The organism is Stenotrophomonas sp. SBJS02, assembly GCF_020428325.2.
In the GTDB taxonomy this organism is placed as follows: domain Bacteria; phylum Pseudomonadota; class Gammaproteobacteria; order Xanthomonadales; family Xanthomonadaceae; genus Stenotrophomonas; species Stenotrophomonas africana.
Genome location: NZ_CP109812.1, coordinates 57,672 through 173,014, shown reverse-complemented (window position 1 = coordinate 173,014; position 115,343 = coordinate 57,672). Strand labels below are relative to the sequence as shown.

At 67.3% G+C, this 115,343-nt stretch carries 87 protein-coding genes and 5 pseudogenes (2 of these 92 cut by a window edge); 37 read left to right on the top strand and 55 right to left on the bottom strand.

Features of this window, described 5'->3' with window-relative positions; all coding sequences use genetic code 11:
• The 11 genes from FQS62_RS00755 to glnA all read right to left on the bottom strand — a co-directional run.
• On the bottom strand, window positions 1-414 hold the 5' portion of the coding sequence (locus tag FQS62_RS00755; RefSeq protein WP_208043594.1) for a superoxide dismutase family protein. The gene continues 195 nt to the left of window position 1, outside the view; only the first 414 of its 609 coding nucleotides appear in the window; its start codon is at window positions 412-414; its stop codon lies off the left edge, out of view.
• Between the two features lie 32 nt (window positions 415-446).
• The gene (locus FQS62_RS00750; RefSeq protein WP_208043595.1) at window positions 447-1,016 is read right to left on the bottom strand and encodes a superoxide dismutase family protein; all 570 of its coding nucleotides are present in this window, start codon (window positions 1,014-1,016) and stop codon (window positions 447-449) included.
• A 93-nt stretch (window positions 1,017-1,109) separates the two neighbouring features.
• On the bottom strand, window positions 1,110-2,558 hold the full coding sequence (ntrC, locus tag FQS62_RS00745) for a nitrogen regulation protein NR(I) (protein WP_049446109.1): 1,449 nt from the start codon (window positions 2,556-2,558) through the stop codon (window positions 1,110-1,112).
• Window positions 2,551-3,612 (bottom strand): two-component system sensor histidine kinase NtrB, encoded by a 1,062-nt coding sequence (locus FQS62_RS00740; RefSeq protein ID WP_099589080.1) that lies wholly within the window; start codon window positions 3,610-3,612, stop codon window positions 2,551-2,553. Before FQS62_RS00740 ends, ntrC begins: the two co-directional genes overlap by 8 nt.
• 81 nt (window positions 3,613-3,693) lie before the next feature.
• Window positions 3,694-4,008 carry a hypothetical protein gene (locus FQS62_RS00735; protein ID WP_099589081.1) on the bottom strand — a complete coding sequence of 105 codons (315 nt, stop codon included), beginning with the start codon at window positions 4,006-4,008 and terminating at the stop codon, window positions 3,694-3,696.
• Between the two features lie 109 nt (window positions 4,009-4,117).
• Window positions 4,118-5,272, bottom strand: coding sequence for a murein transglycosylase A (locus tag FQS62_RS00730; RefSeq protein ID WP_099589082.1), 1,155 nt, complete (start codon window positions 5,270-5,272; stop codon window positions 4,118-4,120).
• Between the two features lie 51 nt (window positions 5,273-5,323).
• Window positions 5,324-5,863 (bottom strand): cytochrome b, encoded by a 540-nt coding sequence (locus FQS62_RS00725; RefSeq protein ID WP_197596289.1) that lies wholly within the window; start codon window positions 5,861-5,863, stop codon window positions 5,324-5,326.
• Window positions 5,864-5,981: 118 nt separating this feature from the next.
• Window positions 5,982-6,728 carry an N-acetylmuramoyl-L-alanine amidase gene (locus tag FQS62_RS00720; protein ID WP_099589083.1) on the bottom strand — a complete coding sequence of 249 codons (747 nt, stop codon included), beginning with the start codon at window positions 6,726-6,728 and terminating at the stop codon, window positions 5,982-5,984.
• A 242-nt stretch (window positions 6,729-6,970) separates the two neighbouring features.
• Entirely contained in the window at window positions 6,971-8,401 is a 1,431-nt protein-coding gene (gene amt, locus FQS62_RS00715) for an ammonium transporter (RefSeq protein WP_049446098.1), read from the bottom strand.
• A gap of 22 nt (window positions 8,402-8,423) precedes the next feature.
• Window positions 8,424-8,762: a P-II family nitrogen regulator gene (locus tag FQS62_RS00710; RefSeq protein ID WP_004134334.1), complete on the bottom strand. Its 339-nt coding sequence runs from the start codon at window positions 8,760-8,762 to the stop codon at window positions 8,424-8,426.
• Between the two features lie 347 nt (window positions 8,763-9,109).
• The gene (gene glnA / locus FQS62_RS00705; RefSeq protein ID WP_208043242.1) at window positions 9,110-10,519 is read right to left on the bottom strand and encodes a type I glutamate--ammonia ligase; all 1,410 of its coding nucleotides are present in this window, start codon (window positions 10,517-10,519) and stop codon (window positions 9,110-9,112) included.
• Between the two features lie 224 nt (window positions 10,520-10,743).
• Here glnA and FQS62_RS00700 point away from each other — a divergent pair, with 224 nt between their 5' ends.
• Together FQS62_RS00700 and FQS62_RS00695 are read left to right on the top strand one after the other, a co-directional pair.
• Window positions 10,744-11,538 (top strand): undecaprenyl-diphosphate phosphatase, encoded by a 795-nt coding sequence (locus tag FQS62_RS00700; RefSeq protein WP_049446094.1) that lies wholly within the window; start codon window positions 10,744-10,746, stop codon window positions 11,536-11,538.
• Window positions 11,539-11,611: 73 nt separating this feature from the next.
• On the top strand, window positions 11,612-12,436 hold the full coding sequence (locus tag FQS62_RS00695) for an META and DUF4377 domain-containing protein (protein WP_208043243.1): 825 nt from the start codon (window positions 11,612-11,614) through the stop codon (window positions 12,434-12,436).
• Window positions 12,437-12,588: 152 nt separating this feature from the next.
• On the opposite strand, the gene FQS62_RS00690 is transcribed toward FQS62_RS00695, so the two are convergent.
• The 9 genes from FQS62_RS00690 to FQS62_RS00650 form a co-directional block, all read right to left on the bottom strand.
• Window positions 12,589-13,200 carry a YbhB/YbcL family Raf kinase inhibitor-like protein gene (locus tag FQS62_RS00690; RefSeq protein ID WP_049446090.1) on the bottom strand — a complete coding sequence of 204 codons (612 nt, stop codon included), beginning with the start codon at window positions 13,198-13,200 and terminating at the stop codon, window positions 12,589-12,591.
• A 10-nt stretch (window positions 13,201-13,210) separates the two neighbouring features.
• Window positions 13,211-15,280, bottom strand: a complete 2,070-nt coding sequence (locus FQS62_RS00685; RefSeq protein WP_208043244.1) for a tetratricopeptide repeat protein — start codon at window positions 15,278-15,280, stop codon at window positions 13,211-13,213.
• 56 nt (window positions 15,281-15,336) lie between these two features.
• Window positions 15,337-16,371, bottom strand: coding sequence for a YheT family hydrolase (locus FQS62_RS00680; protein ID WP_080354832.1), 1,035 nt, complete (start codon window positions 16,369-16,371; stop codon window positions 15,337-15,339).
• A 7-nt stretch (window positions 16,372-16,378) separates the two neighbouring features.
• Window positions 16,379-17,170: a lysophospholipid acyltransferase family protein gene (locus FQS62_RS00675; protein ID WP_208043245.1), complete on the bottom strand. Its 792-nt coding sequence runs from the start codon at window positions 17,168-17,170 to the stop codon at window positions 16,379-16,381.
• A 121-nt stretch (window positions 17,171-17,291) separates the two neighbouring features.
• Complete coding sequence (locus FQS62_RS00670) at window positions 17,292-17,726, bottom strand: hotdog fold thioesterase (protein WP_208043246.1); 435 nt, start codon at window positions 17,724-17,726, stop codon at window positions 17,292-17,294.
• 10 nt (window positions 17,727-17,736) lie between these two features.
• Window positions 17,737-19,788: a phospholipase D family protein gene (locus tag FQS62_RS00665; protein WP_208043248.1), complete on the bottom strand. Its 2,052-nt coding sequence runs from the start codon at window positions 19,786-19,788 to the stop codon at window positions 17,737-17,739.
• Window positions 19,785-20,402, bottom strand: a complete 618-nt coding sequence (locus FQS62_RS00660) for a YceI family protein (protein ID WP_049446082.1) — start codon at window positions 20,400-20,402, stop codon at window positions 19,785-19,787. Before FQS62_RS00660 ends, FQS62_RS00665 begins: the two co-directional genes overlap by 4 nt.
• 4 nt (window positions 20,403-20,406) lie before the next feature.
• Window positions 20,407-20,883, bottom strand: a complete 477-nt coding sequence (locus tag FQS62_RS00655) for a SixA phosphatase family protein (protein ID WP_005407539.1) — start codon at window positions 20,881-20,883, stop codon at window positions 20,407-20,409.
• Between the two features lie 49 nt (window positions 20,884-20,932).
• Entirely contained in the window at window positions 20,933-21,562 is a 630-nt protein-coding gene (locus tag FQS62_RS00650) for a nucleotide-binding protein (RefSeq protein WP_208043250.1), read from the bottom strand.
• A 123-nt stretch (window positions 21,563-21,685) separates the two neighbouring features.
• Here FQS62_RS00650 and FQS62_RS00645 point away from each other — a divergent pair, with 123 nt between their 5' ends.
• Window positions 21,686-23,170 carry an AAA family ATPase gene (locus FQS62_RS00645; RefSeq protein ID WP_049446078.1) on the top strand — a complete coding sequence of 495 codons (1,485 nt, stop codon included), beginning with the start codon at window positions 21,686-21,688 and terminating at the stop codon, window positions 23,168-23,170.
• A gap of 591 nt (window positions 23,171-23,761) precedes the next feature.
• On the opposite strand, the gene FQS62_RS00640 is transcribed toward FQS62_RS00645, so the two are convergent.
• The gene (locus FQS62_RS00640; protein WP_049448806.1) at window positions 23,762-24,397 is read right to left on the bottom strand and encodes a hypothetical protein; all 636 of its coding nucleotides are present in this window, start codon (window positions 24,395-24,397) and stop codon (window positions 23,762-23,764) included.
• A 170-nt stretch (window positions 24,398-24,567) separates the two neighbouring features.
• On the opposite strand from FQS62_RS00640, the gene FQS62_RS00635 reads away from it, so the two are divergent.
• Window positions 24,568-28,254, top strand: a complete 3,687-nt coding sequence (locus tag FQS62_RS00635) for an indolepyruvate ferredoxin oxidoreductase family protein (protein WP_208043772.1) — start codon at window positions 24,568-24,570, stop codon at window positions 28,252-28,254.
• A gap of 73 nt (window positions 28,255-28,327) precedes the next feature.
• On the opposite strand, the gene FQS62_RS00630 is transcribed toward FQS62_RS00635, so the two are convergent.
• The gene (locus FQS62_RS00630; RefSeq protein WP_208043771.1) at window positions 28,328-28,942 is read right to left on the bottom strand and encodes a DUF938 domain-containing protein; all 615 of its coding nucleotides are present in this window, start codon (window positions 28,940-28,942) and stop codon (window positions 28,328-28,330) included.
• A gap of 681 nt (window positions 28,943-29,623) precedes the next feature.
• Between FQS62_RS00630 and FQS62_RS00625 the strand changes: the two genes are divergently transcribed.
• The 9 genes and pseudogenes from FQS62_RS00625 (at window position 29,624) to FQS62_RS00585 (ending at window position 41,978) form a co-directional block, all read left to right on the top strand.
• Window positions 29,624-31,255, top strand: coding sequence for a TldD/PmbA family protein (locus FQS62_RS00625; protein WP_208042884.1), 1,632 nt, complete (start codon window positions 29,624-29,626; stop codon window positions 31,253-31,255).
• Window positions 31,256-31,285: 30 nt separating this feature from the next.
• Entirely contained in the window at window positions 31,286-32,920 is a 1,635-nt protein-coding gene (locus FQS62_RS00620) for a TldD/PmbA family protein (protein WP_088480140.1), read from the top strand.
• A gap of 21 nt (window positions 32,921-32,941) precedes the next feature.
• Complete coding sequence (locus FQS62_RS00615) at window positions 32,942-34,276, top strand: TldD/PmbA family protein (protein ID WP_088480141.1); 1,335 nt, start codon at window positions 32,942-32,944, stop codon at window positions 34,274-34,276.
• A complete protein-coding gene (locus tag FQS62_RS00610; RefSeq protein WP_049448319.1) occupies window positions 34,276-34,983 on the top strand; it encodes a DUF4159 domain-containing protein in 708 nt (235 codons plus the stop codon). The genes FQS62_RS00615 and FQS62_RS00610 overlap by 1 nt, the downstream gene beginning before the upstream one ends.
• A gap of 16 nt (window positions 34,984-34,999) precedes the next feature.
• Window positions 35,000-35,983, top strand: coding sequence for an AAA family ATPase (locus FQS62_RS00605; RefSeq protein WP_049448317.1), 984 nt, complete (start codon window positions 35,000-35,002; stop codon window positions 35,981-35,983).
• 7 nt (window positions 35,984-35,990) lie between these two features.
• Window positions 35,991-36,885, top strand: a pseudogene (locus FQS62_RS00600) (DUF58 domain-containing protein).
• Window positions 36,882-38,003 (top strand): N-terminal double-transmembrane domain-containing protein, encoded by a 1,122-nt coding sequence (locus FQS62_RS00595; protein WP_208042886.1) that lies wholly within the window; start codon window positions 36,882-36,884, stop codon window positions 38,001-38,003. Before FQS62_RS00600 ends, FQS62_RS00595 begins: the two are co-directional and overlap by 4 nt.
• On the top strand, window positions 38,000-40,174 hold the full coding sequence (locus tag FQS62_RS00590) for a hypothetical protein (RefSeq protein WP_208042887.1): 2,175 nt from the start codon (window positions 38,000-38,002) through the stop codon (window positions 40,172-40,174). Before FQS62_RS00595 ends, FQS62_RS00590 begins: the two co-directional genes overlap by 4 nt.
• Window positions 40,171-41,978 (top strand): annotated as a pseudogene (locus tag FQS62_RS00585) (hypothetical protein). The gene FQS62_RS00590 and the pseudogene FQS62_RS00585 overlap by 4 nt, the downstream one beginning before the upstream one ends.
• A 99-nt stretch (window positions 41,979-42,077) precedes the next feature.
• On the opposite strand, the gene FQS62_RS00575 reads toward FQS62_RS00585, so the two are convergent.
• Entirely contained in the window at window positions 42,078-42,752 is a 675-nt protein-coding gene (locus FQS62_RS00575) for a hypothetical protein (protein WP_088480148.1), read from the bottom strand.
• Window positions 42,753-42,792: 40 nt separating this feature from the next.
• Entirely contained in the window at window positions 42,793-43,311 is a 519-nt protein-coding gene (locus FQS62_RS00570; RefSeq protein WP_057499998.1) for a hypothetical protein, read from the bottom strand.
• A gap of 211 nt (window positions 43,312-43,522) precedes the next feature.
• On the opposite strand from FQS62_RS00570, the gene FQS62_RS00565 reads away from it, so the two are divergent.
• The 3 genes from FQS62_RS00565 to FQS62_RS00555 all read left to right on the top strand — a co-directional run bounded on the left by FQS62_RS00565 (window position 43,523) and on the right by FQS62_RS00555 (window position 47,412).
• A complete protein-coding gene (locus FQS62_RS00565) occupies window positions 43,523-46,012 on the top strand; it encodes a DEAD/DEAH box helicase (RefSeq protein WP_088480150.1) in 2,490 nt (829 codons plus the stop codon).
• A complete protein-coding gene (locus FQS62_RS00560; RefSeq protein WP_088480151.1) occupies window positions 46,009-47,031 on the top strand; it encodes a ribonuclease H-like domain-containing protein in 1,023 nt (340 codons plus the stop codon). Before FQS62_RS00565 ends, FQS62_RS00560 begins: the two co-directional genes overlap by 4 nt.
• Before the next feature lie 66 nt (window positions 47,032-47,097).
• Window positions 47,098-47,412: an I78 family peptidase inhibitor gene (locus FQS62_RS00555; protein WP_057499995.1), complete on the top strand. Its 315-nt coding sequence runs from the start codon at window positions 47,098-47,100 to the stop codon at window positions 47,410-47,412.
• A 67-nt stretch (window positions 47,413-47,479) separates the two neighbouring features.
• Here FQS62_RS00555 and FQS62_RS00550 read toward each other — a convergent pair.
• Window positions 47,480-49,461: pseudogene (locus FQS62_RS00550) on the bottom strand (M56 family metallopeptidase).
• 3 nt (window positions 49,462-49,464) lie between these two features.
• Window positions 49,465-49,851, bottom strand: coding sequence for a BlaI/MecI/CopY family transcriptional regulator (locus FQS62_RS00545; protein WP_049448297.1), 387 nt, complete (start codon window positions 49,849-49,851; stop codon window positions 49,465-49,467).
• A 189-nt stretch (window positions 49,852-50,040) separates the two neighbouring features.
• Here FQS62_RS00545 and FQS62_RS00540 point away from each other — a divergent pair, with 189 nt between their 5' ends.
• On the top strand, window positions 50,041-51,108 hold the full coding sequence (locus FQS62_RS00540; RefSeq protein ID WP_208042890.1) for a serine hydrolase domain-containing protein: 1,068 nt from the start codon (window positions 50,041-50,043) through the stop codon (window positions 51,106-51,108).
• Between the two features lie 33 nt (window positions 51,109-51,141).
• Here the strand turns inward: FQS62_RS00540 and FQS62_RS00535 are convergent, their stop codons facing one another.
• On the bottom strand, window positions 51,142-52,266 hold the full coding sequence (locus FQS62_RS00535) for an SDR family oxidoreductase (RefSeq protein WP_049448294.1): 1,125 nt from the start codon (window positions 52,264-52,266) through the stop codon (window positions 51,142-51,144).
• Between the two features lie 194 nt (window positions 52,267-52,460).
• Here FQS62_RS00535 and FQS62_RS00530 point away from each other — a divergent pair, with 194 nt between their 5' ends.
• Window positions 52,461-52,769: a hypothetical protein gene (locus FQS62_RS00530; RefSeq protein WP_057499991.1), complete on the top strand. Its 309-nt coding sequence runs from the start codon at window positions 52,461-52,463 to the stop codon at window positions 52,767-52,769.
• 65 nt (window positions 52,770-52,834) lie between these two features.
• Here FQS62_RS00530 and FQS62_RS00525 read toward each other — a convergent pair whose 3' ends face one another.
• The gene (locus FQS62_RS00525; RefSeq protein ID WP_049448291.1) at window positions 52,835-53,887 is read right to left on the bottom strand and encodes a DNA topoisomerase IB; all 1,053 of its coding nucleotides are present in this window, start codon (window positions 53,885-53,887) and stop codon (window positions 52,835-52,837) included.
• A gap of 111 nt (window positions 53,888-53,998) precedes the next feature.
• On the opposite strand from FQS62_RS00525, the gene FQS62_RS00520 reads away from it, so the two are divergent.
• From FQS62_RS00520 to FQS62_RS00510, 3 genes are all read left to right on the top strand, one after another.
• On the top strand, window positions 53,999-54,388 hold the full coding sequence (locus tag FQS62_RS00520; protein WP_164158983.1) for an I78 family peptidase inhibitor: 390 nt from the start codon (window positions 53,999-54,001) through the stop codon (window positions 54,386-54,388).
• A gap of 174 nt (window positions 54,389-54,562) precedes the next feature.
• On the top strand, window positions 54,563-59,017 hold the full coding sequence (gltB, locus tag FQS62_RS00515; RefSeq protein ID WP_208043565.1) for a glutamate synthase large subunit: 4,455 nt from the start codon (window positions 54,563-54,565) through the stop codon (window positions 59,015-59,017).
• 85 nt (window positions 59,018-59,102) lie between these two features.
• Window positions 59,103-60,548, top strand: coding sequence for a glutamate synthase small subunit GltD family protein (locus FQS62_RS00510; protein WP_049448285.1), 1,446 nt, complete (start codon window positions 59,103-59,105; stop codon window positions 60,546-60,548).
• Here FQS62_RS00510 and FQS62_RS00505 read toward each other — a convergent pair.
• Window positions 60,534-62,942 (bottom strand): ATP-binding protein, encoded by a 2,409-nt coding sequence (locus FQS62_RS00505; RefSeq protein ID WP_049448324.1) that lies wholly within the window; start codon window positions 62,940-62,942, stop codon window positions 60,534-60,536. The genes FQS62_RS00510 and FQS62_RS00505 overlap by 15 nt on opposite strands.
• 168 nt (window positions 62,943-63,110) lie before the next feature.
• On the opposite strand from FQS62_RS00505, the gene FQS62_RS00500 reads away from it, so the two are divergent.
• Window positions 63,111-63,977 carry a methylglyoxal synthase gene (locus FQS62_RS00500; RefSeq protein ID WP_049448284.1) on the top strand — a complete coding sequence of 289 codons (867 nt, stop codon included), beginning with the start codon at window positions 63,111-63,113 and terminating at the stop codon, window positions 63,975-63,977.
• A gap of 327 nt (window positions 63,978-64,304) precedes the next feature.
• Here FQS62_RS00500 and FQS62_RS00495 read toward each other — a convergent pair whose 3' ends face one another.
• The 3 genes from FQS62_RS00495 to ttcA are packed head-to-tail and all read right to left on the bottom strand — an operon-like array spanning window position 64,305 to window position 67,006.
• Entirely contained in the window at window positions 64,305-65,084 is a 780-nt protein-coding gene (locus FQS62_RS00495) for a M48 family metallopeptidase (protein WP_088480590.1), read from the bottom strand.
• Window positions 65,085-65,143: 59 nt separating this feature from the next.
• On the bottom strand, window positions 65,144-66,049 hold the full coding sequence (locus FQS62_RS00490) for a recombination-associated protein RdgC (RefSeq protein ID WP_005411825.1): 906 nt from the start codon (window positions 66,047-66,049) through the stop codon (window positions 65,144-65,146).
• Window positions 66,050-66,085: 36 nt separating this feature from the next.
• Window positions 66,086-67,006: a tRNA 2-thiocytidine(32) synthetase TtcA gene (ttcA, locus tag FQS62_RS00485; protein ID WP_170935787.1), complete on the bottom strand. Its 921-nt coding sequence runs from the start codon at window positions 67,004-67,006 to the stop codon at window positions 66,086-66,088.
• A 91-nt stretch (window positions 67,007-67,097) separates the two neighbouring features.
• Here ttcA and FQS62_RS00480 point away from each other — a divergent pair, with 91 nt between their 5' ends.
• Entirely contained in the window at window positions 67,098-67,301 is a 204-nt protein-coding gene (locus FQS62_RS00480; RefSeq protein WP_005421068.1) for a YdcH family protein, read from the top strand.
• Between the two features lie 88 nt (window positions 67,302-67,389).
• Here the strand turns inward: FQS62_RS00480 and plsB are convergent, their stop codons facing one another.
• The 4 genes from plsB to FQS62_RS00460 form a co-directional block, all read right to left on the bottom strand.
• Window positions 67,390-70,026, bottom strand: a complete 2,637-nt coding sequence (gene plsB / locus FQS62_RS00475; protein WP_049448279.1) for a glycerol-3-phosphate 1-O-acyltransferase PlsB — start codon at window positions 70,024-70,026, stop codon at window positions 67,390-67,392.
• Window positions 70,026-70,979: a hypothetical protein gene (locus FQS62_RS00470; RefSeq protein ID WP_208043596.1), complete on the bottom strand. Its 954-nt coding sequence runs from the start codon at window positions 70,977-70,979 to the stop codon at window positions 70,026-70,028. The genes plsB and FQS62_RS00470 overlap by 1 nt, the downstream gene beginning before the upstream one ends.
• 425 nt (window positions 70,980-71,404) lie before the next feature.
• Window positions 71,405-72,130 carry an orotidine-5'-phosphate decarboxylase gene (gene pyrF / locus FQS62_RS00465; protein ID WP_154348298.1) on the bottom strand — a complete coding sequence of 242 codons (726 nt, stop codon included), beginning with the start codon at window positions 72,128-72,130 and terminating at the stop codon, window positions 71,405-71,407.
• Window positions 72,127-73,050 carry a 5'-nucleotidase, lipoprotein e(P4) family gene (locus FQS62_RS00460; protein ID WP_049448275.1) on the bottom strand — a complete coding sequence of 308 codons (924 nt, stop codon included), beginning with the start codon at window positions 73,048-73,050 and terminating at the stop codon, window positions 72,127-72,129. The genes pyrF and FQS62_RS00460 overlap by 4 nt, the downstream gene beginning before the upstream one ends.
• Before the next feature lie 100 nt (window positions 73,051-73,150).
• Here FQS62_RS00460 and FQS62_RS00455 point away from each other — a divergent pair, with 100 nt between their 5' ends.
• Window positions 73,151-73,804 (top strand): YceH family protein, encoded by a 654-nt coding sequence (locus FQS62_RS00455; RefSeq protein ID WP_049448273.1) that lies wholly within the window; start codon window positions 73,151-73,153, stop codon window positions 73,802-73,804.
• A gap of 117 nt (window positions 73,805-73,921) precedes the next feature.
• Here the strand turns inward: FQS62_RS00455 and FQS62_RS00450 are convergent, their stop codons facing one another.
• Window positions 73,922-74,446 carry a GNAT family N-acetyltransferase gene (locus tag FQS62_RS00450; RefSeq protein WP_107378893.1) on the bottom strand — a complete coding sequence of 175 codons (525 nt, stop codon included), beginning with the start codon at window positions 74,444-74,446 and terminating at the stop codon, window positions 73,922-73,924.
• Between the two features lie 262 nt (window positions 74,447-74,708).
• Window positions 74,709-76,685: a UvrD-helicase domain-containing protein gene (locus FQS62_RS00445; RefSeq protein ID WP_099590195.1), complete on the bottom strand. Its 1,977-nt coding sequence runs from the start codon at window positions 76,683-76,685 to the stop codon at window positions 74,709-74,711.
• 100 nt (window positions 76,686-76,785) lie between these two features.
• Here FQS62_RS00445 and FQS62_RS00440 point away from each other — a divergent pair.
• Window positions 76,786-77,405 (top strand): annotated as a pseudogene (locus FQS62_RS00440) (thymidine kinase).
• 515 nt (window positions 77,406-77,920) lie between these two features.
• On the opposite strand, the gene FQS62_RS00435 reads toward FQS62_RS00440, so the two are convergent.
• The 5 genes from FQS62_RS00435 to FQS62_RS00415 all read right to left on the bottom strand — a co-directional run bounded on the left by FQS62_RS00435 (window position 77,921) and on the right by FQS62_RS00415 (window position 82,749).
• Window positions 77,921-79,525: an OpgD/OpgG family glucan biosynthesis protein gene (locus FQS62_RS00435; protein ID WP_012509627.1), complete on the bottom strand. Its 1,605-nt coding sequence runs from the start codon at window positions 79,523-79,525 to the stop codon at window positions 77,921-77,923.
• A gap of 105 nt (window positions 79,526-79,630) precedes the next feature.
• On the bottom strand, window positions 79,631-80,443 hold the full coding sequence (gene mutM, locus FQS62_RS00430; RefSeq protein ID WP_208043755.1) for a bifunctional DNA-formamidopyrimidine glycosylase/DNA-(apurinic or apyrimidinic site) lyase: 813 nt from the start codon (window positions 80,441-80,443) through the stop codon (window positions 79,631-79,633).
• Window positions 80,444-80,497: 54 nt separating this feature from the next.
• Window positions 80,498-81,148, bottom strand: coding sequence for a hypothetical protein (locus FQS62_RS00425; RefSeq protein ID WP_204309948.1), 651 nt, complete (start codon window positions 81,146-81,148; stop codon window positions 80,498-80,500).
• Between the two features lie 69 nt (window positions 81,149-81,217).
• Window positions 81,218-81,550 (bottom strand): EF-hand domain-containing protein, encoded by a 333-nt coding sequence (locus FQS62_RS00420; RefSeq protein ID WP_099590194.1) that lies wholly within the window; start codon window positions 81,548-81,550, stop codon window positions 81,218-81,220.
• Window positions 81,547-82,749 (bottom strand): DesA family fatty acid desaturase, encoded by a 1,203-nt coding sequence (locus FQS62_RS00415; RefSeq protein ID WP_208043756.1) that lies wholly within the window; start codon window positions 82,747-82,749, stop codon window positions 81,547-81,549. The genes FQS62_RS00420 and FQS62_RS00415 overlap by 4 nt, the downstream gene beginning before the upstream one ends.
• A 151-nt stretch (window positions 82,750-82,900) precedes the next feature.
• Here FQS62_RS00415 and FQS62_RS00410 point away from each other — a divergent pair, with 151 nt between their 5' ends.
• Window positions 82,901-83,722 (top strand): ABC transporter ATP-binding protein, encoded by an 822-nt coding sequence (locus FQS62_RS00410; RefSeq protein ID WP_208043757.1) that lies wholly within the window; start codon window positions 82,901-82,903, stop codon window positions 83,720-83,722.
• A gap of 299 nt (window positions 83,723-84,021) precedes the next feature.
• Here the strand turns inward: FQS62_RS00410 and FQS62_RS00405 are convergent, their stop codons facing one another.
• Complete coding sequence (locus FQS62_RS00405; RefSeq protein ID WP_208043618.1) at window positions 84,022-85,224, bottom strand: DUF4785 domain-containing protein; 1,203 nt, start codon at window positions 85,222-85,224, stop codon at window positions 84,022-84,024.
• Window positions 85,225-85,235: 11 nt separating this feature from the next.
• Window positions 85,236-86,114 (bottom strand): hypothetical protein, encoded by an 879-nt coding sequence (locus FQS62_RS00400; protein WP_208043619.1) that lies wholly within the window; start codon window positions 86,112-86,114, stop codon window positions 85,236-85,238.
• A 261-nt stretch (window positions 86,115-86,375) separates the two neighbouring features.
• Here FQS62_RS00400 and FQS62_RS00395 point away from each other — a divergent pair, with 261 nt between their 5' ends.
• Entirely contained in the window at window positions 86,376-87,215 is an 840-nt protein-coding gene (locus FQS62_RS00395) for an acid phosphatase (protein WP_164198222.1), read from the top strand.
• A gap of 131 nt (window positions 87,216-87,346) precedes the next feature.
• Here FQS62_RS00395 and FQS62_RS00390 read toward each other — a convergent pair whose 3' ends face one another.
• Entirely contained in the window at window positions 87,347-89,617 is a 2,271-nt protein-coding gene (locus tag FQS62_RS00390) for a TonB-dependent receptor (protein WP_049444578.1), read from the bottom strand.
• Between the two features lie 158 nt (window positions 89,618-89,775).
• Here FQS62_RS00390 and FQS62_RS00385 point away from each other — a divergent pair, with 158 nt between their 5' ends.
• Window positions 89,776-90,798: a TIGR00266 family protein gene (locus FQS62_RS00385; RefSeq protein WP_208043620.1), complete on the top strand. Its 1,023-nt coding sequence runs from the start codon at window positions 89,776-89,778 to the stop codon at window positions 90,796-90,798.
• Window positions 90,799-90,982: 184 nt separating this feature from the next.
• Entirely contained in the window at window positions 90,983-91,975 is a 993-nt protein-coding gene (locus FQS62_RS00380; protein WP_019337382.1) for a patatin-like phospholipase family protein, read from the top strand.
• 39 nt (window positions 91,976-92,014) lie between these two features.
• Here FQS62_RS00380 and FQS62_RS00375 read toward each other — a convergent pair whose 3' ends face one another.
• Together FQS62_RS00375 and FQS62_RS00370 are read right to left on the bottom strand one after the other, a co-directional pair.
• Window positions 92,015-94,015 carry a hypothetical protein gene (locus tag FQS62_RS00375; protein ID WP_226053622.1) on the bottom strand — a complete coding sequence of 667 codons (2,001 nt, stop codon included), beginning with the start codon at window positions 94,013-94,015 and terminating at the stop codon, window positions 92,015-92,017.
• Window positions 94,016-94,103: 88 nt separating this feature from the next.
• Window positions 94,104-94,586 carry an Lrp/AsnC family transcriptional regulator gene (locus FQS62_RS00370; RefSeq protein ID WP_004153377.1) on the bottom strand — a complete coding sequence of 161 codons (483 nt, stop codon included), beginning with the start codon at window positions 94,584-94,586 and terminating at the stop codon, window positions 94,104-94,106.
• A 125-nt stretch (window positions 94,587-94,711) separates the two neighbouring features.
• Here FQS62_RS00370 and phhA point away from each other — a divergent pair, with 125 nt between their 5' ends.
• Window positions 94,712-95,605 (top strand): phenylalanine 4-monooxygenase, encoded by an 894-nt coding sequence (gene phhA, locus FQS62_RS00365; RefSeq protein WP_208043417.1) that lies wholly within the window; start codon window positions 94,712-94,714, stop codon window positions 95,603-95,605.
• A gap of 108 nt (window positions 95,606-95,713) precedes the next feature.
• Here the strand turns inward: phhA and FQS62_RS00360 are convergent, their stop codons facing one another.
• Window positions 95,714-96,769, bottom strand: a complete 1,056-nt coding sequence (locus tag FQS62_RS00360) for a LacI family DNA-binding transcriptional regulator (protein WP_208043416.1) — start codon at window positions 96,767-96,769, stop codon at window positions 95,714-95,716.
• 238 nt (window positions 96,770-97,007) lie between these two features.
• Here FQS62_RS00360 and FQS62_RS00355 point away from each other — a divergent pair, with 238 nt between their 5' ends.
• The 4 genes from FQS62_RS00355 (at window position 97,008) to FQS62_RS00340 (ending at window position 99,998) form a co-directional block, all read left to right on the top strand.
• Window positions 97,008-97,598, top strand: coding sequence for a cysteine dioxygenase family protein (locus FQS62_RS00355; RefSeq protein WP_088480594.1), 591 nt, complete (start codon window positions 97,008-97,010; stop codon window positions 97,596-97,598).
• A 116-nt stretch (window positions 97,599-97,714) separates the two neighbouring features.
• The gene (gene eda / locus FQS62_RS00350; RefSeq protein ID WP_057501592.1) at window positions 97,715-98,353 is read left to right on the top strand and encodes a bifunctional 4-hydroxy-2-oxoglutarate aldolase/2-dehydro-3-deoxy-phosphogluconate aldolase; all 639 of its coding nucleotides are present in this window, start codon (window positions 97,715-97,717) and stop codon (window positions 98,351-98,353) included.
• Between the two features lie 96 nt (window positions 98,354-98,449).
• A complete protein-coding gene (adhP, locus tag FQS62_RS00345) occupies window positions 98,450-99,478 on the top strand; it encodes an alcohol dehydrogenase AdhP (protein ID WP_088480595.1) in 1,029 nt (342 codons plus the stop codon).
• A 127-nt stretch (window positions 99,479-99,605) separates the two neighbouring features.
• Window positions 99,606-99,998, top strand: coding sequence for a hypothetical protein (locus FQS62_RS00340; protein WP_049445714.1), 393 nt, complete (start codon window positions 99,606-99,608; stop codon window positions 99,996-99,998).
• A gap of 75 nt (window positions 99,999-100,073) precedes the next feature.
• Here the strand turns inward: FQS62_RS00340 and ligD are convergent, their stop codons facing one another.
• From ligD to FQS62_RS00315, 4 genes and pseudogenes are all read right to left on the bottom strand, one after another.
• Entirely contained in the window at window positions 100,074-102,560 is a 2,487-nt protein-coding gene (gene ligD / locus FQS62_RS00335) for a DNA ligase D (RefSeq protein ID WP_088480597.1), read from the bottom strand.
• Window positions 102,561-102,563: 3 nt separating this feature from the next.
• Window positions 102,564-103,484 (bottom strand): non-homologous end joining protein Ku, encoded by a 921-nt coding sequence (locus FQS62_RS00330; protein WP_208043415.1) that lies wholly within the window; start codon window positions 103,482-103,484, stop codon window positions 102,564-102,566.
• A gap of 163 nt (window positions 103,485-103,647) precedes the next feature.
• Window positions 103,648-104,046: a hypothetical protein gene (locus FQS62_RS00325; protein ID WP_049445720.1), complete on the bottom strand. Its 399-nt coding sequence runs from the start codon at window positions 104,044-104,046 to the stop codon at window positions 103,648-103,650.
• Between the two features lie 519 nt (window positions 104,047-104,565).
• Window positions 104,566-106,658 (bottom strand): annotated as a pseudogene (locus FQS62_RS00315) (TonB-dependent receptor).
• A gap of 171 nt (window positions 106,659-106,829) precedes the next feature.
• Here FQS62_RS00315 and FQS62_RS00310 point away from each other — a divergent pair.
• The 3 genes from FQS62_RS00310 (at window position 106,830) to FQS62_RS00300 (ending at window position 110,208) form a co-directional block, all read left to right on the top strand.
• Window positions 106,830-108,032 carry an amino acid aminotransferase gene (locus tag FQS62_RS00310; RefSeq protein WP_005411770.1) on the top strand — a complete coding sequence of 401 codons (1,203 nt, stop codon included), beginning with the start codon at window positions 106,830-106,832 and terminating at the stop codon, window positions 108,030-108,032.
• A 343-nt stretch (window positions 108,033-108,375) separates the two neighbouring features.
• Window positions 108,376-109,392 (top strand): class 1 fructose-bisphosphatase, encoded by a 1,017-nt coding sequence (locus FQS62_RS00305; protein WP_107378880.1) that lies wholly within the window; start codon window positions 108,376-108,378, stop codon window positions 109,390-109,392.
• Between the two features lie 108 nt (window positions 109,393-109,500).
• Complete coding sequence (locus FQS62_RS00300; protein WP_208043777.1) at window positions 109,501-110,208, top strand: 2OG-Fe(II) oxygenase; 708 nt, start codon at window positions 109,501-109,503, stop codon at window positions 110,206-110,208.
• A gap of 631 nt (window positions 110,209-110,839) precedes the next feature.
• On the opposite strand, the gene FQS62_RS00295 is transcribed toward FQS62_RS00300, so the two are convergent.
• Window positions 110,840-113,059, bottom strand: coding sequence for an RHS repeat-associated core domain-containing protein (locus FQS62_RS00295; RefSeq protein ID WP_208044158.1), 2,220 nt, complete (start codon window positions 113,057-113,059; stop codon window positions 110,840-110,842).
• 15 nt (window positions 113,060-113,074) lie between these two features.
• Window positions 113,075-115,343, bottom strand: the 3' portion of a protein-coding gene (locus FQS62_RS00290) for a DUF6531 domain-containing protein (protein WP_049447451.1). 953 nt of this gene lie beyond the right edge of the window; the window shows 2,269 of its 3,222 coding nt (coding positions 954-3,222); its start codon lies off the right edge, out of view; its stop codon occupies window positions 113,075-113,077.

Genomic DNA, 115,343 nt, shown 5'->3' with positions numbered 1-115,343 from the left:
GTTGGGCATGTCGCCGCCGTGGTGCGGATCGGCGGACACGCTGCCGTGATCCTGCTTGCCCGGGTTGAAGTGGCCACCGGCGCTCATGCCGTCCGGGGCACTGCAGTCGCCCTTCTCGTGGATGTGGAAGCCGTGTTCGCTGCCCGGCTTCAGGCCACTGATCTGGCCGGTCACGTGGACCTTGCCGTCAACCACCTTGAAGGTGACGCTGCCCTTGGTCTCGTTGCCCTGGGTCGGTGCCAGTTCTGCGGTGGCCGAGGTGTCGCCGGCCGGCGTTGCAGCCGGTTCGGTGGTGGCGCCCTCGGCCGGAGCGGCCGGCGGGGTTTCAGTCTGCGGAGCGGGCGGCTGCTGGCCGCAGGCCGCCAGGCCCAGCGCGGCGATGGCCGCAAATAGCGAAGTGTGGATCAGACGCATTGGAATCTCTCCCTGGATGAAGCCTGCGGTGATCAGCGGACGACCCGGATCACGCCGCAGGCGATGCGGACGCCGGCATTGCCGGCGGGCTGGCTGCGATAGTCGTCGGCGTTGGCATGCACGACCAGTGCACGTCCGGCGATATCGGTGGCGGCGCCTCCGCCAAGGGTAACGCCCTTGAGGTGGATATCGACGTTGGCGCGGCCCTGGGCATCGGCACGCAGATTGTCCATGTCGCCCAGGTGATGCTTGCCGGTGCCGGCGCGGCCATGCGCAGCGCCACCGGGGTTGAAGTGGTTGCCGGCACTGCTGGCATCCACCGCGCTGCAGTCGCCGCGCTCGTGGATGTGGAAACCGGCCTGCTGCATCGGCTGCAGGCCACCGATCAGGCCGGTGATGTGGATGCCACCGGGCTCCACAATCAGCGCGATGCGGCCACTGACGATGCTGGCCGAAGCCGGCGCAAGATTGGCCTCGCCCTGCTTCGCTGCGCTGACCACGGTCGGCGGCGGCGGAGTAGGTTCGGTCTTTTTCGGCGCGCTGCCGCAGGCAGACAGCAGCACGGCGGCGGACAACGGCAGGATGGCAAAGGACAGACGCATCAAAGACTCCTTGCAGATGACACTAAGCGTTGCATCGTCCATGAACGATCAACAGTTCGGCAAGCGGGCGCGAGGATCGCGTGCAGGGACCGTTCAATGGGCCCCGCGGCGGCGCCCGGCGCCCAGCTTGCGGGTAAGGGTATTGCGGCCCAGGCCGAGGCGGGCCGCGGCTTCGGCACGGCGGCCATGGGTGATCTGCAGCGCGGCCTCCAGCAGCGCATGGTCGACCCGCTCGCGCACCTGCGCGTGGAGCCCGTCCACGCCTTCGGCCAGCTGACGGCGTGCCCATTCGGCCAGCAGCGCTTCCCACTGCCCCGGATCGGCGCTGGTGGTGCTGCTGCGACGACCGCGTGTACGGTTGAGCGCGGTATCGACGTCGGCCACGCCGATGGTGTCGGCGGCGGCCAACGCGGCCATCCGCCAGCACACGTTTTCCAGCTCGCGCACGTTGCCCGGCCAGTCGTGCTCGCGCAGTGCCTGCAGTGCGGCGGCGGTCAGGCGCTTCGGCGGCGTATCCAGCTTGCGCGCGGCGGCGGCCAGGAACGTGCTGGCGAGTTGCGCGATGTCTTCGCGGCGCTCGCGCAGCGGCGGCAGCTGCAACCGCACCACGTCCAGGCGGTGCAGCAGGTCGGCACGGAACTTCCCCTGCGCCACCAGGCCTTCCAGATCCTGGTGGGTGGCGGCGACCACACGCACGTCGACGCGGATCAGTTCACGGCCACCGACGCGGAAGAACTCGCCCTGCGCCAGCACGCGCAGCAGGCGGGTCTGCAACGGCAGCGGCATGTCGCCGATCTCATCGAGGAACAACGTGCCGCCATTGGCCTGCTCGAAGCGACCGATATGGCGGCGCTGTGCGCCGGTGAAGGCGCCGGCCTCGTGGCCGAACAACTCGCTTTCCAGCAGTTCGGCGGGAATCGCGGCGGTATTGAGCGCGACGAACGGCCCCTGCGCGCGCGGCGATTCGCGATGCAGCGCATTGGCCACCAGCTCCTTGCCGGTGCCGGTCTCGCCGGTGATCAGCACCGCCAGCGGTGCCTGCGCCAGACGGCCGATGGCACGGAACAGCGCGCGCATCGGCGGGGTATCGCCCACCAGTTGCGGCGGCTGGTCGCCGTGCGCTTCCGCCGCCGGTGTGGGCGCCGCCAGTGCCGGTGCAACGGCCGGCAGCACACGCTGCGCCAGCGCCACGGCATCGTCCAGATCGAACGGCTTGGACAGGAATTCATGCGCGCCACCGCGGAACGCACCGGCCGTGCTGGCCACATCGGTGTAGGCCGACATCACCACCACCGGCAGCTGCGGCAGCGCGGCCTTGAGCTTGTCCAGCAGCACCAGGCCATCGTCGCCGGGCATGCGCACATCGGTGAACAACAGCGCCGGCGGCGGGCCTTCGCTCAACGCCTGCAGGGCGGGGGCGGCGCTGTCGAAATCGACGACCTGGTAGCCCGCCTCGCGCAGTGCGGTGCACAGCACGAAGCGCACGGCACGATCGTCGTCGACCACCCAGATGCGCTGCGGGGACGAAGAAGACTCAGACATCGCGCGGGGCCTCCTCGGCCAAGGCGGCGCCGCTGACGATCGGCAGCAGCAGGGTGAACACGGTATGGCCCGGGCGCGAGCGGTAGGTCAGCGTGCCGCGATGTTCGCGCGCCACCTGCTGGGCCAGCGCCAGGCCCAGACCCGTGCCTTCGGCACGGCCACTCACCAAGGGCAGGAACAGATGCTCGGCCAGTTCCTCCGGCACGCCACGGCCGTCGTCGGCAATTTCCAGGCGCAACGCCAGCGTGTGCAGCTGCTCGGCGATGCGCACGCCATGCTCCACGCGCGTACGCAGGGTGATGTTGCCGGCGCCGGCCTGGATCGCGTTGCGCACCAGGTTCCAGACCGCCTGGGTGAGGCGGTCGGCGTCGCCATGGAATTCGGGAATGCTGGGGTCGTAGTCGCGCTGCAGGCGCACCGCCCAGCCAGCTTCGCTCTCGGCCAGGCGCAGCACGCGCTCCAGTGCGGCATGGATGTTCAGTTCGGCATGCGGCGCGGCCGGGGCCGGCGACAGCAGCTGGTCGAGCAGGCCGTTGAGGCGCTCGATCTCCGAGCCGATCAGCTCGATCAGCTCACGTTCGCTGGCATCGCGCTGGGCCGCGCGGCGGGCCAGCAGCTGCGCCGCGCCCTTCAGCCCGGCCAGTGGGTTGCGCAGCTCGTGGGCCAAGCCCTTCAGCGCCGCGCTGAGCGCGCTGGGCAGGGCCTGGGTCGGGTCCAGCCCGGGGAATTCGTCGACCGGATGCGCCTCCAGCAACCAGCCACCATCGTCGCGGCGGCTCATCCAGCCCTCGGCGAAGCGCGGGGCCTCGCCGGGCACCGCCAGTGCCAGCCGGTTCAGGCGCAGGCTGTCGCGCTCATCGCGGGCCAGAAAATGGGCCAGTGCCTCGCCCTGCACTTCCAGTGCGGCAAGCGGCCGCCCCAGCAGGCGCCGGACGCTGACGCCCAGCCAGCGGGCGAAGGCCGGATTGCAGCCGGCGATGCAGCCATCGGCCCCGGCCCAGGCCAGCGGCGTGCCCAGGGCATCGAGGGACGGCGGGGGAGCGGGGTCGGACATTGCACCAATGTAGTGCAAAACGCGGATCCGGGGTCGGATCCCTTCCCGTCAGGAAAGGGCTCTGACCCCGGCCGGGCAGCGTTACACCGCGTAGCCGGTGGCTTCCCGGGCCTTCTTCCAGGCGCTTTCGAATTCGCGCGCGGAGATTTCGTCGTCCTCGTCGAAATCCAGGAACGACACCGGCTGGTCGGCCAGCAGGAAGCGGTCATCGCTGTGGGCATGCTCGTCGGCCCAGACCATCTTGGTGCCGTAGATTTCCACCTGGCGCACGATCTTCTCGCCACGGGCTTCCATCAGCACGTTGCCCTTGCCCAGGCCCGATTCGGCCCAGTGCTTGTAGTACTTCTTTGCGGCGGATTTCGTGCCGGGTTTTGCGTTGTGCTTTGCGTAGGTCATTGCAGGGGTCCTGGCTGCAGGGGCGGCCGGAAAGTTCGGAATGACGCCATTATCAGGCATCCGGGGGTCAGATCCCTTCCCTGCGGAAAGGGATCTGGGCCCTGCCGACCTACTGCGGCAACGCCACGCCCTTCGGCCACAGCATCCAGATATTGCCCTTCTGCTTCATGTCGCCGGCCAGCTTGCCGGCGGCGTCGCCGCTGCCCCAGTACAGGTCGGCGCGCACTTCACCGGCGATGGCGCCGCCGGTGTCCTGCGCGGCCACCGGGCGCACCACCGGGCTGCCGTCCGGGCGCGTGGTGGACAGCCACAGCAGGCTGCCCAGCGGCACCACGGTGCGGTCCACCGCCACGCTGTAGCCGGCGGTGAGTGGCACGTTCAGTGAACCGCGCGGCCCCTCCGGGCTGTCCGGATTGCGCACGAAGAACACGTAGCTGGGATTGCTGCGCAGCAGTTCCGGCACGCGCGCGGGATTGGCCCGGGCCCACGCGCGGATCGCGTCCATGGTGACGTCTTCCTTCTTCAGCTGGCCCTGGTCCACCAGCCAGCGTCCGATCGCGCGGTAGGGGTGGCCGTTCTGTTCGGCATAGGCCAGGCGCACCTGCTTGCCATCGCCCAGGCGCACACGACCCGACCCTTGGATCTGCAGCAGCTGCAGGTCCATCGGATCGGTCAGCCAGGCCAGCACCGGCGCCTTGGCGCCCTTGGCCGTGATGGTACCGGCGTCGTCATAGGGCTTGAGCACTTTGCCTTCGACGCGACCGCGCAGGCGCTTGCCCTTCAGTTCCGGATAGAGGCTCTCCAGCTGCACCACCACCAGATCATCCGGCGTGCCATAGACCGGCACCGTCGCCTTCTCGGTGCGGGTCAGGCTGCCGGCGTAGATCGGCTCGTAGTAGCCGGTAATCAGCCCGTCGGCCTGGTGGCCGCCGGCACGCAGTGCGTAGACATCCAAATCGCGCTGCAGGAACTGGCGGATCGCCGCCGGGTCCTTGTCCGAAACCGTCGCGGCGGTGGCGCAGGGTTTTGCCCAGACCGCATCGTTCTTCAGGCGCGTGCAGCTGCTGCGCCAGGCAACGAAACCGGCCTGCAGGTCGTTGTCGGAAACAGACGGCAATGCACCCCATTCGGCCTTGACGTACGTGGCAGGCGATGGGGCAGGCGGTGTCTCTGGTGGCGTTCCCAATGTGGAACACCCCGCCAGCAGCACGAGGGTACCCAGGCTCCAGTACCTGCGGTTCGATTGGGCGTTGAATGCGGTCATGGGTCAAATGTAGTGCAAATGACCCTCTGCGTAGCAGTTTTTTCACGGCGTTTACCAACTCATCCGCTTCAGGATCGCATTGCCCGACAGATGATGCTTGACCACGGCGGCGATATGCAGGAACAGAAGCCCGCCCAGAACGACGCATGCATAGCGGTGTGCAGTATTGAACGCCATGGTCAGCTGCGGGTCGCTGATGGGCTGTGGAAAGCTCACCAGGTTGAACACATTGATCTCCCGCTCCATCATCAGCACGCCCGTCAGCAGCACGACGGTCGTGACAAGATACAGAGCGGCGTGAGCAATCAACGCAGCCCATTCCGCTCCGCTGGCGGGTGCATCCCGGTGATTTGAGATGGCAATCACCACGCGTATGGCGAACAACGGAATCAACACCGAGGTGATGGACACGTTGAAGAAACCAATGGTTTCAGCGACGGTATGCGGCACGTCAAGAAGCGCCACGTAGAAACCACTGACAGTGGCCCAGAGGATGATGACCGCAGAGATCCAGTGCAGCAGCACTTGGGCTTTTGAGTAGCGCATGAGAGGCAATTCGCTCGATTGACGATGTCGGGCGACCTTAGGCATTCACCTCCTTGAACAACATCGAATGGATTGCAAAAAATTCCCACAGCCATCCATTCAGTGATTCCGATCAGATTCCCGAGGGATTCGCCCGTTGCCAGCTGCAAGCCGGCAGCCCTCTTTACGGCGTCTGCAGTAGCAGCGAGTGCAGGATGCGCGCGTCTTCGGCATCCAGCGTCTTCGGCAGGTCATCGCGGCCACGGAAACGGCGGTGGAAGGCGGCGACGGTGGCTTCGCGGTTGTCCAGCGGATAGCCGAAACGGGCCAGTGCATTCCAGGCATCGAAACCTCCCGGCGCAGCACCATCGGCCGCACGCGGCCAGATGCCGAAACCGGCCTCGGCCAGCTGCTGCCAGGGGAAGAACCGGCTCGGATCCTGCTTGCGCGTCGGCGCCAGGTCGGCATGGCCGATCACCTGGCGCGACGGAATGTTGAGGCGGGTGGTGAGATCGCGCAGCAGCACAATCAGCGATTCGATCTGCGCCGCACTGAACGGGCTGCGGCCATCGTTGTCGAGCTCGATGCCGATCGAGGCTGAATTGAGATCGGTGATGGTGCCCCAGCGCCCGGCACCCGCGTGCCACGCACGGCGTTCATCGGCCACCAGCTGGTAGCGATGGCCATCGGCACCGATCAGGTAGTGCGCGCTGACCCGTCCGCCGCTGTTGGCGGTACGCAGCGTGTGCAGGCTCTGCTGCACCGACTTCTGCTCGGTGTGATGGATGACGATGATGACCGGCGTGCGTGCATTCTGGTTCGGCGACGGCACCCAGGTGGCGAGCGGGTTGCGGGTTTCCTGCGGCGCGGAGGCACAGGCGGCCAGCAGCAGGCAGGCCGAGAGCATCAGGGCGGTGCGGATCGGGTGCATGGCCTGATTGTGCGCGATCGCGCCTGATGATGCATGCCACGGTGCCGAGCAAGCCTGGCACCCACCAGAGAGGATGCGGTAGATCCACGCCATGCGTGGATGGGCTACCCGCTGTGCCGACCAACGGTCGGCACCCACCCGAGCAGGAGCAGTGCCAGGCGAGCCTGGCACCCACCAGAACAGTAGAAGTGCCGACCAACGGTCGGCACCCACAACATCAATGCAGCAGCTCCGTCGCTACTTCAGGCCTCGTAGGCCGATTCGCCGTGCGAAGTCACATCCAGGCCGGTGCGTTCGGCCTCTTCGGTCACGCGCAGGCCGACCACGCTGCGCACCACCAGCAGGATCAGCGTGGTCACCACCGCCGACCAGACCACCGTCAGCCCGACGCTGACCACCTGCACCCAGACCTGGTGCGCGATATCCAGATCGGCCTTGGTGCCGCCCAGCGACTGTGCACTGAACACGCCGGTAAGGATCGCGCCGACGATGCCGCCGACACCATGTACACCGAACACGTCGGCGGTGTCGTCCACTTTCAGCAGGCGCTTGAGGCCGGTCACGCCCCAGACGCAGACCACGCCGGCGACCAAGCCGATGACGATCGCGCCCAGCGGGCCGACGGTGCCGCAGGCCGGGGTGATGCCGACCAGGCCGGCCACCGCACCCGAGGCCGCGCCCAGCGCCGACGGCTTGCCCTTGCCGATCGCCTCCACCAGTGTCCAGCCGAGTACGGCGGCAGCGGTGGCCAGCACGGTGTTGAGGAAGGCCAGCGAGGCCACGGTATCGGCGGCGGCGGCGGAGCCGGCATTGAAGCCGAACCAGCCGACCCACAGCAGCATCGCGCCGATGTAGGTGAACGGCACGTTGTGCGGCTTAAGCGCGGTCTGGCCGTAGCCCAGGCGCTTGCCGACGAACCATGCGGCCACCAGGCCAGCCACACCCGCATTGATGTGGACCACGGTGCCACCGGCGAAGTCGATCGCACCCAATTCGCCCAGGTAACCGCCACCCCAGACGATGTGCGCCATCGGGATGTAGCTGAGGGTGAACCACAGTGCCGAGAACAGCAGCACCGCGCGGAACTTGATGCGCTCGGCGAACGCGCCGACGATCAGCGCGGTGGTGATGCCGGCGAAGGTCGACTGGAACGCGACGAACAGATAGTCCGGCAGGCCCTTGATCGGCGTGTTGCCCACCGAGTCGGGGGTGAAGCCCTTGAGGAAGGCGAATTCGGTGAACGAGCCGAAGAACGGATTGCCCGCGCTGAACACCGCGCTGTAGCCGTAGGCCACCCACAGCAGCAACACCAGCGAGAACACCACCAGGATCTGGCTGAGTACCGACAGCACGTTCTTCGAACGCACCAGGCCGCCGTAGAACAGGGCCAGGCCCGGCACCACCATCAGCAGCACCAGCAGGGTGGAAGTGAGCATCCAGGCGACGTCGCCACGATCATAGGCGGCGGCCGCTTCGGCCACGGCCGGCGCAGCGGCTGCGGCAACCGGATCCTGCAGTGGTTCAACGGCCACACTTTCGCTCGGCAACGGCGAGACCTGCGCCTGGGCATGGGCATTGCCCGGCCAGGCACCGGCGGCCAGCGCGCTGAGCAGCATCAACAGGCACACCAGATGGAACCGGGCCTGCCACCCGGTGAGAAGGCGCATCTTCATTGGGGGAGTCTCCGGAAGGGGGTTACAGCGCGTCGGCACCGATTTCGCCGGTGCGGATGCGGATGACCTGTTCGACGGCGGTGACGAAAATCTTGCCGTCACCGATCTTGCCGGTGCCTGCCGACGACTGGATCGCTTCGATCACCGCGTCGGCACGCTCGTCGGTGACCACGGTTTCGATCTTGATCTTGGGCAGGAAATCGACGACGTACTCGGCGCCGCGGTACAGCTCGGTGTGGCCCTTCTGGCGACCGAAACCTTTCACTTCGGTCACGGTGATACCCGACACGCCTGCATCGGACAGGGCCTCGCGGACCTCGTCGAGCTTGAACGGTCGGATGATGGCGGAGATCAGTTTCATGCGCATGTCCCGATGGTGGATGGGGCCAGCGCGCCAGCGCGCGTTGGCATCAGGCAACCACGGGTCATCAGGATGATGACCGTGGCTGTTGCACCGGACACGTACAGGGCCGGGACGGCCGTGCCTCTCTCCTTGCACGACCGACGCGGGAGGGAGGGCGGCCCTGGTCGCGTCTCCGGTCTCTCTCTTGCCCCTAGATAAGCGGGCCAAAGGCCCGCGTTCCAATGCAGCGGACTGACAGCCCGCTCTACAACGGCGGGCCTGCGCCCGCCTTGCGGCTCCCCAGCCGCGAAAACGGAAGCGATGGCGGCGGGTGGGAGGGGGAAGCCCACCGCCATCGCCACCGGTCAGCTGGCGTAGTACAGCTGGTATTCCAGCGGGTGGGTGGCCGCGCGGAACTTGGTCACTTCCTGCATCTTCAGCGCGATGTAGCCGTCGATGAAGTCATCGCTCATCACGCCGCCTGCCTTCAGGAATTCGCGATCCTTGTCCAGCGCTTCCAGCGCCTGGTCCAGCGAGGAGCAGACCTGCGGGATCAGCTTCTCTTCTTCCGGCGGCAGGTCGTACAGGTCCTTGTCGCTCGGTGCGCCCGGGTCGATCTGGTTCTTGATGCCGTCCAGGCCGGCCATCATCAGCGCGGTGAAGGTGAGGTAGCCGGACTGGATCGGGTCCGGGAAGCGCATTTCGATGCGGCGTGCCTTCGGGTTGGAGACCCACGGAATGCGGCACGACGCCGAACGGTTGCGGGCCGAATAGGCCAGCATCACCGGCGCTTCGAAGCCCGGCACCAGGCGCTTGTAGCTGTTGGTGCCCGAGTTGGCGAAGGCATTGATGGCCTTGGCGTGCTTGAAGATGCCGCCGATGTACCACAGCGCCAGCTGGCTCAGGCCGCCGTAGCCGTCACCGGAGAACAGGTTGGTGCCGCCCTTGGACAGCGACTGATGCACGTGCATGCCGCTGCCGTTGTCGCCGACGATCGGCTTGGGCATGAAGGTGACGGTCTTGCCGTTGCGGTGCGCGACGTTCTTGATCACGTACTTCATGCGCAGCAGTTCGTCGGCCTTCTGCACCAGGGTGCTGAACTTGGTGCCGATCTCGCACTGGCCGGCGGTGGCCACTTCGTGGTGCTGCACTTCCACTTCGATGCCGACCTGTTCCAGGGTCTTGCACATCTCGGCGCGCAGGTCGTGCAGGGTGTCGGTCGGCGGAACGGGGAAGTAACCGCCCTTCACGCCCGGACGGTAGCCGCTGTTGGCACCGTCGTACTTGGCGCCGCTGTTCCAGGCGCCTTCTTCGGAATCGACCTTGAAGAAGGTGTTGCCCATTTCATTGGCGAAACGGACCGAATCGAAGATGAAGAATTCCGGCTCCGGGCCGAAGAACGCGGTTTCGGCGATGCCGGAGGACTTCAGGTAGGCCTCGGCGCGCTTGGCGATGCCGCGCGGGCAACGGCCATACGGCTGCATGGTGGCCGGGTCGAGGATGTCGCAGCTGATCACGATGGTCGGATCGGCGTAGAACGGGTCGACGTAGGCGCTGCTGGTGTCGGGCAGCAGGACCATGTCCGATTCGTTGATGCCCTTCCAGCCGGCGATCGAGCTGCCATCGAACATCTTGCCTTCTTCAAACAGCGACGGCTCGACGATGCTGACCGGGAAGGTGACGTGCTGCTCGACGCCACGCATATCCACGAAACGCAGATCGACGAATTCGATCTGGTTGTCCTTGATCAGCTTCTCAACGTTTTCCACGGACATCGGTACGACCTCGGATGGGGATGAATGCCTCCTGAGGTACAGCAACGACCGTGCCAACTTTTTACAGCCCGCAAGTCATTGATTTCAAAAAGAGTGCCCCGGACCGGTGCACATCGGTGCGCACCAATGAGGTGCGCCCTCCACCAGACGCACCCGTTTGGTGCAGCAGGGATCGTCTATCCTCTCGACCTTCTTCCTTCCTGCCGCGCGTGCCCGCACCGTCCATGTCCGACCTGCTCTCCGCCCTGCTGCTGGGCATCCTCGAAGGCTTGACCGAGTTCCTGCCGATCTCCAGCACCGGCCATCTGCTCATCGCCCAGCACTGGCTGGGTGCCCGTTCGGACTTCTTCAACATCGTCATCCAGGCCGGTGCGATCGTGGCGGTGGTACTGGTCTTCCGCCAGCGCCTGCTGCAACTGGCCACCGGCTTCAACCAGCGTGAGAACCGCGAGTACGTGTTCAAGCTGGGCGCGGCCTTCCTGGTCACCGCCGTGGTCGGCCTGGTGGTGCGCAAGGCCGGCTGGTCGCTGCCGGAAACGGTCAGCCCGGTGGCGTGGGCGCTGATCATCGGTGGCGTCTGGATGCTGCTGGTAGAGGCCTACACCGCGCGCCTGCCCGACCGCGACCAGGTGACCTGGACGGTGGCGATCGGCGTCGGCCTGGCGCAGGTGGTGGCCGGTGTGTTCCCCGGCACCTCGCGCTCGGCGTCGGCGATCTTCCTGGCCATGCTGCTGGGCCTGAGCCGCCGCGCGGCCGCCGCCGAGTTCGTGTTCCTGGTCGGCATCCCGACCATGTTCGCCGCCAGCGCCTACACCTTCCTGGAAATGGCAAAGGCCGGGCAGCTGGGCAGCGAGAACTGGACCGACGTGGGCGTGGCCTTCCTTGCCGCGGCCGTCACCGGCTTCGTCGTAGTGAAGTGGCTGATGGGCTACATCAAGTCGCACAAGTTCACCGCCTTCGCCCTCTACCGCATCGCGCTGGGTGCGGCACTGCTGCTGTGGTTGCCGTCCGGCAGCTGAACAGCGCCGGGGCACGGTAACCCCCTTGCCGGCCCCACCCCGTTTCCCCCACGGTTCCCCAAGGAGAATCACCATGAACCGCAAGCTCACCCTGCTCCTCCCGCTGGCCCTGATGGCCGCCTGCAGCCAGACCCCGGCACCGGCCGGCACCGGCGGTGACGACGTGGCCCCGGCCGCGGCCAAGGCAGCAGACCAGCAGACGCTGGCGCACCTGGATGCGCAGCGCCTGCAGAGCCAGCACTGGCTGCTGCAGCAGGCCACCGCCGCCGACGGCAAGCGCATCGACTCGCTGTTCGTCCGCGAAGACAAGCCGGTCACCCTGGACTTCGCTGATGGCCGCCTGTCGGTCAGCAACACCTGCAACCGCATGGGCGGCGGCTATACCTTCGACGCTGGCAAGCTGAGCGTCAGTGCGATGGCCTCGACCATGATGGCCTGCACCGACAAGGCGCTGATGGCGCTGGACGAGGCCGTGTCGAGCCGCCTGCAGGGCGAGCTGAAGGCCGAGCAGGATGCCGATGGCAAGCTGACCCTGACCAACGCCAAGGGCGACAAGCTGGTCTTCACCCCGGAACCGACGGCTGAAACCCGCTACGGCGGCGCAGGCGAAACCGTGTTCCTGGAAGTGGCCGCCAAGACCGAGAAGTGCTCGCACCCGCTGATCCCGGACTACCAGTGCCTGCAGGTGCGTGAGGTCAAGTTCGACGACAAGGGCCTGAAGCAGGGTGAGCCGGGCAAGTTCGAGAACTTCTACGGCAACATCGAGGGCTACACCCACGAAGACGGCGTGCGCAACGTGGTGCGCGTGAAGCGCTATGAGGTGAAGAACCCGCCGGCCGATGCGCCGTCGCAGGCGTACGTGCTGGACATGGTGGTCGAGTCGGCCATCGAGAAGTGATGTAGAGCCGACTGTCAGTCGGCTGGCACTTGAAGGGCGGCCGCGAGGTCGCCCTTCTTCGTTGTGCGTTGTAGAGCCGAGCCATGCTCGGCTGCTGTCTATCGGGAAAAGCAGCCGAGCATGGGCTCGGCTCTACAGAAGCACATTGCCGCTCAGGCCAATGCGGGGTTCAAGGTGTAGGTGCCGTGCAGCGCCGCTTCCGCCAGCACGTGGCCGTGCATGGCGCGATACGCGTCTGCGGCGGTGAAGCGTGCCGGAAGCTCCAACGAGGCCACGTCCAGCGCAAACACCCGGAAGAAGTAGCGGTGCACACGCTCGTCGTTGAACGGCGGGTACGGGCCGTCGTAGCCCAGGTAGTCACCGGCCATGTCCGGGTTGCCGGCGAACCAGCCGGTGAAGTCGTTCAGGCCCTGGCGGCTGCCAGCCGGACCCGCGGGTGCGGGCTTGCCCTTCACCACGAAGCCATCGCTGCAGCTGCCAGCAGCAATCTCCTGCACCGAGGCCGGGATATCGGCCATCACCCAGTGCACGAAGTCGCAACGCGGCTGGTCGCGCGGCACGGTCATGTCATTGCGGCCGACCGTCTCCGGCACCGTCGGCACGTCCGGGTCCACGCACACCAGCAGGAACGAACGGGTGCCGGCCGGCGCCCCGCTCCAGGCCAGGTGCGGGTTGCGGTCGGGCGCGAAGCCAGCGGCATCACCGGCGGCGAACTCACGGTCGATCGGTGCGCCGTTGGTCAGGCTGTTGCTGCTCAGCTGCATTGCATTCTCCTCACTCTTCCGGGTAACCCAGGCGCACCGCAACCGGGGTGAGCTGGGCGAAGGCGGCGCTCATCACGTCGCGGTAGTTGCGCCAGTGGCCTGCAGGCAGGCGCGGCGCGCCCAGCTGTGCCGCCGGCGGCATCGGCCGCTCGAACAGGCGGCCCAGCAGTTCGGCCATCGCGTGCGGATCATTGCCGATCTGGTCGATGCGCAGCAGCACGTGCGGGTACAGGTCTTCCTCGTGCAGCGTGGCGATCTGGGTCAGTGCGCGCGTCAGCCATTCGCTGGCTTCGGCCAGCGAGGTCATCGCCAGCGGTGCGGCGGCGCCGTAGGCCACCCAGTCCAGCAGCATGTCGCGCGGATCACGCAGCACCAGCACCAAGCGCCCCTGCGGCAGCTGCGGGCGCAGCGCCCACAGCAGGGCGTTGTCCCACCACAGCAGCCAATCGATCACGGTGTCGCTCTGCAGGCCACGCGCCGGCAGCTGTTCGCGCCAGCGCTGCACCAGCCGTTCCGGCGTCAGCACGCCCGAGGCCAGGTCCTGCAGCGTGTTGTAGTTCTGGAACGCATCATCGGGTGGGGTATTGGTATATCGGTCGCTGCGCAGCACAGGGCTGGCGGCCGCCAGGCCGGTCGCCACGCGCTCCACGCCCGAACCGGGGGCGCCCCACAGGAAGATCGGTGCGGAACTGGCATCACCTTCGATGCTGCCCTTGTCGGGCCAGCTCGGCGGCGACTTGGCCTGTGGCGGCAACGGCAGGCGCTGCGGGGCCTGGTCGGTCTGCACCGACATCCACGTGCGCAGCGCCTCCTGCGGCTGTCCGGCACGGTCCTGGATCTCGCCCATCCAGGTCCGCAGATCAGCGCGATGCGCTTCCGGCGCCTGCTCGATCAGCGCCTGCACACGGGCAACCGCCGCAGCGGGATCACGCTGCAGCAGCCCCTCGACCAGACGGGATTCACCGCTGACGCGACCCGGTTCCAGGCTGACGATGCGCTCGGCGATCGCTTCGGCCTGCGCGTGTTCACCCGCCATGTCATGCAGGCGCAGGCGCGCTTCCAGGGCCGGCACATGCGTCGGCATCGCTGCCATCCAGCGCTCGACCGCAGCCACCGCGCTTTCACTGCCCACCTGCTCGATGGCCAGGCGCGCCAGCCACACGTCGTGCAGCTGGTCATGCGCGTCCAGCACCGCATCCAGGCGCGCGCGTGCTTCTTCTTCGCGGCCCAGGCGCTGCCACGACATCAGCAGCAGCTGCAGCACCTGGCGGTCTTCCGGCTGCGTTTCCAGCAGCGGCAGCAGGTAGTCCAGCGCCTGCAACGGCTGGCCGTTGCGCAGCGCCAGTTCACCGGCCAGGCGACGCATCGCCGGCACGTCCAGCTCCGGCTGCCGCAGCGCTACCTGCACGGCTTCGGCCGCCGCCGGCACGTTGCCCTGGCGCAGTGCCAGCTGCACCACCAGGCCATGCAGCGAGGACAGCGACGGATTCAGCTCCAGCACGCGGCGGAACGACTGCTCGGCAAACGCCAGCATGTCCTTGCCCAGGTAGGCGAAGCCCAGTGCATACAGCACACGGGTATCGTCCGGCAGTGCCTTGCTGGCGGCCGACAGCAGCGCCAGCGCGCGGTCGGCTTCGCCACGGCGCAGCGCGACCATGCCGTCGATGGTCAGCAGTTCCGGATGCTCCGGCTCCACACGCGCGGCCAGGGTCGAGATGCGCTGTGCTTCGTCGAAATCGTTGCGGCCGATCGCCAGGTGCGCCTGCATCAGGTAGGCGGAGAAGGAATTCGGATCGAGACCGGTGGTGCGCACCAGTGCTTCGTCGGCCCCTTCGAACTGGCGCAGCGCCAGCAGCAGGCCGGCGTGCTGCAGGTGCAGCTGGGCGTCGTCCGGGGCCAGCCGCAGCGCCTGCTGCAATGCCTCCATCGCGGCTTCGGCATTGCCCTGCTGCTGCAGCGCAAGCGCCAGCCAGCGGTGGGCGTCGGCGCGGCCGGGTTCGTCACGGGTCCACGCCTGGGCCAGCTGCACGGCCTGGTCGGCCTGGTTCTGGCGCAACGCTTGGATGATCTGGTCTTGCATGGCAGTCCGGTTCAAGTGCAAACCGGCATTGTAGCGGGCTGCGCGCCGCTGCCGGTTCAGGCCTGCAGGACCCGCTGCAGGCGTTGCGCCACCCAGCGCTCGGAGAAGCCGTCACCCCGCCAGTTCTCGATGAATCCGCAGTGGCCGCCCCAGCAGGCAGTTTCCAGGCGCGCCTGGCGCGGCAGCTGCCAGTCACTGAAGGTCGCATAGGGGATGACCGGGTCATCCTGCGCCATCAGGATGTCAGCCGGCACCTGCAGGGCGGAGAGGCGGTCACCGGCAATCGAATAGCCATCGAAATAGGCCTGCAGCGAGCCGAAGCTGGTGTGCCGCTCGACCAGCCACGCGGTCAGCGCGCGGATGTCCAGCTTCAGCACGCGGTCGTCGCAGTCGCTCAGTTCAGGGAACAGGTCGCGCTTGCGGCGCAGCGAACCGGCCCACTTGCGGCGGAAGTACCAGTCGTACATCGCCGGGCCGTTCTCGATGCTGTCCATCGTCAGCGCCGGGTCCAGCACCGGGCACACCGACGCCACCCGCAGCAGCGGCACGCCGGCGGCCGGCGCGCGCAGGGCCAGCCGCAGCACGAAATTGCCACCCAGCGAATAGCCGGCGGCCACCAGCGGCAGCTGCGGCCAGCGCTGGGCGATATCGCCTGCGGCATGCACCACTTCATCGATCAGGTTGGAGTGGAAGATGCCGGGGTTCAGATGGTGGGTGTTGCCGTGGTCGCGGAAGTTCAGCCGCACCACATCGAAACCCTGTTCGATCATGCGCGCGGCCGCCATGCGCATGTAACTGGATTCGGCACTGCCTTCCCACCCGTGCAGCAGCAGGGCAATTCCCTTGGGCTGGCGACCTTCGACATGGCTGTGCCAGCCCTGCAGGCGCACGCCGTCACCGCCATCGAGGATCAGCTCCTCGCTGACCGCACCGGTGGCGGCCAGCAGCAGCAGGCCACGCTGCAGGCGCATGCGGCTGGAACTGAGCATCGACTGCAGGTGCGGATTGCGCAGCCAGCGCGGCGGCTGATAGTCAGCCGCATGCAGCGTCGGCGTACCGGCGTCCAGGACGGGTGGCGGTATCAGGGCCACCGCACCCTCACTGCGTGCTCATGGCCGCCACGATGCGCGCGCGCGAGGTTTCCGCGATGCGTCGACGGCCTTCCAGGTCCTGGGTACCGATCGGCTCCAGGAAATGCACTTCGGTATGCCGCGCCGGCTCACCGAGCAGGCGCAGGAAATTGGCGGCGAAACTCTCGCCCGGGCCGAACGCGACGATGGTTTGTGCGTCGCCCTTCACCCCGTACACCAGCGCCACCGGCTGCACCGGCACGCCGGTTTCAACCGCGGCCTGGAAGATGCGGGCATGGAACGGCCCCACTTCGTGGCCGCCGCGGGTGCGCCCTTCCGGAAACACACCGACCGCCTTGCCGGCGCGCAGGCGCTCCGCCATCACCTGCATCACCCCACCGAGCGATTCGGTATTGCCACGCTGATGGAAGATGGTCTGGCCGCGCGCGGCGAGCCAACCAACCAACGGCCAACTGGCGATCTCGCGCTTGGCGACAAAGCCCATCATGCGCTGGCTGTGCAGGATGGAGATATCCACCCAGCTGACATGGTTGGCCACAAACAGCACGGCGCCCGGCAGCGGCTTGCCGATCTGCGACAGGCGGAAGCCGAAGATCCACATCAGCCCGCCCTGCCACCAGTTCACCACCTTGGCCCCGAACGTATCCTCGCCCACGCGCAGTTCGCCCCACGGCGGAAGCATGCCGATCAGGATGAGCGGCAGGAACACGGTGATGTGGACCAACAGCAGCGGTACGCGGTACAGGTAACGGCACACACGCGCCACGCCGCCACGGGGGGCCGGAGTGGGGGAAGTCATCCGCGCACGATACCGGAGCGCCGCGGCAGCTGCCAGCCGATTTAGGCCATAACCGCCATTGACCGGGGCAATCGGCGGGGAACGCTGGGTTCTGCCGCCGTCAACACGCCCGACGGGGGACTCAACCGTGGCCGGCGGCCACCACCGCCAGGGTCAGCCGCGAGATGCACACCAGCCGGCCCTGCTCGTCCTCGATGCGGATTTCCCACAACTGGGTACTGCGGCCCACGTGCAGCGCGCGCGCGGTGCCGGTGACAGTCCCCGAGCGCACCGCACGCACATGGTTGGCGTTGATTTCCAGGCCCACGCAGATCTGCTTTGCGGTATCCACGCACAGGTTGCCGGCGCTGCTGCCCAGGGTCTCGGCCAGCACCACCGAGGCACCGCCGTGCAGGATGCCGTAGGGCTGGCGGGTGCGCTCGTCCACCGGCATGGTGGCCTGCAGCCAGTCCTCACCGACGGCACTGAAAACGATGCCCAGGGATTCGATGGCCGTGTTGCGGCTGAGCGCGTTGAGCTGCTCGATGGAAACGGCTTCGCGGAATACCTGGGTCATGCGGGCACCTTCAGAGGATGGGAACGAGGCCGGCGCCGAACGCGGTCAGCATGCGCACCAGCAGCCACTTCGGGCCGACGTTGACTTCGGGGAAGTCGCCGACGGCGACGTAGCAGTCGTGGAATGCCGGGGCCTGCCGGGGCAGCGGCTGCGGGCAGTCCGGGCCGGGCTTGAATTCGTAGTCGGTGGCGTAACGCCACGGCCAGAAGTCGAGAATCGGCAGCGCTTCGGAGGCCTTGCCGACGCTGTAGTTGAGCCCCGACAGCACCGGCGGTTTGGCGCGGGGTGCCACCGTCCAGGAGTTCTGCGGGTGGGTGTCGCGCAGGATGCTTTCGGCCAGCTGCTCGGCGAAGACCGGATCGTCGATGATCACTGCGCCTTCGGTGTTGTAGTTCTCGCTGCGCGGATCGAAGTTGTGGGTGCCGACCACGCCGATGCGGCGATCGACCACCAGCGACTTGGCATGCAGGCCCATGCGCGCACCCTTGCGGGTGACCGGCAGTGGCTTGTTGACCGCCTTGCTGCCAAGGAACGACGGCCGCGTCTCGGTGCGCAGCAGGCGGGTCTCGACCTCGCTGCCGGCCGCACGACGGCGTTCGCGGGCGTTCTGGTAGGCGCTGCCGGTACGCGGATGGTTCACCGGGCCGTGCTTGTCCATGGCGCCCGAGCCGCCATCACTGCCACCGCGCGCATTGCTGCCGGCGGCGCTGCCGCCGATCAACGGATTGCGCCCGCTGCCATCCTCGCCTTCGGGCGCGGCGATCGGGTCGGGCAGCAGGTTGCGGTAGTCGACCGGTGCATCCAGCGGGAACGGCTTGTATTCGAAGATGTTGAAGCCCAGTTCGCGCATGTTGCGCCGCTTGTACTTGTACGACAGCGCATACACGATCGGGTTGTCGGTGGCCGCCAGGCTGTTGCTCGACACCACCACGCGCGGCGGCTGCGGGCGCTTGCGCAGCTCACGGAACAGCTTCTGCGCCGGCTTGGACAGCACAAGGTACGGGGTCTGCAGGATCACTTCCTTCTGCGCACCGGCAATGAGTGCATCCAGCTGTGGCTCGGTCACGTGCTGGCCAGCCAAGGGTGCGTCGGCCTTCTCGCGGCGATGCTTGCGCGGCAGGTCGGCGACGTAGCGCACCGAAGCCACCGGCAGCGCGGTATCCACGAAGGAACGGGTGACGAAGTCCATGTCATTGGCTTCGGCGCTGACCCGCTGCACCCGCTCGGGGCGGCGGAAGGTGGCCGGTGGCAGCACCGGCACGCCCTCGCGCAGCAGGGTGCGGCCCACGTCATTCAGGCGCTCGGCCGGCACGCTGCGGTGGGCGCGCCAGAACGCATCGAAGTTGGCCGCCATCGCGCGCGCTTCCGGGCCGGCGATCATGACGTCGCGGTCGCGGAAGTTGTACTCGCGGTCCCAGTCGTAATAGTCGTCCTGGTAGTTGCGGCCGCCGACCACGCCGATCGCATCGTCGATCACCAGCAGCTTGTTGTGCATGCGCTGGTTGAACCGGCGGAAGCAGCACAGCACGCTGCCGGCGTAGTCGAAGTAGTTCAGCCGGGCCTTGCCGAAGGTCGGGTTGTAGACCCGCAGCTGGAAGTTCTGGTGGGCACCGGACAGCGCCCCCAGGATCTCGAGGTCGGAGATCGCCGAGAGCTGGTCGATCAGCACCCGCACCTTCACCCCGCGGCGGGACGCGGCCAGCAGTTCGTCGATGACCAGCCGGGCGCTGTCGTCCTTGTCGAAGATATAGGTCTGCAGGTCGATGCTGCGGGTAGCGCTGCGCAGCAGGTTCAGGCGTGCCACCAGGGCGCCCTCGCCCTCATCCAGCAGGGTGGCGTAGTGGCGCGGTCGCTCCGGGGTGGATTCGGTGAACGCCCGCCCGGCCAGGGCCCGCAGCGGCGAGTCCTGCGCGCAACGGTCGGCGCGCTGGCAATCAACCACGGTCGAGCGCGCCTGCACCGCGATCGCTTCGGCACGGTCGCGCTCGGCATGCGACAGCGAGGCACAACCGCTGCCCAGCAACACGGTTGCCAGCGCCAGTACACGCAGCAGGAGGTTCACGGTTTCGGCGCCTCGCTCAGGCGCGCTCGCAATACGAAGGTCACTCGGTCACTCAAGGCAAGCTGCCAGCTGTCCATTCCATACCGGCCTCGCTGCACGGTACCGCGGCTGACGACATCGCAATCATAGCCGGGACGGGCGCAATCCGCTTTCTCGACCTTGAGCTTCTCGGGGTGGCTGATCCCACGCAGGGTCAGGCGACCATCGATATCGCCCCCGTTCTCCACGGTCTCCGGCCAGTACGGCAGCGAGTCGAACTCGACCACCGGATGGCGGCCGGCATCGAAGAACTCCTCGCCGCGCATCCAGCCGGTGTAACGCGACTTGCCGGGGATCTCGACCGAGCGCGTGAACATCTTCAGGTGCACCTGGTGGCGGCCATCGGAAAGGATCTCGATGCGTCCTTCAAAGTGCGGGAACACGCCTTCGATGCGTTGTCCGAAGCGGGTGCGCACTTCGAAGCCGATCTGCGAGCGCACGGTATCCAGGCGCAGCATCCGCGGGGCTTCGGCTGCCACCGGTGGCAACGGGGTGGGCGGAGGTGCTGCAGCCCAGGCGGGACCGAAGGCCAGCAGCGCGGGCAGCAGGAAGCGGCTGCGCCGCGCCAGGCTCATCGGATCACGGCCACCAGAACGCGTTCAGGCTGGCCACGCCCGGTTCGATCGAGGCCTCGCGCGGGAAGCCAAGCACGGCGATACCGGCCGGCGGCATGCCGCGATAATCGCTGCTGGTGCCCTCGGTCATCAGCGCCACCAGGCGCTCCAGACCCGGGTTGTGGCCGACGATCAGCACCCGGTCGAGGTCACGGCGGTCGTCCACCAGCGCCGCCAGGGTGCCGGGGGTGGCCTCGTAGATGCGGTCTTCCAGGCGCTTCTCCACGTAGCCGATGGTGCCAAGCACGGCCTCCAGGGTCTCCCGGGTGCGCCGCGCCGGCGAGCACAGCACGCAGTCCGGCAGCAGATTGTTTTCCTTCAGCCACTTGCCGGCGGCTTCGGCTTCGGCCAGCCCTACCGGCGACAACGGCCGGTCAAGGTCGGCCTGGCCGGGAGTGGCCGGTTCGGCATGGGCATGGCGCAGCAGGATCAGTTCACGCATCGCGGGTTTCCATGAAGAAGAGGATGCAGCAGAAGGAGTGAGGCAGGCATCAAAGCTTGAGCCAGGACAGCAGCGGCTCCCAGTCGGCCTGGTGTTCGCGCACCTGGGCGGAGCGGTAGTCGAACAGGCTGCGGCCCAGGCCGGTCATGACCACGTAGCTCTGGCTGTCACGCAGCTGCGCGACCACCGGGTATGGCCATTCGGCCAGCATCTGCAGCGCCTGCTGCGAGGTCTGGGTCCACGGCTTGGTGCGGTTCAGGACCAGCCCCACCGGCAGCTTGCGGCTGTGCACCCGTGGGTTCTGGGCCAGGCTGTTGAGGAAGCCGACGATGGCTTCGATATCCAGCGCCGAGGGCAGCACCGGCACCACCACCGCGTCGGCAGCGTCAAGGAAATGGGGGATATCGTCGGCCAACGCACCGGCCGGCGCATCGATGATGACGATTTCGGTACCGTCGGGCAGCTTCTGCGCCCACTGCTTCTTGCGATACACGTCGATGGGGAGCACCGCGCTTTCCAGCCCGGCACGTCGTTGCGCCCAGCGGGTGCTGGAGCCCTGCGGGTCGGCATCGGCGATCACCGTGGCCTTGCCCTGCAATGCCGCGTACGCGGCCAGGTGGGTGGCGACGGTGGTCTTGCCCACCCCGCCCTTGGAACCGGCCACCAGGATCGTCTTCATGCCAGCCTCGCTTCCGGGTACGTGCCCCGAGCGTACACCGGCGGTGGTGACGGGAGGTAGCATCGCGCTGAACCTGTGGCCATCGCCTTTGCTATCGTGGCGCCCCCGAAGGATCGAACCGGCATGAGCGAGCTGCAGGACCTGAGCGCACTGATCCGCGCCAATACCCCCCTGATCGTGATCGAGACCCAGGACGAGGGTCGCATCGTGGAACTGTTCCGGCAGACGCTGATGCACGTGTGGCGGGCGCTGCACCGCTGGTCGATCACCGAAGGCCTGCGCCGGATCGACCTGGACAGCGAGGACCCGCCAGTCGGGCCGCCGGATGCCAGTGCGGCCCTGCAGATGATCCGCCAGGCGGAGCAGCGCGGGGTCTACCTGCTGCTCGATTTCCACCCCTACCTGGGCTATGCCAGCCACCAGCGCGCCCTGCGCGACCTGATCCAGCGCCGCCACAGCGAACCGCACGTGCTGGTGCTGATCGGCGCCAAGGTGGAACTGCCGGCCGAGCTGGAAGCACTGGCGGTACGCTTCAACCCACGCCTGCCCGATGCCAACGCCCTGCTGAAGATGCTGCGCGAGGAGGCCGACGCCTATGCACGCGAGCATGGCGGCCGACGGGTGGAAGTCGACAGCGAAGCGGTGAAGAAGATCCTGAAGAACCTGCAGGGCCTGAGCCTGGTCGATGCCCGGCGCATCGCGCGCCAGCTGATCTACGCCGACGGCGCGCTGCGCGACGACGACCTGCCGCAGCTGGCGCGGCTGAAGTTCGAGCTGCTCAATCGCAGCGGCCACCTGTTCTTCGAGCACGACAGCGCGCGCTTCGGCGACGTGGCCGGCGCCAACCGGCTCAAGCGCTGGATCAACCAGCGGCGGGTCGCATTCATCGCCGGCTCGGCACCGGCTGGGCTGGACCCGCCACGCGGCATGCTGCTGCTGGGCGTGCAGGGCTGCGGCAAGTCGATGCTGGCCAAGGCCACCGCGGCCGGCTTCGGCGTACCACTGCTGCGCCTGGACGTGGGCGCGCTGTACAACAAATACCACGGCGAGACCGAGGCGAACCTGCGCCAGGCACTGGCCTCGGCCGAGCAGCTGGCGCCCTGCGTGCTGTGGATGGACGAGATCGAGAAGGGCCTGGCCACGGGTGGCGAGGACGGCGGCGTGTCACGCCGCGTGCTCGGTTACCTGCTGACCTGGATGGCCGAGCGCAAGGCGCCGGTGTTCATCGTCGCCACCGCCAACCAGGTGCACGAGCTGCCTGCCGAACTGCTGCGCAAGGGCCGCTTCGACGAGATCTTCTTCGTCGACCTGCCCTCGCCTGAAGTTCGCGTGGAACTGTTGCGCCTGCACCTGGGGCGGCGCCAGCTCAATGCCGATGACTTCGCACTGCCGGCGCTGGCAGCAGCCGCGAATGGTTTTTCCGGCGCCGAAATCGAGCAGGCGATCGTGGCCGGGCTGTATGCGGCGCATGCCGAGGGCCGACCGCTGGATACCGAGCTGCTGATGAATGAGATCCGCGCGACGCGGCCGCTGTCGGTGCTGATGGCCGAGCAGGTGGAAGCATTGCGGGCGTGGGCGTCGGGGCGGACGGTTTCTGCGGACGACTGAGGTTTCCCGCGAACGGCGCAGCCCCTCGTGGCGGCTGGTTGGCTGTGAACATCAAAAGCCGCGCTTGGCCGGGCGGGATGGATTCGCGGGGGACGCCGTGAACCCGTCCATGGGGGCTTGGCCGCGGCATCCATGCCGCGGACACCCCCGCGAACCCACCCCGCCCGGCCTCTGGCAATTTCCGAGTGCGTCCGCCACGGAAAAGAAAGAAGAAAAGCAGAAGCAAAAGCAAAAGCGCTTGGCTGGCCGCTCTTTGTAGAGCCGAGCCCACGCTCGACTGCGCTTCGCCCAGATATCGAAAAATCGATTCCGATGCAGATTCATCCACGCATGGCGTGGATCTACCGTGTCGACCAAGGTCGACACCTACCAACAGCAGCGTCGAACCGTCAGAAGTGGGGCGGTGTGGGTTGGCAGGACCGTTGGCGCCATGGATGGCGCCATCGAGCCCCCAGGGACGGGTTTACGGCGTGTCCTGCCAACCCACACCGCCCCGCCATCCCGCGGATTGCCCGCTGTTGCTGTTGCTTCGGCTGTTGCTTCGGCTGTTGCCTCTGCGGGTGCCGGGTGCAACCCGGCCGAACCCCTCCCTCAGGGCCAGGCAGGCGGTGCGGCCGCCCAGGCCTGCTGCACCTCGGCCAGCGACGCACGCTCATCCTCACGCCAATGCGGCAGCAGCTGCCCATAGTTCGCCGTGGTATTCCACTGCGTCGGCTCGGTGCGTACCGCAGCCGCATACCACTGCACCGCCTCCTGCTTCTGCCCCAGCCGCCACAGCGCCAGCGCGTAGGTCGGCGGCACCCAGCTGGGCTTCGTCCGTGCGCTGCCAGCGGAGGCCAGCCATTGTTCCAGTGCCGCCTCTGCCTTGCCCTGCCGCAGCAGGTGCCAGCCATAGTTCCAGCGCACGCTGCGGGCGACGCTGGCCTGTGCCGATGCCTCCTTCAGGGCCTCGCCATACAGCTGATCGGCCAGCTCGGCGCGGCCCTGGGTCCCGGCCACCGAGGCCAGCTGTACCGTCGCCTCGACCGCGCGGCGGCCCCGTTCACGCAGCTTGACCAGCTGGGCTACCAGATCATCGCCCTCGCCCTGCACCACCACCATCGGTGTGGCCGCCGGGTCGTTGTCGAAGTAGAACTCCTGCGGTGCCGGCACGGCCGGCGCGGCCCACGCAGTGGCCACTCCCGAGGCCAGCAGTACGCTGGCCAGGATCTTTCCTGGAACTGACATCCCTTCTCCCCAGGCCGCAACTGCAGCCTCCCTCTCTCTCTCCCGATCCTAACCCCAGCACCGCTGCGGGCGCGAGTGCCAGGGCCTGCGCGGCCCCGCTGCTACAATTCGCGCCTTTCCCGCCGCGTGCCTGCACGCGGCCGGTGCCAGCCGATCCTACCGGGCCAGCCATGACCAGTACCGCGCAACTCACTTCGCCCTCTTCCGCCGACCTGCTCGACCGTGATTACACGCTCGACCACAAGTACACCCGCAATGAGGGGCGGATCTACCTGAGTGGCGTGCAGGCGCTGGTGCGGCTGCCGCTGATGCAGCGCCTGCGCGACGCCGCCGAGGGCATCGACGGCGCTGGTTTCGTCAGCGGCTACCGTGGCAGCCCGCTAGGTGGCTTCGACCTGGAGTTGTGGCGCGCGCGCAAGCATCTTGAAGCCGCCAAGGTGAAGTTCACTCCGGGCCTGAACGAGGACCTGGGCGCCACCATGGTGTGGGGCACGCAGCAGACCAACCTGTTCCCCGGCGCCAACGTGCAGGGCGTGTTCGGTATGTGGTACGGCAAGGGCCCGGGCGTGGACCGCTGCGGCGACGTGTTCAAGCATGCCAATGCTGCGGGCACCTCGCGCTACGGCGGCGTGCTGGCGCTGGCCGCCGATGACCATGCCTGCCGCAGTTCGACCCTGCCGCATGGCAGCGAGGACGAGTTCGTCAGCGCCATGATGCCGGTGCTGAACCCGGCCGGCGTGCAGGACATCCTCGACATGGGCCTGCTGGGCTGGGCGATGAGCCGTTACACCGGCCGCTGGGTCGGCTTCAAGACCATTGCCGAGACGGTGGAATCGTCGGCCTCGGTCGAGGTCGATCCGATGGCACGCCGCATCGTGCTGCCGGAAGACTTCGAAATGCCGTCGGGCGGCCTCAACATCCGCTGGCCGGACCCGCCGCTGGATCAGGAGATGCGCCTGCACCGCTATGCGGTGAAGGCCGCGCAGGCGTTTGCCCGTGCCAACGGCATCGACAAGGTGGTGATGGATGCGCCGCGCGCGCGGCTGGGCATCGTCACCACCGGCAAGAGCTACCTGGACGTGCTGCAGGCGCTGGAATACCTGGGCCTGGACGAAGCCGCGTGCGCCGACATCGGCATCCGCGTGTACAAGGTCGGCATGACCTGGCCGCTGGAGCCGCAGGGCATCGCGCGCTTCGCGCAGGGTCTGGAAGACATCATCGTGGTGGAGGAAAAGCGTGCCTTCATCGAGCGCCAGATGAAGGAGCAGTTCTTCAACTGGCCGGCCAGCTGGGGCCAGCGCCCATCCATCGTCGGCAAGTACGACGAGAGCGGCGAATGGATCCTGCCATCCACCGGTGAGCTGACACCGGCCACCATCGCCGGCGTGATCGGCCGCCGCATCCAGAAGTTCTTCAACAACGAGTCGATCGAGCAGCGCCTGCAGTGGATGCAGGAAAAGGAAGCCGAGCTTGCGTTGCCGCGCGCCAGCTTCCCGCGCGTACCGCATTACTGCTCGGGATGCCCGCACAACACCTCCACCCAGGTGCCGGAAGGCTCGCGGGCGCTGGCCGGCATCGGTTGCCATTACATGGTGACCTGGATGGATCGCAGCACCGATACCTTCACCCACATGGGCGGCGAAGGCGTGACCTGGGCCGGGCAGGCGCCGTTCACCGATACCCCGCACGTGTTCCAGAACCTCGGCGACGGCACCTACTTCCACAGCGGTTCGCTGGCGATCCGCCAGGCGGTCGCCGCCGGCGTCAACATCACCTACAAGATCCTCTACAACGATGCGGTGGCGATGACCGGCGGCCAGCCGGTGGACGGCCCGCTGAGCGTGCCGGACATCGCAAAGCAGATGCGCGCCGAAGGCATCCACACCATCGTGGTGCTGTCGGACAACATCGGCAAGTGGACCGGCCAGCGCGAGCACTTCCCCAGCGACGTCGAGTTCCACGACCGCAGCGAGCTGGACGAAGTGCAGAAGCGCCTGCGCGAAGTGAAGGGTGTTTCGATCCTGATCTATGAACAGACCTGCGCCACCGAGAAGCGCCGCCGCCGCAAGCGCGGCAAGCTGGAAGACCCGCAGAAGCGCGTGCTGATCAATTCGCTGGTTTGCGAAGGCTGCGGCGACTGCGGCAAGAAGAGCTTCTGCGTGTCGGTGCTGCCGAAGGAAACCGAGTTCGGCCGCAAGCGCGAGATCGACCAGTCCAACTGCAACAAGGACTATTCCTGCGTGAATGGTTTCTGCCCGAGCTTTGTCACCGTGCACGGTGGCCAGCCGCGCAAGGGCAGCAAGCGCGATGCCTCCACCCTGCTGGACAACCTGCCGGCGCCGACCCTCCGCGGCACCCTGGAACAGCCCTGGAACATCCTGATCACGGGCGTCGGCGGTACCGGCGTGGTGACCATCGGCGCGCTGCTGGGCATGGCCGGCCACCTGGAAGGCAAGGGCGCGACCGTGCTCGACCAGACCGGCCTGGCGCAGAAGGGCGGCGCGGTGACCACGCATATCCGCATTGCCCGTCGCCCTGAAGACATCCACGCCGTGCGCATCGCCGCCGGCGAAGCCGACCTGGTGCTGGGCTGCGACATGGTGGTGGTCAACGATTACTGGGCCCTGTCGAAGGTGCGTGCCGGCCGTTCGCAGGTGGTGCTGAACACCTACGAGGCGATGCCCGGCACCTTCACCACTCGCCCGGACATGCAGTTCCCCGCCGCCGACATCGTGGCCGGTGTGCGCGTGGCGCTGGGTGGCGAGGAACCGCTGCTGCTCGATGCCACCCAGCTGGCCACCGCGCTGCTCGGCGATGCCATCGCCGCCAACCTGTTCATCCTCGGCTACGCATGGCAGCAGGGGCTGGTGCCGCTGTCGTTCGAGTCGCTGATGCGCGCCATCGAGCTCAACGGCGCCGCCGTGGCGATGAACCAGCAGGCCTTCGCCTGGGGCCGCCTGGCCGTGGTCGACCCGCAGGCTGTGCAGCAGGCCGCCGGCCTGGTGCGCAACCGCCACACCGATACCGAGTCCACCCCGGGCCCGCTGCACCCACTGCCGCCGGGCGAATGGGAAGGCAACGAATGGGGTGCCACCGCCGCACCGCGCAACACCGGCGACGAACGCGAACTGCGTGGCCTGCCCTCGCACGGTGGCGACGTGGCGTTCCTGCCGCTGGACGACGCACGCCTGTCGCGTTCGCTGGATGAAATGATCGAGCGCCGCGCCGCGTTCCTGGTCGAGTACCAGGACGCTGCCTACGCCAATCGCTATCGCCAACTGGTCGAGCGCGTACGCGCCACCGAGGCCGACCGCATCGGTGGTTCCACCGCACTGACCGAGACGGTGGCCCGCTATCTGTTCAAGCTGATGGCCTACAAGGACGAGTACGAAGTGGCCCGCCTGTACACCAGCGGCGACTTCCAGCGCCGCCTGCAGCAGCAGTTCGAGGGCGACTACCAGCTGCGCTTCCACCTGGCACCGCCGCTGTTCGCCAAGAAGGACGAGCAGGGCCGGTTGCTGAAGAAGGAATACGGCCCGTGGATGTTCAAGGCCTTCGGCCTGCTGGCCAAGCTGAAGTTCCTGCGTGGCGGCCGACTCGATGTGTTTGGGCGCACCGAGGAACGCCGCATGGAGCGCAAGCTGATCGGTGACTACGAGGCCACCGTGCAGGTGCTGCTGGATGGACTGAATGACGACCGCCTGGCGCTGGCGGTGGAGATCGCCAGCGTGCCCGAGCACATCCGCGGCTTCGGCCACGTCAAGGAAGCGCATTTCGAGCAGGCCAAGGCGCGCGAAGCCGCCCTGCTGGCGCAATGGCGCAATCCGAAGGCACTGCACATCGTGCAGGTGGCCTGATGGTCGTGCCGGCCGCTGGCCGGCAACCTGTTGCCAGGATCGATGTCGGCCAGCGGCCGGCACTACCGGCGGTTTACCCCAACCGCCACAGCAGCAGGCGGTTGTTGGCCGGCATTGCTAGATCCCCCAGGCGGGTGAATCCGTTGTCGGCGGCCAGCGCCTGCACCGCTTCGCTATCGCGGATGCCGCTGCGCGGATCATGCGCCTTCAGCCAGGCATCGAACTGCGCATTGCTGTCACTGGTGTAGCGACCGCCGTAGTTGAACGGACCATACACCGCCAGCAGCGCGCCATGGCGCAACAGCGGCGGCAGCGCGCCGAACAGCGACTGCACGTACTCCCAGCCCATGATGTGCAGCGTGTTGGCGCTGAACGCCGCATCGAACGTGCTGCCTTCGGGCAGCGTCAGGCCCGGCGCAGGCGGCAGTTCCACCTGCAATGCCACCGGCGGCAGCAGGTTCAGCAGCGCGGCCTCCGCACGCCAAGCCTCGATGCCGGGCAGATGGTCCGCGTGGTCGCTGGGCTGCCAGCGCAGCCACGGCCAGCGCTCGGCGAAGAAGGCTGCGTGCTGTCCCGTACCGCTGCCGATTTCCAGCACCCGATGGCGGTCGCCCATCCACGGGTCGAGTGCGATGGCGATAGGTTCACGGTTGCGCTCGCAGGCTTCTGAATACGGCTTGCTCGACATCAGGGACGGTGTCCAGGCGGGGTCGGCCCCATTGTGCACGAGGGGTGTTGCTCGGCAGGGCTTGCAGCCCTGCACCCGCAGGAGCCGGAGCCAGAGCAACGTCAAAAGCTGGCATTCCGTGGGTTGGCGGGATGGGTCCGGTTGCGGGGGTCGCTGCAAGTACGTCCATGTAAGCTCGGTCGCCGCATCCATGCGGCTCACGCCCCCTCAACCGGACCCACCCCGCCTTCGACAGACTTCCGCGATCTGCCGGAACGGCGTACGGCTTTGGTGGGTGCCGACCGTTGGTCGGCACGGATGAGTTCATTCGATATCTGACCGATTTGTCGACCAAGGTCGACACCTACCAACAGCCGCCGGAATCCGTCGAAGGTGGGGCGGTGTCGGATTGCGGGGTGTCAGCCGCATGGATGCGGCTGCCAAGCCTACACGGACGTACTTGCGGCGTCCCCGCAATCCGACACCGCCCCGCCAACCCACGGAATGCCGCTCTGGCTCTGGCTCTGGCTTTGGCCGTTGCCGTTGCATTGAGCAGGTGCAGGGCTGCAAGCCCTGCCGAAACACCACCAACCATGACTGCAGTCACTTGCCCGGACGCGCCGCGCTGGCGAAAGTCGGGAAGTTGACGTGATCGGTCCGGCCCGTTGCCAACCGCACGCAAGCGAGAGAGAGAGAAACGCTGTGCAACGACGTGAGTTCCTGGCTTTTTCCGGTCTGGGCCTGGCGGGCCTGCTGCTGCCGCATTCCCGTGCCATCGCCGCCGAGCAGCTGCTCGCCCCGGTCGATACCGTCCAGCGCAGACGCCTGGCGGACGTAGCGCTCGCCGCCGCACGCACGGCCAAGGCCAGCTACTGCGATGTGCGCATTGGCCGCTACCTCAACCAGTCGGTCATCACCCGCGAACACCAGGTCGGCAACGTGACCAACCGCGAATCGTCCGGCGTGGGCGTGCGGGTGATCGTCAACGGCGCCTGGGGCTTTGCTGCTACCCATCAGCAGACCGAGGCCGCCGTACGCGCTGCGGTCGAGCAGGCCACGGCCATCGCCTGTGCCAATGCCAGCATCCAGACCCGGCCGGTGCAACTCGCACCAACGCCGTCGGTCGGTGAGGTCCGCTGGCAGACGCCGATCCGCCGCAATGCCATGGAAGTACCGATCCAGGACAAGGTCGAGCTGCTGCTGGCGCTCAATGCCGCCGCGCTGAATGCGGGCGCCGACTACATCAATTCCACCCTGTTCCTGGTCAACGAACAGAAGTACTTCGCCTCCAGCGACGGCTCGTTCATCGACCAGGACATCCATCGCATCTGGCTGCCATTCACCGCCACTGCCATCGACAAGGCCAGCGGCAAGTTCCGCACCCGCGCCGGCCTGTCCTCGCCGATGGGCATGGGCTATGAATTCCTTGATGGCGATGCGCGCGGCAAGGTGCATCTGCCCGGTGGCATCACCGCCTACCGCGACTCCTACGACCCGGTCGAGGACGCCATCGCCGCCGCCCGCCACGCGCGCGAGAAACTGAAGGCGCCGTCGGTGAAGCCCGGCAAGTACGACCTGGTGCTGGACCCGTCCAACCTGTTCCTGACCATCCACGAGAACGTTGGTCACCCGCTGGAGCTGGACCGCGTGCTCGGCTACGAAGCCAACTACGCCGGCACCAGCTTCGCCACCCTGGACAAGCGCGATGCCGGTTTCCGCTGGGGCAGCGACATCGTCACCTTCTTCGCCGACAAGACCCAGCCCGGCAGCCTCGGTGCGGTCGGCTACGACGACGAAGGGGTGAAGACCCAGCGCTGGGACCTGGTGCGCGACGGCATCCTGGTCGACTACCAGGCCACCCGCGATGAAGCCCATATCCTCGGCCGCGATGCATCGCATGGCTGCAGTTACGCCGATTCCTGGTCCAGCGTGCAGTTCCAGCGCATGGCCAATGTCTCGCTGGCGCCGGGCAAGCAGCCGCTCAGCGTCGAGGACATGATCAAGGACGTGGAGAACGGCATCTACATCCACGGCCGGGGGTCGTATTCGATCGACCAGCAGCGCTACAACGCGCAGTTCGGCGGCCAGCTGTATTACCAGATCAAGGACGGAAAGATCGCCGGCATGGTCGAGGACGCGGCCTACCAGATCCGCACGCCGGAGTTCTGGAACGCGTGCACTGCCATCTGCGACGAACGTGACTTCCGCCTGGGTGGTTCGTTTTTCGACGGCAAGGGCCAGCCCGGCCAGGTCTCAGCGGTCTCGCACGGTTCGTCCACCACCCGCTTCAACGGCATCAACATCATCAACACCGCGCGCAGTCTCGGCGCTTGAGCCACCCATCCTTCGACATGGAGAGCAGCCTTGCAAAGACGTGACTTCCTGGCCCTGACCGGGCTTACCGCGGGCGGGCTGATCGTGCCCTCCTTCTTCGGCAAGGCGATCGCCGCCGAGCAGCTGCAGAGCACGCTGGACCTGGGGCTGAAGAAGCGGCTGGCCGATGCGGCGCTGGCCGCCGCCCGCCAGGCCGGCGCCACCTACTGCGACGTGCGTATCGGCCGCTACCTGCGGCAGTTCGTGATCACCCGCGAGGACAAGGTGCAGAACGTGGTGAACACCGAGTCCACCGGTGTTGGCATCCGCGTGATCGTCAACGGTGCCTGGGGCTTTGCCGCCACCAATGCGCTGGGTACGGCCGATGTGGCCCGGGCCGCGCAGCAGGCCGCAGCGATCGCCAAGGCCAATGCCGGCGTGCAGACCGCACCGGTGCAGCTGGCCAAGGCGCCGGGCGTGGGCGAGGTGAGCTGGCGCACGCCGATCCGCAAGAATGCGATGGAGGTGCCGATCAAGGACAAGGTGGGCCTGCTGCTGGACGTCAACGCCGCGGCGATGGGCGCCGGCGCCAGCTTCGTCAACTCGATGCTGTTCCTGGTCAACGAGCAGAAGTACTTCGCCTCCACCGATGGCTCCTACATCGACCAGGACGTGCACCGCATCTGGGCACCGATGACGATCACCGCCATCGACAAGTCCAGCGGCAAGTTCCGTACCCGCGAAGGCCTGTCCTCGCCGATGGGCCTGGGTTACGAGTATCTGGACGGCGCAGCTGCCGGCAAGGTGGTCAGCCCGAATGGCGTGGTCAACTACAGCTCTTCCTACAACATGAAGGAAGACGCCATCGCCGCCGCCAAGCAGGCGCAGGAAAAGCTGAAGGCACCCTCGGTGAAACCGGGCAAGTACGACCTGGTGCTCGACCCGTCGCACACCTGGCTGACCATCCATGAGTCGATCGGCCACCCGCTGGAGCTGGACCGTGTGCTCGGCTACGAAGCCAACTACGCCGGCACCAGCTTCGCCACCCTGGACAAGCGCGAACAGCATTTCCAGTACGGCAGCGAGCTGGTCAACATCTTCGCCGACAAGACCCAGCCGGGCAGCCTCGGCGCGGTGGCGTACGACGATGAAGGCGTGAAGTGCAAGCGCTGGGACCTGATCAGCAATGGCAAGCTGGTGGACTACCAGACCATCCGCGACCAGGCCCACATCCTCGGCAAGACCGAGTCCGACGGCTGCTGCTATGCCGACTCGTGGTCCAGCGTGCAGTTCCAGCGCATGGCCAACGTCTCGATGGCACCGGGCAAGAAGCCGCTGAGCGTGCCCGACCTGATCAAGGACGTGGAGAACGGCATCTACATCATCGGTGACGGTTCGTTCTCGATCGACCAGCAGCGCTACAACGCGCAGTTCGGCGGCCAGCTGTTCTACGAGATCAAGAACGGCCAGATCACCCGCATGCTGGAAGACGTGGCCTACCAGATCCGCACGCCGGAGTTCTGGAATGCCTGCACCGCCGTGGCCGACGAGCGTGACTACCGCCTGGGCGGTTCGTTCTTCGACGGCAAGGGCCAGCCGGGCCAGGTCTCGGCGGTCTCGCACGGTTCGTCCACCGCGCGCTTCAACGGCATCAACGTCATCAACACCGCACGCAGCCTCGGCTGATCGGTCAGGAGCCCTTACACCATGAGTATCTTCACCGAAGCCCAGGCCAAGGCCATCCTCGACAAGGTCATTGCCCTGTCCAAGGCCGACGAATGCACCGCCGTGCTGGCGGGTTCGATCAACGGCAACATCCGTTTCGCCCTGAACAACGTTTCCACCAGTGGCATCGTCGACAACACCGAACTGGCGGTCACCGTCGCCTTCGGCAAGCGCGTCGGCACGGCCTCGATCAACGAGTTCGACGACGCCGCGCTGGAACGCGTGGTGCGCCGTGCCGAAGACCTGGCCCGGCTGGCCCCGGAGAACCCGGAGTTCATGCCGGCCATCGGCAAGCAGAGCTACCGCGCCAGCCCGACCTTCAGCGAATCCACCGCTGCCATCGATCCGGCCTTCCGTGCCAAGGTCGCCGCCGATTCGATCGCCCCGTGCCGTGGCCACGGCCTGATCGCCGCCGGTTTCCTTGAAGACGGCCAGGGCTTCCAGGCCACCGCCAACAGCAACGGCAACTTCGCCTACCAGCGCACCACCAACTTCGATTACACCTGCACCGTGCGTACCGAAGATGGCCGCGGTTCGGGCTGGGTCGGCCGCAACCTGAAGGATGCCGCCGACTTCAAGGCCGACCAGGACATCCGCATCGCCATGCGCAAGGCCACCGAATCGGCCGAAGCCAAGGCGCTGGAGCCGGGCAAGTACACGGTCATCCTGGAGCCCGCCGCGGCCGCCGGCCTGATCAGCTTCATGATGAACTTCTTCAGCGCACGCTCGGCCGATGAAGGCCGCAGCTTCCTGTCGAAGAAGGGCGGCGGCAACAAGCTGGGCGAGCAGGTCTACGACCCGCGCGTGACCATGATTGCCGACCCCTGGCATCCGGATGCACCGGTGCTGCCGTGGGACAACGAAGGCATGCCGCGCGAACGCATGGCGATCATCGAGAACGGCAAGATCGCCAACCTCGACTACTCGCGCTTCTGGGCGCAGAAGCAGGGCAAGACCGCCAAGGCCACGCCGGGCAACCTGCTGATGAGCGGTGGCGACAAAAGCACCGCCGAGCTGGTACGCGGCACCCAGAAGGGCATCCTGGTCACCCGTACCTGGTACATCCGCATGGTCGACCCGCAGACCGTGCTGCTGACCGGCCTCACCCGCGACGGCACCTTCTACATCGAGAACGGCCAGATCAAGCACCCGGTGAAGAACTTCCGCTTCAACGAGTCGCCGGTGATCATGCTCAACAACATCGAAGAGCTGGGCAAGCCGGTGCGCGTGGCCGGCGATGAATCCAGCTACGTGATGATGATCCCGCCGATGAAGCTGCGCGATTTCACCTTCACCTCGTTGTCCGACGCGGTCTGATGGATCGCCGGGCGTGCCTGCGCTGGTTGGCCGCTGCCGCTTCGGCGGCGGCGCTGCCGGCCTTCGCGCAGGCAGGCCCGCGCAGTTCGCGCTACGACTTCTGGTTCACTCGCCTGCAGTACGACTCCGGTGACTGGGACGTGGACGCGCGCATGCCGTCCAACCTGATCACCTCGCTGATCGACTACACCTCGCTGCGCGTGGACCCGCAGGAACACGTGGTGGCGCTGGCCGACCCGCGCATGCTGGAAGCGCCGTTCTGCTACCTGGCCGGGCACACGCTGGTGGAGTTCAACGCCGCCGAGCGGCAGAACTTCGTGCGCTATGTGCGCAATGGCGGCTTCGTCTTCGTCGACGACTGCAACCACGACATCGACGGCCTGTTCGCCACCTCGTTCGAGGCGCAGATGGGCCGCCTGTTCGGTCCCAGGGCACTACAGAAGCTGCCCAACAGCCACCCGCTGTACCGCAGCTTCTTCCGCTTCCCCGATGGCCCGCCCGCCACCAGCTTCGAACTCAACGGCTGGGGCGACGACCTGGTGCACGACTACCTGAAGGGTATCGAGGTCGATGGCCGCCTGGGGCTGCTCTACAGCAACAAGGACTACGGCTGCGAGTGGGACTACGACTGGCGCAACAAGCGCTTCCTGGCCGAAGACAACACGCGCTTCGGCGTCAACATCGTGATGTACGCGTTGAACAATTGATAGGACCTGCACGCCCATGACCTCCCCCGACCTCGATTCCCTGCTGCCGCGCCTGCACGATCTGCGCGCTGCGCTCGCACGCGCGGTGGTTGGCCAGAACACCGTGGTCGAGCAGCTGCTGATCGGCCTGCTGGCCGGCGGCCATTGCCTGCTGGAAGGTGCGCCCGGGCTCGGCAAGACCCTGCTGGTGCGCTCGCTCGGCCAGGCGCTGGAACTGCAGTTCCGGCGCGTGCAGTTCACCCCGGACCTGATGCCCAGCGACATCCTCGGCACCGAGCTGCTGGAAGAAGACCACGGCACCGGCCATCGCCATTTCCGTTTCCAGCAGGGCCCGATCTTCACCCACCTGCTGCTGGCCGACGAACTCAATCGCACCCCGCCCAAGACCCAGGCCGCACTGCTGGAAGCGATGCAGGAGCGCACGGTCAGTTACGCCGGCACCACCTATGCACTGCCGGCGCCGTTCTTCGTGCTGGCCACGCAGAACCCGATCGAGCAGGCGGGCACTTACCCGCTGCCGGAAGCGCAGCTGGACCGCTTCCTGCTGCACGTGCTGGTGGATTACCCCAGCGAGGACGAAGAGCGGCAGATCCTGGAGCAGACCACCGGCGGTGCCACCGACGCGGTGCCGAAGGTGATGGATGCCGAAGCGGTCATCGCACTGCAGGCCGCGGTGCGCCAGGTGCACGTCAGCCCCGATGTGCTGGCCTGGATCACCCGCCTGGTACGCGCCAGCCGTCCGGGCGACGGCGCGCCGGCCGCCATCAACCAATGGGTGAAATGGGGCGCCGGCCCGCGTGCCGGGCAGTCGCTGGTGCTGGCCGCGAAGGCCCGTGCGCTGCTGCAGGGCCGGTTCGCCGCCACCCGCGAGGATGTGCAGGCACTGGCCGCGCCGGTGATGCGCCATCGCCTGCTGCTGTCGTTCGCCGCCGAGGCCGAGCAGAAGCGTGCCGACGACGTGGTCGCCGCCCTGCTGCAGGCCGTGCCGTTCCCGGGTTGATTCACGCGTGAGCGCCGGTACCCCGCTGACCTTGCCACCGGAACTGCGTGCGCCTGCGCCTGCTGCGGTTGCGGCCGCGCCTGGCCAGCGGCGCCAGTGGCATCGGCCAGCACGCCAGCCGCAGCCGCGGTGCCGGCCTCGAATTCGCCCAGTACCGTGCCTACGAGCCCGGGGACGAACTGCGCCAGATCGACTGGAAGCTGTACGCCCGCTCGGATCGCTTCTTCGTGCGCGAGTCCGAACGCGAAAGCCCGATCACGGTCTGGCTGCTGCTGGACGCCACCGCTTCGGCCAACCAGGCGGATCGCGCGGTACCGCAGCGCACGCGCCTGGATCATATGCGCGGCGTGGCCGCGTGCGCGGTGGAGCTGGCCCTGCAGCAGGGCGACCGTTTCGGCCTGCTGGCGATCAATGGCGATGGACTGCAGCTGGTGCCCGCAGCGAACGGCGCACGCCAGCGTGATCGCGTGCATCTGCAACTGCATGCCCTGCAGGCACGCGGTGGCTGGCCTGCCGCCGATCGCCTGCGTCCCCTGTGGGAACGCGTGCGCCCGGGCGACCTGCTGCTGGCGATCGGCGACGGCTTCGACGAAGCCGGCATTGTGCTGCTGGAACAGCTGGCCAGCGCGCGCCGCGAAGTGGCACTGCTGCAGATCCTCACCGCCGACGAGCGCGACTTCCCGTTCGACGCCGGCCACCGCTTCCGCGATCCGGAGACCGGCGAGGAACTGTTGGGCGACGGCGCGGCGATCCGCGCCGACTACCTGCAGCGCTTCGCTGACGCACGGAGCGCGTTGCATGCGCGCCTGCGGTCCAGTGGCATCGCCAGTGCCACCGGCTGGCTCGACCGACCGTTGGACCAGGCACTGCAGGCGCTGTTCGGCCGTGGGGGCGGTGCATGACCCTGCTGTTCCCGCTCGGCCTGGCCGCGCTCGCCGCATGGCTGCTGCCGCTGCTGATCCATCTGGCCCGGCGCCATCCGTACACGCCGCTGGATTTCGCCGCGCTGCGCTGGCTGCGCGCACAGATCCGGCCGCGCCAGCGCGTCCGCTTCGATGACTGGCCGTTGCTGCTGGTGCGTCTGCTGTTGCTGGCCGCACTGGCCCTGCTGTTGGCACGACCTGCGTTGACCGGCCCCTCTCCCGCCTCCGATGCGTGGACGGTGGTGGCCCCTGGCCTGGACGCTGCTGCACTGCGTGGTACCGCTGCGGACCGCAATTGGCACTGGCTGGCACCTGGCTTCCCCGCCATCGAACAGGCGCCTCCTGCAGCCAGCGCCTCCCTGCCCAGCCTGTTGCGCGAACTGGACGCACAGCTTCCCGCGGGCACCGCGTTGGTCGTGCACGTTCCCGATCCCCTGCCCGGCCTGGATGGTGCCCGCCTGCAGCTTTCGCGCGACGTGCAGTGGCACACGCAGCCGATACCGGTCACCCCGCCGCAGACTGCAGCAACTCCGCCCCGGTTACGCGTGCACGGCGAAGCATCCGCGACTACCCAGCGCTGGTTGAACGCGCTGCAGCGCGCGTGGGGCATGCAGGCACCGCTCGCTCCGCTGCCGGCAGATGCCCTGCCCGAACGCGGCGAGATCGGCGTGTGGAGCCGCAGCGATGCACTGCCGGCGAACTGGCAGGCGTGGCTGCGTGACGGCGGTCGTGTCATGACTGCCGGCAAGCCTGCTGCCAGTGCCAGCATCCTGCTGCGCGATGCCGAGGGCACACCGCTGCTGTGGCAGCAACGCATCGGCCACGGCTATCTGCTGTCGCTGCCGGGCGACTGGAATGCCGCCAGCAACGCCGCGCTGCGCGATCCGCGCATGCCGCGTGCCCTGCTGCTGACGCTGCAGCCGCCCACGGCTCCGCGCCTGGGCGATGCACGTGACCAGGCACCGCAGCGGGCCACATTGCCTGCTGCAACACCACCGCTGCGTGAGCCGACGCCTTGGCTGTTGCTGGCCATCGTGCTGCTGTTCGCGCTGGAACGCTGGATGGCCAGCAGCGCCCGCCGCAGGGTGGGCGCATGAATACCTTGCAGCACGCCTGGCAACGTGCGCGCCGCCGCCGTGCGCTCATCACCCTGCTGCTGGGCCTGCCATGGGCGCTGGCTGCGGCGGTGCTGGCCCTGCGTCTGGCAGGTTTCGATATCGCCTGCGTCGTCGGTACGATCAGCCTGCTCGCGTGTGCGGGCTTCGCCACTGCGCATGCCCGCCAACTGGACCGGCAGTGGCTGCAACGCCACCTTGATGGCAGCGGTGCCAGCGAGGACAGCGCCGATCTGCTGTTCGCCGATGCCGCCACGCTCAATCCGCTGCAGCAGCGCCAGCGTGCGCATGTGCTGGCCACACTGGAACGCGCGATGCCGGAGCTGCGTCCGCGCTGGCCACGTGGTGCATTGGCGCTGTGTTGGATCGCAGGGCTGGCCATTGTTGTGCTGGCATTCGGCTGGCCACGTTCGAACCCCGGTTCCGCGCCTACCCGCACGTCGGCGCCCGGCAGCACTGCTGCCGCAGGCCCGCTGCGCCTGCAGTCCACCCGCCTGCGCATCGACGCGCCGGCCTATACCGGCCAGGCCACGCTTACCCAGAATGCGCTGGACGCCAAGGTCGCCGCCGACAGCCGGCTGTCCTGGTCGCTGCGTTTCGACCGCGCACCGGACAAGGCATGGCTGCAGTTCCACGACGGTCGTCGGTTGCCACTGAGCGAGCACGAAGGACAGTGGCAGGCACAGGACATTGCACGCACGCCGGTGCTGTACCGCGTGGTGAGCGAACCGGCACTGGCAGAGACCCGTCTGCATCGGCTGGATGTGGTGGCCGACCGTGCACCCAGCGTGCGCGTACTGGAGCCCACGGCCAGCCTGGTGCTGGGCACGCCGGCGCAACGACAGTGGGCACTGCGCTTCGAGGCCAGCGACGATTACGGTGTCGCGGCGCAGGCAACGCTGTCGATCACCACCACCCAGGGCAGCGGCGAGAACATCACCTTCGTGAAGCGCAGCGTCATGCTTGCCGGCAGCGGCGAAGCCACCGCGCGGCGTTTCGCCCACACCCTTGATCTGGCTGCGCTGGGCGCGCAGCCCGGCAACGATGTGATCGCCCAGCTGGAGGTGCGCGACAATCATGCACCCACGCCGCAGACCGGGCGCAGCAGCAGCGTGATCCTGCGCCTGCCCAGCGCCGAAGTCGCGCTCGGTGCAGAGCTCGAGGGCCGCATCAAGAAGACCCTGCCTGCGTACTTCCGCAGCCAGCGGCAGATCATCATCGATGCCGAAGCGTTGATCCGGCAGCGACGCAGCCTGGCCGCCGAGGACTTCGTGAAGCGCAGCGATGCGATCGGTGTCGACCAGCGCATCCTGCGCCTGCGCTACGGCCAGTTCCTGGGCGAGGAAAGCGAAGGTGCGCCGAAGCCACCGCCGACCAGTGACCTGCCCACCAGCGATACGCCGGCCGCAGACGACCACGACCATGACGACGAGCACGATCACGACCATGGCGCCGATGCAGGCGCGCACGACGCGCATGGCCATGACCACGGCGGCAAGCCGGCCAATGCCGATACGCCACCGGTGTTCGGCAGCGCCACCGATGTGCTGTCGGAGTACGGCCACACCCATGACCACGCCGAGGCGGCCACCCTGCTCGATCCGCAGACCCGTGCCACGCTGAAGGCCGCGCTGGACCAGATGTGGTCGGCCGAAGGCGAGCTGCGCCAGGGCCGTCCGGAGCAGGCATTGCCTTTTGCCTACAAGGCGCTGGGCTTGATCAAGCAGGTGCAGCAGGCCGAGCGCATCTACCTGGCCCGGGTCGGGCCGGAGCTGCCACCGATCGATGAAGCCCGTCGCCTCGGCGGTGATCGCGCTGGACTGGCCAGTCGCGAACTGCCGCTGGCCGCGCGCACCCCGCCCGATCCGGCCATCGTTGAATCCTGGCAGCGCCTGGGTGATGACAACGGCGCACCGGATCTCGATGCGCTTGCGGCCTGGCAGCAACGCAATGCGGCCTACCTGCCTGATGCATTGGATCTGGCTGCGGCCATCGAGCAGCTGCGCATCGAGCCCGACTGCAGCGACTGTCGCCAGCGCCTGCGTGCGCAGCTGTGGCGGGCGCTGCAGCGTCCACTGCCACAGGCGATGCGCCGCAGTGCGGCCGATGCGATGGGCCAGCGCTACCTCGATGCGCTGGAGGGGCAGCCATGAACGCCTCCAGCCTGAACCTGTGGATTGCGCTGGCACTCGCTCTGGCGGTGGTCATCGCCAGCGTGCGCCAGCTGCGTGGAAGCACCGCGCACCCTGGCCGCCGGTGGAGCGTGATCGCACTGCAGATCATCGTCGCCACGCTGCTGTACTTCTGCCTGGTGCCGCCCACCCGCCAGCAACCCGCAGGCGGGCTGGTCGTGCTTGGCGTCGATGCGGGCAAGGCCGGCGCGCTCCCGGCCAGCGAAGGCCCGCTGTTGCTGTTGCCGGAAGCTGCCGATGTGCCCGGCGCACAGCGCGTTCCCGACCTGGCCACCGCGCTGCGCCAGCATCCGGCCGCCACGCTGACGCTGGTCGGTGCGGGCCTGGCCGCACGTGACCGCGACGCGGTGCTGCCGCCGGATGTACGTTGGCAGGCCGCACCGGAGCCGCGCGGCTGGATCGCGCTGCAACCACCGGCCGATGTCGCACCCGGTGCCCGCTTCGATGTGCAGGCTCAGGCGCGTGGCGCGGCCAAGGCGAAGGCCGAACTGCTCGACCCGGCCGACAGCGTGGTCGATCGCACGGACGTTGCCGACGACGGCCGCGTGCAGCTGAGTGGCATCGCCCGCGCCGAAGGCCGCAGCGTGTTCCAGCTGCGCCTGCTCGATGCCGACGGCCATGTGGTGGACAGCGTACCGGTGCCGCAGCAGACCCTGCCGGCCGCACCGCTGCGCCTGCTGGTGCGCGCCAGCGCGCCGGGTCCAGAGCTGAAGTACCTGCGCCGCTGGGCAGCCGATGCCGGCATCCGCGTGCAGGTGCAGGCGGATACCGGGGCCGGACTCAGCATCGGCGATGGCGCGGTGTCGATTGATGCAGCATCGCTCACGCGCAGTGATCTGCTGCTGCTGGACGAGCGCAGCCTCGCGGCATTGAGTGCAGGCCAGCTGGCCACCGTGCGCCAGGCACTGCGCGATGGACTGGGCGTGCTGGTACGCAGTGCGGGCGCGCCTTCGGCCGGTGCGCGCCAGCGCCTCCGCGATCTGGGCCTGCCCGTGCAGGGCGATGGCAGCAGCCACACCCTTGAACTTCCCAGCGATGGCGAAAGCGCGATCCTCGCCGCACGACGTGGCCCGCTTGCCGCCGGCACGTTGCCGACCGGCTACGGCGAAGAGGCCGACCGCAGCTCGCACAGTGCCGCGCTGCCTTCGCTGGAAGCACTGGCGTTGCAGGCGCCGGGCAGCAACGCGCTGCTGCACGATCGGGGCGGCAAGGCCGTCGGCGGCTGGCGCGCGGTCGGCAACGGACGCATCGGCTGCTGCCGCTGACCGACAGCTGGCGCTGGGTGCTGGCCGGCCGCGATGACCGCCACGGCGAACTGTGGAGCGACGTGGTTGCCACGCTGGCACGCGCGCAGGGCAGCGGTGATGCGCTGTGGTCACCACAAGTGATTGCCTGGGCCGGAGAACGGCAGTCGCTGTGCGGCGCGCAGGCGCCCCTGCAGGTCTTCAGCAAGCGTGGCGACGCTGTACCCCTGATTGTCGATGGAGCGACGTCGGCGCTGCGCTGCGCCGGCTGGTGGCCGCGTGAAGCGGGCTGGCAGCGCCTGCAGCATGGCGACAGCGTTGTCTGGCGCTATGTGTTCGACCCGAAGGACGCACCCGCACTGCATCGACAGGCGATGATCGATGCGACCACGCGGGCGTTGGCCTCCAGTACATCGGCGAATGCGTCGGTGATGCAACCCGTGGCAGGCTCACGCTGGCCGTGGTGGCTGGCGTTCGTGTTGTGCGCATCGCTGCTGTGGTGGCTGGAACGGCGGCGCTGACCGCATCGATTGGATCGCGGGCAGCATCCACGCATGGCGTGGACCTACTGCCCGGTTGCCCTGGTAGATGCCAACCTTGGTTGGCGCCTTTCCGCGGGGTCAGCGCTTGCCCGCGCGTCGGTACACGCCGTTGAAGCGCACGTTCATGCCACCGCATTCGCTGTTGTCGGCCACGATCAGCACCTCACCCAGCGAATGCACGCGCACCTTGCAGGTGTCCTCGACGAACTCGACATCGGCACCACGCGGCGCCGCGCGCGCTTCCACCTGGCCCATGTTCGGCCCGTAGGGACGCTGCTCCGGCGTGGGGTTGGCGGAGGGCCAGTAGGCGTCCCCCTCCACATGCAGTTGCCCGCCCTGCACGCGGATCTTCAGGCCGTTGTCGCCATCCTTCCACTCCCCCGCCCAATCCTGCAGCGTTGGCACAGCCACCGGCAATGGCTGCAGCTTGCTGCGGTCGACCCAACCGGCACTGCCACCCACCTTGTTCGGGAAGAACGCGCAGCGGTAGCGGCCGAGATCACGCCCCGTCACCACGGTATCGCCGTTGACCACATAGCTGCGCTGTCGGCAGGCCGGTTCGCCCTTGGCCGGGCAGCCGTCCATGTCGCCAAGCAGGTACAGACGGGGTGCATCGACCACCCGCGCCAGTGCGAACTGGCTTTGTTCGGAGGGGAACGCACCGTTGCGGCAGGCACCACCGCCGGCGATGCCGTCCGCGAAGGCGGACACCGGCAGCAATGTGGCCATCAGGCAGATCAAACGCAGGAACATGGCAGCACTATTGGTGGGGGAGCCGGCAGGATATACCGGGCTACTTCACCGGCGGTGCATCGCCGGCATCCTGCTCCTGGGAGAACCGCAGCGCGCGCTGCCGCTGTTCGGCACTGAGCTCCGGCGGCGGCCGCGCCACGGCGGCCTGGATCTGCGCCGGTCCGCCGGTGAGTTTGTTGACGCCCTTGGCGGCCGCCATGACCCCCTTGACCACGCCCATCATGATGTAGCCGCCGCCCATGCTGACCTGCTCCGGCGATGGCGGTTCGCTCCAGTCGCGGCTGAAGCGGTTGTCACCGAACTTCACCGGATTCTTGAAGCGATACAGGTCCAGCGGCTCGTCGTCGGGCTTGAGCGCACGCACTTCGCCGAGGGTGGTGACATTGTCCTGCGGCAGGGTGGTGGAAATCGGCGCGGTGGTTGCCGCCGGGGCATCAGCAGGGGGAACGGGTGCAGGATCGGGCACTGCCACCGGCGCGGCCTGCTGCGCCTGCGCGATGCCGGCCAGCAGCATGCCGGCCAGGAGGGCTCCCTGCGTTCCACGTCGTGCCACAGCCATCCACCTGTTGGTTGCGTCCAGCGCCCAAGGATACGGATGCCGGCTTCAGATTTCGTTGCTGCACTGGCAGCTGTTCAGCCAAGGGAGATGCGGCGACGCCACGGGACGCGGGCACTGAACGGTTCACGCCCTCCGTGTGCGGTGTCTCACATCCTGAGACGTGAGTGTGGTGCCATGTGACCCCTCGCAATCCGTCCCGGCTCCATCTTCCATGGCCTACGAACTCGCCAAGCGCACCGCCGATGCCGAGCAGAAGCTCGCCACGCGCGACGGCCTGCCCGCCCGCGACGGCGCCCTGCTCAGCGCGCGCCTGCAGCGCCGCTACCAGGACCGCATCACCGGCAGCTTTGCCATTCCCGGCCGCGAAGGCCGCTATGCGCCCATTCCCGATTCAGTTCCGCCTGCCCTGGCCGCCGCGCTGAAGGCGCGTGGCATCGAGCAGCTCTACAGCCACCAGGCCGAGGCCTGGGAGGCGAGCCAGCGCGGCGAGCACGTGGCCATCGTCACCCCCACCGCCAGCGGCAAGTCGCTGTGCTACACCCTGCCGGTGGTCAGCGCGGCGATGCAGGACAAGGCCAAGGCGCTGTACCTGTTCCCGACCAAGGCGCTGGCCCAGGACCAGGTGGCCGAGCTGCTGGAACTCAACCGTGCCGGTGACCTGGGCGTAAAGGCCTTCACCTTCGACGGCGACACCCCCGGCGATGCGCGCCAGGCGATCCGCCTGCACGGCGATATCGTGGTGTCCAACCCGGACATGCTGCACCAGGCGATCCTGCCGCATCACACCAAATGGGCGCAGTTCTTCGAGAACCTGCGCTACATCGTCATCGACGAAGTGCATACCTACCGCGGCGTGTTCGGCAGCCACGTCACCAACGTGCTGCGCCGGCTCAAGCGCATCTGCGCGTTCTACGGCGTGCAACCGCAGTTCATCCTGTGCTCGGCCACCATCGGCAACCCGCAGGCGCATGCCGAGGCGCTGATCGAGGCGCCGGTTACCGCCATCACCGAATCCGGTGCGCCCAGCGGGCCGAAGCAGGTGCTGCTGTGGAACCCTCCGGTGATCAATCCGGACCTGGGCCTGCGTGCCTCGGCACGCTCGCAGAGCAACCGCATCGCCCGCATCGCGATCAAATCCGGGCTGAAGACCCTGGTGTTCGCGCAGACACGCTTGATGGTCGAGGTGCTGACCAAGTACCTGAAGGACATTTTCGACCACGACCCGCGCAAACCACCGCGCATCCGCGCCTACCGTGGCGGCTACCTGCCCACCGAGCGCCGTGAGACCGAGCGTGCGATGCGCGCGGGCAACATCGATGGCATCGTCAGCACTTCGGCGCTGGAACTGGGCGTGGATATCGGCAGCCTGGACGTGGTGATCCTCAACGGCTACCCCGGCAGCGTGGCCGCCACCTGGCAGCGCTTCGGCCGCGCCGGCCGCCGCCAGCAGCCCGCACTGGGGGTGATGGTGGCCAGCTCGCAACCGCTGGACCAGTACGTGGTGCGCCATCCGGACTTCTTCGCCGAGGCGTCGCCGGAACACGCACGCATCGCGCCCGACCAACCGCTGATCCTGTTCGACCACATCCGTTGCGCGGCCTTCGAGCTGCCGTTCCGGGTCGGCGATGGCTTCGGCCCGATCGATCCGGAAGTGTTCCTGGAAGCGCTGGCCGAAAGCGAAGTGATCCACCGCGAGGGCGAACGCTGGGAATGGATCGCCGACAGCTATCCGGCCAACGCGGTCAGCCTGCGCGCGGTGGCCGACGGCAACTTCGTGGTGGTCGACCGCAGCGATGGCCGCCAGCAGATCATCGCCGAGGTCGACTATTCGGCCGCCGCGCTCACCCTGTACGAAGGCGCCATCCACATGGTGCAGTCCACGCCGTACCAGGTGGAGACGCTGGACTGGGACGGCCGCAAGGCCTACGTCACCCGCACCCATGTGGATTACTACACCGACAGCATCGACTTCACCAAGCTCAAGGTGCTGGACCGTTTCGATGGCGGCGTGGCCGGCCGGGGTGATTCACACCATGGCGAAGTGCACGTGGTACGCCGCGTGGCGGGCTACAAGAAGATCCGCTACTACACCCACGAGAACATCGGCTACGGGCCGGTGAACCTGCCCGACCAGGAACTGCACACCACTGCGGTGTGGTGGCAGCTGCCGCAGGCGCTGCTGCTGCGCGCGTTCGCCAGCAAGCAGGATGCGCTGGACGGCTTCCTCGGTGCGGCGTATGCGCTGCACATCGTCGCCACCGTGGCGGTGATGGCCGATGCGCGCGACCTGCAGAAGTCGGTGGGTAACGGCGATGGTTCCTGGTTCGCGATCGCCGACCAGAGCGGCCGTGGCCAGCTGCGTGGCAGCGAGGGTGATCCCGGTGTGGTGGAGCTGCTGCAGGAATTCGTGCCCACCGTGTACCTGTACGACAACTTCCCCGGTGGCGTCGGTCTCAGCGAGCCGTTGTGGCAGCGCCAGGCCGAACTCGTGCAGCGCGCGCGCGAACTGGTGCAGCGCTGCGACTGCAAGGCCGGCTGCCCGGCCTGCGTGGGCCCGGTGCTGGCCGCACAGGAGGAAGATGAGACCTCGCCGCGCGCGCTGGCGCTGCGCGTGCTGGACCTGTTCGATGCAGAGGCCTGCCAGCACGTGCGCGACGTGGTGGTGACCACGCGCGAGCCGATGGAGCTGATGGCACCGTGAGCCTGAGCCTGGACAAGCTGCGCCTGCTGCGCAGGCAGGCCGGCGACACGAAGGCGAGCACGCCGGCCGCGCCGGACGTGCCCCCTGCGCCACTGCCACCCGTGGCCGCCAACGATGCGCGGCAACCTTCGGCCGAGCGTTCGGTGTTCGCCTGGGTCGAACAGGAAATCCGCCACAAGCCGACCGGCGCTGCAGCCCCCACACCGGCATCCGCACCGCTGCGGCGGCCGGAAGTGGGCAGCCTGCATCGCCTGCTCGGCCTGCGTTCGCGCGGTGGAGCCGCGCCGGCACGCGCCAGTGCACAGGATCGCCAGCTGCCCGGCGAGGAGATCGCGCCGGGCCTGTTCCTGATCGAGTCGCTGCAGCCGCAACCGATCCCGACCGCCCCGCTGTCATTGGCCTTCGCCAAGCGCGAAGGCCAGCACGTGGCCGCGCGCGACCTGCTGTTCTTCGATACCGAAACCACCGGCCTGGCCGGCGGTACCGGCACCCGCGCCTTCATGATCGGCGCCGCCGACTGGCATGTGTGCCCGCAGCGCGGCGAAGGCCTGCGCATCCGCCAACTGCTGATGTCGACGATGGCCGCCGAGGACGCGATGCTCGCCACCTTCGCCAGCTGGCTGCAGCCGTCCACCGTGTTCTGCAGCTACAACGGCCGCAGCTACGATGCGCCCCTGCTGAAGGCGCGCTATCGGCTGGCCCGCCAGCGTTGCCCGATCACCGCACTGGATCACGTCGACCTGCTCTATCCGACCCGCCGCCGCTATCGCGGCACGTGGGAGAACTGCAAGCTGTCCACCATCGAACGCCAGCTGCTGCGCGTGGTGCGCGAGGACGACCTGCCGGGCTCGGAGGCTCCGGGCGCATGGCTGCGCTTCCTGCGTGGCGGCGACGCCGTGAATCTGCGCCGGGTCGCTGACCACAACCACCAGGACGTAGTGACCCTGGCCCTGCTGCTGCAACGGCTGGTACGCGAGGAGCAACGCGAGCGCGAGACGCTGGCACTGGTCGGGCCGTAGGCGTTGACGCGGCCTGACGGCGGCAGCGGTGACACTGCCGCCACCATCCATGCCTGGAGCCCGACGATGCGCCTCAATCCCCTGGCCCTGCTCGCCATCCTGCCCTTGGCCGCCTGCAGTCATGCCGGCAGCAGCACCACCCATGATCCCGCACCGGCGCCCGTGGCCGAGACCGCGCACGAATGCAGGCCGGAAGCGCTGGACGCCTTCACCGGCAAGACTGCCGACGAAGCCACGATCAAGAAGCTGGTGGCCGACAGCGGCGCGCGCGGTGCTCGGGTGGTCAAGCCGGGCATGGCAGTGACCATGGACTTCCGCCAAGACCGCGTGACCGTGCAGGTGGACGCGCAGAACCGGATCGAGCGCGCCAGCTGCGGTTGATCGACCCAAGGTAGTGCCGGCTACTGGCCGGCACCCCACATCGCCGGCCAGCGGCCGGCACTACCGATCAGAGTTGCTCGGCCTTGCCGCTGGCCAGTGCGCGCGCGATCACCTGCTGTGCCTGCTGCGATGCCTGCGCATGCACGCGTGCCTGGCGCTCGCCCAGCGCGGCCTGCTTGCTGCCCAGTGCCGCCTGGCGGCTGGCCAGTTCAGACTGCTGGCTGGCCAGACGCTGCATGTCACGGGTGCGGCCGGACTGCGCGGCCTCGCTGCGGGCTTCCTGCATCGCACGACGTGCCTCGGCGGCGGCCTCGCGGGCGGCCTCACGCGCAACGGCCACGTCGCTGGTTGCACCGCGCGCAGCCTTCGCCGCTTCCGCAGCCGCCTCACGGTTGATGTCGTGGGCGGCCATCGCGCTGCGCGCTACCTCGGCGGCGGCCAGTGCGATGCGGCGTGACTCCTCGCCCTGCAGACGCCCCATCTCACCCATCTGCTTGCCGAGTTCGCCCTGCTGGCGACCCAACGCGCTCTGCTGGCGGCCCAGTTCGCTCTGCTGGCGCCCCAGGTCTGCGGCGCCGCTGTAGGCACGCTGCAGGGATTGGATCAGCATCGGGTCGCGCACCACATAGCGCTTGTCGCCCTGGCGGAACCACAGCGCCGGGCCCTTGCCGAGCTGCCTGCGGGCCACCGTAACGTCGTCGATGCCACCGTTGGCGAAGGTCGAATCACCATCGACCAGCACGTAGGCCTCCCGGGGCGACTTGCCCAGATCGAGGCGACCGTAGGTGGTGATGGACGTGGTGGTGGACGTCGTGCCGTCATGGTCCTCATCCCTGCCAGCGGCATCGTCGACGTAGGCCACGTCGGCATCGTCAGGACCGGACGGTTCTTCCACATCGGCCGGTTCGGCGGGCGGCGCCGGCGCCACCGGCACGGTCGGCACATGCGCGGACGACGGGGTGCAGGCGGAGCCTTCGGCGGCGCGGGCACCACGGCGGTCGGTGCCGCAGGAGGCGCGGGCGGCGCCGGCGGCACTGGCGCTGCGACCAGCCGCATCGGTGCCACGCCCACCACCACCACGATGGCCGTCAGGGCCACCGCCAACAGGCGCGGGCAGGACCGGCGCGACTGCAGCGAGAGCAGGCGACGCTTGAGGCTGGTGGTGCTCGGTGCGGCACTGGCCACACCCAGGTGCGGCTGCGGGGCCACGCCCAGCTGCAGCAGCAGGCGGCCATAGGCCTGGCGGCTCGCGCCATGCTGGCCGACCACCGCCGCATCCACCGCTTCCTCCCGGGCCTGGGCGTATTCGCGCACCGACAGGCGCAGCAGCGGATGGAAGAAGAACAGGTGCTGCGCCAGTGCGGGCAGCAGGCCCCACTGCAGGTCGCGACGCTGCAGGTGCTGCAGTTCGTGGGTCAGTGCCAGGTCCAGCGCATCGCCCTGCAGGGCGTTGTCGCCGGCCGGCAGCAGCAGCACCGGGCGGAACGGCCCGACCAGCTGCGGCGAGTCCACCTGCGTGCTCATCCACAGCCGCGGTGCAGGGCGCACGCCGTGTGCGTCGGAGGCCAGCTGCAGGGCCTGCACCAGCGCCTCGTCCTCGCAGGGATAGGCGGCGGCCAGCAGCGCCCGGCAGCGACGCCACTCACCGAAAGTGCGCAGGGCCATCAGCAGCACGCCCGATGTCCATAGCGCAGCCAACGCGACGGCCCACCACGCCACTGCCGGCACGTCCGGTGCAGTCATCGGCATTGTCGCCAGCAGCTGCGCCGAGGCTTCCGGCGCCAGTGGGTAGACCAGATCAGCGGCAACGTCAGTGGCGGTCATCGCCACCGCCTGCGGTGCCGGCAGCCAAGCCAACTGCAACGGCTGGCTCCAGAACAGGCCGAGCACGGCCTGCAGCGAGACCAGCCACCACAGGCGGCAGCGGGTAGCCGCCGACAGTGTCGGCAGCGCGCGGCACAGCACGTAGACCAGCGCCACCAGCAGCACGGTCTGCAGGCTGGTCCAGCCCAACCGTTCCAGCATCGGGATCAGCATCGTGGTGTCCATGGCTCAGCCCTCGTGGCGACGCGATTGGAGTTGGGCGACCAGCGCTTCCAGCTCGGCCAGCTCGTTGTCGCTGACCTGCTGGCGCTGCGACAGGTAGGCCACGAACGGCGACACCGAGCCCTGCAGGGTGTTGTCGATGAACTGGGCCACGGCCCCCTGCAGCACGCTTTCCGGGCCACGGGTGGCCTGGTAGCGGTAGACGCCGTCCTGCTGCTGGCGCTGAAGATACCCCTTGGCCCGCAGCCGCTCCATCATCGTCAGCACGGTGGAGCGGGCCAGGCCACGGGCCTCGCCGTAGCCACTGGCGACCTCACCGACCGTGGCCGGCGCATGTTCATCGATGTACTGCAGCAGGGCCAGCTCCTGGTCCCCGATGGTCTTGCCACGCATGACACCACTCCCTTGACTACACGTGTCGTCACTGTCAGCTTGACGACAACTGTAGTCAACCCCCCGGAAGTCATGGGCCGACGAACGGTAGGGGTGCCGAGCGCTTAAACCTTTGGCGCGCCGGCTGCATCCGATCCGGACGCCCTGCAGGAATTCCGCATGTTCCGCCCAACGCTTCGAGTCGTACTCATGCTCATCAGTGCCCTGCCCTTCACCGCCATCTCTGCCAGCCAGGACCAGGCCAACGACCAGACCCGCCGCCTGATCCGCCAGATCATGCTGGAGCAGCGCATCCCCGGGTTGCAGGTCGCGGTGGTCAAGCAAGGGCAGATCGTGCTGTCCGAAGCCTATGGCCTGGCCAATGTCGAGAATGGTGTGCTTGCCTCGCGCGACACCCGCTTCCCGCTCAACTCGGCCACCAAGGCATTCACCGGCGTGGCCGCCGCGCAGCTGGCGCAGGAGGGGCGATTGGATCTGGACGCGCCGGCCTCGCGCTACCTGGATGATCTTCCACCAGCGTGGAGAGACGTACGCGTACACCAGCTGCTGGCGCATACCTCCGGCCTTCCGGACATCCTTGATGCGAACGGGCTGTTGGGCGCTGGCTCAGAAGCGCAGGCGTGGGCGGCCGTCACTGCGCAGCCGGTCGAAGCCGAACCCGGGCAGCGCTTCGCCTACAACCAGACCAACTACGTACTGCTGGCACGAATCATCGCGAAGCAATCCGGCATGCCCTACGAACGTTTCCTCGCCACCGGCCAGTTCAGCAGCGCGCGCATGGCCCGCACCACCTTCGGCGACAGCTACGACCTGATTCCGGATGCGGCGACGATGTACAGCCTGACCCCACGTGCCACCGACGCTGCGGATGCACCGTCCCGCCTGTCGCACTGGTTCTACGACATACCGCCTTCGCTGTGGGCAGGTGGCGGCATCCTCACCACCGCCGACGACACCGCGCGCTGGCTGGTCGCGCTGACCGAAGGCCGCCTGCTACCGGAGACGGCCCTGCGGCGGATGTGGAGCGCGGAGCGCCTGGTCGATGGCCGTGCCGGCCCGTGGGCGGGTGGCTGGCCGGTGCTGCGCGCATCGCCCGACCTTCAGGTGGCCGGTATCGGCGGTGCGCGCTCGGCGTTCGTGGTCTATCCCGAGCGCGGCGTGGCGGTGGTGGTGCTGACCAATCTTGTCGGTGCCAATCCGCAGCAGTTCATTCCGCGCATTGCCGATCTCTATGCGCCTGCGGTGACCGTGCCCTGAGGCTGCCGGCCAGCGGCCGGCACTACCGTCGGCTCAGCCCCGCGGCCCACCCATCACCGGCAGGATCACCCCGCTGATGTAACTGGCACACGCCGGCGAGGCCAGGAATACATACGCGGGCGAGAGCTCTTCCGGCTGCGCGGGCCGGCCCATGTCACTGTCCTTGCCGAACTCAGCGACGTCCTCCGCCTTCTTGTCGGCCGGGTTCAGCGGCGTCCACACCGGTCCCGGCGCCACGCAGTTGACCCGGATGCCACGTGGCAGCAGCTGGCTGGCGAGCGACTTGGTGAACGCATGGATTGCGCCCTTGGTGGCCGAGTAGTCGATCAGCGCCTTGCTGCCGAAGATTCCCGTTTCCGAACCGGTGTTGATGATGCTGGCGCCCTCGCCCAGATGCGGCAGCACCGCACGCGCCATCTGGATGTAACCGCCGATGTTGGTCTGAAGGGTCTCCTGAAGGTGCGCGTCCTCCAGGTCCTCCAGGCGCTCGCAATGCAGCTGGAACGCGGCGTTGTTGACCAGGATGTCGATGCCGCCGAACGCCTTGGCCACTTGCTTCACCGCCCTGTTGCAGAAGCGCGGATCGCGCACGTCACCGGCGATCACCACGCAGCGACCGCCTTCGCGCTCCACGTGCTGGCGGGTGATATCGGCATCCTCGGCTTCGTCCAGGTGGAGTACCGCCACATCGGCGCCTTCGCGCGCAAACAGCACCGCTACCGCGCGACCGATGCCGGAATCACCACCGGTGACGATCGCGCGCATGCCCTGCAGCTTGCCGCTGCCGACGTAGTCCGGTGCCAGGAAGCGCGGTGCCAGTTCCAGTGCGTGCTCATGGCCCGGCTTGGCCAGCTGCTGCGCCGGCATCGCCTCCGGCTGTCGGCGCGTGCCGGCCTGGGTTGCGGTTTTCTTCGTTGTCTTCGTTGCTTTTTTTGCCGCGCGCACGTCCTTGGCCTTCTCCTGGTCCTGCAGGCGCCGCTGCCGCGCTGCCACACGGGCCGCGCGCGGATCGGAAGCGGCAGCCTTGCGGGTGGCGGTCTTCACCACGCGCGGGCGCTGGGATGCGGTGGTCTCGGTGGCGGCTGGCGCGGCCTGGGTGCCTTTGCGCACCTTCGGCGATGCCTTGCGGCGGGTGGGGGTCTTCTTGGTGGTGGCCATGCAGGTCTCCTCGGGAGGGTTGGGGTTGCCGGCCAGCGGCCGGCACTACCGGGGGCGGCATCCGCCGCACCTGCAGTCTCTCCGCCCGGGCTGTCGGGGGCAGTGAGCCTTCCGTGCCCACCGCGTGCACGGCATTCATTCCGCCACCACGTGCGCCGTCGCACCCTGCAGGCAACCACACGAGGAATGCCTCCATGAAACATGCGATCGCCGCCGCCGCTCTCAGCGTTGCCCTCGCCGCCTGCAGCAGCACGCCGGTGGCCCAGGTACAGCCGATCGACGGTGTGATTTCCGGCCAGTGCCACAGCGACATGGTGCGCGGCGCACTTGGCCTGGCCGCTTCGGATGCCACCGTCGCACGCGCCCGGGTGGACAGCGACAGCCTGCATGTAAGGGTGCTGCGCCATGACGGTCCGCGGGTGCCACCGGCCAGCGAAGGCGGTGACCGCCTGACCATCGAAAAGGGACGCACCAACAACATCACCGCGATCTACTGCGGATAACCGCCATCGAGCAAGCCCCACGCTGCAGGGTGCCGCCGGGCAGGGCAGGCGCGCCCGACGTCATCTCAGGCGCTGCGCTTGGCCAGCCGCCGCGCCCGGCGCAGTACCTTCAGCGTGGCCTGTTCCCACTGGCGCGGCCCACGCAGGCCGGCCAGTTTCGCCAGTTCGCCGCGCTCCCAGCCGGCGAACACGCAGGGGTCGATATAGGCCTTGCGGCATACCGCAGGCGTATTGCCCAACTGGGTCGCCACCTTGCACACCACCTCGCGCTGTACCTTGGCCATCGCGCGCTGGCTGGCCGGTTCGGGCAGTTCAGTGGCGGCGAACGCCTGCACTGCGGCCAGGGTGCCGCCCCAGGTGCGGAAATCCTTGGCGGTGAAATCCTCGCCCATCACCTCGCGCAGGTAATCGTTGACTGCACCGGAGTCGACCGGCTGGACGACACCGTCGTCGTCGCGGTACTGGAACAACGCCTGGCCCGGCAACTGCTGCACACCGCGCACCAGCGTGCCCAGCCGGCGGTCACCTACCGTCACTTCATGCAGCTGCCCGGATTTGCCGCGGAAGCGCATCCGTACGCGCCCGCCGCGCAGCAGATCCAGATGCCGGTTGCGCAGCGTGGTCAGGCCAAAGGATTTGTTTTCCTTGGCATAGGTTTCGTTGCCTACCCGCACCAGGGTGTCGGCCAGCAGCGCGACCACGACCGCCAGCACCTTCTCACGGGGGAAGCCACTGCGCTTGAGATCGCGGCTGAGCCGGCGCCGCAGCGCAGGCAGTGCTTCGCCGAAGGCGATCACCCGGTCGAACTTGCCGGCGTCGCGCACTGCGGCCCAGTCGGGGTGGTAGCGGTACTGCTTGCGCCCGCGTGCATCGCGGCCGGTGGCCTGCAAATGGCCGTTGGCGTGGGCGCAGATCCACACCGCGGTATACGCCGGCGGAATCGCCAGGGCGCGGATGCGCTGCAGCGTTGCCGCCTCGCGCACGGCATGCCCCTCGGCATCGCGGTAGGCAAACCCCTTGCCCGCGCGGCGACGGCTGAAGCCGGGTTGAGTGTCATCGACATAGCGCAGGCCGGCGGCGCGCGCGGCCTGTTGTTCCGGGGTGGAGGGCGTTGGCATGCGCTGAGTGTCGCGGGTGCGGCGCGGTGATCCTGTCGATAACGCAAGACAAACACGTGAGGGCCGGTTCGCCGCTATGCTCGGGTCTTCACAACCCCTTCCGGAGTCATGATGTCGTTCCCGATTCGCGCCCGTTCGCTCTCCGCCCTGTTGCTGCCGGCCGTGCTGGCCCTGACCGCCTGCCAGGCACCGGCGCTGGATGAACAGGATTCGGCCACCGCCCACGCCCAGCAGGCCGCCGAAGCAGCCAAGGCGCCGGCCGACGACGCCGGCAAGGCCACCGAGGCACCGCCGGTCGGCACCTGCGACGCCAGCCAGGTGCAGAGCCTGGTCGGCCAGGCCTACACCGACACCCTGGGCAAGCAGGCGCAGGAAGATGCCGGCGCCAGCCAGCTGCGCGTGCTCAAGCCCAACGACGTGGCCACGATGGAGTTTCTCGGCGACCGCCTGAACATCGAAGTGGACGACAAGGGCGCCGTCAGCGGCGTGCGCTGCGGCTGAGTCCCGCCCCGCGCCGGCACTGGGTTGCCGGCGCGTTCCGTTGCACCTGCAACCGTGTATTGCGGCGTTGCAGCAACCTGTGATCTAGTCGAGGCATCCGGTGGCCTCACGATGCGCTCCAGGGAATGAGCGGGGACGAGTGTCGCCGCCAACCCTATACGCATCGAGGTAGAGATGGCCCCCCGCAACCGCCAAGGGCTTTACGACCCGCGCTCCGAGCGCGATGCCTGTGGATTTGGCATGGTCGCCCAGCTCGACGATCAACCATCGCGCCTGTTGGTTGATACCGCCATCGCCGCGCTTTCGCGCATGACCCACCGTGGCGGTGTCGCCGCCGATGGCCTGACCGGCGATGGCTGCGGCCTGCTGCTGCGCCGCCCCGATGCGTTCCTGAAACTGCTGGCGAGTGAGGCCGGCATTGCCGTCGCCGCACGCTTCGCCGCCGGCCTGGTGTTCCTGCCCCACGACGCCGACGCGGCGCAGGCCTGCCGCGCCCAGCTGCAGGCGCAGGTGGAAGCGGTGGGCTGCAAGGTTGCCGGCTGGCGCGAGGTACCGACCGACGACAGCGTCTGCGGCCAACTGGCGCGCGACACGCTGCCGCGCATCGAACAGGTGTTCGTCGATGCCGGCGTTGGCCAGGATGATGCCGGCTTCGCGCTGGCGTTGTTCCTGGCACGCCGCCGCAGCGAGCAGGAGCTGCGCGATCACGCCGACTTCTACGTCACCACGCTCACCCCGGATGCGATCAGCTACAAGGGCATGGTGCTGCCGGACAAGCTGAGCCGCTTCTTCCCGGACCTGCAGCGCCGCGAACTGGCCTCCAGCGCCATCGTGTTCCACCAGCGCTTCTCCACCAACACGTTGCCGCGCTGGCCGCTGGCCCACCCGTTCCGCATGCTCGCCCACAACGGCGAGATCAACACCATCGAAGGCAACCGGCGCTGGGCGCAGGCACGCAGCAAGGTGTGGAAGACGCCGCGCTTTGATATCGGCGAGTTTGACCCGGTTATTTCCATGCACGGTTCGGACTCGCAGAGCCTGGACAACATGCTGGAGCTGATGGTCGCCGGTGGCATGGAGCTGATCCAGGCGCTGCGCATCCTGGTGCCGCCCGCCACCCAGTCGCTGGAGTTCAAGGATCCGGACCTGGCCGCGTTCTACGAGTTCCACGGCCTGAACAGCGAGCCGTGGGACGGCCCGGCCGGCATCGTTGCCTGCGACAGCCGCTACGCCGTCTGCACCCTCGACCGCAACGGCCTGCGCCCGGCGCGCTGGATGCTGACCGCCGACCGTCATTTCCTGGTCGCCTCCGAAGCGGGCGTGTGGGAAGTGCCGACCGAGCGCGTGGTGCGCAAGGGCAAGCTCGGCCCCGGCGAGATGATCGCCATCGACCTCAAGCGCGGCGACCTGCTCGACTCCGAAGCCATCGACCGCATCAACCGTGGTCGCGCGCCGTACAAGCAGTGGCTGCAGCAGGGCGTGACCTACCTGCAGACCGAACTGATCGACCCGTCGCTGGTGGAAGAACCCTTTGACGAAGGCACCCTGCGCAGCTACCACAAGCTCTACCAGCTCAGCAGCGAGGAAGTGGAGCAGGTGCTGCGGCCGCTGGCCGAGACCGAGCAGGAAGCCACCGGCTCGATGGGCGATGACACGCCGATGGCGGTGCTGAGCCAGCGCAGCCGCCCGCTGTACGACTATTTCCGCCAGGCCTTCGCGCAGGTCACCAACCCGCCGATCGACCCGCTGCGCGAAGACTGCGCGATGTCGCTGTCCACCCAGCTTGGCAAGGAGACCAACATCTTCCATGCCGGCCCGGAGACGGTGAACCACGTCATCCTCAATTCGCCGGTACTGAGCCAGCGCAAGCTGCGCCAGCTGCTGAAGATGGACCAGTACGTGCAGGCCAACCGCCTGCTCGACCTGTCCTACAGCGAAGACGAGGGCCTGCGCGCCGGCATCGAACGCATCTGCAGCGAAGCCGAACAGGCCGCGCGCGACGGCATGGTGATGCTGCTGCTGTCCGACCGCTACCCGGTGGCCGGGCGGCCGATGGTGCATGCGCTGCTGGCCACCAGCGCCATCCACCATCACCTCTCGCGGCTGGGCCTGCGCTGCGACGTGAATCTCATCGTCGAGACCGGCACCGCGCGCGATCCGCATCACATGGCCTGCCTGCTCGGCTTCGGCGCCACGGCGGTGTATCCGTACCTGGCCTACCAGACCCTGTTCGACCTGGGCCGCCGCGGCATCCTCAAGCTCAGCAAGGGCGGTGAGCAGTCGCAGATCGGCCGCCGCTACCGCAAGGGCGTGTACAAGGGCCTGTCGAAGATCATCTCGAAGATGGGCATCTGTACCGTGGCCAGCTACCGCGGCGCGCAGCTGTTCGAGATCATCGGCCTGGAACCGGAAGTCGTGGACCTGTGCTTCCCGGATACCGCCTCGCGCATCGGTGGTGCCGGTTTCGCGCGCCTGGATGCCGACGCACGCGAGCTGTGCGCGCAGGCCTGGGATGCGCAGCAGGACGTGGATGTCGGCGGCCTGCTGAAGTACGTGCACGGCGGCGAGTACCACATGTACAACCCGGACGTGGTCACCACCCTGCAGCGCGCGGCGCGCAGCGGCGATCCGCGTGCCTGGCAGCAGTACTGCGATGCGGTGCATGCACGGCCGCCGTCGGCGCTGCGCGACCTGCTGGAACTGGTGCCGGCGGCCACGCCGGTACCGCTGGACGAGGTGGCTCCAGCCAGTACCCTGTTCCCGCGCTTCGATACTGCGGCGATCAGCCTGGGCGCACTGTCGCCGGAAGCACATGAAGCATTGGCCATTGCCATGAACCGCCTCGGCGGCCGCAGCAATTCCGGCGAAGGCGGTGAGGATCCGGCACGCTACGGCACCCCAAAGCGCAGCAAGATCAAGCAGGTCGCCTCGGGCCGCTTCGGCGTCACCGCCGAATACCTGGTCAATGCCGAGGTGCTGCAGATCAAGGTCGCGCAGGGCGCCAAGCCCGGCGAGGGCGGCCAGCTGCCGGGCCACAAGGTGAACGAACTGATCGCGCGCCTGCGCTATGCCCGCCCCGGGATCGGCCTGATCTCGCCGCCGCCGCACCACGACATCTATTCGATCGAAGACCTGGCGCAGCTGATCTACGACCTCAAGCAGGTCAACCCGACCGCGCTGGTGTCGGTGAAGCTGGTCAGCCATGCCGGCGTCGGCACGATTGCCGCGGGCGTGGTCAAGGCCGGTGCGGACCTGATCACCATTTCCGGCCATGACGGCGGCACCGGCGCTTCGCCGGTCAGCTCCATCCGCTATGCCGGCGTGCCGTGGGAACTGGGCGTGGCCGAAGCGCACCAGGCGCTGCTGGCCAACGACCTGCGCGGGCGCACCCTGCTGCAGACCGATGGTGGCCTGAAGACCGGCCTGGACGTGGTCAAGGCCGCGCTGCTGGGTGCGGACAGCTTCGGCTTCGGCACCGCGCCGATGATCGTGCTGGGCTGCAAGTACCTGCGCATCTGCCACCTCAACAACTGCGCCACTGGCGTGGCCACCCAGGACGAACGCCTGCGCGAGAACCACTTCACCGGCCAGCCGGAGCGCGTGGAGAACTTCTTCCGCCTGCTGGCCGAGGAAGTGCGTGGCTGGCTGTCCTACCTGGGCGCGCGTTCGCTGGACGAGATCGTGGGCCGTACCGACCTGCTGCGGCAGATCGAAGCCGCGCCGCGCGAGGGTGTGCGCGTGGACCTGTCGCGCCTGCTGGCCGATGCCCGCTACGAGGGCAGCCACTGCGCCGCGCAGCGCCTGTACGAATCGCCGGACAGCCTGGCCACGCAGATGGACGGCCTGCTGTCCTCCGCCATCGAACACAAGCGCGGCGGCGAGCATCGCTTCCTGATCCACAACACCGACCGCAGCATCGGCACCCGCCTGGCCGGCGCGGTGGCCCGCGCGCACGGCAATCAGGGCATGGCCGAGGCACCGCTGGAACTGCGCTTCCGCGGCAGCGCCGGGCAGAGCTTTGGCGCGTTCAACGTGGGTGGCCTGCACCTGGAAGTGGAGGGTGAAGCCAACGACTACGTCGGCAAGGGCATGGCCGGCGGCCGCCTGGTGGTGCGTCCGCCGCGTGGTGCACGCTTCGAGGCACGCAGCACTGCGATCATCGGCAACACCTGCCTGTACGGCGCCACCGGGGGCGAGCTGTTTGCCGCCGGCCGCGCGGGCGAACGCTTCGCGGTGCGCAATTCCGGCGCGCTGGCGGTGGTGGAAGGCGCCGGTGACCACTGCTGCGAATACATGACTGATGGCGTGGTGCTGGTGCTGGGCAAGGTCGGCCTGAACTTCGGTGCCGGCTTCACCGGCGGCCTGGCCTACGTGCTGGACGTGGACCGCGATTTCGTCGACCGCTACAACCACGAGCTGATCGACATCCATCGCGTCTCCGCCGAGGGCTTCGAGAACTACCGCCAGCATCTGCACCGCCTGATCGGTCGTCATCGCGAGCTGACCGGCAGCATCTGGGCGCAGCAGATCCTGGACGAGTTCCGCGATTACATCGGCAAGTTCTGGCTGGTCAAACCGAAGGCCGCCAGCATCGAGTCGCTGACCGAAACCCTCCGCCGCGCCGCGTAACGGTAGTGCCGGCCGCTGGCCGGCAACCCAGGATCACGTAGTGCCGGCCGCTGGCCGGCAACCGCAAAACACCACAGAGCCCGCCATGAGCCGCAAGCACGCCTTCCAGTTCCTCGACCTGCCCCGCACCATGCCGCAGCGCATCCCGGTGGAACTGCGCACCTCCGGCGACTGGGGCGAGTTGTACGGCAAGTTCGGCAAGGAGGACGCGCAGTACCAGGCCGGCCGCTGCCTGGATTGCGGCAACCCCTACTGCAGCTGGAAGTGCCCGGTACACAACGCGATTCCGCAGTGGCTGCAGCTGGTGCAGGAGAACCGCATCCATGAAGCGGCCACGCTGTGCCACAGCACCAACCCGCTGCCGGAAGTGTGCGGCCGGGTCTGCCCGCAGGACCGCCTGTGCGAAGGCAGCTGCACGCTGGAGGAATTCGGCGCGGTCACCATCGGTGCGGTGGAGAAGTACATCGTCGATACCGCGCTGGCCAGCGGCTGGCGCCCGGATCTAGGTGCGGTGCAGCCGACCGGCCACAGCGTGGCGGTGATCGGTGCAGGCCCGGCCGGCCTGGCCTGCGCCGACCGCCTGGCCCGCGCCGGCATCACCGCCGTGGTCTACGACCGCTACGAGCAGATCGGCGGCCTGCTGCAGTTCGGTATTCCCAGCTTCAAGCTGGACAAGGACGTGATCCATCGCCGCCGCGAAGTGCTGGAAGGCATGGGCGTGCAGTTCCGCCTCGGCGTGGAGATCGGTCGCGACCTGAGCGTGCAGCAGCTGCTGGACTCCCACGACGCGGTGTTCGTTGGTACCGGCGCCTATCGCTACACCGACGGCGGCCTCGACGGCCAGGACCTGAAGGGCGTGCTGCCGGCGCTGCCGTTCCTGGTGCAGAACAGCCGCATCGTCGGCGGCGATGATCCGAAGGGCCGGCCGATCGCCGGCTGGGAGGACACCATCGCCCTGCCCGACCTCAACGGCAAGCGCGTGGTGGTGCTCGGTGGCGGCGATACCGGCATGGACTGCGTGCGCAGTGCCGTGCGGCTGGGCGCAGCCAAGGTCACCTGTGCCTATCGTCGCGACGAAGCCAACATGCCCGGCAGCGCGCGCGAAGTGGCCAATGCTCGCGAAGAAGGCGTGCGCTTCCTGTTCAACCGCCAGCCGCTGTCGATCGAAGCCGGCGCCGACGACGAAGTGATCGGCGTGACCGTGGTCGAGACCCGACTTGGCGAGCCCGATGCCAATGGCCGCCAGAATGCGGTGCCGATCGACGGCAGCGAATCGCTGCTGGAGGCGGACGTGGTGATCATCGCCTTCGGCTTCTCACCAACCGTGCCGGCGTGGCTCACCGAACACGGCGTGGAAGGCCAGTCCAACGGTCGCATCGTGGCCGGTGGCAAGGATCGCCTGCCATTCCAGACCGCACATCCGCGTCTGTTCGCCGGTGGCGATGCGGTGCGCGGCGCTGACCTCGTGGTAACCGCCGTGGCCGAGGGTCGCGATGCCGCCGCCAGCATCGTGCGGCTACTGACCCGCTGACAGCGGCGCCAGCAGCACGGCCAACAGCGCGTGCAGTTCGCGGGTTTCCACTGGCTTGGCCAGGAAGTGGTCGATGCCGGCCACGCGGCAGGCGTCGCGGGTGCGATCCAGCACGCTGGCGGTCAGCGCGATGATCGGCACCTGCGCACGCGCCGGGCAAGGGTCGGCACGGATCGCCCGCGCCAGCGCGAAGCCGTCCATGTGCGGCATGTGGCAGTCGGTGATGACCAGGTCGAAGGGTTTCGTCTGCCAGGCCTCGAAGGCCTGCCGGCCGTCCCCGCAGGCGTGCACCTGCAGTCCCAGCTCGCACAGGCGCTGCTCCAGCAGAAGCAGGTTGGTGGGATGATCATCGGCTGCCAGCACCCGGGCCGGCGACAGTGGCCGCATTGCCGACAACGGCAGAGGTCGCGGCTCTGCGGGCAACGCACAGCCAGCCAGCTCAAGCTCCATCCTTACCGTGGTGCCCTCGCCTGGCGCGCTGCGCAGCTGCAGCTGCGCGCCCATCGACTCGGCCAGCTCGCGGCAGATCGCCAGGCCCAGGCCGCTGCCACCGAAGCGGCGTGTTGTGGATGCTTCGGCCTGGGTGTAAGCGGCAAACACCGCCTGTTGCCGCTCCGGACTGATGCCTACGCCGCTGTCGCTCACCTGCAGGCGCAGGCGCTGGCCACCATCGAATTGCTGCAGCACCTGCACCCGCAGTTCCACGCCCCCTTGCTCGGTGAACTTGAGCGCGTTGCCGGCAAGGTTGAACAGGATCTGGCGCACGCGCAGACCGTCGGCGAGCGATCCAGCCTGCAATGCCGGATCCAGCTCGGCGCGCAGGTACAGGCCGCGGCTGGCTGCGACCGGCATCAGCAGCTGCTGCACCGCGCGTACCAGAGCGCCCAGATCCGTGGGCCGCAGCTGCAGCGGCGCAGCCTGGAATCGCTGGCTGTGCAGCACATCGTCGAGGATCTGCCGCAGCATCCGCGCGGCATCACCGACTGTCGCCAGCACCTGCTGCTGGCCCGGATCCAAGTCGCTGCCAGCCAGTCGTTCGAGCATGCCCAGCAGGGTGCTCATCGGCGTGCGGATCTCGTGGCTCATCGTTGCCAGGAAGTGGGTCTTGTCCTGCGCCACCTGCTCGGCCTCCCGGCGCGCTTCGGCCAGCGCCCGGGTGCGCGACTGCGCCTCGCTGACATCGATCCAGTAGCCACTCCACTCGACATCGCCGTCATCGCAGGACAGCGGTCGACCATGAGAGCGTACCCAACGCCAGCCCTGTGGCGATCGCGTGCGGAAGGTGACGTCGATCGGGCCACGCGCCAGCGCAGCGGCATCGACAGCGTCCATCAGCCGATTGCGATCCTCAGGGTGGACCGCTGCGAGCAGGCGCTGCTGGTCGATCAGCGCGGTTTCCACGCTGATCCCGAACAACGTCTGCACGTCACCTGCAATCTGAGGAAAACTGTAATAGCCCGCGGCGGAGCGTCGTGCCTGATAGACCACAGCCGGCAGATTCGAGGTCACCTCCTGCAGGCGTTGCGCGGCTACGCGGCGGCGCGCGCTTTCACGGTGCACGCGCCAATAGCCGAAGGCGTATACCAGCGCGAGCGCCAGCAGGATCAGCGAGGCGGTTACCAGCCAACGCAAGGGCGACGGTGACGACTGGCTGCGTGGCCCGGCCGGCTGCCAGGCTGCGCGGATCGCCTCGTGCTGCGCGTCCGTCAGCTGCGACACGGCGTGCTCGAACTCGCTGATGACATCGGCACAGGCGGGCACGACGGCCAGCACCAGCGCATCCTCGATTCCTGCCGGTGCTGCGACCACCAGCGAATCTCCACGATAGCGGCGTAACGCGGCCTCGACCTCGCCGAGATTGGCGATCACGGCATCGATCAGGCCGGTACCCAGCAGCGACAGCGCGTCGTCGATCGGTGCCGGTGGCAGCAGCTGCGCACCGGGCGCCTGCTCGGCCAGCAGCGCAGTCAGCGGCAATGGATCGGGACTGGCCACGGTGCGCCCGCGCAGGGCCTCAAGCCCCATGACCGGCGGCGCATCCCGGCGCCGCACGATCACCTGCGGCAGCTGCAGGTAGGGCGCGCTGGCCACCCAGCCGATGGGCACCTGCGAACGTGGCCACCCCAGCAGTGCCTGGGTGTCGTGGGGCAACGCCCCCTCGGCCACGGCAACGCCCCGCAGTGGCTGCATCTGCAGCGGGCGCTGTGCTTCCAGCAGCGCCAGGTACTGCGCGCCGAGCCCGCGCGCCTGGCCTTGTTCGCTGGAGGACAACGGTGCGCGGTCGGCGGGCCAGGCGATGTGCAGCGGCGACTCGCAGCCAGCGGCGGCGGCTGTGGTGGGCAGCAGCAGGCAGGCCAGGACCACGGCGGCGGCAGGCAGGCCAGCGACGTTCACGATGGGCATCCTCATTTCGCGGACTGAAGTGCACGGCCGCGCAGCGGTACCGCTGTCTGCCACGCTAGCGACGTGCGGACAGGCCGCAATGAAGAAAGTTGTAAAAACATCCAGAGAGGGGAATGCCGACATACACTGCCGCCTTCACCCGTACCTGCGGAGTTTTCGATGCGCATCGGCCTGGCTGCCAACCGTCTCCACCACCACGACGCGCGCGCCGCCCTGTTCCGCTGGCTGCGTGTCAGCGAACCCGGCCTGCGCGAACTGGGCGTGTCGCTGCACGCGGTCGGCCGCACCCATGACGCGATCGGACGACAGGGCTTCCTCGCTGGATATGGGGGACTGCACCGCTATCCCTACGGGCGCGAGGGTGGCCTGATGAAGCTGGTCGCCGAGGTGGTCGGGATGGGCCCGGATCGGACACTGGATGGTGCGATCTATCTGATTGATCCGGTCGATCCGTCCTCGGTGTTTCCGGAGGCCACGGCCCTGAAGCGACAGTGCGTGATCCACGGCAAGCCGTTCATTTCGACCGTGGCCACCGCACGCGACTGGGTCGAGGTGGAGCGCATCCACGCCGGGCTGGCGGCCGATGCCGGCGCCGACGACCTGCATGCGTTCGAAGGACAGACACTGGCGCTGATCGCGCACGATGCGATGAAGCCGGCGATGCTGGCCTTCGCCGATGAACACTTCGATGTGCTGGCCCGGTTCGGTGAACGCGTGGCGACCGGCACCACCGGCCAGCGCTTGAACGAGCTGGCCTGGAGCCGGGGCTGGCCCAGCGATACGCCCTGGGTAACGCGCTACCAGAGTGGCCCGATGGGCGGTGATGCGCAGATTGCCGACCGGGTGCTGGAAGGGCGTTGCCAGCGTGCGATCTTCTTCGAGGACCCGCATGTGGCGCGCCAGCATGAGGCGGATATCCAGCTGCTGGAGCGTGCGGTGACGACGGTGACCGATCAGGCGGTGTGCATTACGGCGCCGCGGGTGGCGGCACGTTGGGCCACGGCAGCGGCGTTGCGGGCGGGGTGAGGGTTTCGGCCAACGGCTGAGCCCCTCGTGGTGGGTGGTATCCGAAGGCAAAGCCGTGCTTGGCCGGGCGGGGTGGATTACGCAGGGGGCGCTGCAAGTACGTCCTTGTAAGCTCGGTCGCCGCATCCATGCGGCTCACGCCCCTGCGCAACCCACCCCGCCCGGCCACGGACACTTTCCGGTGTGTCCACCACGGAAGAAGGAAGGAAGAGCAGGAGCGGGTCGCGCGCTGCGCGCGCTTTTGTAGAGCCGAGCCATGCTCGGCTGCTTTTGGTCGCGAGGGATGAATATCCGCGCTTCGCGCGTCAGCCGAGCATCGGCTCGGCTCTACAACAGCTGGCGCAACATGGCCTTCAGGCGTCGCCCTTCAAGCTGGAAGTAGTCGCGCTGTTGCCGCCAGGCGGGGAAGCGTTGTTCCACTTCGTGCCAGAACGCGGGCGAGTGGTTGGGCTGGATCAGGTGGCAGAGTTCGTGCACCAGCACGTACTCGAACGCTTCCGAGCGTCCCAACACCAGGGCCAGGTCCAGCGCCATGCTGCCGTCAGGCGCCAGCGAGCCCCACTGCGAGGACATCACCTTCAGCCGCAGGCGGCTGGGTGCGCGTGGCAGGGAAGGCAGGTACTTCGGCAGCCAACGGCCGACGTCGGCGCGGGTCTGGGCTTCGTAGAACTCGCGCAGCAGGCGGCGCAGGGTGGCATCGCCGCCCCGGGTCGGCCACTGCACGCAGGCGCCGTGTTCGTCGATCTCCAGCCGCGCGTAGCGGCCTTCCTGCCAGCGCAACGGCAACAGTTCACCGCGCAGTGGCAGCACGCCGTCTTCGCCGGGCTGAAGCGGGGCCGGCAGGCCCTGGCCCTGGTACTGGCGCAGCTGCAGCGCCAGCCAGTCGCGGTGCTGCTCCAGGAAACGCTCGCCCATCACCAGGCTGGCCCGCAGCGGCAGGGTCAGTCGTGCGCCGCGCTCGTCCACGCTCAGCTTGATGCGGCGCGCACGCGGATCACGCACGCGCAGTACCTCGATCTCGGCATCCTCCAGGCGCAGGCGAACGGTGTCGCGCTGTACGGTGGCGGGCGGGGTCGGGCTGATCAGGCGGCGCAGCAGACGGCTCATGCGCCCAGCATAGCGCCGCTTCGGGCCGCCGGATGACCGGCGGCCGTCGGGCTGCCTGTTCAGTCAGCCTTGCTGAGCTTGAAGGCTTCTTCCAGCAACAGGAACAGGCGGCGGATCTCGGCGCTCTGCAGGGCGAAGCGGGCGTCGAACTCGGCGCGGCGGCCGTCTTCGTCAGCATGCTCCAGCTGGTCCAGGGCGCCGTCGAGGAACTTCAGCTTGCGCACGATCAGGTCGTCGCCGATCACGAACGACAGGTTGTCCTCGAAGATCAGCGCCAGCTTGGTGACCTGCTTGCCGGCGTCCAGGTGCTTGTCGATCTCGTCGCAGCGCAGTTCCTGGTGCTGGCACTTGACCACCGCGCCGCCTTCCACCGGGTCCTTCATCTCGCATTCTTCGCCCAGGCTCAGCCCGGTCGGCAGCGGCTCGCCGGCAATCCAGCCGGTCAGGATCGAGCGCGGCGCGACTTCGGCGTTCAGCGGCATCGCCGGGAAGCTGCCGAGCAGGCCACGGATGTCGGACATGAAGTACTCGCCGGTCTTGCGGCTGGAGGTATCCACTGCCACGTAGCCGTGCTGCAGGTCGATGAAGGCGTCGTTGCGCGAGGACTTCACGAAGGCGCGCGGCAGCAGTTCATGCAGCAGGTCGTCCTTCATGCGCTTGCGCTCGCGGCCACCCGGGCGGCGGCCTTCCTTCTCCTCGATCTCCTCCAGCTTGCGCTCAAGCAGGTCGTTGACCACCGCCGCCGGCAGGATCTTGTCCTCGCCGCCCACGGTCAGCCACAGGTGTTCGGCGATGCGGTGGGAGAGCAGTTCCTTCTCCTCGCGGCCGAACGGCGAGATGAAGCCGCGCGAATTCATTTCCAGTGCGCCGACCGGCTTGAGCAGGGCGTGCGGCAGCAGGGTGTCGACTTCGGAAAAATCGGTGGTGGTCGGGAAACGGAAGAACGTCAGGTTGCGAAAGAACATGGAATTCCGGATGGCAAAGAGAAAGGGCGACCGACCTTAAACGGTGGGCGTCTCGGGATCTGCGTCGGCATCGGCCGGTGAACCGGCCAGCCAGGCATGGGCGTCGGGCAGCGGCGCGTCGTCGCGACGGCCCAGCGCCATGAAGTCGAACAGGGTGGTGTCGGCCAGCTGCGAGGGCCGGACTTCACCCATGGCGCGCGCGATCTGCTCGATGCGGCCCGGGTGGTCCTTCTCCCACTGCTTCAGCATCAGGCCGACCTGGCGGCGCTGCAGGTTCTCCTGGCTGCCGCACAGGTTGCAGGGAATGATCGGGAACTGGCGTGCCTGCGCGTAGTCGACGATGTCGCTCTCGCGCACGTAGGCCAGCGGCCGGATCACCACGTGCTTGCCGTCGTCGCTGCGCAGCTTCGGCGGCATGCCCGACAGCTTGGCGTGGTGGAACAGGTTCATGAAGAACGTGGCCACCATGTCGTCGCGGTGGTGGCCCAGCGCGATCTTGGTGAAGCCATGGGTTTCGGCGTAGTTGTACAGCGCACCACGACGCAGCCGCGAGCACAGCGAGCACATCGTCTTGCCTTCCGGAATGACCCGGCTGACCACCGAATAGGTGTCCTGCTCGATGATGTGGTACGGCACGCCCAGCCCGGCCAGGTACTCCGGCAGGATGTGCTCGGGGAAGCCCGGCTGCTTCTGGTCCAGGTTCACCGCCACCAGCTCGAACGGCACCGGCGCCTTTTTCTGCAGCTGCAGCAGCACGTCCAGCAGGGTGTAGCTGTCCTTGCCGCCGGACAGGCAGACCATCACCTTGTCGCCGGCCTCGATCATGCCGAAGTCGGCAATCGCCTCGCCGACCTGGCGGCGCAGGCGCTTGGCCAGCTTGTGCTGCTCGCGCTCGGCCACGCGCGGATCGCGGGCGGCGCGCGGCAGGGGATCGGGAAGGGAAATCACGGCACTCATGGGCTCCATTCTAACGGCTCGGAGCGGCCCCGGCCGGGGGTCGGAATTCCCCTCTCCCGGCGGTCATCATCGCTGTGTATGCTCGGAGGCTGTGGACACCTACAGCCCCGCCGAGATCGTCGAGCACCTCGCCGCCCTGCGCGCTGAGCACCGCCTGCTGGATGAACAGATCACCCGCATGGCGGCCAACGGCGAGGATGAACTGGAAGCCAAGCGCCTGAAGCGGCGCAAGCTGCAGCTGAAGGACTGCATCGCCAGGCTGGAAAGCTTGCAGATTCCTGACGAACCGGCCTGAAGACCGTCCTGGTGGGTGCCAACCTTGGTTGGCACGGTTGGAAGGTGTGGACCAAGGTCCACACCCACCGCAGGACCCGGCGCTACGTTCAATCCTGCGGCGCGGGCTCGTCCGGGCGCGCCGCTTCCGGGCTGACCCGTTCGATGGTGTGGCGCAGCTCGCGGCCCAGGATGAACTTGGCATCCTTGGCCCAGGCATCCAGCCGCTCGTCGAACAGCAGCTTGCTGTTTTCGTCCGGCCACACCAGGCGCAGTTCGCGCAGCTTCTGGATGAAGCCGCGGAACAGGGACTTGTCGAAGAACTCCGGCGCCGCCGGTGCATAGAGCAGGCTCAGCCGCTGCGCCGCCTGCTGGCACAGGCTTTCCAGCTCGGCGGCGCCGAGCACGCCGGGGCCGTTCTTCACCAGCACCGAGATGGCGATGTAGTAGCGCTCGAACGCCTGCTGCAGCGAATGGCCGATCGCACGCAGGCGGAACACCTCGTCGGTCTGCCCGGTATTACGCGCCAGGATGCCGCCGTCGTCATCGTTGACGTTCTGCAGCAGGCCCTCGCGCACGAACACATCGATGGTCCGGTCGATGCGGTGGGCGAACTCGTCCTCGCTCCACGGCAGGAACAGTTCGGCCTGCAGGAACGGGTACACCGTGCGCCCCAGCTGGACCAGCCCGGTACGGCTCATGCGACGGTTGTTCTGGAAGCAGCAGGCCACCCACGACGAGGCGGTGAACAGATGCACCACGTTGTTGCGGAAGTAGCTGAGCAGCACCGCGGTGTCGCCACTGACGCTGAGCACATCGCCCAGCGGGTGCTTGATGCGGGTGAGGACGTTGATTTCCTCGGCATGGGCGATGATCCGCTCCGGCGAGTGCGGGGTCACCGTCACCCGGTCCGAGTACGGCATCTCGACCAGCAGGGTCTTGCACAGCTCGATCTGCGCGATCAGGTCGGCCTCGCCCATCGCATGCTTCGGCGTGGACAGCAGCGCCAGCGCCAGCAGGTTGATCGGGTTGACGTCGGCAGCGCCGTTGATGCGCACCTGGATGCGTTCGGCCAGCGTGTCCACCGTGGTCGACAGCCAGGCCGGCTTCTCGTCCTCGGATACCGCCTCGCCCTTCCACTCCGGCGCCTTCTCGGCCAGCACGTCGTTCAGTGCGATCGGTTCGCCGAAGTTCACCACCACCTGGCCGTAGTTCTGCTTGAGCACCTTGGGGATGCCCCACAGCAGCGACCAGATCGATTCCTTTTCCTTCGGCCGCCCGGACAGTTCGTCCAGGTAGCTGCCGCCTTCCATCAGCTTCTCGTAGCCGATGTAGATGGGCTGGAACAGCACCGGCTTGCGCGGCTGGCGCAGGAACGCGCGCAGGGTCATCGAGATCATGCCGCCCTTGGGCTGCAGCAGTCGGCCGGTACGCGAGCGGCCACCTTCGACGAAGTACTCCAGCGAGTAGCCACCGGCCACCAGCTGCGCGACGTACTCACTGAGCACCGCCGAATACAGCGCGTTGCCGCGGATCGAACGGCGGATGAAGAACGCACCGCCCTTGCGCAGCAGGGTGCCGACCACCGGCAGGTTCAGGTTGATGCCGGCCACGATGTGTGGCGGCACGATGCCGCGGTCGTACAGCAGGTAGGACAGCAGCAGGTAGTCCATGTGGCTGCGGTGGCTGGGCACGTAGACCACTTCGTGGCCCGGCGCGGCGGCCTTGAACTTGTCCAGGTGGTGCACCAGTACGCCCGCATAGATGCGGTTCCACACGTGGCTGAGCATGAAGCTGGCCGACCGCACCACCGGGCTGGAGTAGTCCGCGGCGATTTCCCAAGCGTAGGCGTGCGCCTTCTTCCAGGCATCGGCCGGCTTGGAATTGTCGCGCTTGGCCTGCGCGGCGATCGCCTCGCGTACCGGTTCGGCGGCCAGCACCTGGTCCACCAGCAGGCGCCGGGTCGACAGGTCGGGGCCGATCACCGATTCACGGATGCGGCGGAAGTGCGTACGCAGCACGCGCTGCAGCTTGCGTACCGTGCGCTCCGGCTCCAGGCCTTCGTCCACGGTGCTGCGCAGCGAGATCGGCGGGGCGAAGCGAACGATGGTACTGCGGCCGTTGAGCAGTACCGCCAGCAGGCGGCGGAAGCGGCCGACCAGCGCCCAGTTTTCCGAGAACAGCACAGCGAACCAGCCGCTCTGCTTGTCCGGCGCGCGGCCGACGAAGATCGACACCGGGACCAGGTGCACGTCCAGGTCGTCGCGCACGCGATGCGCCTGCAGGACCTTGGCCAGCGAATCGGAATGGGTCTTGGCGCCGCGCTGCTCGGGGATCAGCGAGTTGCTGGAGCTGCGGCGCGACAGTGCCAGGTAAGCGCGCTTGCGGCCGGTCGGGTCACCGGCCAGCGGCACCAGCGGCGACGGCAGGCCGGCCTGGCGGCAGGCCTTGTCCAGGATCAGCGCGTTGGACAGGCCGTAGTCTTCCAGCACGTACATGACCGGGCGGCCATCGTTGTACTGGCCCGGGTCTTCCGGTTCGATCTTCAGCGACAGCCACGGCTCGACCAGGCGGCCCAGCAACCGTGCCCACAGCGGGCGGCGGCCAGCCGGACGCGCGTGCGCGGGCGGCGGTACCGGGTTCGGGCCGGTACCGGTCGAGGGGGACGCCGGCACCGTATCGGCGGGCGTCGACTGGGATTCTTCGCCGGGGAACGGCAGCGGGTTCTGTTTCGACATCGGCGCCATTATGGCTTAGGCGGCGGCGTTGCCGCTTCCCCACCGTCGGCGGGGGCTTCGGCCGGTGACGGCGACGCAGCAGCGCGGGCCGCGTCGGCCTTGCGCAGCAGGGCGTCGGTATCGGCCAGGGTGCGGGTCAGGTACCAGTGGCCCTCGCGGCGGCTCAGCGGCAGCTGCAGGGTCATTTCGCGGCCAGCCAGGTCGTAGTGCAGGCGTACCAGCGCATTGTCGCCCTCCACCGAGAGCAGCTCGCCCCGGACGCTGCGCAGCGCGTCGTCCACGCCCAGCCCGTAGCTGCCCAGCACCGCCTTGAGGGTATGGATGAAGGGCGCCAGCTGCTGCAGGCTGCCTTCCATGCCGGCGGCCTGCAGGCCGGCCTCATCGTCGAAGCCGACCTTGCCGGCGGCACCCACCAGCGCGGCGATCGTGCTGCGCGCGCGGGCGCGGTCACTGATTGGTGCCCCCTGCGCCCAGCTGGCAAGGGTTTCCACCAGGGCGATGTAGTGAGCCTGTTGGCCGGGCGTATAGCCCTTCTGATGGCGCAGGTACTGCACACCGAAGTTGCCCATCGACTGCGCGGCCTGGCGCACGGCACCGGCCTGGCCGGCCAGCTGGCGGTCGAAGCTGCGCTGCAGTTCGACGCTGGCATTGGGCGCACGCAGGGCGGCCAGCATCGGCAGCAGCTGGTCGCCCAGCGGGAGCTCGGTCAGCGGCCACTGGCTGTGGCCCTCGTCCCACGCCTGCTGCAGGCGCTGGTACTGGCTCGGCGGTACCGACAGCTTCGCGTAGCCGACCAGATCGTCCTCGGCCAGGCGCAGGGCCATGGCCTGCACCGCCGCAACCGGTTCGGCCGCCGGCTTGGCCTGATCGTTGGCCGATTCACGACACGCGGCCACGGCCAGCAGCAGCATGGCTGCCAACCCCCATCCACGCGCAGACCTTCCTCGCACTGCCACGCTCATGCACTCGGACTCCCCGGACCGGTCCGCATCTTGCGGCCTGCGACGTGACAGCGGCAAGCCGGGGCGTCACGGTTTCCGCTGTTGCCCGTGCAAGTCACTGACCGGAATAAAAAAAAGAGCCGGGATCACGGGGATCACAGGCTCTTCAAGCCGGCGCAGGGCCGGTGGACAGTGGTGTGGCGCATGTCCGGTCCGAGGACCGGATGGCGGCGATCCTACGCTGCCGCTCAAGTTAAGGCAACACTTCACGTAGTGCCATATAAATTATTGATTTTATTGATCCACTTGGTACGTGGGGCCAGGGTCAGGAAATCTGCGGCAGGTTTTGCGGCGATTCGGGCACAACCGCTCCCCGGGCGGATGCAAAAACGCCATCCCGCGCGTGTCGGGATGGCGCTCGATCCTGCAGCCTTGGCAGCGGAATCTCAGCGCGCAGCCAGCGCCGACGCGATTTCCTGCTGGATGGCCCGCGCCGCGGCCTGCGGATCGGCGGCCAGGCGGATCGGACGGCCGACCACGATGGCATCGGCGCCATCGGCAAAGGCCTGGGCCACGCCAACGGTACGCTTCTGGTCATCACCGACCGGGCCGTCGGGGCGGATGCCCGGGCAGACGATCGAGAACCCGGCGCCGGTGGCGGCCCGGATCGGGCCGGCTTCCTGGCCCGAGGCGATCACGCCATCAATGCCAGCCGCCTGGGCGGCCAGCGCGCGCTCGACCACCACGTCCACTGGCTCGCGGTCGATGCCCATCTGCGCCAGGTCCAGGCGGCCCATCGAGGTCAGCACGGTCACCGCCAGCAGGCGCATGTCGCTGCTGTTGGCGGCCGCGCAGGCTTCCATCATCGCCGGGTGCCAGCCGTGGATGGTGGCGTAGCTGACCGGCCACTGCGACAGGCGCTTGATGACCGCTGCGGCGGTGGCCGGGATGTCGAAGAACTTCAGGTCGACGAACACGCGCTTGTCGCGGCGGGCCAGCTCGTCCAGCACCTGGAAGTACTCGCCGGAGGCGAGCAGTTCCATGCCGATCTTGTAGAACGCCACGCTGTCGCCGAGGCGGTCGACCCACTCCAGCGCCTGCACGCGGTCAGGCACGTCCAGCGCGAAGATCAGGCGCTCGTCGTCGCGCAGCGGCAGCGGTGCGCGGCTCACGGTGCGTAGTCCAGGGCAGCGCGCTTGGCGTCGTGACGGGACTGGCGCGACTGGCTGTAGTCGTTGTTGAACTGCGCCGGCTCGAAGCCGCCGTAAGTCGGGTTCGGCAGCATCCACCAGCGCTCGCCGAACCAGTCGTGGTACTGCTGCAGCAGCGCGTCACGACCCTCGTTGGTGTTGGCGGTCACTTCGACGAAATCGCCCAGCTGGTCGCCGAACTGCATCAGCACACGGTACTTCTGCCCGGCGAGGCGACGGCGGCAGTTCTTCTCGCTGCCGGCCTGCTCGCAGCCTTCGACCACGGTGCCCAGGCCCAGGAACACGCTGTCATCGGCCACCGGCAGGCCCTGCTCGCGCAGGTTGGCCAGGGTCGCGTCCTTCAGGTGCACGGCGCGGTTGGAGATGTACAGCAGGGTCACGCCCTTGGCATTGGCGGCCTTGGCGAAATCGACCACGCCCGGAATGGCCTTGGCCTTCTTTTCGGCCACCCACTGGTCCCAGGTCATTTCATCGTATTCCTTGCCGTCGCGGACCAGGCGCGCCTGGTAGGGCGAGTTGTCCAGCACGGTCTCGTCCACGTCCAGCACCACGGCCGGCTTCAGGCCCTTGGCCTCGTTGCCGCGTTCTTCGGGCACCAGCGCATCCCAGTGGGCTTCCTTCAGCGCGGCATCCAGGTGATCGGCGGCGGCACGGTAGGTCTGCTCGGTGATCGCCTTGTACTCCTGCGCGCGCTGCATCCACAACACTGCATTGAGATTGTCGTTGGCAGTGGCATCGAGCGCGCCATCGGCCTTGGCAGCGGCGGCCGGGGCCTCCGGTGCAGCGGCTTCGGCGGCAGGCGCATCCACGCGCTTGCAGGCGGACAGGCCCAGCGCCGCAGTGGCGAGCAGGGTCAGGGACAGGGAAACGGGACGACGCATGGATTCACCGGCAATCAGATATACCGGCGCATTTTACCGGCAAAGGCACCGCCGGGACGGCTATGCTTGGCGGTTGACCCGTTGTCTTCCGGAAGCCGCCATGACCGACCCTGCCCAGACCCCCGACGTTCCCCTGCTCGACGCCGTGCAGGCCCGCCTGCTGGGCTGCCTGGTGGAGAAGGAGGCGACCACTCCGGATACCTACCCACTGACGGTCAATGCCGCCCAATCAGCCGCCAACCAGAAGACCGCCCGCGAACCGGTGATGAACGTGGACGCCGGCAGCGTGCAGCATGCGCTGCGCCAGCTGGAGGCACTGGGCCTGGCCCGCCAGCACTTCTCCTCGCGCGCGGACCGTTACGAGCACCGCCTGCAGGCCGCGCTGGACCTGACCCGGCAGCAGACCGTGCTGCTGGCGCTGCTGCTGCTGCGTGGGCCGCAGACGCTGGGCGAACTGATCACGCGCAGCGAACGCCTGCACCGCTTCGCCGACACCGACGAAGCCCGCCACGCCATCGAGCGCCTGCAGCAGCGCGCGCTGCTGGTGGTGCTGCCGCGCGCCAGTGGCCAGCGCGAAGACCGCTACATGCACCTGCTGTGCGGCGAAGTGGACGGCGCGGCGCTGGCGGCCAGATACGCCAACAGCGGCGGTGGCAGCAGCGATGCGGCCGACCCGGGCCTGGCCGAGCGCGTGGCGCAGCTGGAAGCGGCCGTGGCCGAACTGCAGGCACAGCTGGCCGAACTGCGCGGTTGAAGGGGTGGGTGCCGACCGTTGGTCGGCACTGCATCTGAATAGTGCCGACCAACGGTCGGCGCCCACCATCAGCCGCTACTGTGCCGGCCAGCGGCCGGCACCTGCCAACATCAGGGGTCAGACCTGCGCCGCACCCGGGGTGGCATACAACCGGCTCGGACTGTCCACGCCCGGCAGCTGGATCACCCCGCGCTCCTGCATCCCCAACCCCAGCAGGATCTTCCCGGACACCACGTTGTCCAGATCGGTAATGCCATACAGATCGTGCAGGCCCAGCCCAGCGCGCGCATGCGCGAACACCGCCCGCGCCGCCTCACCGGCGTAGCCCTGCCCGGCGAATTGCGACAGCACCGCATAGCCGATGTCCGGCCCCGGCAAGCCATCGCGCCGCACCAGCCCGGCATTGCCCAGCCAGGCACCATCGGACAACCGCTCGATGGCATACATGCCAAAGCCATTCAACGCATAGCTGTGCAGCACACGCAGCGCGATGTATTCCCGCGCCTGCTCCTCACTGCGCACATTGCGGTCACCGATGAAGCGCACGAAGCCCGGATCGTTCAACAGCGCCAGCATCGGCGCCGCATCGCGATCCGGTTCAATCGCACGCAGGCGCAGGCGTTCACTCTCGATCGGTTGCACAGGCAGACCTCCAGCCGAAACCCCGATTCTGCCTCAACTCCCGGCTGCTGCTTTTGATTTTCTTTTTTCTTTTCCGTGGCTGGCATGCACGGAAACTGTCAGAGGCCTGGCGGGTGGGCTGGGCGGGACCGTCCGCGGCATGGATGCCGCGGCCGAGCCCCCATGGACGGGTTTACGGCGTGTCCCGACCAGCCCACCCGCCAGGCCCCCCACGAATGCATTGCGAGCGGCGCCAACCACGAGGGGCTGCGCCGTTCGCCGGTCAATCGAACAACGCCTCGATCGCCGCCAACCCCGCACTCGCCCGTTCCTTCTTGCGCACCGCATCAGCCACCGGATCAGCACCGTCGCGCTGGATCTCCTCGGCCGGAATCTCCTCGAAGAACCGGCTCGGCTTCAGCCGCACATGCTCACCGAACTTGCGCGTCAGCTTGCTGTAACTCATCCACAGCTGGATCTTGGCGCGGGTGATGCCCACGTACAGCAGGCGCCGCTCTTCCTGCAGATTGCCCTCGTCCAGGCTGACCTGGTGCGGCAGCACGCCGTCCTCGCAGCCGACGATGAACACGTACGGGAATTCCAGGCCCTTGGAGGCGTGCATGGTCATCATGCGCACCTGGTTGCCGCCCTCGTCCTTGTCGCTGCGTGACAGCAGCGCCAGCTGGCCGGCCAGGTCGGCGGCGGTGGCACCGCGCGGGCCGCCCTCGAACCACTGTGCCAGTTCCTCGATGTTGTTGGCACGGCGCTGGTAGCTGGCTTCTTCCTTGGCCTGCTGGCGCAGTTCACTGAGCAGGCCGGATTCCTTGGCGACCTTGCGGATCATGTCGCCGGAACTGATCTGCCGCATCTGCGCGCGCAGGTCGCGCAGGATGTCGGTGAAGCGCGCCAGGCTGTTGGCTGCGCGCGGCGGCAGTTGCTGCAGGGCACCGATCGCCTCGGCGGCCTGCGCCATCGGCATGTCCTTTTCCTGCGCCAGTTCGGCCAGCCTGGCCAGCGTGCCGGCACCGACGTCACGCTTGGGCGACTGCACCGCCCGCATGAACGCGGTGTCGTCGTCCGGGTTTACCAGCAACCGCAGCCATGCCAGCGTGTCCTTCACTTCCTGGCGCTCCAGGAACATCGTGCCGCCGGTCAGGTGGTAGGGAATGCGCAGCAGCTGCATCGCCTTTTCCAGCGGGCGCGACTGGAAGTTGCCGCGGAACAGGATGCAGAAATCACTCCATGGCACGTTGCGCGTCTGCGCCACGAAGGCGATCTCGGCCGCGACCTTTTCCGCCTCGTGCTCGCTGTTGCGGCACTCCCACACGCGGATGCGTTCGCCGTCGGCCTGGTCACTCCAGAGCTTCTTCAGGTGCTCATGCGGGTTGTTGGCGATCAGCGCATTGGCGGCGCGAAGCACGCGGTTGGAGCAGCGGTAGTTCTGCTCCAGCTTGATGATTTCCAGCGCGGGGTAGTCGCGCCCCATCTGCTGCAGGTTTTCCGGGTTGGCACCGCGCCAGGCGTAGATCGACTGGTCATCGTCACCCACGCAGGTGAAATTGCCCTTTTCACCGGCCAGCTGCTTGAGCAGGCGGTACTGCGCGTCATTGGTGTCCTGGCACTCATCCACCAGAAGATAGCCGATGCGCTCGCGCCAGGCCAGCGCGATCTCCGGATTTTCTTCCAGGATCTGCACCGGCAAACGGATCAGGTCGTCGAAGTCGACTGCGTTGAACGCCGTCAGGCGCAACTGGTAGCGCTCATAGACGCTGGCCGCTTCCTTCTCGCGGTTGCTGCGCGCGGCGGCCATCGCCTGCTCGGGCGACAGGCCGGCGTTCTTCGCGCGCGACACCAGGTTCTTCATGTCCTCGATGTCATCGGGCTTGGCGCCGTACATCAGATCCTTGATCTGCGCGGCGGCATCGTCGGCATCAAAGATCGAGAAGCCCCGCTTCAGGCCCACCGCGGCATGCTCGATCTGCAGGAACTTCAGGCCCAGCGCGTGGAAGGTGCAGATCGTCACCTCGTCGGCATCCTGCTCGCGCAGGCGCTTGGCCACACGCTCGCGCATTTCCTTGGCCGACTTGTTGGTGAAGGTGATCGCCGCGATGCGGCGCGCCGGGTAGCGGCCGCAGCTGATCAGGTGGGCGATCTTTTCCACGATCACGCGCGTCTTGCCGCTGCCCGCGCCGGCGAGCACCAGCAACGGACCTTCGATGTGCAGGACGGCGGCGGCTTGGGGGGGATTGAGACCGTGCATGGGATGGGGATTGTAGCGGGGCCGGGTGACGACCACAGCGGCCGCCGGTGGGGTTGCTGAACGGCTTCGGTGGAGCGGGGCTGCGGCGTACAATCCGTCGATGGCCAAGCTCTACTTCTACTATTCGGCGATGAACGCCGGCAAGACCACCACCCTGCTGCAGAGCGCCCACAACTACCGCGAACGCGGCATGCGGGTGGCGATCCTGACCCCGCGCCTGGATGATCGTGCGGCGCCGGCGTGGTCGCTTCGCGGATCGGCCTGCGTGCCGAGGGCATGGCCTTCGACCGTGACACCGACCTGCAACGCTGGGTTGAGCAGGACCTGGCGACAAACGGGCCGATGGGCTGCGTGCTGGTGGACGAGGCGCAGTTCCTGACCCGCGCCCAGGTCTGGCAGCTCAGCGAGGTGGTCGACCAGCTGCGCATTCCGGTGCTGTGTTACGGCCTGCGCACCGACTTCCGCGGTGAGCTGTTCGAAGGCAGCCAGTACCTGCTGGCCTGGGCCGACGAGATGCAGGAGATCAAGACCATCTGCCACAGCGGCAAGAAGGCGACGATGACGGTACGCGTGGACGAGCATGGCCACGCGGTGCAGGACGGCCCGCAGGTGGAGATCGGTGGCAACGACCGCTACGTGTCGGTCAGCCGCGCCGAGTTCAAGAAGATCACCCGCGGCGAAGGCCGGATCGATCCGGCACAGGCGCCCCTACCGCTGTAAAGGGTGTTCGGCAGGGCTGCGCCCTGCACCTGCCGAGGCCGGAGCCAGAGCCACGGCAAAAGCGGGCTATCCGTGGGATGGCGGGGCACTGTGGGTTTGCGGGGACGCCGTAAACCCGTCCATGGGGGCTTGGTCGCGGCATCCATGCCGCTCACACCCCGCAAACCCACAGTGCCCCGCCTTCGACAGGTCCCCACGGCTGTTGGTAGGTGTCGACCTTGGTCGACACATCTGTCAGATATCGAAATAGATCTAGGGTCAGATCCGTTTTCCTTCGGAAAACGGATCTGACCCCAAGAGCAATTCCCACAGATCACGGAGATCTGTCGAAGGCGGGGTGGGTCCGGTGGCGGGAGTGTCCGCGGCATGGATGCCGCGGCCAAGCCCCCAGGGATGGGTTTACGGCGTCTCCCGCCACCGGACCCACCCCGCCATCCCTCGGAATACCAGCTTTCGCTGTTGCTGTTGGGTTGAGCAGGTGCAGGGCTGCAAGCCCTGCAAACCCAACACCCCTCTTAGTACAGCGTGCGCTCCGGCGCACCCGCCGGCGGCGGGGTGTACTGGTACAGCCAGGTCTCGGTAAGGGTCTTGCCACCACTGCGCAGGAACAGGCGGATGTCGATCTGCTCGGTACTGCCTTCCGGCGGCACCAGGTCGAACATGGCGCGGTAGCCGTTGATCTCGCGCAGCGGGCGCGCCGACACGATCTCGACCCGGCCACGGCTGGCTTCCACCACCGCTTCGACCTCGCCCTTGTCGATCAGCCTGGCCAGTTCGCCGCCTTCGAAGTCCACCGCGAAGCGCCAGCTGAAGTACTCGCGCTTCTTGCCGACCACGCCGCCCAGGCCGGTGCGGCTGGCCACGCAGTGCGCCAGCGGCGGACGTGCCGGCGGTTCGGCACCCCAGTACAGGCGGTAGCCGACCAGCAGCTCCTGGCCCGGTTGCGGCTTTTCCTTCGGGTTCCAGAACGCCACGATGTTGTCGAAGGTCTCGTCCACGGTGGGAATCTCCACCAGCTGCACCGAGCCCTCGCCCCACTCGCCCTTCGGCTCCACCCACAGGCACGGACGCTTCTCGTAGAACACGCCGTCGTCCTGATAGTGGTCGAAGTTGCGGTCGCGCTGCAGCAGGCCGAAACCACGCGGGTTGCGGTCCACGAACATGTTGAAGCGCAGGTTGCGCGGGTTCAGCAGCGGTCGCCAGATCCACTCGCCGGCACCGGTCCACAGCGACAGGCCATCGGTGTCGTGGATCTCCGGGCGCCAGTCCCAGGCCATGCGGCGGTCGTTCTCGCCCACCTGGTACATGCTGGTGCACGGTGCGATGCCCAACCGCTCGATCGCCTTGCGCGGGTACAGCGCGCTGTCGATGTCCATCAGCAGCACGTCGCCGTTGGTAATCGCGAAGCGATAGGCGCCGGCCACGCTGGGTGAATCCAGCAGGCCGTAGACCACGATCGTCTCTGAATCGGCCGACGGCTGTTCCAGGTAATAGGCGATGAAGTCGGGGAATTCCTCCGGCTTGCCCATGCCGGTGTCGATCGCCAGGCCACGCGCGGACTGGCCGTACTGGCCTTCCTTGCCGACCGCGCGGAAGTAGCTGGCGCCGAGGAAGGCGGCGAAGTCGCGGTCGGTGTCCTTGCGGGTGTTCAGGCGGAAACCGGCGAAGCCGAGGTCGGCCGGCAGCTCGCCGTCCTTGATGCCGCTCTTGCCGTAGTTGAAGGCTGCGCCGTCATAAGCCAGCTCCTGCGCCTTGCCGTCGACCACGTCGAACATGCGTACCGGCGAATGGAAGTACAGGCCCAGGTGGAAGAACTTGGCCTGGAACTTGCCCGGCTGGTCAGCCCACAGCGCATGGTCCTGGCGGTAGCCGATCGACTGGTACTGGTCCCAGTCCAGGCCTTCAAGGCGGCCCGGCAGCACCCGCTTGTGGCTCTTGTAGGGCGCCTGTGCCAGTGCCCGCGCCTGGCCCTTCAGGGTGGCGAAATCGAACGGCTGCGGCTGGCCGAGGCGGCGCAGGCCCATCTGGCCGCTCTTGCTGGCCGCGCACGCGGGCAGGGACGGCAGGCCGAATGCAGCCAGGGCGAGGGAGGCATTGCGGATGAAGTCGCGTCGTTGCATGCAGGCGCGTCAGGCACAGTGGGAAGGTCGGCCATCATAGGCAGACAAACGTTAACGGGCAGCGGAGATGCACCCTGCCCGTTCAGCTGCCGCTGGCTGCGTGCCTCAGCGCTGGCAGTGGCTGCACCAGACGCTGGCGCGCTGGCCGATGGTGGCGTGCTTCAGCGCGCGGCCACAGTTCGGGCAGGGCAGCCCGTTACGGCCGTACACCAGCAGTTCCTGCTCGAAGTAACCCGGCGCGCCGTCAGGGCTGATGAAATCGCGCAGCGTGGTGCCGCCACGGGTGATGGCGTAGCCCAGGATCTCCTTCACTGCATCGGCCAGACGCTGGTAGCGTTCGCGCGAGATCTTTCCTGCCTCGCGCAGCGGGCTGATGCCGGCCTTGAAGAGGCTCTCGGCCGCGTAGATGTTGCCCACGCCCACCACCACCGCCTGGTCCATCAGGAAGGTCTTCACCGGCGCACTACGGCCACGGCTGCGCGCGAACAGGTAGTCGCCGTCGAACGCGTCGTCCAGCGGTTCCGGGCCCAGCCCCTGCAGCAGCGGGTGGACTTCGCCGGTCGGCTGCCAGAGCAGGCTGCCGAAGCGGCGCGGGTCGTTGAAGCGCAGCAGACGGCCGTTGTCCAGGCTGATGTCGACGTGGTCGTGCGCGCGCAGCGGGGTATCACCGGGCAGCACGCGCAGGCTGCCGGACATGCCCAGGTGCAGCACTGCGCTGCCAATGGCGGTATCCAGCAACAGGTACTTGGCGCGACGACGGATGTCCTCGATGCGCTGCCCCGGCAGCAGCTCGGCCACTTCCGGCGGAATCGGCCAGCGCAGGTCGGCGCGGCGCAGGATCACGCCATGCACGCGGCGGCCCTGCAGGTGCGGCGCCAGTCCGCGGCGGGTGGTTTCGACTTCGGGTAGTTCGGGCATGGGGTGATTCTACGCGGGGCCATGCAAAGCCGCTGGGCATGGCGCCGCGCCGCCCTATGAATCCAGACCCGCCGCTTCCACCAGGAACGCGCCGTCGACCAGTGCGCCGCGTCCGCCCAGGCGCCAGAACGCCAGATAAGGCGCGAAATCGACGGCTGCCGGGGACAACGGCTGGGCGATATACCAGCCCAGGTACAGGTCCGAAGCGATGTGGTACAGCGCCTCGTCCAGTGCGGCCATCTGAGGGGTATCCAGCGTGCGGGCCTCGCGTACCACATCGCAGACGACGTCGTGCAGATAGGCACTGGGACCCGATTCGCGCCATGCGGCCTGCAGCTGCTCTGCGGGCGCTGCCACCACCGGCACGTCGCGCAGTGTGGCCTGCAGCGCGGACTCACCCGCCATACCTGCCACCCTCGCCAGTTCGTCCAGCCAGATGCGCGCGGCGGCCGCCACTGCCTGCACGTCGCCAGCGATGGCCGGCTGCAGGTACAGGTGCCCGTCCCTGCGCCCTGCGCCAAGCACGTCCAGCGCGCGCGACCGCAGCGCATCGGCATGCGGGAAGCCTGCGAATACCGCCGCCAGCGTATCCGGGTCGGTCACGCCCTGCAGCAGGCCGGAGAAATACCAGTCCTCGCGCTCGCTGCGGCCAGCGCAGAATTCAAGCCATTCGGCGAACAGTTCCTCGTCGATCCGGTCATCCATGGGGGAACTCCTTGGGGAACATAGGCCCGCGATGATCGCCCGGCAGCGGGTACGCAGGCCAGCATGCGCTCAGCGCGGAGGCGCCGCCAGTTCACGGGCATCCAGGACGCCATCACCGTTGGCATCCTGCTTGTGGAAGCGCTGCACGATCACCTGCCGCTGCTGCTCGCGACTGATCGCCCTGCCCTTGCCGCCGGGCAGCTCGTCGGCGCTCAGCACGCCGTCACCATTGCGGTCCATGTGGTCGAAGGCATACAGCATCCACTGCACGTACTCGGATTCACTCACCCGGCCGTCGCCATCGCTGTCCATCCGCTGCAGGTAGCTGGTGGTATCGGTGACCTGGGCCAGCGCCGCACCCGGCAGCAGCACCGCCAGCAGAACTCCGTACCCTGGCCTCACGCGCCCACCAGGCTGTAGCCCTTCAGCCGTGCGGCGTAGGCCTGCAACGCCGCGATACCGCTTTCCTCGGCCTCGCGGCACCAGGCCTGCAGCTGGTGCAGGCGCTCGGCGGCATCGTGACCACGCGCTTCCAGCAGCGCCGCCAGCCGCGCGCGGTACTCGACCAGGGTGCGGATGCGCGGGCGCTGTGCCACCCATGCGCTGAGCTGGGCACGGCTGTCCGGCTTCAGCCAGCGGCCATCGTTGACCAGGCCACGGCGCAGCCTGCGTGGCAGCAGGCGGCGCAACTTGGCGCCGGCCTGCGCGGCTTCCTCGCGCAGGGCCGGCATGAACACATTGCGCTGGTAGTCGGTCATCGCCTGGAAGCGGTGCGACAGCAGCGCCTTCAGGGTTTCGGCATCGGGCACGGCAATGTTCGGACGCACGTCCATGGCCGGTGCCACCCGCAGCACCTTGGCCAGCCGCAGCGCCCGCAGCAGGCGGATCGCACTCCAGCCGATGTCCAATTCCCAGCGCCGCATCGCAAAGCGCGCCGAACTGGGGAAGGCATGGTGGTTGTTGTGCAGCTCCTCACCACCGATCCAGAACCCCCACGGCGTGAGATTGGTGGAGGTATCGGCGGACTCGTAGTTGCGGTAGCCCCACCAGTGGCCCAGGCCATTGACCACACCGGCCGCCCAGAACGGGATCCATGCCATCTGGATCGCCCACAGGGCCACGCCAGGCAGGCCAAACAACACGGTATTGATCGCGAACAGCAGCACCGGCCCCAACGTGGCATGCGGGGTATACAGGCGGCGCTCGATCGCATCATCCGGGGTGCCGCGCCCGTACTGCTCGATGTCCGCGCGCTGGCCGCGGGCTTCGCGGTACAGCTCCACGCCGTGCCAGAACACCGTACCGATGCCGCGGGTGACCGGACTGTGCGGATCGTCCTCGGTCTCCACCTTGGCGTGGTGCTTGCGGTGGATGGCCACCCACTCGCGGGTGATCATCGAGGTGGTCAGCCACAGCCAGAAACGGAACACGTGGGCCAGCGCCGGGTGGAAATCGACCCCGCGATGGGCCTGGCTCCGGTGCAGGTACAGGGTCACCGAGAAGATGGTGATCTGGGTGAAGACCAGCAGCACCGCCAGCATGCCCCACCAGCCCAGGCCGAGCACACCACCGGTCAACAGGGACATCAGGGCATCAGGCATGACGGCTCTCCGGATCGACGCGGCAATGGCAGACATGATGGGCGCTTGCGTTGCAAACTGCATCCCTGCGGCGGTGATTGCCACCGCCTTCCGTGGCACCGTTCACAGTTGGGGACCTGAGTTGTCGAGCCTTGATCCACGCGCCAGCACCATGACCGCCGCCCCGCCCTTGGCGGAGCTGCCCCCGTTGATCGAACTGGACCGCGCCACGGTGGTGCGCGGCCAGGTGAAGGTGCTGCACGGGCTCAGCCTGCGCATTGCGCAGGGCCAGCACACCGCCCTGCTCGGCCCCAACGGCTGTGGCAAATCGACCTTCATCAAGCTGATCACCCGCGAGCTGTACCCGCTGGCCCAAGGCGACGGCTCCGTAGCGGTGAAGGTGCTGGGCCAGAACCGCTGGCAGGTGGACCGGCTGCGCTCGCAGCTGGGCATCGTCACCGGCGACCTCAGCAGCAACCTGGCCGACATGCCGGGGCTGACCGTGGAACAGGCGGTGCTGTCCGGCTTCTTTGCCAGCTACGTGGTGCCGGCCTTCCGCGAGGTGACCGACGACATGCGTGCGCGCGTCGGCGAAACGCTGGCGATGACCGGCGCCCTGTCCCTGCGCGAGCGCGCCTACGCCGAGCTGTCGGCCGGCGAGACCCGCCGCGTGCTGATCGCCCGCGCGCTGGTCAACCGGCCGCAGGCACTGCTGCTGGACGAACCCTCCACCGGGCTCGACCTGGTCGCCCGCGAACAGCTGGTGGCAACCATGCGGGTGCTGGCCCAGCAGGGCATCACCCTGGTGCTGGTGACCCACCACATCGAAGAGATCATTCCCGAGATCGAACGGGTGGTACTGCTGCGCGACGGCCGCGTACTGGCCGATGGTACCCGCGCCGAGCTGCTGCGCAACGAACCGCTGTCGGCGGTGTTCGGTGGCGCGATCACGGTGGTCGAGCAGGAAGGCCGGCTGACCGCGTACGCGGGGTGAGGCGGAGCCCTCGGGGGAAACAAGGGGCTTGGAAACCTGCGGCCACGGAAACCTGCGGCCTCGAAAACCGACAGGCCTGGGAGACCGACGGCGGTAGAGTCGACTGTTAGTCGACTATCGCGCGCAGCGCGGGATCTTTGCGATCCAGGCGAAAGGCAGTCGACTAACAGTCGACTCTACCCCGTCGTGATGCCATCCCCGTCGTCACGCCATTCCCGCCGTCACGCCATTCCCGTCGTGATGCCATTCCGTCGTCATGCCGATGCAGCGGGCCGGAACCCGGCCCGCTGCATGCAACCTCAGAACCGCAGCGCCAGCGCGCGCGACTCGATCGGTGCCATCCGGCTCTGGTCCTGCAGCTGCAGGTCGCGTAACTCATACGGCGCACCGAAACCGGCTGGCAACGCAGCCTGGTCGAACGGCAGGACCAGCTGGCCCGCGCCCGGCCCATCGAACCACGCGGCCGCATGTGCCTGCGCTACCGGCTTCAGCTGGCCATCGCGGCCGGTGGCATACAACGTGCCACGCGCCTCGTAACGACCGGCGGCGGCCACCTGCAGCGGCAGCGCCACCTGGCGGCTGGCCGGATCCGGTGCCGCCTGGCCGCTGAAGCGCGCGGTCGGCCGTGCCACCGCGAAGGCCACCTTGCCATCGCGCAGCACGCCATCGGCCTGGGCGAACACCTGCAGTTCCCACAACCCCTGCGCAGTGCCGACATCGGCCGGAATCCGCACCTGCGCACGCAGGCCGCCATCGGTGGTGCGCAGCAGCCGCTGCGGCCAGCTGCGTCCGTCCGGTGCCACCAGCAGGGCTTCACCGCCCAGGCCGCTACGCCGCGATGCCAGCTGCGCGGTGGTGACGCCGTCTTCCAGCAGGCGTGCCTGCAGCTGCACGCTGCCACCGGCCAGCACCTGTGCCTGGTTGGCCTGCACTTCCAGCCGCAGCGGGCTGTTCGGCTCGAGCACCTGCACCACGTAGCGGCCCTGTGCCTGTGCGCTCTGCAGCGTGTACGCACCGACTGCACTGGTCGCGCCGGTGCGCAGCATGCTGCTGCCATCCTTCACCGGCATGCCGGCCTCCTGCAGCGCGCGTGCATCGACACTGCGCGCCACGCTGCTGCGGCCGGCCGGGTCACGCACCTGCAGGGTGTTGGCCGGCAGCACGCGGGCACCTTCGGCCGGGCTCAGCTGGATCACCGCATCGGCAGCGGTCAGTGGCAGGTCCAGGCCGCGTTGCAGCTGCGCGCCATCGACCTGCTGCCAGTAGCTGCGGCTGACCGAGGCATACGGCGTGGCCGCCTGCAGCGGTTGCGTCGGGTCCAGCGCCCAGGCAAACGACAGCGGCGCGTGTTCGCTTTCATCGGCGGGCAGTGGCGCGGCCACCAGGGTGGCAGGCACCTGATCGCCTGCGCGGGCGGCCTGCAGCGGCTGCGCGGCCTGCGCGGCGGAAAGGGACAGCACCGTCAGCACGGCACTGGCCAGCAGGGTGGAATGGATCGTCATGGTCGTCTCCCTCACTGGCTCAGGTCGTTGCGCAGGATCGTGCCGAGGCCGAAGCACTCGCGGCGGCTCTGGTTGTGGCTGAGCGGCTCTGCTCCCTGGGTGCGCTGCTTGTCGGTGAACCAGGTGGTGCCGGCGGCCTTCTGGCTGCTGCACTCCAGGAAGCCATCGGAGCAGGACGACAGCCAGTTCTGGGTGAACTCCAGGCCGACATTGGCCGCATAGCCACCGCAGTAGCTGTTGCTGTCCCACACCGCCGATTCCACATCGCTGCCGACCATGGCACGGAACGGTTTGGGCAGCGCAGGACGACCGGCGGTGCCGTACAGGTTCTGCGCGTTGTAGGTAGCCATGCTCGCCACCTGCTGCTGGCGCACCGCATCGTTCTTGTAGCCCAGCAGCCAACCCAGCGAGGTTTCGAAGGTGTTGCCGTTGAGCACCGCATCGGCCAGCGGCGTGCCACCCGAGGACGGTGCCAGCGCGTTGACCTTGCGCACCGTACGGATGATCTTCGGATAGCGGCTGTCGTAGGTCGGGTTGGACAGGATCCAGCGCATTACGTTGCCGCCGTTGGAGTGGGTGATCACCACCAGCTGGGTGATGCCGCGGCTGTCGATGAAGTTCGTCAGCTGGTTGGCCAGGCAGCCGGCCGCTTCCGGTTTCCACATGTACTGGGTGAAGTCGCAGTTGATGACCACGTAGTTGCTGCTGTTCGGCAGGCCCTGGCGCACGGTGTCGATGATCGCCGGCTGCCAGTAGTCCTGGGTGGCATTGGTCTGCGCGCCGGTGCCGTGCACGAAGGCCACGCCGACCACGTCGGCGGCCTGCGCCGGGGCGGTTGCCAGCCCGAGGAGCAGGGCCAGGACGGTACTTCCTGTTGCGGTGCTGCGCATCGCTTCTCTCCCTCTGTCTTCGGATCCCCCCGACCCGGCTGGAACTGGACGGCCCTGGCGCTTGCCGTTGTGCCGATGCTCGCGGGGCAGCGGTGTGAAAGTCCGTGCGCTGCGCCCGGATTCAGGAGACTGACGTCAAACGATGACGCTTTTCATATCGCGACAATGACCATGCCGGGTCTGGCCGTATGACCGATGACCACTGCGTTGTCGTATTCGGGCTGCGATCATGGCGCGATGTTTTTCCTCCGGAGCCCGTCCATGTCGCTGCTTTCCCACCCCGCCCGCCCCCTGCTCGGCCTCGCCGTTGCCGTGGCCCTGGCCGGCTGTGCTGCCACCGCCACCAAGCCGACTGCCGTCGAAGCCAACATCACCACCAAGGCGGTGGGCTATCTGGACAAGAACGCGGTACCGGCCAGTCTCGAGCTGGTGCCGGCACCTCCGGTGGCCGGTTCGGCCGCCCTCGCACTGGACGAGCAGGTCAGCCGTGAAGCCCGGGCGCTGCGTGGCAGCCCGCGCTTCGCCCAGGCCGGTGTGGATGCGGAACTCGGCTTTCCCGAAGGCGCCAACCACTTCTCCTGCGCCGCTGACATCGACGTCGATGCAGTGAAGACCCCGGCGCTGTACCGACTGCTGGAGCGCAGCCGGATCGACGCCAGCGCCGCCACCAAGGCCGCCAAGAACCACTACCAGCGCCCCCGCCCGTTCATGGTCAATGGTGAACCGACCTGCTCGCCGAAGGACGAGGAAGGCCTGCGCGAGAATGGTTCCTACCCCTCCGGCCACACCTCGATCGGCTGGGCCTGGGCCCTGATCCTGTCGGAGATCGCACCGGATCGCGCCGATGCCATCCAGGCCCGCGGCCGCAACTACGGCGAGAGCCGCCTGGTGTGCAACGTGCACTGGCAGAGCGACATCCTCGAGGGCCGCTTCATGGGTGCCGCCGCCGTGGCCCGCCTGCACGACAACGCCGCGTTCAACAAGGACCTGCTGGCCGCACGCAGGGAGATCGCTGCCGCGCGCAAGGCCGGCCTGCACTCCAGCCGCGACTGCACCACCGAGAACGCGGTACTGAAGGTGCGCCCGCAGAGCGCGCTGTAAGCCATGCCTCTGTAGAGCCGAGCCATGCTCGGCTCATGGCAGTCGAGCATGGCTCGACTCTACAGAAAGCAGGAAACAGAAGGGCCGGCATTACGCCGGCCCTTCTTCATTGCATTACCGCAGCCACCGCATCAGAACTTCGCAGTGAACTCCACGCCCCAGGTGCGCGGCTCGTTGAGGAAGCCGGTCAGGTTGTTGAAGTCGATCGCGCCGACCACGCGGGTCTGGTTGGTCAGGTTGCGGCCGAACACGGCCACGTCGTACTGGCCGTAATCCCAGTTGTAGCCCAGGCGCAGGCCGCCTTCCAGCGAACTACGGCCGCGGAATTCCGGCGACTCGTAGATGAAGAAGTTCACCGCGCTGCGGTAGGCCCAGTCGGTGTAGGCATACAGCTCGCTGCCATCGCTGAGCGGAAAGCCGACGCGCAGGGTCGCGTTGTGGATCCACTTCGGCGCCTGCGGCAGCGGGTTGCCGTTCACCAGCGCATAGGTCTGGCCGTTGATCACCGTGGTCGGGTCGGTGATGGTGCAGCCGCCGCCACAGATCGCCACCGCCAGGTTCTTGTCCTTGATCTCGGTGTCGTTGTAGCTGCTGCCGAAGGTCAGCAGGACGTTGTCGGCCAGGTAGGCCTCCAGGTCCAGTTCCACGCCCTGGCCAATGGTCTTGTCGGCGTTGAGCAGGGTGGCGGTGTTGTTGCTGCCACCCACCGCGATCAGCTGCTGGCCGTCGACGTTGTAGCGGAACACGCTCAGGCCCAGGCGTGCGCGACGTTCGAACAGGTCGGCCTTGATGCCGGCTTCGTACGAGATCACCTTCTCCGAATCGGCCTGCGACAGCCCCGGCGCGAAGGCCAGGCGGCCCTGGATCGACGGCGCGCGGAAGCCCTTGGCCACGCGGGCGTAAGCATTGATGTCGTCGGTCAGCTTGTACACGCCGCTCAGGTCCCAGCTGACGTCGTTGACGTCGGTGTTGGCCAGGTACGGGCCACTGACCGGGGTGCCGAACGGAACGGCCTGCAGCACGCTGGCGCTGAAGTCCTTCTTGTCCTGCGTGTAGCGCACGCCGGCGCGCAGCTTGAAGCGGTCGGTGACATCGAAGTCACCCGAAGCGAACACCGCCCACGCCTTGTTGCGCTGGTTCTGCACCACGTGGCCGGTCTGCGGATTGCCCGGGGTCAGCGAGTCGTAGTTGAAGTTGTTGATGGTCACGTCTTCATCGAAGTAGAAGACGCCGGCCTGCCAATCGAAGCGGCCCCACTCGTTGGACTCGATGCGCACTTCCTGCGTCCACTGGCGGTGATGCGGCAGGCCGTCAGCCGACTCCGACGAGAACGGAATCAGGCCCGGGCCGTAGTTGCCGGCACCCAGGAAGGCCGCACCGTAGCCACCGTCGATATCGCCACGGTTGAGCGATTCGGCGGTTTCGTAGCCAGTGATCGAGTGCAGCGTCACCGAGCCGAGGTTCCACTGCAGGCGCGCGCTGCCGCCCCAGGTCTCCAGGTCGGAGAAGTTGACGCCATCGTTGGCCACCTTGTCGCGATCGAAGTTCTCGACCAGCGAATTGCCGCCCTTCTGGATGATGTTGGCGCGGAACAGGCGCGCGGTACCGTTGAGCTTGCGCTTGTGCAGGTTGAACAGCGCTTCGAAGTCGTCGCCTTCGTACAGGAACTGCACGCGGCCGGCGGCTTCGTCATAGCCTTCGAAACCGCTGTTGGGGGCGCCAACGCGGGTGTTGTCCACCCAGTCGTCGCGGCGCTGGTAGATGGCCGAGACACGTGCCGACCAGCGGTCGGTGAGCGGACCGCCGTAGGCGCCCTGTACGTTCCAGCTGTTGTAGCTGCCGTAGCCGACGCGGATGTAGCCATCGGCATCCTGCGACGGACGCGCCGAATCGAACTTGACCACGCCGGCGGGGGTGTTGCGGCCGAACAGCGTGCCCTGCGGGCCACGCAGCACTTCCACGTTGGCCAGGTCGAACAGCGGGAAGCCCTTCAGCAGCGGGCTTTCCTGCACCACGTCGTCATACACCAGCGACACCGGCTGCGACGCATTGAGGTCGAAGTCGGTGTTGCCCAGGCCGCGGATGTAGAAGCGCGGGAAGGCACGGCCGTAGGACGACTCGATGTTGAGGCTGGGCACGCGTGCGGCCAGGAAGCGGATGTCATCGCCGGCCGAGCCGAGCACATCCAGCTTCTCGCCCTGGATCGCGCTCAATGCGACCGGTACGTCCTTGGCGTTCTCGACGCGGCGCTGCGCGGTCACCTGCAGGGCATCGAGGGCAACCGGGTCCTTGGCAGCGGGGGTTTCCTGGGCGGCTGCTACCAGCGGCAGCAGGGCGGAAAGAGCGGCAACGAGAGGGCGCGCGACCGGAAGGCGGCCACGGGAAGTACGGGTCGGGGACATGGCGGTAGGCTGTGTTTGGAGGGGTGGTAAAACGGCGCTACCAGATAATTGTTGCAATACAGCACCTGCCCCGCAAATGCCCGCCGTTCATGGCCACGTCGCCCCGGAGCCGGGTCGCTCGCTAGACTGGTGTTTTCCACCCTCGCGGAGCCGCCGCAATGACCCAGTGGTACTTCCATGCCTCCGCCCAGGCCGAACGCGTCGGCCCGCTCGAAGACGAAGCCGCGCGCCGCTATGCGCAGGCCAACCCGCGCGCGCTGGCCTGGTGCCAGGGCATGAGCGGGTGGACGCCGATCGCCGAGGTGGCCGAGCTGCAGGCGCCGGCCCCGGGCATGCCCAATATCCCGCCGCCGGTCCCGGTCTCCGCCGCCGCCAACGGCCGCGCCGACGACATCGAATTCCGCATCGTCGGCCATGAAATGCAGTTCGTGGAAATCGAGCTCGACCCCGGCGAGAGCGCCATTGCCGAGGCCGGCGCATTGATGTTCAAGGACGCCACCGTGCAGATGGACACGGTGTTCGGCGCCGCCAACGGCGACCAGGGCGGCGGCTTCATGGGCAAGGTGATGGCCGCCGGCAAGCGCGTGCTGACCGGCGAGAGCCTGTTCGCCACCGTCTATACCCAGAGCGGCCACGGCAAGGGCAAGGTCGCCTTCGCCGCGCCCTACCCCGGCACCGTACTGGCAATGAAGCTGGACCAGCATGGCGGCCGCCTGGTCTGCCAGAAGGACAGCTTCCTGGCCGGCGCGCGCGGCGTGCAGATCGGCGTGCAGTTCCAGCGCAAGATCATGACCGGCCTGTTCGGCGGCGAAGGCTTCATCATGCAGAAGCTGGAAGGCGACGGCTGGGTGTTCATCCATGCCGGCGGTTGCGTGGTGGAGCGCGAGCTGGCGGCCGGCGAGCGGCTGGATGTGGATACCGGCTGTGTGGTGGCCTACCACCCGACCGTGGACATGGACGTACGCCGGGTCACCGGCATCAAGAGCATGCTGTTCGGTGGCGAAGGCGTGTTCCTGGCCACGCTCACCGGTCCGGGCAAGGTCTGGCTGCAGTCGCTGCCGTTCTCGCGCCTGGCCGGCCGCATGTGGATGGCCGCGCCGCAGGGCGGCGGCCAGAACCGCGGCGAAGGCTCGGTGCTGGGCGGCCTGGGCCGGATGCTGGACGGCGACAACCGGTTCTGACCGCCTTCGGTCGTGCCGGCCGCTGGCCGGCAGCCCCGTGGACCGTTGCCAGTTTCCCAATGGTTGCCGGCCAGCGGCCGGCACTACCTTTATGAATGGGCGGTGCTTCCCACCCTGCCCGCCCCGCCACGGCTTCGGTATGCTGGCGCCCTTTCCTGAATCCGGCGCCGCGAGCGCACTGCCGATGAGCCTGTTCCGCCCCCGCATGCTGCTGTCCGTCGCCCTGATCGGCCTGCTGGCCGGCTGCGGTGGCGATCCGGTCCGCCCCACGCCGCCGCCTGCGCCGACCGTGGTGCCGCAGGCCAAGCCGGTGAAGATCGGCATCGCCCTCGGTGGTGGCGCAGCCAAGGGCTTCGCCCACATCGGCGTGATCAAGATGCTGGAGGCCAACGGCTTCGAGCCGGCCGTGGTGTCCGGCACCAGCGCCGGCAGCGTGGTTGGTGCGCTGTATGCCAGTGGCATGGACGCGTTCCAGATGCAGAGCAAGGCGGTCGCGCTGGACGAAGCCAGCATCCGCGACGTGCGCCTGTTCTCCGGTGGCCTGGTGCAGGGCCAGAAGCTGCAGGACTACGTCAACGAGCAGGTCGCCAACCGTCCCGCCGAGCGCCTGAAAAAGCCGTTCGCCGCCGTCGCCACCCAGCTGGAAACCGGCGAGCGTGCGATCTTCGTGCGCGGCAACGTCGGCCAGGCGGTGCGCGCGTCGAGCAGCATCCCCGGCGTGTTCGAACCGGTGAAGATCGGCGGCCGCAACTACATCGACGGCGGCGTGGTCAGCCCGGTGCCGGTCGATGCCGCACGCCAGCTCGGCGCCGACTTCGTGATCGCCGTGGACATCTCCAGCAAGGCCAGCGGCAAGGCGCCGACCGACATGCTGGGCATCGTCAACCAGTCCATCTCGATCATGGGCCAGCGCCTGGGCGAGCAGGAACTGGCACGCGCCGACATCGTCATCCGCCCGAAGGTGCTGGACATCGGTGCCGCCGACTTCAGCCAGCGTGGCACCGCGATCCTCGAAGGCGAAAAGGCCGCCATGGCGGCGATGCCGCAGATCCGAGCCAAGATCCAGCAGCTGCAGCGCGCGCGCGCCGCCGCAGCGGCACCGGCCCCGGTGGCCGCGCCGAAGTGCGAGGAAGCCTCGCGCCTGGGCAAGCTGATGGGCCGCAAGGACAAGTGCTGACCTGAGCCAGCGTGGCGCTGCCAGACAGCGACGCGCGTTCTAGCGCGCAGGCCGGTAACCGCTGGCCTGCTGCCGTTCGCGCCTGCGCCTCTGGCGCGCCTGCTCCTGCAGTGTCGCCGTGTGCTGCAGCTGTTCCATGCCATCGGCCGGCACATGCAGCTGGCGTCGCGCACGGGTGAGTGCCAGATAGACCGCACGCACCGGGTTGTGCCAGATGCGCACGCCCTGCCCCGCACTGAAGCAACCGGGTGACAGCGAGACCACGTCGAACTGCAGGTTCTTCGCGTGCTCGGCCAGGCACAGCGCCACACGCCCTTCTGCGGGCGTGTCCTGATCGTCGAGCGCCTGCAGCAGTGACTGCACCCGATCGGCAGACGCGAACAGTTCGACCAGCACGCCCTGCCCGTCGTCGGCCTGCGTGGCGAGGAAGCGCTCCCACGCCGGGTCCGATGCGCTGTCGTGGCGCCGGCGCCACGCATCCAGCGGCCGCTGCAGCACGCTGCGCAGCGCGCGCAGCGATGCCGGATGCAGGTAGGGCCGCAGCCCGAGCGCCTGCAGCTGTGCCGCATCCAAAGCCAGATCGGCGACGTTGCCATGGATGCGCAGGCCCTCGCTCGGCACCTGCGCCCAGTCGCGGTAATGCAGCACACCGGTGGCGCGGTCGGCGGCACCGACGAACGGCGCGCTGTCCTGGCCCAGCCCATCCAGCGCCAGGGTCTGATTGACCAGGCCCTCGACCTGGTTGCCCTGGCGCACCGACTGGTGCATTTCCAGCACCTTCGACGCGGTCCAGCGCGGCACCGTACCCGTCAGGCACTGGTGCGGATCACCCAGGCTGACCACGCCAGGCGCATGGCCGGCCAGCAACTGCTTCCACGACGGGCTCAGGTCATGCGCCTCGTCCACCAGCAACATGCCCATGTCCAGCGGGGGGGTGACGCCGCGCAACGCCAGCCACTTGCCGATGTGCGCCGGGCTCAGGCTCAGCAGCGTGCCCCGCTGCAGTTCGGCGTCGAACATGCAGCGCCAGACGTGCTCGGCGGCCGCCATGTACGGCGACACGTCGAGCATCGCGGCGGGCACTGAACGGTCGAAATGCTGGAACGCCATGCCCGGTGCCGACGACGCGCACCAACGGTTGATGGCCTCGAAAGCGGTCAGCAGCACCTGCTCCGGGCTGCGTCCACCGATGCCCTGCAGGCCGATGCGGCCGGCAATCTCGCGCGGCGTACGGGTGCTGCGCCGATAGCTGGCAACGAAGCCACCGGTCTGGCCGCTGCGCGCGGCGTGCTGGGCCACGCGGTTGGCGAACTCGATCTGGGTCAGCAGGCGCACCGCAGTGCTGGCCGGCACGCGGGCGCGGAAGGCTTCCACCTGCCCACGCGAGGGCGCCACGTAGGTGTAGCGGCCGGGCCGCGCCTCCATCAGCGCCAGCACCAGGTGGCCCTTGCCGGTGCCGGCATAACCATCGAGGTCGATCAGTTCATCGGGGTTGGCGGTGATGGCGCGCAGCACGCGGGCCTGCTCGGACGTGTACAGGCCATGGTGTTCGACCGCCCGCGCATCTTCAGCGGCAACGTCATCCTGCGGGGCCTCGTCATCGTCACTGGAAAAAGTGGCGGGAAACCGGATCTCATGTTCGACCAGGGTTTCCTGGCAGGCCTGCTGCAGGGCCAGGCCCGGGTATTCCCGTGGCGACTGCGCGATGACGTCCTGCAGGATCTCCGCCGGCGCCAGCAGCACGCCGTGGGCGGCCAATGCGCTCAGCCAGGCATCCAGTTCCAGCTGGCCACCGCCACCGGGGCCGGCCAGTTGTGCAGCCGCGCCTTCGTTGCCGGCTAACAGCGCGCAGGCATCATGCAGTAGGCGCTCGATCTCGGCCGCTGGGTGCAGGCGCGTCCGGCACAGCTGCGCGGCCATCAGCCCGGCCTGCTCCAAGGCCGTCTGCGGTGGCGTGCCATGGGCGATGTAGCGCGCCAGCGACTTGCGCTGCAGCGGCAGGAAAGTGGTTGTGGGCAGCGGGTGCTGGAGTTCGGACATGCGTGGAACCGGAAAAGGAACGCTGCGGCGCGCGCAGGGCGGTGATGCTCGGCTACCCGCCCGGTGCCGTCAAATCGTGGCAGCGCGCTTATTCCAGCTGCGACAGCGGCAATGCCTGGAAGCCCTTCACCGTGCGCAGCACGAAGCTGGAATTGGCATCGGCCACGCCGCCGGCATTGAGCAGCCGGTCCAGCAGGAAGTGCGAGAAATGCTCCAGGTCACGCACGTAGACGTGCAGCAGGTAGTCCATGTCGCCGGTCAGTGCATGGCAGGCCACCACTTCATCCCAGCCCTGCACGCTGTCCACGAAGTGCCCGATCGCGGCCTGGTCGTGCTTTTCCAGCTGCACGCGCACGAAGGCCTGCAGGCCCAGGCGCAGCTGGCGCGGCTCCAGCCGCGCGCCATAGCCGACGATCACGCCCTCGCTTTCCAGCCGCTGCAGGCGCCGCAGGCAGGCCGAGGGCGAGAGGTTCACCCGTGTCGCCAGCTCGGCGTTGGTGGCGCGCCCATCCCGCTGGATTTCAGCCAGCAGGCGTATATCCGTGCGATCGAACTGGACTTCTCCGGCCATTGTTGCCCCGCAACATGGTGAGTACGCAAGGATATTGCGCCAAAAAGGCCAATCGACGCAACTTTTGCAACCCTGTTGCGCGCGCCCTGCCCTAGCATCTTGGATATCCCGTCAAGGAGTGCCCCATGGACCCCGTCCAGCCCCGCCGCGTCGAACACCAGCAGACCGACAAGGGCTACGTGCCGGTGTATACCACCGCGCTCGTCGAGCAGCCGTGGGACACCTACAGCGCCGACGACCACGCCACCTGGAACACGCTGTACCAGCGCCAGCGCGAGCTGCTGGTCGGCCGCGCCTGCCAGGAATTCCTGGATGCACAGGACGAGATGGGCATGAGCGCGCACATGATTCCGCGCTTCGACCAGCTCAACGAAGTACTGGGCGCGGCCACCGGCTGGACCCTGGTCGGCGTCGAAGGCCTGCTGCCGGAACTGGATTTCTTCGACCATCTGGCCAATCGCCGATTCCCGGTGACCTGGTGGATCCGTCGCCCGGACCAGATTGATTACATCGCCGAACCGGACCTGTTCCACGATCTGTTCGGCCATGTGCCGCTGCTGATGAACCCGGTGTTCGCCGACTACATGGAGGCGTACGGCCGTGGCGGCGTCAAGGCCCACGCGATCGGCCCGGATGCACTGCAGAACCTGACCCGCCTGTACTGGTACACGGTGGAATTCGGCCTGATCGATACGCCCGAGGGCCTGCGCATCTACGGCGCCGGCATCGTTTCTTCGAAGGGTGAGTCGCTGTACTCGCTGGAATCGGCCGCGCCCAACCGCATCGGTTTCGACCTGCAGCGGATCATGCGCACGAAGTACCGCATCGACACCTTCCAGAAGACCTACTTCGTCATCGACAGCTTCGAACAGCTGATGCAGGCGACGTCGCCGGACTTCACCCCGATCTACGCGGCGCTGTCTGATCAGGCGCATCTGCCGGCGGGCGATGTGCAGGGCGATGACCGCGTGTTCCAGAAGGGCACCGGTGAAGGCTGGGCCGACGGCGGCGACGTGTAAGCGCACGGCGCACACCGCTTCGCACTGAAAACGGCGCACCTGGATGCGCCGTTTTCATTGATGCCTGGTGCCTGCACCGTCACGGCGGTGCAGGCGAGGGCAGGGCAGTCAGGCGTCCACGGCCCGGCAGGAACCGCGCACCATCAATTGCGGGTGCACGCTGGTTGCGGTCGGCGCATCCGGCACGTCGGCCTGCACCAGCATCGCCGCAGCCACGCGGCCGATATCGGACACATGGCGACGCACCGAGGTCAGCGGCGGCCACAGCCGCGACGCCAGCGGGCTGTCGTCGTAGCTGACGATCGACAACTGCTGTGGCACCGCAATGCCGGCACGCAACGCCACCTGGTACACGCCGGCAGCCATTTCATCGTTGCCGGCAAAGATCGCACTGGGGCGTTGTCCGCCCATCAGCAGACGCTCTGCGGCATGCACGCCGGACTCGAAGGTATCGCCCGCTTCCAGCACACGCTCACCCGGCAGGGTCAGGCCCACCTGGGCCAACCGGTCGAGGAAGCCATGGGTACGCTCGCGTGCGGTGCGGCGATTGCCCGGTCCGGCAATCACCGCGATGTCGCGGTGGCCGAGCGAGAGCAGGTAGCCCGCTGCCGCGGCTGCACCGTCGCGATCGTGGGTGACCACCGCCTGTGTCGCGTCATCCGACACATGCGCGTTGATGCGGACATAGCGGCATTCGATGCCGTCGAGCATCTCCGTCAATGCAGCCGACTCGGAGGCTCGCGGGCCCAGGATCACGCCGTGCAGCTTCTGCTGCTGCACGAAGCGCCGCACGCCGTGCGCGCAGTCCGGAGACTGGCTGTCGCAGGGATGCACGACCAGCTCATAGCCGGTGCCGCGTAGCGCTTCCAGCGCGCCGTGCTGCAGGTCGACGATGCATTGGGCGCCCGGGTCGTCATACACCAGGCCGATCAGGAAGGAGCGGCGGAACGCGAGGCCGCGCGCCAGGGGGTCGGGCACGTAACCGACCTCGCGCATCAACGCCTCGACCTTGTCGCGGGTGTCTTTGCGCACCAGCGGCGAGTTGTTGATGATTCTTGAAACCGTTTTCTTGGAAACTCCCGACAGTCGTGCGATGTCGTTGATCGTGGCAGCCTTGCCCTTCGATGCCGGCAACGCGGCATCGCTGATATTTCGCACTGACATGTATAGAACCAGGTAAGTCGGAGAATTCTAGCCTTGCGCCCGTCGGGCGCGAAGTTGCGGAATGTCGCAGCTGGAGCGGCACACGTCGTGTTCGACACGTTTTACCGCGTGAGGTTCCATTGTGATCGGTCTGCTCCATTTGCATCTGAACCGTTTTTCACGCGCGCTTGCTCTGAATACGGGTGCGACGCGCGCGAACGCCAACATTCCCTTAACCATGCTCCGCTACATTCGGGGCATGGAACTGCAGACTTCTCCGTTTCCGCCATTCCGTGGCCGCGACCGGTTGATCGCCGCGGTCGACGCGGCGATGACCTCCGGTGACCCCGAGCGCATCACCGCCGACCTGCAGCTGGCGCTGCAGGAAGCCATCGCGGACAGCCGCATCGAATTGCCCGAGTGCGTACACCGTCCGGTCAGTGATCATTACGCGCGCCGCCCGCTGTACCACAGCCGCGAACACGGCTACAGCGTGATCGCCATGAGCTGGGGCCCAGGTCAGGGCACGCCGCTGCACGACCACGATGCCATGTGGTGTGTGGAAGGAGTGTGGTCGGGCGAGCTGGAGATCACCCGTTACGAGCTGCTGGAGCGCATAGGAGAACGCTGCCGCTTCCGCCGCCACGCCGCGCTGCGCGGGGGCTGCGGCAGTGCCGGAAGCCTGATCCCGCCGCACGAGTACCACACCCTGCGCAACGCCAGCGATGACGCACTGGCGATCTCGGTGCACGTGTACGAGGCGCAGATGGAGCGCTCGGCCGTGTTCGATCCGCTCGGTGGTGACTGGTACCAGCGTCGCATCCAGGCGTTGCAGGCCGACCCGGCCTGAACCGGGGGCAGGGCGGGGCGCCGCCAGCACCTTGGTGAGCCACGTGGCATCATGCGCCGCTGTGCTGCCGGACCCGGCGGCGATCCGCGATGCCCTGTCGGGCAAGGAGCAAGACCATGTCCAGCGCTGATCCGCGCCTGCGCGCGCTGTTGAAGCTGGCACCGGTGATTCCGGTGTACACCCCCGAAGATGTGAATGAAGCGGTCGAAGTAGCCCAGGCGCTGTTCCGCGGCGGCTTGCCGGTGATCGAAGTGACGCTGCGCACGCCGCAGGCACTGGATGCCATCAAGGCCATGGTCGAGGCCGTGCCCGATGCGGTGATCGGCGCCGGCACCGTGCTCAACGCCGCACAGATGCAGGCGGCAAAGCAGGCCGGTGCGCGTTTTGCCGTTTCCCCCGGTGCCACGCCGGCGCTGTACGCCGCCGCGCGCGATGCCGACCTGCCGTACCTGCCCGGTGCCGCCACCGCCTCGGACCTGATCCTGGGCCTGGAGCACGGCCACGACACCTTCAAGTTCTTCCCGGCGGTACAGGCCGGAGGTGCTGCATTGCTGGCGGCCTGGCACGGTCCGTTCGCCGATGTGCGCTTCTGCCCGACCGGCGGCATCAGCGCGCAGACTGCGCCGCAGTTCCTGCACCTGCCCAACGTGCTGTGCGTGGGCGGGTCGTGGCTGACCACTCCGGCGCTGCTGCAGACGCGTGATTGGGACGCCATCGAGCGCCTCGCCCGCGAGGCATCGGTACTGGCCAGCTGAACCGGCTGCACGAATCTTCAAAGGTTTGATCGTGATCAAAGCGCCGGCCTCGCGCCGGCGTCATTCTGTGGGCAAGCGCACTACGGAGATCCGAACATGAATTCGACCATGAAGGCCGCTGTCGTGCGTGAGTTCGGCAAGCCACTGGTGATCGAGGAAGTCTCTGTACCACGCCCGGGGGCGGGCGAGGTGCTGGTCAAGATCGAGGCCTGTGGCGTCTGCCACACCGACCTGCACGCCGCCGAGGGCGACTGGCCGGTGAAACCGAACCCGCCATTCATCCCCGGTCACGAGGGCGTGGGGCACATCGTGGCCGTGGGAGGCGGGGTAGGGCACGTCAAGGAAGGCGACAGGGTCGGCATCCCCTGGTTGTACTCGGCGTGTGGCCATTGCGAACACTGCCTGGGTGGCTGGGAAACGCTGTGCGAGACACAGCGCAACACCGGTTATTCGGTCAACGGCGGCTTCGCCGAGTACGCACTGGCCGATGCCAACTATGTCGGCCTGCTTCCGAAGGAAGTGGGCTTCGTCGAGATCGCGCCGGTGCTGTGCGCCGGCGTGACCGTCTACAAGGGCCTGAAGGTGACCGACACCAAGCCCGGGGACTGGGTGGTGATTTCCGGCATCGGTGGCCTGGGCCACATGGCCGTGCAGTACGCCCGCGCGATGGGCCTGAACGTGGCTGCGGTGGATGTGGACGACAACAAGCTGGCATTGGCCCGGCAGCTCGGCGCGCAGATCACCGTCAACGCGCGCACCACCGACCCCGCCGCCTTCCTGAAGAAGGAGATCGGCGGTGCGCACGGCGCCCTGGTCACGGCGGTGTCGCCGAAGGCGTTCGAGCAGGCACTGGGCATGGTGCGTCGTGGCGGTACGGTCTCGCTGAACGGCCTGCCGCCCGGCAACTTCCCGCTGGACATCTTCGGCATGGTGCTCAACGGCATCACCGTGCGTGGCTCGATCGTCGGTACCCGGCTGGACCTGCAGGAGTCGCTGCAGTTCGCTGCCGAAGGCAAGGTCGCGGCCACGGTCAGCACCGATCGCCTGGAAAACATCAACGAGGTGTTCGCGCGCATGCATGCGGGCACCATTGAGGGCCGCGTGGTACTCGACTTCGCCGCCTGACCGCCTGTGCATGGCCGTCGTCGCTCCGTCCCCTTCTCCCACGGACGCGGCGGCCATGCCGATCCATCGGTAGTGCCGGCCGCTGGCCGGCAACCCGGGCACTCCGTGGCAGCCGTACAATGCGCGCATGCCTGGCCTGCTCAAGACCCTGTTCCTGTCCCTCGTTGCCCTGATCGGCGGCGTGCTGTCACTCGCGCTGGTCAGCAGCGTCGCCAGCTGGCTGCCGCCGTTGCTGGGCATGACGCCGAACAACAACAGCATGCAGCTGGGCTGGGATCTCGCCTTCAGCGTGCTCGGTGGCATCGCGGGCATTTCCTTCGCCACCTATTACGCGCCGTGCTGGCCGCGTTCACACGGCTTCTCGATCTGGTCGCTGATCGCGCTGGGCTGTGGCTACGCGATGTGGACGGCGGGTGCGGACTTCCCGTTCTGGTTCGTCATTTCGCTGCTGGCATCGCTGCCGTTGCAACTGCTGGTCGGTTGGTGGTTCGGGCGCCGCCCCTCGCGCGACGCAGGGTAACGCCGCCCCTGTAGAGCCGAAGCCATGCTCGGCTTTCATGCACACCGACACAGGCAGCCGAGCATCGGCTCGGCTCTACAGATCCATGCGCGGCAGCGTCTGCTTCAACTGCGCGATGCCCTGCCATGGGTCACTCTTCAGCCGCTGCGCCCTCGCCAGCGCCTTGCCCATGGGAAAGGCGTCGGCAGCACTGATACGCGCCAGTTCCTCCCAGCGCAGCGGCACCGCTACGCCGGCGCCATCGCGCGCGCGCAGCGACCACGAGCACACGCTGGTGGCACCTCGGGTGTTGCGCAACCAGTCGATGAAGATCACGCCACTGCGCTTGGCCTTGCTCATCGTCGCCACGTAGCGATCAGGCTTCTCCAGCGCCATTGCCTGCGCGAATGCCTCGCAGAACGCCTTCGCCTCGTCCCAGCCAGCCTTGGGCTGCAGCGGCACCACCACGTGGACGCCTTTGCCGCCGGACAAGCGCACGAAGCTCTTCAGGCCCACCTGCTGCAGGCGGTCACGCACATCGCGTGCACCTGCTTTCACCTGTGCCCAGCTGACGCCTTCGCCTGGGTCGAGATCGAACACCAGACGATCCGGGTGCTCGGGGTCGGCCACGGTCGCGCCCCAGGGATGCAGTTCCAGGGTATTCATCTGCACCAGTTGCAGCAGACCCCGCGCATCGTCAATGTAGACGTACTCCTCGCGGCCGCTCTTCTGCTGCAGGGGCACCGCATGTACCGCATCGCCCAGGCCGGGACCATGGTGCTTCTGGAAGAAGCAGGCCTTGCCCACGCCGTCCGGGCAGCGCAGCAGTGACAGCGGTCGTCCAGCAATCTCGGGCAGGATCCAGCGTGCCATCTTCCGGTAGTAGTCCGCCACGTCTCCCTTGCTGAGCTTCTGCTTTGGAAACACCACCCGCTCCGGATGAGTGATCTGGACCTCGCCTCCGGTTTCGGCATCTGCGGTGCTCATTCCCAGGTCCTCCTTCTGCTTGTCGCCGCGCAGCCGTTTGAAACTGGCCTGGCGCAGCAGGCCTTCCTTTCCCCAGCCACGGAACGCCACTTCCGCCACCGTCACCGGCTTCACCCAGCGCACGCTGGCTGCGCGGAACGGCACATGCGCCGGCAGCTGCAGCACGGGCGTCTTCACTGCCAGTGGCTGCAGTGCCTTGAGCAGCGCGCGCAGGTTCTCGTCGTCGAAGCCGGTGCCAACGCGGCCCACATAGCGCAATCCGCCCTTGTCCGGCGTCGCCAGCAGCAGCGAGCCGAACCCCACCCGGGAACCCTTCGGCATCGTGTAGCCGACAATCACGAACTCGTCGGTGTCTTCGTGCTTCACCTTCACCCAGCTGCGCGCGCGAGTATTTACATACGGCGCATCCACCTGCTTGCTGACGATGCCTTCAAAGCCGGCCTTGCCACTGGCGTCGAACACCTGCGGGCCATGGTCGATCACGTGCTCGCTGAAGGCCAGGGTGCCGGGCGCTGGCCCGATGAGATCCTTCAGCAGTGCCTTGCGCTCCATCAGCGGTGCACGACTGATGTCCACGCCGGCCACACCGGGAAGATCGAACACGATGTAGCGCAGCGGTTGCTTCGAACTGCCGTCGATCACCCGCTGCAGCGCGGCGAAGTCACTGCGTCCTTCCTTGTCCAGAACCACCAGCTCGCCATCCAGGCGCGCATCGCGCACCGGCAGCGCCTGCACGGCCTGTACCACCTCGGGAAAATCATCGGTCCAGTCCAGGCCGTTGCGGGAGCGGAGTTTCACCTCGCCATCGTGCAGATCGGCCAGCAGACGATAGCCATCCCACTTGATCTCATGCAGCCAGCGCTCTCCATCCGGCGCGCTGCCGCGATGATCGGTCAACTGCGGTTTGAATCCGCGGGGATAGGCCGTATCACGTGCGTTGTGCAGTTGCAGTGCGCGTGCACGCCAGCGCGCATCGGCCTTGCGTGTGGTCGTGCGTGCGACGGGTGCTGCACGCGCCGCCTTCTCTGCGGAACGCTTCTTCGCCACAGGTGCTCGTTTCGGCATCGGTGCCGTCAGCAGGTCATCCGCCTCGGCGTCGCGCGCTTCACCGTCGTCGCGCTTGATCAGCAGCCACTGCACCTGGCGTCCTTTCATCGCGGTGCGCACCAGCTTCCATCCACCGGCCAGGCGTTGTCCGTGCAGTACGAAGTCGATCTTGCCCGCCGCCAGTGCCTGCAGTGGATCGCCTTCACAGGCCCAGGTGCCGTGATCGAAGACTTCCACGTGGCCCGCACCATAGTGACCTTCAGGAATGTCTCCTTCGAAGCCGGCATAGGACAATGGGTGATCTTCCACTTCCACAGCCAGCCGCTTCTCGCCGACGCGAAGCGAAGGACCTTTCGGCACTGCCCAGCTCTTCAGCACGCCGTCCATCTCAAGGCGGAAGTCATAGTGGCGCGAACTGGCGTGGTGCAGCTGGATGACGAAGGTCGGCCGCCGCTTCGGGTCACCGGGGGCACGCGTGTCGTCGGGCTCCGGTGTCTGCCCGGCGCCGCCGCCCAGGCGCCGCTTGCGCCGGTACTGGTGCAGCGACATGGCTCAACCTGCCTTGCGCCGGGGTGCGGTCTTCTTTGCAGCCTTCTTCGGTGTCTTCTTTGCGGCCTTCTTCGCTGGCGACTTGGCGGCTGCTTTGCGCGCTGCCGCCTTCTTCGCCGGCGTGCGCTTGTTCGCATCCAGGCTCTTCTGCAGCAGCGCCATGAAGTCGACCACATTGGTACTGGCGTCCTCGCGCGGTGCCGGCTCATCGTCCACCCGCGTGGTGCCGCCCTTGGACTTGATGCGCTTGTTCAACACCTGCTGCAGGCGCTCGCGGAATTCATCGTGGTACTGCGACGGATCCCAGTCGCCGGCCATCGACTCGATCAACTGTTCGGCCATCGCCGTTTCCTTGCTGGTGATGCGGTAGTCGGACAGCTTGCCGGTGGGCAGCTTGTAGTCCTCCGGATCCACCAGTTCCTGCGGATAGCGCAGGATCATCAGCACCAGCGCGTCCTCATGCGGCATCACCGCGCACAGGTATTCGCGCGTGCGCACCACCACCCGCGCGATGCCCACCTTGCCGGTGCTGCGCAGCGTTTCGCGCAGCAACACGTAGCCCTTTTCGGCCTTCTTGCCGGGTACCAGCAGGTAGGGCTTCTCGTAGTAGCGCGGGTCGATCTGCGCCGCATCCACGAACGATTCCACTTCCACCGCTTCGTGGCTCTCCGGTGCGGCCGAGCGGATGTCGCCTTCCTCCAGCACGACATAGCTGCCCTTGTCGTACTCGTAGGCTTTGACGATGTCCTTCCAGGGCACTTCCTCGCCGGTGTCGGCGTTGACCCGTTCGAAACGGATCGGCTTGCGGTCGCGGGAATCGAGCATGCGGAACTGCAGATCGACCTTGCGTTCGCCGGACATCAGCGACACCGGCACGTTGAGCAGGCCAAACGACAGCGTGCCGGTCCAGATCGGGCGGGCCATGGGCGTACCTTTGGCAGGGCAGGGTATCCAGCTTCGGACGAGCGGTGTAAACCACCCGTGTCGATACCGTGCACGTGGGTTCTACGGAAGACGGTAGTGCCGGCCGCTGGCCGGCAGAGCTCGCGGCCTGAAGTTTCCTGAGGTTGCCGGCCAGCGGCCGGCACTACTGCAGCAACGGCCTCACCGCCGCCGCCGGAATATGGTCCAGCGCGCGCCAGGCGTCCTCCACCACCGGCCGTGCCTGCGACCAGCCCAACCGTGACTGTCCGCGCATCTGTTCCCAGTGCTCGGCCAGTTCCTCGCAGGTATCGGCGGCATCACCGCGTGGCCAATCCGCGGCATGGGTCGTCAGCGCGAAGGCATACACCGGGCACAGATCACGCCAGTTGCGGTGGCTCTGGCCACGCCTCTCCTCATAGTCGCTGAGCATGTACTGCAGGTAATCCTGCGCCACCGCCTGCGGGTCTTCCGGGCGGCGCGTGCGGCGCTGCGCGGTGCGCTGGCCGAGCGGATCGAGCAGGGCGTTGAACACGGACGGTGCGGGTCGTTCAAGACGGGGCATGGCCGGCTCCTGCAGCGGGGGCGGGTGGGCAGGAATACGCGCGGTGCCGTTACCGGGGGGTGAGCGAGATGTTCATGACGCCAGGTTCGCGGTGGCTTTACCTGCGGAGCGGTGTAGTGGAATCCCCCAAGGGCAGGTACCAGACCATGAGCCGAGAGACCTCGCGAGACCCGCTGCGGGAAAACCACCCGCCCATTCCCGGCGAGCAGCGCGGCAAGCGCGATGCCGACAACGCCGACTACCGCGGCACCGGTGCACCGTTCTTCGATGCCGAGCACGACCACCTGCCGGTGAAGCATGAGGCTGAACAGGCGGCGCAGGACCGCAAGGATGGCGGTGACCGCCATCGCGGTGGCCAGGAGAGCCCGCTCAAGCGCCGCGAGCGCAAGCAGCGCGCCAGCGACAACCAGGACGAGGCGCTGGAGGAGACCTTCCCGGCCAGCGACCCGACCTCGCCGTTCGTGCCAGCCAAGGCCCCCGACTGACCGGTCGTGCCGGCCGCCGGCCGGCACTACCCCTTCAGCGCCACGACCATTGCAGGCCGACGTTGGCTCGCCGTCCCGGGCCCGTTCGTAGAAGCGGCCATTGCCGTCATTGACGATCACCGAGCCGATGTAGGCCTGGTCCAGCACGTTGTCCAGCCGGGCGAAGGCGCGCAGCTCGCCACCCGGCAGGGTCCAGCGACGGCCGGCTTCCAGGTTCAGCAACGCATAGCCCGGCGCGCGCTCGGTGGCCAGGTCGTTGACCACGGTATCGCTGCTGGCAGAAGCCTCCAGCGCCCACTGCCAGTCGGCGGGGCTCCACTGCAGCCGGGCGAAGGCCTGCTGGCGTGGCACACCGGGCAGGCGGCTGCCCGCAGCAACCACGCTGTTCGAGGTCACGTACGGCGAGCGCACCTGCGCCTGCAGCCAGGTCCACGCCAGCTGCAGTTCCAGTTGCTCGGCCAGCGGCTGTCGATACTGCAGTTCCACACCCTGACGGCGGGTTCGGCCGATGTTGCGATAGGTGCTGCGCCCACCAATATTGCTGGCAACGGCCAGCTCATCGTCGGTATCTGCACGGAACAGGCTGATATCGAGCTGGGTGCCATCCTGTGCGTGCCACTTGCTGCCAATCTCCAGGCTGCGGCTGAGCGCCGCCGCCAGATCCAGCGCCAATCCCGCCTGGCCGTCGGCGCGATAACCCAGTTCGTTGAAGGTAGGGGTTTCGAAGCCACGTCCCACCGCCGCGTGCAGGCGCCACTGCGGGCTGGCCTCGAAGCTGATCCCGGCCACCGGCGTGGTCGCCTGGTAGCGGCGGCGACCACTGTCATCCGGGTTGCCGACGGTGATGTAGCGATCGTCCGAGTCGAAGCGCACGGTGCTGTGGCGCAGGCCGGCCAGCAACGACCAGCGCGGGCTCCATTGCCACCAGGCCTGGGCGAACTGGTCCACGTTCTGCACGGTGTCGATCTGGTCACGACGCAGGCGCCCCCGCACGCCCAGGGCGCTGCCGATGAAGTTCTCGTAGCCGGTGCGGTGCTGGCGCTGGCGGTCGGCGCTGAGCCCGGCCACCAGATCCAGCGGTCGACCCGCCAGATCGCCGTGCCAGCCCCAGCGCGCGTCCAGCCCGCCGTAGCCGCCCTCCAGATCGATCACGCCGCCGGCATGCAGCGGGCTGTTGTTCTGGGGTGCCGGCGGAATCGGCAGGTACTGGCGTACCGCGCGCTGGCCGGCATAGCCCATCAATTGCCAGCGCTGTGCCCCGGTCTCCCGCGTCCAGCGTAGGCCGGCCTGCTGCTGGCGCACCGATTTTCGCGTGTTGTACTGGTGCGCCACCGCCGTGGCCTGGCGCGGATCCGCCGCCACCTGGGTACGGGTCAGGCCCAGCGGATCCTGCGCATCGGGGGCGTCAAGCGCATTGAGCAGCAGCTCCAGCCGCCCACCGCCCAGCTCGCCACCGATGCGTGCGTTGAGCGATTCACGGCGCGCGCGGCTGTGGTCGCGCCAGCCGTCGGTGCGGAAATGACTGGCGGCGATGTTGTAGTCCAGCCCGTGGCCGGCACCCTTCAGCTGCGCGCCGACACTGAGTGTGTTGTCAGCCCCGGCGTTGAGGCGCAGCCGCCACGGGTCGCCGGCCTGGCCCTGAGCGCTCCAGACCTGCAGCACGCCGCCGGAGGAATTGCCATACAGCGCCGAGAACGGCCCGCGCAGTATCTCGATGCGCTCGGCGCCCAACAGGCTGGCATGCGACAGCTGGCCCTGGCCATCGGGCATGGTCGCGGGGACGCCGTCGATCAGCACCCGCACCCCGCGCACGCCAAAGGTCGAGCGAGCGCCGAAGCCACGGATCGACAGCTGCGTGTCCTGGGCAAAGTTCTGCCGGTCGCGTGCCAGCAGTCCGGGGACCCCAGCCATGGCCTCAGACAGCTGCGCGCCGGTGCCCGCGCGGCTGGCGTCGATCCAGACCGTGTCCTGGCTGGCCGGCAGCGCGAACGGATCGATGCCTGGCACCCGGGCGGCCTGTACCTGCACCGCAGGCAGGGCGGTGGGCGCAGGCTCGGCCACCGCCGTCCAGGGCGACAGCAGCAGGGCGGACAGCGGCAGGCAACGGCGTCGTGCGGCGGGATTCATGATTCAGGTTGATGGATCGGGCGGCAACGCACGCCATGGTACGGGGCTGCGGATGACGATGGCGGCGGCCAGCCTCGGCAGGCTTTGTTACGATGGGCTGTTTCCGGCCGAAAAGCCGCGGACCGCGTAGCGCACTTCCTCCCCCTTTCCGTCTACCGAACGAGTACCGCCGTGTCCTTCTTTGCAAACGTGGAACTGGTCCCAGGCGACCCGATCCTGGGCCTGACCGAGGCGTACAACGCCGACAGCCGCCCGACCAAGGTCAACCTGGGTGTGGGCATCTACTACGACGAGAGCGGCCGCATTCCGCTGCTGCGCGCCGTCAAGCAGATCGAGCAGCAGCTCGCCGCCGAGGCCAAACCGCGCGGCTACCTGCCGATCGATGGCCTGCCGGCGTACACGCAGGCCACGCGCGAGTTGGTGTTCGGCAAGGATTCGCCGCTGCTGGCCGCTGGCCGCGTCACCACCGCGCAGACCGTTGGTGGCAGCGGTGCGCTGCGCGTCGGCGCCGACGTGCTGAAGAAGCTGCTGCCGCACGCCACCGTTGCGCTGAGCAACCCGAGCTGGGAAAACCACCGTGCGGTGTTCAGCGCCGCTGGTTTCGACGTGCTGGATTACACCTACTTCGACCCGAGCACCCATGGCGTCGATTTCGACGGCATGCTGGCCGACCTGGGCAAGCTGGACGCCGGCACCGTGGTGCTGCTGCACGCCTGCTGCCACAACCCCACCGGCGCCGACCTCACGGTCACCCAGTGGAAGCAGGTCGCGCAGCTGCTGAAGGACAAGCAGCTGTTCCCCTTCATCGACATGGCCTACCAGGGCTTCGACAAGGGCATCGAGCAGGACGGCGCCGCCGTGCGCATCATCGCCGAAGCCGGCATCGACAGCTTCATCGTCGCCAACTCGTACTCCAAGTCGTTTTCGCTGTACGGCGAGCGCGTGGGTGCGCTGTCGATGGTGGCACCGACCGCCGCTGACGCCAAGGCGGTGCAGTCGCAGGTCAAGCGCGTGATCCGCACCATCTACTCCAGCCCATCCACCCACGGTGCTGCGCTGGTGGCCGGCGTGCTGACCAACCCGGAACTGCGTGCGATGTGGGAGCAGGAGCTGACCGAGATGCGCGAGCGCATCCACGCCCTGCGCCAGGGCCTGGTCGAGAAGCTGGCTGCCGCTGGCGCGCCGCAGTTCGGTTTCATCAACGAGCAGGCCGGCATGTTCTCCTACTCCGGCCTGAGCCGCGAGCAGGTCGAGCGTCTGCGCGACGAGTTCGGCATCTACGCCGTCGGCACCGGCCGCATCTGCGTGGCCGCGCTGAACCAGAACAACCTGGAATACGTCGCCAAGGCCGTGGCCACCGTCGCCAAGGGCTGAAGCAACACTCCAGTAGCTTGAAGACAAAGGCGCCGAAAGGCGCCTTTGTTTTTTTTGCTTTTGCTCTTGCCTTTGCCATCCCCACCGCGCTCGCGGCGAACCCTGAAGCGCGTGGGAGGGGGAGGCGCTGCAGGACCGTTGGCCGCCATGGATGGCGCCATCGAGCTTACATGGACGTACTTGCAGCGTGTCCTGCATCGCCTCCCCCTCCCACGAGCCTCGACAAAAGGAAGGCGCCACGAGCGCAACGCATCTGGAAACGATTACGCCTTCCCGCGCTCACGCACGCCCCCGCCATACGGGCGACAATAGGCGTTTTCCCGCTGCCGAGACCTGCCCGCTCATGTCCCGTACTTCGTTGACCCGCTTCCTGATCCAGGAACAGCACGCCGGCCGCATCAACGCCGACCTGCGCCAGCTGATCGCGGTCGTCGCCCGCGCCTGCACCAGCATCTCCATCGCCGTCAGCAAGGGAGCCCTCGGTGGCGTGCTGGGCGATGCCGGTACCGGTAACGTGCAGGGCGAGGCGCAGAAGAAGCTGGACGTCATCAGCAACGAGATCCTGCTTGAAGCGAACGCCTGGGGTGGCCACCTCGCCGCGTGCGCCTCGGAGGAAATGGACCACAGCCAGCCCGTGCCGGACATCTATCCGCGCGGTGATTTCCTGCTGCTGTTCGATCCGCTCGATGGTAGCTCCAACATCGACGTCAACGTCTCCGTCGGCACCATCTTCTCCGTGCTGCGCTGCCCGACCAACGTGGAACTGCCGGGCGATGACGCGTTCCTGCAGCCGGGCAGCAAGCAGATTGCCGCCGGTTACTGCATCTACGGGCCCAGCACCCAGCTGGTGCTGACCGTCGGCCACGGTACCCACGCTTTCACCCTGGACCGCGAGAAGGGCGAGTTCGTGCTGACCACCGAGAACATGCAGATCCCGGCGGCCACCCAGGAATTCGCCATCAACATGTCCAACCAGCGCCACTGGGAAGCACCGATGCAGGCCTACGTGGGCGATCTGCTGGCAGGCAAGGAAGGCGCGCGTGGCAAGAACTTCAACATGCGCTGGATCGCCAGCATGGTGGCCGACGTGCATCGCATCCTGACCCGCGGCGGCATCTTCATCTACCCGTGGGACAAGAAGGACCCGTCCAAGGCCGGCAAGCTGCGCCTGATGTACGAAGCCAACCCGATGGGCCTGCTGGTGGAACAGGCCGGCGGCGCCGCCTGGACCGGCCGCGAGCGCATCCTCGACATCCAGCCCGACCAGCTGCACCAGCGCGTACCGGTGTTCCTCGGCTCGCGCGAGGAAGTGGCCGAAGCCGTGCGCTACCACCACGCACACGACAACGCACAGGGCTGACGGCCTATCGCCTGACAGCGGTCATGGCAGAACGATGACATGACCGTGGGGTGACACCGAGGGCGGCAAACGGCACCATCAAGCCGTTGCCGCCTAAGGAATGCACGCATGCACGAGCAGGGCCCGGTCGATTTCATTGAAGTCATCCACAACGCCGTCCCCAGCGAGGTCTGCGCGGCCATCGTTGAACGCCTGCGCGCCACGCGTGGCCTGCAGCCCGGTGCCGTGGGCAGTGGCGTGTTCCCGGAACTCAAGCACAGCAAGGATCTGCGCATCAGTGGCCTGGAGGGCTGGCAGGATGTCGATCAACAGCTGCAGCTTGCGGTGTTCAACGGCCTGCTGACTTATCTACGCCGTTATCCACAGGCGTTGATCGCCCCGCTGATGTTGCAGATCCAGGACAGCAACGGCCAACCGCGACGCCTGTCTGCCGAGGACTTCCCCGACATGCCGCCACAGCAACTGGCGGATCTTGCGCGGACCTGCCTGCGCCCCGGCGCCATCAACCTGCAGTGGTATGCGGCGGGCGAGGGTGGTTACCCCTACTGGCACTGCGAGCTGTACCCGAAGGACGCACAGGCCGAGACCCTGCATCGGCACGTGCTGTGGACGCTGTACCTCAACGACGAGTTCGAAGAGGGGGAAACCGAGTTCCTGTTCCAGGGGCGGAAGATCGCGCCGCGCACCGGCAGTCTGTTGATTGCGCCGACCGCGTTCACCCATACGCATCGTGGCAACCGACCGCAGGGTGGGGACAAGTTCATCGCGACGAGTTGGATCCTGTTCCAGAGTGCGCAGAAGTTGTTCGGGGGGTAGCGTCGTCGTAGCGTCGAGCTTGCTCGACTGAACCTGGAGCGAAGTCGAGCAAGCTCGACGCTACTGACGATGGTGGCGATGTAGTTGCATGCCGGCTGTTCCACCCGGGTATCGGGTGGGCCCCAAGGATCGCCAGAGATTACCGTTGCCGCCTTGCAGGCACTGATCTTCTCGACGGGGAATTCCTTGAGTTGACAGTTGAACTGAAGATGGAAGAGCGCTCTTCATTCCGATCAGGACAGCCGCGACTCCGATCAGGACAGCCGCGACAAGGCACAGAGTTAGTTGGACCAGTGACCTATTGTTCGCAATGCGCGCTATCGGTCGTCTGGCGTCCATGGCGCTGACCAGTGTCCAGTGGAACGATGGGCGCGCAGAGTCCGTCCAGCGACAGGACGACTCACGATCTCCAACTCTACATTAGGGCTTCGGCTTCCTCCATGGTCTGATCAAGGTCTTGTACATGACCCAGGCGATCCAGCCGCAGACCAACCCAACCCCAGCGACAATGATCTCCTCCTCTTCGAACGGAGATCCATTTAGTCCTTGGTACACGACGAAAGCCACTGCTCTCAATGACAACAAAGAAAATATAACTACAGGCGCCCAAAGTAGAATCTTCATCATTCTCTCACTTGCAATCGCACGGATCGGTGCCGGACGACTGGCTGTCTACCATCTCTTTTCCGGCTTTTGCGGCATCATAAGCTCCTTGAAGAGTCGCTTTACCTCGCATAACGTTCCTCAGGCCTTTGAATCCACCGCGAATGGTCGTCCAGTCAGATACGATTCGTCCCGCCTTAGCTCCGTGGTATCCCAAAAGAGCTCCACCAACCTCTTGTAACGCAGGGTCACGCTTCTTTCCGTCAAAAGCACCCCGGATGCCGGCTGCACCATCATACATGGTTGCCAGGCCAAGACCTCCGGCCAACGCGCCTGCAGCCATCGCTTCTTCTGATCCCAATCCAGCGCCAATGATTGCGGTAGCAGCACCACCGGCGAGTTCAATTCTTCCGATGTTGACATCTGCAATTCCAATGGCGAGGTCAAGGTAGTTGATTCCACAGAGCCCATAAGGATCGGTGAAGGAAACGGGGTTCCCACCCACATATGCATAGGTATTCATTCCCCCCGCCAACCCAATCGGATCACTCTGCACATACCGGCCGATGCTCGCGTCATAGTCTCGGAAGCCGTTGTACCAAAGCCCACTTTCTGCATCGTAGTATTGACCCGGGAAGCCAATGTTCAACCCGCCGATCTCATCCTTCTGGACACTACGTCCGTAGGCGTAGTTGTACGCCTTCCAGACGGTCTGCTGGCCTGGGCTGGTGACGAACTCCGGGCGTCCAAGATGATCGGTATGCACGTAATTGTGCTGCCCGCTACGGGCCAGCCCCACCAGTTCGCCTTCGAACCAGAAGTAGTTGGTCCACACGCCATTGTTCAGCTCAGTCATGAGCTGGTTCTGACCGGCGTAGAAGTAGCGACTATTGGTGTTCTGATTGATCTTCGCGACGCGCTGCCCCTGCGCATTCAACACGTAGTCGGTCGCTGCGCCTCCGATGTTGCTTCGGCTCATGCGATTGAAGGCATCGTATTCGTAGGTACTGATCCGGCTACCCGCAGTCTCGCTGATACGATTTCCCAATGCGTCGTATTGGTACTGGCGGCTGCCGTCCTGATTGGTGTAGTTCAGCACCCGGTTGCTCCCCGGGTCGATGCTGTACTGGGTCAGCTGACTACCGGCCTGATAGCGGTCGTGATTGCCGCCGGCGTCGTAGGAAAGATTGTTGGTGACGCCAAACCGAGTCAGCTGGGTCAGTCGGCTCAGTGAGTCGTACCCGATCATCTGCGTCATGTTCGGGTCGACAGCATCGACGATGGCGATGATTTCTCCATCACCACTGTACTGGTAGTCCCAATAGCTGAGCTTGCTGCTGTTGGGTCCCCAGACCGACATTGCCGTCAGCCGTCCCTCCGGATCGTGGTTATAGCCCCGGCCGAGGCCATTGCCATAAGCCAGCCACCCGCGCGCTCCCGTGGCCTTCCAGCTTGCCTGGGAAATGATCGAACGCTGCGTGCCGTCTACGGTTGCCACCAACGCGCTTGGTTTTCCGTGGGAACCATAGGAGTAGGTTGCCTTGTCACCATTGGGATAGGTGATCTCGCTCAGGCGATTGATGCCGTCGTAGCCATACGTCGTACTGTAATCCGTCTTCTGACCAGACAGATCTGTGAAGTCGCGGCGTATCTGCAGCGATCCATTCGCGGTGTAGGCAAAATGTGTTGCTGTTCCCGGCCCCGAGGTGCCGCACAACAGTCCTTTACCATTGCCACACCAGTCGTAGCTGTAGCCCAACGTCCGGTCCTCCGCACTCGCAGAGGTCATGCGACCCAGGCCGTCATAGTCGAAGGAAACAACGCTTCCGTCCGATCTGGTCGTCGATGTCCGTAGACCTGCAGCGTCGTACTGGTGCTGTGTCGTTCCCGTATCCGGGCTCACCTGCTTCCACATCTGGCCGAAGCCATCAAACTCATAGGTGGTGACCAGATTGCGGGGATCGCTCACTCGGATTGGACGATCTGCATGATCGTACGCAATCTGCGTCTTCCCTCCAGCAGCATCGATTGATTGGATCAAGCGACCGCGAGCGTCGTAGCTCATGCGGGTAACCCGATTCTGCGAGTCGGTGACCTGGGTGACGCGTCCCTCCGCGTCATAGGCATAACGCACGTTCTGTACGCCGTTTCCGCGCTCGACAATCACGCGACCCAGCTCGTCGTACTCATATGTATTGACGGAGACAACAGCGTTCAGCCCGATCAGGGCAAGCGTCAGTGCTGGCATATGGATAGTCCTTTCTTACCGAGGCCGTTCGCACGTGACGCGACCACAGCTTCCCTTGTTGTTCTCTACAGACAATGTCGCCCTCCCCTCCGGGCCCCACGCAGTACCGCCAGAGGCCATCTGCGCCTTGTAGATGAAGGTGACGTTGCCATTGCCGGTGTTCTTCGGACCAACGCTTCTGCTGAAGGTTGCAACTGCTCCAGGAGGCACCGGTCCAGCTAGGCCCATGCTTTCATTGAGCTGAAGAATTCCGAATGCCAGATAGGTGTCACCAGGATTCCACACGACGTTGCCGGTATTTCGGAACTGGAACGTCAGATTCGACGAGCCACCATTGAATATCTGGCGGGGTGATGCCGATGCGCTGACCAGTTCCGCATTTCGGACGACGGCAGGTATGGTGAAGGCTCCTGATCGATTGAGCAGCAGATGAGCCTGGCCCGAGGGCGAGATGCCGTGGACGTAGATGGGCTTTCCGCCATGTGCGTTGCGCATATTGGAATCCAACGTGAAGCCAAACCAATACGCCCCTTGCGATTGGCATGCGGCCTTTACGTCGTCGTTCGGAACCAGCGTGCCGGTAACGCTCCCAAGATACGTACCAGCGCCTGCCGGCCCTCCCGCATAGATGTGTACGGTGGTGGCCGCGTTGACGCCCACGGAGCATGCCCATCCTTGTACGGAGAAGTTCCAGTTCGCGTCGTTCGTAACCCCTGCGACGTCTCCGATGATCGTTGCCGTGGGAATGGCGAAGTTGCCGGAGTTGCCCAGCGCTTGGTTGTGCTGTGCTCCCTTCGGAGATACACCGTAGATGGAGAACTTGCGGCCACCCAGCTGCTGCCTCTGGGCCAGCGATATCGGCAGCTGGTATCTATAGCCATTGCCTGAGGCTTGGCAGGCGGCAGCAACCCCTGGCTCGCTGGCGAGGTTTGCCTGGGTGCTTCCCAGGTAGACGTTGCCTTCGGCGTAGCCATCCACCTGGATGGATCCGGCCGATCCGGTGGAGCAGGCCCAGCCTCGAGCGAACCAGTTCCACTGCCCGTCATGGGTGATTTCGTCAATCATTCCCTTGACTGCCGTATCGATCGGATAGTCGGTCTGTGAAACCTCGGTACGCGTGCGGTTGGAAGCGTTGTTGTAGCTATGACGGGTCCACGCCCACGTACCGTCTCCCAGCGAGCGGACTTCATGCGTCAGGCGGCGTCCTGCATCGTAGCCGTAGCGTACCGTCACGCCATCGGGCTGGGTGAGCGAGGCGATGTCGCCTGCGGAGGTGTAGCCAATGGCTGTGGTCGCCCAGCCGGTTCCCGAGCTGGTTCTGTCGGACACAACGCGGCCACGACCGTCATACGTCAGCTCCCGCACACCACCGTTCGCATTGACGATACGTCCCGGCAATCCCAAGCCGTTGAAGTTGGAATAGCTGATCGTATGACCGAGAGCGTTGGTGGTGCTGGTCAGATCGCCCTGGTTGTTGAAGGTCGAGGTGACGTCATCCTGCGGAAGCGGGCCATCGATCTTGATCGAGGCCTTCAATCCATTGGCGTGATAGCTATAGGTGGTGCGGGTTACCCGCGTCTGGCTGGGCACCCCACGTGCCGTCAGATTGCGCTCAGTCACGCTGGCCACGTTTCCGCGATCGTCATAGGTGTAGGCGACTTCAAGATCACCCACCACCGTTGTCTTGAGCAGCCGGTTACGCGCGGTATCCCACTCCTGCAACGTCGTACGTTCGGCCGTGCTGCCGACCGCTTCCACCCGCTTCAGCAGGTAGCCCTGTGCGCTGTAGTCGAAGTTGGTCAGATTGTCCTGGAAATCATGGACCAGATCAGGGTACCCATTGGCGTCGTAGCTCTGCTCCTTGTAGCTGGCAGGGCAGTTCGGCGACGGATCACCCTTGGTCGACACCATCTTTCCGTCCTTGAACGTGTAGGTGGTGCTGCGGCCAAGAGGGTTGATCACAGTGACATCGATATCGACGGGCCGCGTAAGGCTCGGCGCAGCGGCGGCGGTCATGCCGAGAGCGCTCTCCATCGGCAGGGAATCGACAGGCAGCGAGCGCGGCTGGTAGCAGATGCGTGAGCCTCCGGGGCGCTGTTCGCACCATCCACGCTCTTCGTCGGCGCGGACACCGCCCGGTCGAGCCGGGGCGGGGGGCGGAAGCACCGGTTCGGTGCTGCGCACGGCGTAGCTGAAGCGGAATCGTTCGATGCCGCCATTGTGCTCGGTGCTGATGGCGCGCCGCTCCGCGTCGTAGGCAAACGTGGAATAGCGCACGCCGTCA

Excerpts from the sequence above, each read along its gene's own strand:
- FQS62_RS00675 (WP_208043245.1), bottom strand. The coding sequence starts at position 17,170 with ATGACTTCCCCCACTCCGGCCCCCCGTGGCGGCGTGGCGCGTGTGTGC.
- FQS62_RS00735 (WP_099589081.1), bottom strand. The coding sequence starts at position 4,008 with ATGACCTACGCAAAGCACAACGCAAAACCCGGCACGAAATCCGCCGCA.
- FQS62_RS00300 (WP_208043777.1), top strand. The coding sequence starts at position 109,501 with ATGCACGAGCAGGGCCCGGTCGATTTCATTGAAGTCATCCACAACGCC.
- FQS62_RS00305 (WP_107378880.1), top strand. The coding sequence starts at position 108,376 with ATGTCCCGTACTTCGTTGACCCGCTTCCTGATCCAGGAACAGCACGCC.
- FQS62_RS00355 (WP_088480594.1), top strand. The coding sequence starts at position 97,008 with ATGGAACTGCAGACTTCTCCGTTTCCGCCATTCCGTGGCCGCGACCGG.
- FQS62_RS00425 (WP_204309948.1), bottom strand. The coding sequence starts at position 81,148 with ATGGATGACCGGATCGACGAGGAACTGTTCGCCGAATGGCTTGAATTC.
- FQS62_RS00725 (WP_197596289.1), bottom strand. The coding sequence starts at position 5,863 with ATGCCTAAGGTCGCCCGACATCGTCAATCGAGCGAATTGCCTCTCATG.
- FQS62_RS00570 (WP_057499998.1), bottom strand. The coding sequence starts at position 43,311 with ATGGCTGTGGCACGACGTGGAACGCAGGGAGCCCTCCTGGCCGGCATG.
- FQS62_RS00520 (WP_164158983.1), top strand. The coding sequence starts at position 53,999 with ATGTCGTTCCCGATTCGCGCCCGTTCGCTCTCCGCCCTGTTGCTGCCG.
- FQS62_RS00750 (WP_208043595.1), bottom strand. The coding sequence starts at position 1,016 with ATGCGTCTGTCCTTTGCCATCCTGCCGTTGTCCGCCGCCGTGCTGCTG.
- FQS62_RS00740 (WP_099589080.1), bottom strand. The coding sequence starts at position 3,612 with ATGTCCGACCCCGCTCCCCCGCCGTCCCTCGATGCCCTGGGCACGCCG.
- mutM (WP_208043755.1), bottom strand. The coding sequence starts at position 80,443 with ATGCCCGAACTACCCGAAGTCGAAACCACCCGCCGCGGACTGGCGCCG.
- FQS62_RS00555 (WP_057499995.1), top strand. The coding sequence starts at position 47,098 with ATGCGCCTCAATCCCCTGGCCCTGCTCGCCATCCTGCCCTTGGCCGCC.
- FQS62_RS00670 (WP_208043246.1), bottom strand. The coding sequence starts at position 17,726 with ATGACCCAGGTATTCCGCGAAGCCGTTTCCATCGAGCAGCTCAACGCG.
- FQS62_RS00565 (WP_088480150.1), top strand. The coding sequence starts at position 43,523 with ATGGCCTACGAACTCGCCAAGCGCACCGCCGATGCCGAGCAGAAGCTC.
- ligD (WP_088480597.1), bottom strand. The coding sequence starts at position 102,560 with ATGTCGCTGCACCAGTACCGGCGCAAGCGGCGCCTGGGCGGCGGCGCC.
- FQS62_RS00610 (WP_049448319.1), top strand. The coding sequence starts at position 34,276 with ATGGATCGCCGGGCGTGCCTGCGCTGGTTGGCCGCTGCCGCTTCGGCG.
- FQS62_RS00595 (WP_208042886.1), top strand. The coding sequence starts at position 36,882 with ATGACCCTGCTGTTCCCGCTCGGCCTGGCCGCGCTCGCCGCATGGCTG.
- FQS62_RS00360 (WP_208043416.1), bottom strand. The coding sequence starts at position 96,769 with ATGTCAGTGCGAAATATCAGCGATGCCGCGTTGCCGGCATCGAAGGGC.
- FQS62_RS00630 (WP_208043771.1), bottom strand. The coding sequence starts at position 28,942 with ATGTCGAGCAAGCCGTATTCAGAAGCCTGCGAGCGCAACCGTGAACCT.
- amt (WP_049446098.1), bottom strand. The coding sequence starts at position 8,401 with ATGAAGATGCGCCTTCTCACCGGGTGGCAGGCCCGGTTCCATCTGGTG.
- FQS62_RS00370 (WP_004153377.1), bottom strand. The coding sequence starts at position 94,586 with ATGGCCGGAGAAGTCCAGTTCGATCGCACGGATATACGCCTGCTGGCT.
- FQS62_RS00340 (WP_049445714.1), top strand. The coding sequence starts at position 99,606 with ATGCCTGGCCTGCTCAAGACCCTGTTCCTGTCCCTCGTTGCCCTGATC.
- FQS62_RS00545 (WP_049448297.1), bottom strand. The coding sequence starts at position 49,851 with ATGCGTGGCAAGACCATCGGGGACCAGGAGCTGGCCCTGCTGCAGTAC.
- plsB (WP_049448279.1), bottom strand. The coding sequence starts at position 70,026 with ATGGCGCCGATGTCGAAACAGAACCCGCTGCCGTTCCCCGGCGAAGAA.
- FQS62_RS00410 (WP_208043757.1), top strand. The coding sequence starts at position 82,901 with ATGACCGCCGCCCCGCCCTTGGCGGAGCTGCCCCCGTTGATCGAACTG.
- FQS62_RS00500 (WP_049448284.1), top strand. The coding sequence starts at position 63,111 with ATGCGCATCGGCCTGGCTGCCAACCGTCTCCACCACCACGACGCGCGC.
- FQS62_RS00590 (WP_208042887.1), top strand. The coding sequence starts at position 38,000 with ATGAATACCTTGCAGCACGCCTGGCAACGTGCGCGCCGCCGCCGTGCG.
- FQS62_RS00575 (WP_088480148.1), bottom strand. The coding sequence starts at position 42,752 with ATGTTCCTGCGTTTGATCTGCCTGATGGCCACATTGCTGCCGGTGTCC.
- ttcA (WP_170935787.1), bottom strand. The coding sequence starts at position 67,006 with ATGAGTGCCGTGATTTCCCTTCCCGATCCCCTGCCGCGCGCCGCCCGC.
- FQS62_RS00660 (WP_049446082.1), bottom strand. The coding sequence starts at position 20,402 with ATGAGCCTGGCGCGGCGCAGCCGCTTCCTGCTGCCCGCGCTGCTGGCC.
- FQS62_RS00720 (WP_099589083.1), bottom strand. The coding sequence starts at position 6,728 with ATGCACCCGATCCGCACCGCCCTGATGCTCTCGGCCTGCCTGCTGCTG.
- eda (WP_057501592.1), top strand. The coding sequence starts at position 97,715 with ATGTCCAGCGCTGATCCGCGCCTGCGCGCGCTGTTGAAGCTGGCACCG.
- FQS62_RS00400 (WP_208043619.1), bottom strand. The coding sequence starts at position 86,114 with ATGCGCAGCACCGCAACAGGAAGTACCGTCCTGGCCCTGCTCCTCGGG.
- FQS62_RS00415 (WP_208043756.1), bottom strand. The coding sequence starts at position 82,749 with ATGCCTGATGCCCTGATGTCCCTGTTGACCGGTGGTGTGCTCGGCCTG.
- FQS62_RS00700 (WP_049446094.1), top strand. The coding sequence starts at position 10,744 with ATGTCCGACCTGCTCTCCGCCCTGCTGCTGGGCATCCTCGAAGGCTTG.
- FQS62_RS00380 (WP_019337382.1), top strand. The coding sequence starts at position 90,983 with ATGAGCCTGTTCCGCCCCCGCATGCTGCTGTCCGTCGCCCTGATCGGC.
- FQS62_RS00395 (WP_164198222.1), top strand. The coding sequence starts at position 86,376 with ATGTCGCTGCTTTCCCACCCCGCCCGCCCCCTGCTCGGCCTCGCCGTT.
- FQS62_RS00375 (WP_226053622.1), bottom strand. The coding sequence starts at position 94,015 with ATGTCCGAACTCCAGCACCCGCTGCCCACAACCACTTTCCTGCCGCTG.
- FQS62_RS00615 (WP_088480141.1), top strand. The coding sequence starts at position 32,942 with ATGAGTATCTTCACCGAAGCCCAGGCCAAGGCCATCCTCGACAAGGTC.
- FQS62_RS00510 (WP_049448285.1), top strand. The coding sequence starts at position 59,103 with ATGAGCCGCAAGCACGCCTTCCAGTTCCTCGACCTGCCCCGCACCATG.
- FQS62_RS00525 (WP_049448291.1), bottom strand. The coding sequence starts at position 53,887 with ATGCCAACGCCCTCCACCCCGGAACAACAGGCCGCGCGCGCCGCCGGC.
- FQS62_RS00690 (WP_049446090.1), bottom strand. The coding sequence starts at position 13,200 with ATGCAGCTGAGCAGCAACAGCCTGACCAACGGCGCACCGATCGACCGT.
- phhA (WP_208043417.1), top strand. The coding sequence starts at position 94,712 with ATGGACCCCGTCCAGCCCCGCCGCGTCGAACACCAGCAGACCGACAAG.
- FQS62_RS00325 (WP_049445720.1), bottom strand. The coding sequence starts at position 104,046 with ATGCCCCGTCTTGAACGACCCGCACCGTCCGTGTTCAACGCCCTGCTC.
- FQS62_RS00605 (WP_049448317.1), top strand. The coding sequence starts at position 35,000 with ATGACCTCCCCCGACCTCGATTCCCTGCTGCCGCGCCTGCACGATCTG.
- FQS62_RS00640 (WP_049448806.1), bottom strand. The coding sequence starts at position 24,397 with ATGTCAGTTCCAGGAAAGATCCTGGCCAGCGTACTGCTGGCCTCGGGA.
- FQS62_RS00490 (WP_005411825.1), bottom strand. The coding sequence starts at position 66,049 with ATGTTCTTTCGCAACCTGACGTTCTTCCGTTTCCCGACCACCACCGAT.
- FQS62_RS00445 (WP_099590195.1), bottom strand. The coding sequence starts at position 76,685 with ATGCACGGTCTCAATCCCCCCCAAGCCGCCGCCGTCCTGCACATCGAA.
- glnA (WP_208043242.1), bottom strand. The coding sequence starts at position 10,519 with ATGTCCGTGGAAAACGTTGAGAAGCTGATCAAGGACAACCAGATCGAA.
- adhP (WP_088480595.1), top strand. The coding sequence starts at position 98,450 with ATGAATTCGACCATGAAGGCCGCTGTCGTGCGTGAGTTCGGCAAGCCA.
- FQS62_RS00535 (WP_049448294.1), bottom strand. The coding sequence starts at position 52,266 with ATGGCCACCACCAAGAAGACCCCCACCCGCCGCAAGGCATCGCCGAAG.
- FQS62_RS00645 (WP_049446078.1), top strand. The coding sequence starts at position 21,686 with ATGAGCGAGCTGCAGGACCTGAGCGCACTGATCCGCGCCAATACCCCC.
- FQS62_RS00495 (WP_088480590.1), bottom strand. The coding sequence starts at position 65,084 with ATGAGCCGTCTGCTGCGCCGCCTGATCAGCCCGACCCCGCCCGCCACC.
- FQS62_RS00390 (WP_049444578.1), bottom strand. The coding sequence starts at position 89,617 with ATGTCCCCGACCCGTACTTCCCGTGGCCGCCTTCCGGTCGCGCGCCCT.
- FQS62_RS00685 (WP_208043244.1), bottom strand. The coding sequence starts at position 15,280 with ATGCAAGACCAGATCATCCAAGCGTTGCGCCAGAACCAGGCCGACCAG.
- FQS62_RS00295 (WP_208044158.1), bottom strand. The coding sequence starts at position 113,059 with ATGCCAGCACTGACGCTTGCCCTGATCGGGCTGAACGCTGTTGTCTCC.
- FQS62_RS00695 (WP_208043243.1), top strand. The coding sequence starts at position 11,612 with ATGAACCGCAAGCTCACCCTGCTCCTCCCGCTGGCCCTGATGGCCGCC.
- FQS62_RS00460 (WP_049448275.1), bottom strand. The coding sequence starts at position 73,050 with ATGCGTCGTCCCGTTTCCCTGTCCCTGACCCTGCTCGCCACTGCGGCG.
- FQS62_RS00385 (WP_208043620.1), top strand. The coding sequence starts at position 89,776 with ATGACCCAGTGGTACTTCCATGCCTCCGCCCAGGCCGAACGCGTCGGC.
- FQS62_RS00330 (WP_208043415.1), bottom strand. The coding sequence starts at position 103,484 with ATGGCCCGCCCGATCTGGACCGGCACGCTGTCGTTTGGCCTGCTCAAC.
- FQS62_RS00455 (WP_049448273.1), top strand. The coding sequence starts at position 73,151 with ATGACCGACCCTGCCCAGACCCCCGACGTTCCCCTGCTCGACGCCGTG.
- FQS62_RS00405 (WP_208043618.1), bottom strand. The coding sequence starts at position 85,224 with ATGACGATCCATTCCACCCTGCTGGCCAGTGCCGTGCTGACGGTGCTG.
- FQS62_RS00635 (WP_208043772.1), top strand. The coding sequence starts at position 24,568 with ATGACCAGTACCGCGCAACTCACTTCGCCCTCTTCCGCCGACCTGCTC.
- FQS62_RS00470 (WP_208043596.1), bottom strand. The coding sequence starts at position 70,979 with ATGAGCGTGGCAGTGCGAGGAAGGTCTGCGCGTGGATGGGGGTTGGCA.
- FQS62_RS00655 (WP_005407539.1), bottom strand. The coding sequence starts at position 20,883 with ATGCGTGAACTGATCCTGCTGCGCCATGCCCATGCCGAACCGGCCACT.
- FQS62_RS00710 (WP_004134334.1), bottom strand. The coding sequence starts at position 8,762 with ATGAAACTGATCTCCGCCATCATCCGACCGTTCAAGCTCGACGAGGTC.
- ntrC (WP_049446109.1), bottom strand. The coding sequence starts at position 2,558 with ATGTCTGAGTCTTCTTCGTCCCCGCAGCGCATCTGGGTGGTCGACGAC.
- FQS62_RS00435 (WP_012509627.1), bottom strand. The coding sequence starts at position 79,525 with ATGCAACGACGCGACTTCATCCGCAATGCCTCCCTCGCCCTGGCTGCA.
- FQS62_RS00650 (WP_208043250.1), bottom strand. The coding sequence starts at position 21,562 with ATGAAGACGATCCTGGTGGCCGGTTCCAAGGGCGGGGTGGGCAAGACC.
- gltB (WP_208043565.1), top strand. The coding sequence starts at position 54,563 with ATGGCCCCCCGCAACCGCCAAGGGCTTTACGACCCGCGCTCCGAGCGC.
- FQS62_RS00530 (WP_057499991.1), top strand. The coding sequence starts at position 52,461 with ATGAAACATGCGATCGCCGCCGCCGCTCTCAGCGTTGCCCTCGCCGCC.
- FQS62_RS00540 (WP_208042890.1), top strand. The coding sequence starts at position 50,041 with ATGCTCATCAGTGCCCTGCCCTTCACCGCCATCTCTGCCAGCCAGGAC.
- FQS62_RS00730 (WP_099589082.1), bottom strand. The coding sequence starts at position 5,272 with ATGACCGCATTCAACGCCCAATCGAACCGCAGGTACTGGAGCCTGGGT.